Source organism: Maribacter sp. 1_MG-2023, from assembly GCF_030547005.1.
GTDB lineage: Bacteria > Bacteroidota > Bacteroidia > Flavobacteriales > Flavobacteriaceae > Maribacter.
The window spans coordinates 115,343-230,685 of the sequence record NZ_JAUOPN010000003.1 but is presented as its reverse complement, the minus strand read 5'-3'; the positions used below and the strand labels follow the sequence as shown (position 1 = coordinate 230,685).

Below are 115,343 nucleotides of genomic sequence, written 5' to 3'. Positions count from 1 at the left end.
ATGCGTTCAATGATCCATTAATAGATAATAAAGATTCTAAAAAAAGATATAGAGCTGATGTTTTAGTGGAGGATTATGTCGCTAAGATTGATGCTAAAATTGAAAAAGAGGTCAACAAAGCTGCTAAGCGTTTTGGAGATGCTTTTGATAAAGAACAGTTTTTACAGACGAATCAGCGTGTAGTTGATTATCAAGAACAAGGAAAAACTATTTTAAGCAGGTTAGGCAAATCTTTGCAGAATGAAGATTTAGCCGATGTAAAAGCTTTAATTGAAGAATTAGATATCGCTTGCCCAATGTCAGGTTCTAAAAACTGGACAGAGGTAAAGCAGTTTAATCTAATGTTCGGCACAAAGTTAGGTGCCAATGCAGAAACTGCAATGGATCTATTTCTTAGACCAGAAACTGCTCAGGGTATTTTTGTAAACTTCTTAAATGTTCAGAAATCTGGTCGTATGAAGCTTCCTTTCGGTATTGCACAGACCGGTAAGGCTTTTAGAAATGAAATTGTTGCAAGACAGTTCATTTTTAGAATGCGCGAGTTTGAACAAATGGAAATGCAATTCTTTATTCAACCAGGTACGCAGAAAGAATGGTATGAGGTTTGGAAAGAAAAAAGAATGAAGTGGCACTTGTCTCTAGGTTTAGGTCAAGATAACTATCGTTTTCACGATCATGAGAAATTAGCACACTATGCAGATGCGGCATCAGATATAGAATTTCGTTTTCCATTCGGTTTTAAAGAATTAGAAGGTATACATTCTCGTACCGATTTTGATTTAAGCAGTCATGAGAAATTCTCTGGTAAGAAATTACAATATTTTGATCACGAGGTAAATAAGAACTATGTTCCTTACGTATTAGAAACTTCTATTGGTTTAGATAGAATGTTCTTGGCTGTATTCTCTAACTCACTTAAAGAGGAAGAATTGGAGAACAATACTACTAGAACAGTACTTAAGTTACCAGCTGTTCTAGCACCAGTAAAAGCGGCTATTTTGCCTTTACTTAAAAAGGATGGCTTGCCAGAAATAGCACACCAAATTATAGATGACCTTAAATGGGATTTTAATGTGGTTTATGATGAAAAAGATGCTGTTGGAAGACGTTACAGAAGACAAGATGCCAATGGTACTCCTTTCTGTATTACTGTTGATCACCAATCTTTAGAAGACCAAACGGTTACTATTAGACATAGAGATTCTATGGAACAAGAGCGTGTTGCCATATCGGCATTGAACGGTATCATTCATGATGCAGTAGATATGAAGACCTGGTTAAAGAAAATGGAATAAATTAAAGGGTGTAATTCAAATTTACACCGCCATAATAATTAATAGTGTTCCCAGGGTAGAAATACCTTGGGGCATTTCCTCCAAATCCGGTAGCGTTAATTAATACTGATTGGGCATACTTTGTGTCTGTTAGATTATTGATGCCAAAATCTATACCTACTCTTAATTTTTCTGTAATTTGATTTTTATAGCCCACTTTAATATTCAATACATTAAAGGAGTCACTATAAATTGAATTCGCATCTGATAACGGAATTTCATCTATAAATTGATGGGTGATATTTGCAAATAATCCGTTTCCAAAATTCGTTTGTATTCCAGAGCTTATTTTGTTTTTTGGTACACCTGTTAATGAATTTTTAGAATAATCTTCATTAGCTTCCTCGTCTACGAAATCAATAAATTTATGATTGCTATAGGTGTAGCTTATAAATGGTGATATAGTAATTTTATCGGTTAGGTTGATACGATAGTTTAGGTCTAAATCAATACCTTGATGTTTTGTTTTACCTGCATTTCGACCAATATACTGGTTATCACCAACGCGTTTAGCTACTAGTAGATTTTTGATGGGCATTAAGTAAAAGGCAACCTCTAGTTTTAATCTTTCATCTTTACTATTATGTTCAATACCAATCTCATAGTTCGTACCTGTTTCTTGAGCAATATCAGGATTTATGATGCCGTCAGGTGTTAATGTTTCTTCTAAACCAGGGTTAGAAAATCCGCGGCTAACATTCGCATAAAGTTGATTTGTAGGTGTAATAGCGTAGTTTACATCTAAACTGGGCAAGAATAAGGTTTTAAAATCTCTATTAGCACTTGTGCTTGTTGCACCAGAGTTAAAAAGATCTCTAAAATCATATTGAGTTTTATTAATGTTTAATCCTAATTGTGCGGTCAATTTATTTGTAAATGAATACGATGCTGTAGCAAAACCATTAATTTGACTTCGAAATTCTTTGTTTTTAGATAATCGATCACCTTGTAAGCTTCCATTGCCGTTATTCTCTCGATAAAGGTTTTCAAATGTTCCCCAAGAGTATTCATCTTTATAAAGTTCACCGCCAAAAGTGTACGAAAGGGTATTTTCAGAAATAGCTACATTGCCAGAAAATAATGTTCTAAAACCATAGCCATTATTGTATTCGTCTAATATATTGAATGGTGCAGGTTCATAATGATCTAAATAAGTATAAAATAAACTAGTAGTGTTTTTTAATTTTGAATTTGCGTAGTAGGTGTGAGAAAGACCAATAAGACTATAGTTATTGTCTTCATAACCTTTTGCTGACCTCCATGTAAATGCAGCTTGGGTAGGATCTTCATCGAAATCTTCTTGGCTTATTGAGCTAGCTATTTGAGCCGAGTAATCAATATGATTTACTAACAGTCCTACTTCACTTTTTTCTGAAAGTTTAAATATGGTGTTTAAAAGAAGTCCGTCACGTTCAAATCTATTGTTTTCGCGGTAACCATCTATCTCCATATGTCCATATTGAAAGGTCATATAAAAATTTTCTTGTGAATGGGTAAATCCCAAACTGTTTTTAAACAATCCGTAAGAACCTACCGTAGTATTATTGGTAAATTTGGTAGGTAGGTTGCTTGTTTGTTTCGTGTTTAATATAATTGCTCCTCCCAAATTAGTTCCAAATCCTGTTCCCTTCGGTCCTTTAATTACTTCAAGTGAAGTAAGGTTTTCAAGATCAAAAGCTTCAATAGTCGAAGATCCTGTACCATTGGTAATTGGAATATTATTATAGTAAAGTCTTAACTTATCTGTACCGTATAATGTTCTAGAACCAACACCCCTTATTGTTATTCTGTTGGTATTTAAAGCGCCCGATAAGGCATAAAGACCAGAAACTTGATTAATAGAACTAATAAGGTCAACTGGGCTATAATTTGAAAATGTCGTAGCTCCTATTATTTGTGAGGGTATAATGCCAATTGCATTTTTAGCCGTAAGAGTATCTATAACAATAACTTCGTTTAATTGGTTGACGCTATCGTATTCAACTTTATTTTGTGCATTAAGGTTTGAGAAAATTGAGATATTTACAAGTAAGAAAAATATTCTTTTCATAAGAGATTAAATCTCAAAAATACCTATTAAAAGCGGTAACCTAAAGACAAACCAGCTTTGAACATAAAATCTTTCTGAAAATCTTCTGGGTTAATATTTCTTCCTATACCACCATTTAGTTCTATAGTAAATTTTTGACTTCTTGTAGCCCATTTGTAACCTCCGCCAAGACCAAGTGCTACGGTAGAGTAATCATAATTTCTTCTACCCAGGTTTTCTGAGTCCTCATCATCTTCACCTGTGTAATAAAGTCCAAAAATTTCAGCAAATACTCCACTTTGGGGGGCGTATCCAAAATATGCTCTTAAGTTAGGTCCTATTCCAAAATTACCATTATAATCTGTTGCTTTGCCGTCAAAATAAAGTGTTCCACCAATACTGGTATCTTCATTAAGGTAATACTCGTAGCCAAATTCAACTGTAGTTGTTACCAAAAATTGACCAATATTTAATTTCACCTCATGGCAGTTTTCATTGTCATGGTAGGCTTGTGCAAACGAAGAAGAAGATATGAATAATGTTACAATAGAAAAAATAAACTTGTTCATGAGATGCGTTTTAAAATGCAAATTTTTCATTAAAGCTGTGAAATTATGATTTTAATAGAAAGTATGCACCTTTAATCTTCAACTCTTTTTTATTTTTAAGGCAAAATGAATATAGATGAAGATCATATCTTATAATGTAAATGGAATTAGGGCAGCGTTAAGAAAAGGTTTTTTAGAATGGTTGGGTACTGTATCGCCAGATGTAGTTTGTCTTCAAGAAATTAAGGCTAACGAGAATCAACTAGATCTTTCATTGTTCGAAGAGGCGGGTTATAAATACAATTATTGGTACAGTGCTCAAAAGAAAGGCTATAGTGGAGTTGCTATACTCTCTAAGACCGAGCCAGATGCTGTGGTGTTTGGTACAGGTATCGATTATATGGATTTTGAAGGGAGGAATATTCGTGCCGATTTTGGTGATATTTCTATCATGAGCATGTATTTGCCTTCAGGTTCAAATATGCAGCGTTTAGATTTTAAGCTTACTTATATGGCAGATTTTCAGGAGTATGCCGATACCCTTAAAAAGACGAATCCTAACTTGATAGTACTTGGAGATTATAATATTTGTCATGAAGCAATTGATATTCATAATCCTGTAGGATTAAAAAACGTATCAGGATTTTTACCTGTGGAAAGAGAATGGATAGGAGATTTCATGAAAAGCGGATTCATAGATAGTTTTAGAGAATTTAATACTGAGCCAGATAATTATACTTGGTGGAGTTATAGGGCTAATGCTAGAAATAACAATAAGGGTTGGCGTTTAGATTATGCAATGGTAGCTTCTACGCTGAAAGATAGATTGTCTAGATCTGTAATTTTATCAGGGGCGAAGCACAGTGATCATTGCCCTATTTTGATAGAGGTAGAGAGTTAACGAAATGGATACAAGTACCCTTAATATATTTAGTAATTTTGCATTTAAAGATTGCAAATTTTAAGTTGAATGATTTATACCAATTTACCACATACAGATATTGAAGTAAGTAAAATATGTTTGGGTACTATGACCTGGGGTAATCAAAATACCGAAGAAGAAGGTCATGAGCAAATTAAGTATGCCCTGGATAAGGGAGTTAATTTTTTAGATACGGCTGAGTTATATCCCGTTCCTGCACATAGAGATAGGTATGCCGCTACCGAGAAAGTTATTGGTAATTGGTTTAAGAAAAACGGTAATAGAGAAGATATCGTTTTAGCTTCTAAAATTGCAGGAAAAGCCGATATGACGAAGTTTATTCGAACTACTGGGTTTACTAGAGAGTCTATTATTGATGCGGTGGAAGGAAGTTTGCAGCGTTTACAAACAGATTATATCGATTTATATCAACTGCATTGGCCAGACAGAAGCACTAATTATTTTGGTCAGAGAGGATACAAGCATGATATATCTGACCACTGGGAAGATAATATTCATCAAGTTTTGGAAACCATGCGCGATTTAATACGTGAAGGTAAAATTAAACATGTAGGTATTTCAAATGAAACACCTTGGGGTATGATGCGTTTTTTAGAAGAAAGTAAGGTTCATGGAACATTGCCGCGAACAATAACAGTACAGAATCCATATAGTTTGTTGAATAGACTGTTTGAAGTAGGTATGGCAGAGATAGCTATGAGAGAGCAAGTAGGTTTATTGGCATATTCTCCCATGGGATTTGGAGCATTAAGCGGAAAGTATTTAGGTAATCGAATGCCAGAAGGTTCGCGTTTAAGTTTATTTCCTCAGTATAATAGATATATCGGCGAAAGGGCTGTTGAGGCTACAAAAAGATATTATGAATTGGCACAAGCCAATGGCCTAACCCTTGCGCAAATGGCATTGGCATTTGTAAATACAAGACCTTTTGTTACCAGTACTATTATTGGTGCTACTAGCATTAGGCAATTAGAAGAAAATATTGGCAGTATAGATGTTGATTTGTCTGATGATATTATCGAAAAAATAGAAGCTATTCACAATTCAATACCAAATCCAGCACCATAATATGGGAAGCCTAGTACTATTAAAAGTGGGATTTGGACAAATAGTCCTCATTCTTGTAGTAATAATAATTATAATGGTTTTGGCTAGAATAATGAGAGACAAGCGTTAGCTGAATAAATTACCGGCAACTTCTTCAATTTTTGAAGCCATTAAAATTTTAATTTTTGTTGACTTAAGACTTATTTTATTACTTTTTGAAATAATTATGGTGTCATAACCTAATTTTTCGGCTTCAAGAATACGTTGCTCTACCCGTTGTACCGGTCTAATTTCACCAGCTAAACCAACTTCTGCAGCAAAACAAATACCCTTGTCAATAGGTATGTCTTCATTACTTGATAGAATAGAAGCTACAACCGCTAAATCAATAGCGGGATCATCTACTGAAATACCACCTGTTATATTCAAGAAAACATCTTTAGCGCCTAGTTTAAAACCGGCACGTTTTTCTAACACGGCCAATAGCATATTTAATCTTTTGGCATTATAGCCAGTTGTAGAACGTTGAGGTGTTCCATAAACTGCAGTACTTACTAATGCTTGAATTTCTATAAGTAACGGGCGCATGCCTTCTACGGTTGAGGCGATTGCTGTTCCACTTAATCCGTCATCATTTTTAGAAATCAATACTTCAGAAGGGTTGTTGACTTCACGTAATCCGCTGCCTTGCATTTCATAAATACCCAATTCTGCTGTTGACCCAAATCTGTTTTTTAGCGATCTAAGAATACGATACACATAATTTCGGTCACCCTCGAATTGCAGAACGGTATCGACCATATGTTCTAGAATTTTAGGCCCTGCAATAGAGCCATCTTTAGTGATATGACCAATAAGAATTACTGGTGTGTTTGTCTCTTTGGCAAATTTTATAAGCTCGGCAGTACATTCTCGTATTTGTGATATACTACCTGCGGCAGATTCTATGTAGTCTGAATGAAGTGTTTGTATAGAATCGATAACTACAATGTCGGGTTCTGTAGCTTCAATCTGTTTAAAGATATTTTGGGTTTTCGTTTCCGTTAGAATAAAACAGGTTTGGCTATTTGGGTGAATTCTGTCGGCACGCATTTTAATCTGCTTTTGGCTTTCTTCACCAGAAACATATAGCGTTTTATAAGGTAGTTTTAAAGCGATTTGTAGCAGTAAGGTACTTTTTCCGACACCAGGTTCACCGCCAAGAAGTACTAATGCGCCAGGTACTAAGCCACCACCAAGAACTCTATTGAATTCGAGGTCAAAAGTGTTTAGGCGCACTTCTTTTTCAATACTAATTTCATTAACCAAAAGAGGTTTAGAAACTTTTTTAGATGTTTGAGAGGGAGTTTTCCAACTAGTCTTCTCTTCTTTTTGTACCACTTCTTCAACAACAGTATTCCATTGTTTACAAGCAGAGCATTGTCCTACCCATTTGGCATATTGAGTACCACAATTTTGACAAAAAAATGCAGTTTTAGTTTTGGCCATCTTTAGCTTTTATTGAAAAAGCTAAAGGTAGCAAGAAGTTTGAAACGATTATATTTTAGAATGAAATTATAGGCTAATTTTCACCGGACCGTTCTTTTTTAAAAGCACTAAAGGCGAGGAAAAATGATGCCCACGCCATAAATAGGGCAATACCGTTATAGGCTAAGATAAATTCTCCTTTTAAGCCAAAATAAGTAAAGAGCACTCCGGAGAATACGAAGTACATTGCGTCAATTTTAATCATAATTAAGTAGGTTAGGCTAATTTGGGACTAGCCGTTTATTTAATATAATAATCTTTAAAAACCGAAATCGGCTTTTAGTGCATCCATTTTTTCAAGGGCCATTTCTTTAGTTAAAAAATCTATTTCTTCCATTTGAAATGACTTTTCAAATGTTCTTAATGCTTTTTTAGGTTCACCAAGTTGTTCGTAGTACTCAGCTTCAAAATAAAAACCTAACATAGTTTGTGGGTATTCTTTTTTACACAAGTCAGATAAAGGTTTTAACGACTCAAAATCTTCTTTCTTTCTAGATGCCGCATATATTGCCATAATGTCGTTTAATTCAACAGGCTTGCTAAAACCGAACATGTCTTCAATACCTTGGTATTTGTTTTCTAAATAATTGTAAACTGGCTCTTCGCTAGTTAGAATTTGAGTCTTGTATTCTTTCGGACTGATAGGTTTAAACATTCCGAAGATATTATCAAATGCTTTACCAATACCGTAGGTGGCGACAGATATATGATCCGCATTTGTATATTCATCAAAGAAATAATGCAAAGACTCTTTGTCTATGGCTTTCAGACCTTTATCCATTGCTAGAATTCGTTGCTTGTCATTACTGGCCTCACCTTCTACGATTAACTGGTAGAATATCTGATTTTCAATAATACCTAATCGCATAGGTACTCTACTTTCCATTTCTGGAGCAAGAGTAGGTGAAATACTCACATAACCATCAAAAATAGAATTGTCTTTGAACAACCAATAGTTCATGAAATTGGCTGTAATATCATATCCAACAATCATTTTAAAAGGTGCTGTACTATAATTAAGGTCTAGGTAAGGTATTAGCTCCATTCCTATAAATTCATAAAAACTTTTGCCTTTTTCTGAAGGTAGACCACTATCTCTGTCAAAGGCACAATCTTCATATCTTAAATCATTTTCGCTTTGGTTAATCCCCACGATAATGCTCTGAGGCATACCATGAAAACGACTATAAAATTTTGAATTTGCCACTACCTGTTCAAATAGATATTCACCGTCAAGTACAATGATCAAAGGGTACTTTTTGGATTCATCCATGTTCTCAGGAAAATAGTAATGTACATCTCTTCGTTCTTGAAGTTTAAAAGATTCGAAGATTTCTTGTGTCACTTGTGCATAGGAGGTTATCCCAAATAAAAGTGCGAATATTAAAGCTATATAGCGCATAAAAGGTAATTGTTAGTTGAAAAAAACTATTTACTACGGTTTAATAACGGTAATAAAAGAAAAGATATTGCACCAAAAACAACTATCATTAGAGTCTGTGCAATCCATATAATCCATCCGAAGGCATCACCAGATACTGCACTGATCCCGAAGATGGCTAAAGCGCTACTTACGGCAATGGGATAAAGACCTATACCGCCATTGGTAGTTGCCATGGCAAAAGCCCCAGCCACAAAGGCTACCAAGAGTTGACTTAGCGTTAATGAAATGGTTTCTGGAACTGTAAATTTTATAATCCAAAGCATGCCGATATAGCATCCCCAAATGAAGAAAGTATGAATAATAAATAACCATTTATTTTTCATTTTAAAAATACTGAACACTCCGTCAAGAAGTCCTTTTACAAATGTTTTGATTTTTTGCGCAAATGCACTCTTAGATTTTTTAATGATAAAAATGAAAACAAAGAATAAAGCTATAACCGCAAGTGCCAGAAGTATGAGCCCGGTGGCATTGAAGCCGCGTTCTTGAAGAATACCCATAATAACATCGGTCTGTAGTAAAAATGCGACTGTTACTATTAAAAGTAGCATAATTACATCTATAACCCTTTCGGTTACAATAGTGCCAAATCCTTTTTCAAAAGGAACGTTTTCGTATGTTGTAAGTGCTGTAGCTCGTAATATTTCACCAGTTCTGGGGATACCTAAATTGGCAAAATAAGAGGTTAATATAATTAAGATGTTATTTGTGAGTTTAGGCTTGTATCCTAAAGGTTCTAAAAGATAATTCCAGCGAACCGCTCTAGAAATATGCCCTAGTATGCCTAATAAAACAGAAAGAAATACATAAAGCGGGTTCGCTTCTTTAATGTAAAAGATGATTTCTTTTCTATTTTCTGGTGTTGTTGAATTGTAAGAGTACCAAACTAAAAAAACTCCCAATGCAATTGGGAGTATGATCTTAAGATTTTTTTTTAGGGTATTCGTCAACTTTTAGGTTAAAAGATTATTTGCTTCATTAGGAAAAACTAAAGAAGGGTTGAATTTTTTTGCATCTTCAATATCCATCCAAGTATAAGAAATTAAAATTAAAATATCACCTACAGATACTTTTCTTGCTGCGGCTCCATTTAGGGTGATTTCTCCACTTTTTCTAGGGCCAGGAATAATGTAGGTTTCTAATCTTTCGCCATTGTTATTATTGACAATCTGAACTTTTTCGCCACGAATAAAATTTGCGGCATCCATTAAATCTTCATCAATAGTAATACTACCTACATAATTAAGGTCGGCACCAGTAACTTTTACTCGATGTATTTTTGATTTAACTATTTCTACTTGCATATCTTATACTAATTTAAGGCTATATTATCTATTAGTCTTACGTCTTCAACATAAACGGCAATAAACGCCCTGTATTTTACATTATTTATTTTATTTTGAATTGGGGTCAATGTTTCAATATCTGTAATATCAAAATATTCTAATTGAAATTGGTCGGATTTTTCAAACTCATTAATCACCCAATCTTTAATTTTTAGTGCATTTTCCATGCCAAATTTTATTTTGGCAGTTTTTAGTGTATCATATATAAACGCAGCTTTAAGTCGTATTTTTTCGCTTAACCTTTCGTTTCTCGAGCTCATTGCCAAACCATGATTTTCTCGTATTATTTCACAACCAATTATTTCAACAGGTAAATGTTGTATTTCGGTAAGTTTTTGAATGATACGTAATTGTTGAAAATCTTTCTCTCCAAAATAAGCTCTCGCAGGTTTTACAGTTTTAAGAAGCTCTTCTACTATGGTACCGACACCATTAAAATGGTCATCTCTAAATTCGCCTTCCATGACCTTATCAAGTCCTTCAAAATCATAGATTTTTGGTATAACGGTGTCTGGGTATATATCGGCTACATCTGGCGCGAAAACAATAATAGTATCTGAAATAGCTGAAATTAATTGAACATCAGAGGCTAAAGTTTTAGGGTATTTGTCTAAATCTTCTTTATTATTAAATTGAGTAGGATTGATAAAAATACTTACAACAACATTCTTATTTTCTTCAACTGCTTTTTGTATTAGCGATGCATGCCCCTTATGTAGCGCGCCCATAGTGGGTACAAGACCTAAGTCTTGATTGTCGCCTAATTTATTTAGTTCTTCTGTTAGCTTGGTTTTGGTCTGTATTACCGGCATTGAAAAGTTCATTAGCGAGCAAACTTACTATAATTACTGCTAATCTCTATATTTTTTGTAATTTTGCAGTTGCGTTTCAGTGAAAAATAAAATATAACCTCTATGAATGGTAAAAAGATATTATTTGTATCTTCTGAATTAGTTCCTTACTTACCCGAAAACGAAGTTTCCCTAATGTCTTATGAAACACCTAGAATGGTCAACAGTAATGGTGGTCAAATTAGGATTTTTATGCCTAGATACGGGAACATTAACGAAAGAAGGCATCAATTACACGAAGTAATTAGATTATCAGGTATGAACTTGGTCATCAATGATATGGATATGCCATTGATTATTAAGGTAGCATCTATACCTAAAGAGAGAATTCAAGTTTACTTCATCGATAACGAAGAGTACTTTAAGCGTAAAGCTACATTTACAGATAAGGAAGGAAACCTTTTTCCAGATAACGACCAACGTGCAATTTTCTTTGCAAAAGGAGTTATGGAAACGGTTAAAAAATTAAATTGGTCACCAGATATCATTCATGTACATGGGTGGATGGCAAGTTTATTGCCTTTATATTTGAAAAAATATTATGCTGACGAACCACTTTTTGCAGATAGTAAAATAGTTTTGTCTGTTTACGGTAAAACCTTTGAGGGTGCTTTGGATAAAGATATGATTAAGAAGATATCTTTTGATGGAATTCCCGAAGAAGAAATTGCTTCTTTAGGAGAGCCAACCTATAATAATTTGTTAAAAGTAGCTGTTGATTATTCAGATGCTGTTATTTTAGCATCGGAAGATATTCCTGAGGAATTAGAAAACCATATTTCCAGCCAAGAAAAACCAGTGTTGCCATATGTACCTGTTCAAGAATTTGAAGAGGCATATGCTAATTTTTATAACACCGAAGTTTTAAAATAATCTGAATGAATTTTATTGCTAATTCTGCTCTTCCCAAATTTTCGGGATTGTTATTGATATTGGGTCTTTTGGTTTCTTGTGAGCAAGATTTAACCACCGTAGGTTCGGGTGTAATTGGTAATGAGCCATTTACTACTGGTACAGAAGTGTATGATGTTTTTGCTTACAACAAAAACATTGAGGCTGTGCAGACTAATAAACTGCCAATATATCAGTTAGGTACTTATAATGATCCCATTTACGGTAAAACCGAGGCCTCTGTAACTTCGCAATTGTTTTTAAGTACGACTAACCCTTCTTTTGGAAGTTTCTCTCAAGAAAAAGAAGATAGGGCAGGTACTACGGATGAGCCAATAACAACAGTTCAAGAAAATGAAACTGTTAAAGAAGTCTATCTTTATATACCATTTTTAACAAATACTAATGCTTTAGATACTGATGGTGATGGTGTTGCTGATGAGTTCGATAAAGTGCCGGATAGTGATGATGACTATGATGGTGACGGAGTGTTGAATTCAGTCGAAACGGCTTCTAATACAGATCCATTAGATGATACCAGTGTAGATGAAGATCGAGATGGTTTTAATGATGAAGGGGGCGCGGCAATTATAGCTAATAACTTTGCTAAAAAAGTAGAATTAGATAGTATTTATATTAATGGTGTTAACTATGATGATGTGGGCGGGTCAAATTTACCTTCTTTTAATTTGAAGGTTGAACGTTCTACGTTTTTCTTACGTGACTTGGATCCAAGTGCAAGTTTTCAAGAAGCACAAGCATACTATTCTAATCAAGTTTTTTCGCCTGATTTTGTTACAGGTGATCCATTGTTCGATGGTGTAGTTGAAATTATCGATGAAGAAATATTAATATTGAATGAAGATGACGATTCTACGGAAGATGTAGATGAATCATTGACATTTACAAAACTTCAGCCAGGTATTAGAGTAGCATTAGATAATGAGTTTTTTCAAACTAATATTCTAGATAAAGAAGGTGATTCAGAATTGATCAGTCAATCAAATTTTACTGAGTTTATTCGTGGACTCCACTTTTCAATAACCGATGATACGGGTAACGATGTTATGTTATTGTTTGACTTAAAAAGCTCTAATATTACTATGAGTTATAGTTATACAAACTATGATACTAATGGCACCACAGATGATACAAGTGATGATAATCCAAATAATATTTTAGAAAAAGATTTTACGTTTTCATTCTTGACAGGAAGTACTAGTGGTGCTGTTTCTGGTAATGCGGTAAATACCTTAATTACAGAAAATTACGGTCCTCAGATTGTGCAAGCATTGGATAGCGGTGAAAATGCATCAAGAGTTTATTTAAAAGGAGGTGCAGGTACTTATGCTGAAATTAATCTTTTTGAAGAAGACGGTGGTGAAAGTGTTTTGGAGCAAATTAAAAGTGAAAACTGGGTTATAAATGAAGCTAATTTGGTCTTTTATATAGATAGAGATGAACTAGATGCTTCTGGTAGTAAGCTGGAACCACCAAGACTTTATTTGTATAATGCTGAGAATAAATTTCCTTTGATAAATACGTTGACAGAACAGATTGATTCTGGTTCTCCTGCATTATTTGGTGCTTATCTTAATTATGATGGTGTTATTGAGAAATCTAATGATAAGGGTGTTAAATATTCTGTTAAAATAACTGACCATATTAATAATATGATAGTTAGAGATTCTACAAATGCGACGTTAGCATTGACATTGACTACCAGTATCCAAAATTGGAGCATTGCCGATGCAAAAGTTTCTGATTCAAAGGCTGTCGATGGTATAGAAAGATTGGCTATAACCTCTACGGTAACTCCTTTAGGTACTATTCTTTATGGTGGTAATCTTGAGGCTACAGATCCTGATTTTGACAAAAGGTTAAAACTTGAAATATCGTATACAAAAGCAGATTAGAAAATACTTTTAGTATAGTGTTCCAATTTTATTTAAAGTTTGTATAACACTTCCGAATAATTGACGTTGTATTATCTATATGGTCTAATTACTAGGCTTGTTCGTATATCTAATGTTAGATTAAATATTAGATAAAATTTTCAAATTGTTAGTAATATGTGTGGAATTGTAGGATACATAGGGTATAGGGAAGCTTTTCCTATTGTTATAAAAGGACTTCAAAGATTAGAATATCGTGGTTATGATAGTGCAGGTATTGCATTATTTGATGGTAACCAGATCAATCTAGCCAAAACAAAAGGTAAGGTTGAAGATTTAAAAAATAAAGCTAAAGAGATTTCTCAAAAGGGTACTATTGGTATAGGTCATACTCGCTGGGCAACCCATGGTGTTCCAAATGATGTAAACTCTCATCCTCATTATTCTAATTCAGGCGAATTAGTAATTATCCACAATGGTATTATTGAGAACTATGAGGCTATAAAGCAAGAATTAACAAAACGTGGATATACTTTTCAATCAGATACAGATACTGAAGTTTTAATTAATTTAATAGAAGAAGTTCAAAAGACTGAAAATGTTAAATTAGGAAAAGCTGTACAGATTGCACTTAATCAAGTCGTAGGTGCATATGCTATTGCAGTTTTTGATAAGAAAAAACCAGATGAAATTGTAGTTGCTAAATTAGGAAGTCCTTTGGCAATTGGAATTGGTGAAGGGGAATTTTTTATCGCTTCAGATGCTTCTCCTTTCATTGAGTTTACAAATAATGCTGTTTATCTTGAAGATGAAGAGATGGCGATTATTCGATTAGGAAAGGAAATTAAGCTTAGAAAAATTAAAGATGATTCGGTTGCTTATCCAAGAATTTTGGAGCTTCAAATGAATCTTGAGGAGATTGAAAAAGGTGGTTATGATCACTTTATGTTGAAAGAGATATATGAGCAACCAAGAGCTATAAAAGATACCTATAGAGGTCGTTTGTTGGCTAATCAAGGTATAATCAGGATGGCTGGAATCGACCTTAATATGGAAAAATTCTTAAACGCCAATAGAATTATTATAGTAGCATGTGGTACATCATGGCATGCTGGTTTAGTTGCTGAATATATATTTGAAGATTTGGCAAGAATTCCTGTAGAGGTAGAGTATGCATCTGAATTTAGATATAGAAATCCGGTTATAACAGATAAAGATGTTTTAATTGCTATATCACAATCTGGAGAAACAGCAGATACTTTAGCAGCTATTAAATTAGCTAAAGAAAAAGGTGCTTTCGTTTTTGGAGTATGTAATGTGGTAGGGTCTTCCATTGCAAGAGAAACAGATGCCGGTGCATATACACATGCCGGACCAGAAATTGGTGTTGCATCTACAAAAGCATTTACTACTCAAATTACCGTGTTAACGCTAATGGCATTAAAATTAGCTAAGGCGAAAGGTGTTTTTTCTGAGTCTAGGTATCATGAATATTTAACTGAATTGGAAACAATTCCGAGTAAAGTTGAAAAGGCATTAGAATCAAATACGTTAATTGAAATAATTGCTGATGTTTATAAAGATTCAACTAATTGTCTTTATTTAGGTAGGGGTTATAATTTTCCGGTAGCATTAGAAGGAGCTCTTAAGTTGAAAGAGATTAGTTACATTCATGCAGAGGGTTATCCTGCTGCAGAAATGAAGCATGGTCCTATAGCATTAATCGATGAGCATATGCCTGTTTTTGTAATAGCAACTAAAAAGGGGCATTACGAAAAGGTAGTAAGTAATATTCAAGAAATTAAATCTAGAAAAGGTAAGATTATTGCAATCGTTACTGAAGGTGATGAGCAGGTTAGAGATTTGGCAGATCATGTAATTGAAGTGCCTGAAACTTTAGAAAGCTTAACTCCGTTATTAACTACAATTCCTTTGCAATTACTTTCATATCATATTGCAGTAATGAGAAATTGTAATGTAGATCAACCAAGAAACCTTGCTAAATCGGTTACGGTAGAATAAAATTTATATTTTAGAAGATTATAAAGGGGCGTGATTTATTTCACGTCCCTTTTTTATTTGTATGTGCTTCTTTTTTATGTAGATAAATCAATTTTGGAGAGAATTTCGGAGGGCTGTTATAGTTAAGTTAATTACGTATTTCTTAAAATTACACATATTCGGTTACGAGAATTATACTATGCACGCATAATTTTTTTCAAATTCTTATAGTTCGTTTAAAATAATCTGTATCTTAACCCTCAACTAATTTTAAACTTTGATTAAGAATGAGAACAATACTACTTTTAGCATTGATGGTTATTGGTACTTTTGGGTATTCCCAGACCAATATCAATGGTAATGTTGTTGACCAAAACAACGCGCCTATACCAGGGGCCAATATTGTTATTGTTGGCACAACCATTGGTACAGTAACAGATTTTGATGGTAATTTCAATTTGGCAACATCCGAAGTACCGCCTTTTAAAATAGAGGTATCGAGTATTGGGTATTCTAGTACTACAGAAAGTATCGCTAGTGCAAGCCAAACCGTTACAATTACTTTAAACGAATCACAAACCTTTTTAGATGAGGTTGTTATTTCAGCATCTAGAACTCCAGAACGTATTTTCGAATCGCCAGTTACGGTTGAGAGAATGGGTGTCTCTGAAATAAAGAACACTGCTGCCGCCGATTTCTATGGCGGAATAGAGAATTTAAAGGGTGTTGATGTAAATACTAACAGTTTAACTTTCAAATCTGTAAATACAAGAGGTTTCGCTTCTTTTGCAAATACTCGTTTTATGCAGTTGGTAGACGGTATGGATAATTCTGCACCTGCGTTAAATTTTCCAATAGGTAATCTAGTTGGGTTAACAGAAACAGATGTGTTAAGTGTAGAATTACTGCCTGGCGCTTCTTCTGCATTATACGGTGCAAATGCTTTTAATGGTATATTATTTATGCGAAGTAAAAGTCCGTTTGATTACGAAGGTTTAAGTGTAGCTATTAAAAGAGGTATAACTTCACAAGAAGCCGCTGGTGATAATGCATATACAGATGTTAGTATAAGAGCTGCACATAAATTTAGTAATAAGTTTGCAGCTAAAGTCAATTTTGGTTACTTAGAAGGTACAGATTGGGCAGCAAACAATATAGAAGGAAAAGATGAAAATAACTTTATTGTTACAGGTCGAACCCGTGAAAATGATTTAAACTATAACGGGGTAAATGTATATGGTGATGAAGTAGCTACCGATATTAAAGATGTTGCGCTTACTTTAGAAAGTCTTGGGCGTATTCCAGCAGGTGCTAATGCTTTAATTCCTTCAGTACAGGTAAGTAGAACAGGTTATAACGAAAGTGATCTTACAAATTATAGCGCAAAAAGTATTAAAGCAGATTGGGGACTATATTATAGACCAATTGAAGATAATAGCTTAGAACTTTCTTATGTAGGTAAAGTAGGTACAGGTAATACTATTTATCAAGGTACTAATAGGTATAACATTAATGGTTTCTTTCAAGAGCAACATAAACTAGAAATAAAAAATGATAATTTCTTTGTTCGAGGTTATTTAGTTTCAGATAAATCAGGAGATTCTTATGATATGGTTTTTACGGGAATTAATATTAATAGGGCTTGGAAAAACGACCAACAATGGTTTGGTGAATATACAGGTGCATATCTACAGGCTACATTAGGTGGTGCAACTGATGAACAAGCGCATGCTGCTGGTCGTGCCACTGCTGAAACAGGTAGGTTTCTTCCTGGAACACCAGAATTTCAAGCGGCTTTTGATAGAAGTGTAAGTGATCCAGATCTTAGTACAGGTTCAAAGTTTCAAGATGCATCAAAATATTACCATGCAGATGCAAATTATAACTTTAGCCATTTAATTGATTTTGCAGATATACAAGTTGGTGGGTCTTTTAGGGAATATAGTTTGAATTCTTCGGGTACTATCTACACCGATACTGACGGACCAATTAACTATTCAGAATTTGGTGTCTACACCCAAGTTCAAAAGAATTTACCTTTGTCTGGTGAGAAAAATTTAAAATTGACCGGGTCTGTACGTTATGATAAGTCTGAATTTTTTGACGGTTTCATTTCTCCAAGAATATCTGCAGGTTTAACTATTAATCGAAATCATAATATTAGGGCATCGGCACAAACAGGATTTAGAAACCCTACAACACAAGATCTTTTTATTGGATTGGATGCTGGTAGGGCTATTTTGGTAGGTTCTGCTCCAGATAATCTTGATCGTTACACACGTGATTTTACAATTAGTCAAGCAGGTCAAGATGGTTTTGGACAGCCGACTAGCATCACTCAAACTGGTAGAGCAGCATACGAAAACTCGTATTCTTTAAGTTCGGTGAATGAACTTAGTCAAACAGGTAACCCTGCGGTCTTGGAAATTTCAAATCCAGATATCATAACGCCAGAACAAGTAGCCTCTGTTGAGGTTGGTTATAGAGGTAAAATAGATAAACTAATTATTGATTTTAGTACCTATTATAACAAGTATAAAGACTTCATATCACAAGAAGTAGTAATAGCACCACTATATGGTGTCGTTGGAGATGGTGGATTATCGGTTGCTGCTGTAGCAAATGGTGATTTTCAAGCGTATAGTACTTACACTAATTCTGATGCTGATGTAAATTCATATGGAGCATCTTTAGCTTTAAGTATGAAGGTTTTAGGTAATTACGATTTAGAAGGAAGTTACACGTATACTAAATTGGATTTTGATCGTGAAGCTAATCCGAATTTACAGTTAAATTTCAACACGCCAGAACATAAATTCAAGGCTTCATTTGGAAATACAGAATTATTTGAAAATTTTGGCTTCAATGTATCTTATAGATATAGCGATAATTATTTTTGGGAAGCAACATTTGCTCAGGGTGTAGTGCCTGAATTCCATAATGTCGATGCACAAATAAATTATTCTGTTCCAAGTATAAAATCTACATTTAAGGTAGGGGGTACAAATATATTAGGCGATGAGTATTATACAGCAGTAGGTACTGGTTTCATAGGTTCTATGTACTACTTATCTTGGACAATTAACAACTAATTAAAATCAAAAGTTGAAATGAAAAACTTAAAATATTTATATATTTCTTTAGGTATATTGGCTTTCACGGCTTGTAATGACCCTGAAGATGTTGATCTTAATCCAGCAGAAATGGCTGAAGATCTTCCTGTATTGACAGGGGGGTCGGCAGATTTTTCTAATTATGTTTCTCTAGGAAACTCTTTAACGGCAGGTTTTACAGATGGCGCCTTATTTCAGGCAAGTCAGACATTATCTTTGCCTAATTTATTATCTCAGAAATTTAGTATTGCTGGTGGTGGTAGTTTTACCCAGCCATTGACCAATGATAACTTTGGTGGTTTGGCACTTGCTGGCACTCGTATTCAAAGTCCGAGATTGGTCTTTGGTGGTGCTGGTCCGGTACCCTTAGAATCAATAATCGGAGATGTAACGGTTACAACCGATATTGCATTGAACAACCCAACAGGTCCTTTTAATAATTTAGGCGTACCTGGTGCTAAAAGTTTTCACTTATTGGCACCTGGTTATGGTAACATAGCTAACGTGCAATTAGGTCTTGCTAATCCTTATTTCGTAAGAATGACGGGTGCAACACCAGATATTAGTGTATTACAAATGGCAGTAAGTCAAGCACCGAGCTTTTTCTCTCTTTGGATCGGTAATAATGATGTATTAGGATATGCTACTACAGGTGGTGATGGTACTAACCCTATAACTCCTGTTTCAGGAGCGCCAGGCCAAGGTTTCGACGGTAGTTACGGAGCTTTAATTGCTACATTAACTACAGGGGGTGCACAAGGTGTTGTTGCAAATATTCCTAATGTTACAGATGTTCCGCATTTCACAACTGTTCCTTATAATCCGATTCCATTAGATGCAGTTACAGCAGCAGCAGTTAATAATGCATATGCGGCATATAATGGTGGTTTGCAAGCTGCATTTGCAGCATTAGCGGGAACAGGATTGTTTACGCAAGAAGAGGTTGATGCTAGAACTATAGTTTTTGCTGCTGCTGAGAATAATGCAGTGGTTATAGAAGATGAAACACTAACTGATTTAGGAGCTATAAATCCTGCCTTTGAAGGTTTACCACAAATAAGACAAGCTACTGAAGACGATTTATTCGTTTTGCCAGCTTCTTCATTTATTGGTACAGAAGCTATTCCTGGAAACCCTTTAACAGTTAATGGTGTGGCCATACCATTAGCCGACAAGTGGGTTTTGATACCTAGCGAGCAAGAAGAAATTGCGGTAGCTACGGCAGCATTTAATGAAATTATTGCAGCTACAGCTAGTCAAGCTGGTTTAGCTTTGGTAGATGCAAATACATTGTTGAATCAATTGGCAAATGGTGGTATTACAAGTGGAGATTTCACTTTAACCTCTAATTTAGTTACGGGTGGTGCCTTCTCTTTAGATGGCATTCATCCTACGGCAAGGGGGTATGCACTGTTGGCAAATGAATTTATGAAATCAATTGATGCAACTTATGATTCAAATTTTGAAGCATCGGGTAATTTATTAAATGTAGGAGATTATCCAACAAATTACTCTCCAGCACTACAATAAACGTATATAAAATAGTAAGATTTAAAAGGTGCTTTATAGGCACCTTTTTACTTTTATAAAAAAGGGAAAAAACAATTTTTCTTTAAAATTGAAAACTATATCTTTGCAGCCTGAAAATGAGAGCATTTTTCAGGTTATATTAAACGTAATACATAAACAAATAAGTAATGTCAAAAGTTACAGGTAAAGTTTCGCAAATCATTGGACCCGTGGTTGATGTAGAATTTCAGTCAGGTGCTGATCTTCCTAGAATCTATGATTCCTTAGAAATTGTAAAAAAGGATAACTCGATTTTAGTATTAGAAGTACAATCTCATGTTGGTGAAAACACGGTAAGAACTATTTCAATGGATTCTACTGATGGTTTAAGCAGAGGAGTAGATGTAGTTGCTACAGGAAGTGCGATACAAATGCCAGTAGGTGATGATGTATACGGTCGTTTATTCAATGTGATCGGTGATGCTATTGATGGTTTAGGTAATTTACCTAAAGCAGGAAAAGCAGGTCTTCCAATACACAGAGAAGCGCCAAAATTCGAAGATCTTTCAACTTCTACTGAAGTTTTATTTACAGGTATTAAAGTAATCGATTTGATTGAGCCTTATGCAAAAGGTGGTAAAATTGGATTGTTTGGTGGTGCTGGTGTTGGTAAAACTGTATTGATTCAAGAATTGATCAATAATATTGCAAAAGGTCATGGTGGTCTTTCTGTATTCGCAGGTGTTGGTGAAAGAACTCGTGAAGGAAATGATTTACTTCGTGAGATGTTAGAATCTGGTATTATAAAATACGGTGACGATTTCATGCATTCTATGGAAGAAGGCGGATGGGATCTTACTAAAGTTGATAAAGAATCAATGAAAGGTTCAAAAGCGACTTTCGTTTTTGGTCAAATGAACGAACCACCAGGAGCACGTGCTAGAGTTGCACTTTCAGGTTTGACGATTGCTGAGTATTTCCGTGATGGAGCAGGTGAAGGTCAAGGTAAAGATGTACTTTTCTTCGTAGATAACATTTTCCGTTTTACACAAGCAGGTTCAGAGGTATCGGCATTATTAGGTCGTATGCCATCTGCGGTAGGTTACCAACCAACTTTGGCAACAGAGATGGGTGCTATGCAAGAGCGAATTACATCAACAAAAAGAGGTTCTATTACTTCTGTACAGGCGGTTTACGTACCTGCGGATGATTTAACGGATCCAGCACCGGCAACAACGTTTGCTCACTTAGATGCAACAACGGTATTGTCTCGTAAAATTGCTGAGCTAGGTATTTACCCAGCAGTTGATCCTTTAGATTCAACGTCAAGAATTTTAACAGCTGATATTTTAGGTGATGAGCATTATGATTGTGCTCAAAGGGTAAAAGAGCTTTTACAACGTTATAAAGAACTTCAAGATATTATTGCCATATTAGGTATGGAAGAATTGTCTGAAGAAGATAAATCTGCCGTAGGTAGAGCAAGACGTGTACAACGTTTCTTATCTCAACCTTTCCACGTAGCAGAGCAATTTACAGGTCTTAAGGGGGTTTTAGTTGATATTAAAGAGACTATAAAAGGATTTAACATGATTATGGATGGTGAATTAGATCACTTACCAGAATCTGCTTTTAACCTTAAAGGTACTATCGAAGAGGCTATTGAAGCTGGTGAAAAAATGTTGACTGAAGCTTAAATCTAGTAAACAGTAGGCGGTAGCAGTTTGCAGTTTTGCATTCTATTACTGAACACTGATTACTGAATACTGAAAAAATATGTATTTAGAAATTGTATCACCAGAAGCAACATTATTTGCAGGCGAAGTAACTTCGGTTACGGTACCAGGTATAAATGGGGAGTTTCAAATGTTAAAAGACCACGCCCCAATTGTATCATTGTTACAAGAAGGTAAGGTTAAGATTTCAGGTAATATTTCTTTAGATGAAGAATATGCCTCTAAGTTTAGTAAAGATGCTAGCGGTAGTACAGTATTACAGATTTCTAGCGGTACTATTGAGCTTAAGAATAATAAAGTAATTGTACTTGCAGATTAGTAAGTAGAATACCTAATAAGTTTTAAAGGCTACACTGAAAAGTGTAGCCTTTTTTTATTCCTTTTCATATGCTAGAATATCTGCAGGCTGACAATCTAAAGCTTTGCAGATTGCCTCTAGAGTAGAGAAACGAATAGCTTTAGCTTTACCTGATTTTAAAATAGAAAGGTTAGCTTCGGTTATACCGATCATTTCGGCTAGCTCTTTGCTTTTCAAATTTCGCTCTGCTAATACGGTGTTTAAGTTTACGACGATACTCATAGTTATATGGTTAGGTCGTTTTCTTGTTTAAGAACTTCACCTTGATTGAATAAAAAACCGATTATTATAATCGATAGACCAAGTATAAAAATTGAAAGGTTAAAATCTAAACGTGGAGTAATGTTAATATAGAGTCCCCGATCAAAAAATACATTATTTAACAGGCTATCTACCCTTATTACGGTAAAGTATTTACTTATAATTAATATTAAAGAGGTATTAATAAACTGATAACCTAAAATTATAAAACCAATAACTCTTGTCTTGATAGCAAGTGATTTACTAAAATTTAAATCGATCCTTAATTTTTTAAAGATTTGAATCATAATTAATAAAATAACCAGCACAACAATCGCTAGATAGGTTCTTAAGGCTAAAAGAAATTTTATCCAGAAAATGTTCGAATTTAATCTTGCATAACCTTTAGAACTTAAATTGTTGGCAGTATATGTAATGGTAAAGGAATTCTTTAATTCTTTAGTTATTTGGTAAAAGTTCTCTTCAAGTTTGGGCCATACGGTTATTTCGTTAGTTATTTTATTTTTTAGATCTTTTTTATCTGCAGAAATTGGTTGGAGATTTTGTTGATCTTTATAATTGCGATAGCTGTTTTGAGAATCGTTGGATAAGTTGGTAATAACAGAATCTGGAATAGAAGTTTGTATGGTAATTGGAAAATTATATCCAACGGAATGATGATTACTGCTTTGAAAATTTCCAACTTGTGATGATTTAGAAAACGTTTCAAAACTGACAACGTAAATTGTCATTGCTAAAGCAAATACAAAGGCAATTATGGAGAAGTAATATAAAAATGAAAGTAAAGCTTTATTATATTTCATAATATAATTATTGTTTAACGATAACAAATATATAAAAATTATCGAAAAACAATAATAATTTTTTTTGATTAACCAGTCCTCAAAGAAATCAATTCCCAATCTTGCCCTAAGGAATTGTAAGTACAAATTTTCTCAAACCCTACGGCGTAATGTGCCCCAAGAGAACGGGAGTTGGTTGCGTCAACTTCGGTGATAATGGCATCATATTTTGGGTAAGAAGCAATTCTCATAGCGTTGTAAAGTCCTCGGAAAATTCCCATTTTTCTATGGGTCTTAGCAACACATATTTGCCCCATGGTAATAAAATTTTTAATGTTTACGTTTTTTAATTCGGTAAACATAGGTCTTAAAACAGAGATTTCATCTTTAAAGTCATCGGTCATTGAAAGGGCGTAACCAACTACCTTATCTTCATCTTTTGCAATAACATGCGGACAAGCATTATTCATTCTAGTAAGTACATCTAAAGTGTGGTGTACAGTAACGAAACCTTCTTTTTCCATTTCATCGCTAGAAACAGAAGATTTTAAATTCATCTGCTGTAAAGAAAGAATCTGTATTAATTCTTCATTTGTTGTGGCGGTAGTATATATCAAATTCATTTACTCAATTTTTAACCAAGCTTTGCGGGCTTTTAATATTTTTTTTGAAGGAGCTTCTTCATTTTTCTCAATCAAACTAATAGTGTATTTAGGGTCAGCGGTCAAGGTGACTTCGGTTTTCCTTTCCATTCCATCTCTCAAAAAGCTTATTGAAAGTTTGTCATTTGGCTTAAATTCATTTTCTATGAACTTGTTGAGCTGAATGCCGTTGGGGAATTTTTCGCCATTAATAGCAGTAATGATATCGCCTTTATCTAGCCCAGCAATATAAGCGGGACTCCCCATTTTGGTATTGCTTCGAATTTTACCATTAAAATCGTCTGTTATAGATACAGCGGCGCCAAAATAAGCAGCTTCTTTGTTTTGAGATAAACTTACCCCAACGGTTTTAAATAGTTCGGTATACCGCGGCATTTCGCTTTTGTAAATAAAACTATTGAAGAAGTTATTACCAAATTCTTCTCCTGCGTAAATGTTCAAAGTTTTATTCAAGTTTTCAATGTTATACGTATTTTCAGATTTCCCATAGGCAGTCCAAACCAGTTTCATGAAATCATCTAGATTCAAGTCTTTCTCTCTTAAAGAAAGGTCAAGAGCCAAACCGAGAACGCTACCGTAAGAATAGTAAGAAATAAAGGTATTTTCTCGATTTACGGGATCAACAGAGGTAGAGGCGTCTACGAAAGGAGCTTGGTAACTCATTTCTATGGGGTTAAAAAATTGTCTTGCAGGTGAATTCCATACATAATTGAAAGTCCCCGTTAATCCCTCTACATATTTTTTAGGTGTAATTAATCCTGCTCTGCAAAGTATCAGATTGGTGTAGTAGCTGGTAAAACCTTCTGCAAACCAAAGCTCACCGCTCATGTTAGCTTCTTCAAAATTAAAGGGTTCTAAAGATTTTGGTCGTATACGTTCAACGTTCCAACTATGAAAAAACTCATGAGAAACGGTACCAATATTACCATCCATGCCGCCATTTGCCAAAGTTCTAGTGCTGGTTAAAATGGTAGAATTTCTGTGCTCCATACCATCACCAGAAGCATTTAGTATATAGCAGGCTAAAAAGGTATAAGATCCATAATCAAATGTAGGTAGTTCACCAAAAACCTCTTTTTCAGCCAGAACAACTTTTTTTACTTTCTCAAAATATTGATCAGCTTCTTCTTCGGTACCAGGGTCGTGCAATGCTAATTTAATGGTTTGACCGTCTACAGTGAATTCGCGAACCTTGTGGTTGCTCAGTTCGGTAGGGCTATCCATAAAATAATACAGATTGGGTGCGCTATAGGTATGGTCTTTTACTTGAGGTAATTGCGTAGCTATCTTCCAATTAAGATCATCTCTTGTGTTAAAATCTACTTCTATTTTTCTGTCTTTAAGAGAAGGAGCATACATAAATGTAGTCGGAATATTTAAATGCGCATGTGTTTCATCAATTTGAGAATAGGTGCCATCGCCTCTATTTGCAAAAAGGATATACGATATTTTAACGGTGCCATCATGCCCGGAAATGTTCCATGAATACGGATTTGTTCTTGAAACAATTAGGTCATTTCCTTTGCTGTCTGTAGCCTTAAAGCTGTAAACGTTTTTCGCAAATTCATGTAGCGCATACCTACCTGGCGAAGTTCTGCTCATTCTAAGTGGTAGAGTATCAGATTTTATATTTTGAAATGTAGCCGAAATAGTTGCCTCATGATGTTCGGCATTTTCGAATGAGATTGAATAGGTATTGGTTTGTGCAAATAGTTGAATCGATTGTAAACCAAATAATAATAAAACAAGAAGATAGCGCATACTATGATTTTTAGCTAAGATAATGAAGCTATTTCATGTAGTATACAGTTTAATTTTATAAAATGTATAGGAGATTATATGGTTTGATTTTTTTCGAATTTATCTTCAATAGTTTCTTTAATGCCATTTAAATGATATTCGGTAATTGGTTTGGTTACAAAATCTATTACCAAGGGTTTTTTCTTTAAACGTTCTATGTCATTACGATAAGCTGAAGATGTTAAAATAAAAACCATACAGTTATCAACTTTTGCAAACGTTTCTAATTGATCCATAAATTCCCAGCCGTTCATTATGGGCATATTAAGATCAAGAAATATAATATAGTTGTTCGATTCTGAATACCTTTCAGTTAAATATTCTATTGCAGGCTTTCCATTAGAAAAACTAATAATCTCACCCTTTAATTCGGCATGTTTAATTCCTTTTTCGAGTAAAAAAGTAAAAATTGGATCGTCTTCAATTAGTAATAGTTGATACTTCATTTATTTTCTTCTATATCAATTACATTAATGGTGTTTTCAACAATGTCTCTAATAATATGGTCTATCTCATCTGCCGAGGTAAATATATAATTTAGTACTTGTTCTTTTTCTTCTGCGTTCAATTTTCCTTTATCGTCAGTCAATAAATTTATTAAGCCCATTAATCTTGCAACAGGTGCTCTAACAATATGAGATTGTGTCCATGCAATTTTTTTAAGTTGAGCATTTTGTTCTTCAATTGCGTTTAAGTGTTGCACTTTAGTGGTAACATCTTTAGAATTGACAACTATACCTTTAATGGTAGGCTCATCGAGTTTGTTGGTGATTGCAGTTTCTAACCAGACCCAGTGACCAGATCCATGCTTAAAACGAAATGGTTTAATATTCACTTGTGGTATGTCAAGAACCTTCATGAATTCGTTGTAAACAGTATCATAATCATCTGGATGAACATGATTAAAAGCATTGGTGCCTACAAACTCTTCTGGGGTAATATTTAAAATTTTAGTAGAGGTAGGGCTAGCATAAGAGAAAATTGCCTTTTCATCAACAATGCAAATCATATCACTACCTTCTTGAACCAATGTTTTGTAACGACGTTCGCTATTTTCTAATTTCTCTTCAGCTTTTCTCTTTGCGGTAATATCTCTAGTAGTAACAACTAGTCCGTTTATTGAAGGCTCATTGAGTTGGTTGGTTATGATGTTTTCGAACCATTTCCATTCACCATTAATATCTTTAAATCTAAACGAATCTATTTCAACAGAATCATTGTCTAATATAGAACTAAATCTTTCCTTAACCCTTTCTACATCATTTACGTGTATATAGTCAAATGCATTCGTGCCAATATATCTTTCTGGAGCGGCACCTAGTACTTTCATTGTGCTAGGGCTCACATAGGTAAAAATCCCTTCAAGATCAACAATTGAAATAATGTCACTACTTTCTTGAACCAGGGTTTTAAATCGGCGTTCACTGTTTTTTAATAGTAATTCAGCTTTTTTCTTTTCAGTATTATCTCTTGCAATGCAATAATAGACGCGATCTTTTTTATCCCAATTAGATGACCATAACATAGGTATAATAGCTCCATTTTTGTGCATATACCTATTTTCAAAATTGACAACCTTTTTACCAGATAAAACAGATTCGGCAGAATCTTCGGTTAATTTAATGTCTTCATCATAAACCAATTCAAGATACCGGGTACCTATGATGTCTTTAGGTTCATAACCCCAAATTTGTTTACATGCTTTATTGATACTTAAGAAATATCCTTCTTCATCTATAGTACAAATAATGTCTAGAGAAGTATCCATAATTTTCTGTAACTCTTCTTTAGAATTTATAAGTACTTGTTGAGATAATACTTCTGATGTAATATCTTTAGAGAAACAAGTAATACCTGTTTTTTCACCTTCTTTATTATATAATAGGTCAAATGAAGTAAGCCCATAAGTCGTCCAGAATTTCTTTGGATCTTGAATTTTTTGTTTTATCGAAAATGGACCACTTGTAAGTACTTTTTTATAATACGATTTCCATTTTTTAGTTACTTGAGCTGCTACTTGGTCAGAAAAAACCAGGTCACCTTCATTAAAAGGTTGACCTTGAATTTTATTGACTAGTTGGTGAAATGCGGTATTTGCAGTTATAAGCCTATATTCTAAATCAATAGACCACATTAAGTCTTTAGTGCTATTGATCATAGCTTCTTGGTTATTTTTAACTCTTTGAAGCTCTGTGGTATAATTCTTTTTTTCAGTTATATCTTGCACGGTACCGTACATTAACTGTGGTTTCTTGTTATCACTCCACTGAAGTACTTTGCCCTTGTCTTGTATCCATTTGTAAGTACCGTCTTTTTGTAGCATTCTATACTGTACACTACAATCGCTAGAAGGATAGCTTAAGCAAGCAAGCATTTTTTTCTTTACTTCTTCTAAATCATCTTTGTGAATAAGGCTAAACCATGTATCGGTTTTAAATTCTGATAAAGATGCTTTATTAATGCCATAAATATCAAGTGCCTGTTCATTTAATGTAAGTGAGTCGTTGCAAAGATTGCGTTCCCAAATACCAATTCCTGTTGCATTAACAATATTGTTTAAAAGCTTACCTTTTTGTTCTAGATCTATTTTTTGATCTTCTTCAATTTTTTTAGATTTACGAAGTTCAAACAATTGTATTACTTGATTTGCAAGTGTTTGAAGACCCTTAATTTGAACTTCGCTAAGTTGTTTTGGTTTGTAATCTAAAACACAAAGGGTACCAAGGCGTTGACCATTTTCTGTGGTTAACGATGCACCGGCATAAAAACCAATATTCGGGTCGTTTTTTACTAAATTATAATCACGAAATCTTTTATCTTTATGGGTGTCTTCTACTACTAATAAATTAATGTCATCTGCAATGACATGCTTGCAGAAAGAGTCTTCTAAAGGTGTGCCATTAATATCTAATCCAAAATGAGATTTAAAAAATTGCCTTTTATCATCTACTAAAGAAATAAGGCTTGTAGGTGTATCACAAATAGAGGCTGCAAGTGATGTTATCTCATCATAGATGACCTCAGGGTGCGTATCCATAATGTCATAAGACATCAATGTTTCTAATCTATTCGTATCTAAAATATTACTCCCTTTCATTTAATCCTTATCAAAAGACATGTACTTAATCTAATACTTTAACGTTAAAGTAGGAAATTTCTTTAAAAAAGAGGCAAAAATATGCTTTAAGTTTATTTTTCGCACGTATAAAATCCTTTTTATTTCACAATTTTTAATATTTATAAGTAACTATTAGTCAGATTTTTAAAATGATTTTATCAGTAGTTTGAGTATAAGATTGAATTATTTTCAATAATACGGATATAGAGGTTAGAAAAATTACAGGAATTCGTTAATTACTTCACAATCATTTCATAGAAAAGCTATTTTTGCGCTATGATCCAACTACCCATAAAATTACAGAATATCTTGGCAGAACGTAAAAAGGAAGAAACCTTTCGTTCGCTAGAGTCTACCGAAGGCTTAATTGATTTTCTTTCTAATGACTATTTAGGTTTTGCTACCAACGAAACTTTATTTTCTAAGACGTTTCAGCTATTGTTAACAGAAAATGTAGCGTCGAACGGGTCTGGGGGTTCAAGGCTATTGTCAGGAAATCATAAATTATATAAACAATTGGAGTCTATATTGGCGGAGTTCTACAAAGCAGAAGCAGCCTTAGTGTTTAACTCGGGCTACGATGCCAATATGGGACTATTTAGTGCAGTGCCTCAAAGGGGCGATTTAATTTTTTATGATGAGTTTGTACATGCAAGTATACGTGAAGGTATACGTATGAGCAATGCAAAAGCGTATAGTTTTTTACATAACGATTTGGTAAGCCTACAAGAAAAGATAAAACTAAATACAGCTAGAAATGAGCATGAAAAATATGCAGTTTATATAGTAACCGAAAGTATTTTTTCTATGGATGGTGATACGCCCGACTTAAAAGCATTTGCAAAATTTACAACAGCTAACGGATATCATTTAATAGTAGATGAGGCTCATACAGTTGGTGTTTTAGGAAGTAATGGGGAAGGATTAATACCAGAATTAGGTCTTGAGAAAGATGTTTTTGCAAGAACGGTAACATTTGGTAAAGCCTTTGGTTGCCATGGTGCAGCTGTACTTGGTTCTGAAGATTTAAAAGAATATTTGGTAAATTTTGCCAAGCCGTTCATTTATACCACTGCATTAACGCCACATACCTTGGCAACAATTATAACGGCACATGAATATATGGGCGAATTAGGTAAAGAACCCAAATCGTTATTAACCGAAAATATAGTTTATTTTAAAAAGCAGTTGGGCTTACATAAAATAGAACAGTTTTTTATACCAAGTGATACCGCCATACAAGGATGTATAATTTCTGGTTCTAAAAAAGCTAAATTGGTGTCTAAAAAGTTGATTGATAAAGGTTTCAATATTAAGGCAATTCTGTCGCCCACCGTACCAGAAGGTCAAGAACGACTTAGAATTTGTTTACATAGTTTTAATTCTAAAGAAGAAATAGGGTTATTAGTGAAATTGTTAGCTAGCTTTATATAATATATGGAAGATAAATTTTATCAGCTAGCTTCTTTTGAATACGTAGCCGATGTGCAAATTGTAAAAGGCAAGCTAGAGTCTGAAGGTATACCAGTGTTTCTTAGGGATGAAAACACCTTAAATTCAGATCCGTTAATCAGCAATGCAATCGGCGGAGTAAAATTACAAGTATATTCTAAAGATAAAGAACGGGCAATTGCCATTTATGATGAGATAAGGGCTTATGCCGTAGATAATGATGGGGAACCTATTGTTTGCCCTAATTGCAAGGCTCAAAAATCTGAACCATATTATAACAGCAAGGGAGTATTTTATAAACTTTTTCCTTTTTTTGAAAAAAGAAAATATAAGTGCCTAAATTGTGGAATGATAACTAACTCAAAGTAAGAATAGATGCAAAAAATTTTTGTAACAGGAATTTCAACAGAGGTAGGTAAAACTATTGCATCGGCAATTTTTACCGAAGCATTACAAGCAGATTATTGGAAACCGGTACAAGCAGGTGATTTAGATAACACTGATACAGATAAGGTAAAGAGATTGATATCTAATGAGAAATCTAAATTTCACCCAAGCAGCTACAATTTAAAAGCAGCTATGAGTCCGCATGCAGCGGCTGAAATTGAAGGTATCGAAATTGATAGATTTCATATTAATGAACCAGAAACAGACAACAATTTAATTATTGAAGGATCTGGTGGTATTTTGGTTCCTTTAAATGATGAAGACACCATGTTCGACATCATCATGCCAGATTATAAAGTTATAGTGGTTTCTAGAAATTATTTGGGTAGCATCAATCATTCGCTATTGACTATAAAATGGTTGTTGCACAAAGGTTATGATGTTTCGGTATTATTTAGCGGAGATGAAAATCCTCATACAGAAAATATTATTCTTCATAAAACGGGAGTGTCATTAATAGGTAGAATAGAAGAAGAAAAAGAATTTACCAAAGAGGTGATTAAAAAGTATGCTGATAAATTTCAGGGAATATTAAGAACATTATAATAATCGTCGTAAAATCTCGGGATTATCTATACTGGTAATTACTTTATAATGTTTGGCTAAATAAGCATCTATAATTTTCCTTTTCTTATTTATTATCGAAAATTCGTCTATTCTGACGAATAACAATTGTTAGGGGTGTAAATCATGTATTTAATTTTATATCCCATTTGCCCAAGATTGACCTAAAAGAATAAAGGTACTTTCATTGTGATCGATGTAGTCTCTAAAGAAAAAAGGGAAACGAATAAAAAAAACTAATTAAAAAGAATAGGAAAAATACAGCTGTATTCTTCAATTCGGAAAAATTTAAAAATGCTTTTTCGTTTCTTTTTAAGGGCATCTCTTTGTTGCGGTTTATTTCCCGATCTTTGCAAGATAGATAAAATGAAGAATTATAAATTCTATGAAAGTGGAAAATCTATCTACTCGAGATAAAAAATATTTATGGCATCCGTTAACTCAACATAAGTTGGGTAAACCACAATTACCTATAATTAGTGCAAAGGGTGCTTTATTGTTTGATGAAGAGGGAAAAGAGTATATTGACGGTATTGCATCTTGGTATACCGTAATGTACGGTCATGCCAATGAAGCTATAATTTCGGCAATGACCGAGCAAATGCAAAAGTTAGATTTTGTAATGTTCAGTGGTCTAACCCACGAACCGGCAATAGAATTATCTGAAAAATTAATGGCCATTTTGCCAGATAACCAAGCAAAAATTTTCTTCAACGATAATGGTTCTACAGCTATTGAGGCAGCTATAAAAATGTCTCTTCAATATTTTCATAATAACGGAGAAAAAAGAGATACACTAATTGCTTTTGAAGATGGTTTTCATGGCGATACGTTTGGTGCCATGAGCGCATCTGGTCTATCGTCTTACAATGGTCCGTTTGAAGATTTTCTTTTAAAGGTGGTACGCATTCCTACGCCACAAGAAGATAATATAAATGAAGTAAAAACTAAGTTAACTCAAATTCTTGAAGAAAATAGCTGTGCAGCTTTTGTTTTTGAGCCTTTGGTACAAGGTGCTGCAGGCATGAAATTTCATTCTGTTGAAGGATTAGATTTGTTAATAGGTCTTTGTCAAGAACAAGAGGTGATATGTGTTGCCGATGAAATAATGACCGGTTTTGGTAAAACAGGAAAGAATTTTGCATCAGATAATTTAACGAATAAACCTGATGTTATTTGTTTAAGTAAGGCGTTAACGGCAGGTATGTTTCCTTTAAGTATTACCAGTTGTTCACAGAAAATTTATGACCGTTTTCTTAGTGATGAGGTACACAAAGGTTTTTTTCATGCGCATACTTTTAGTGCGCATCCTTTAGGTTGTGCAGCTGCTTTGGCGGGAATAGAGCTTTTGAATTCTCCAGAAATTATAGAAAGAAGAAGCTATATTGAAAATGCTCATAACGCATATGCTAGCAAAATTCAGAATCATAAAAAAGTAAAAGAAGTAAGGGTTATGGGGGCTATTCTTGCTATAGACCTTGAAATAAAAATGGAACGTTATGGTAATTTACGTAATCAACTTTACAGTTTTTTTTTAGAAAGAGGGGTGTTGTTACGACCTTTAGGTAATACGATTTATACATTGCCGCCCTACGTAATTACAGATATACAACTTCAGAAGATTTACGACGCGATCACTGAGGCTTTAGATACATTTTAGATTAGAATTTGAAAGAAAAAATATCCATAACAGCCATTACTTCAATGTCACCTTTAGGTAGCACGTTAGAAGAAACTTGGCAGTCATATCAGAACGATGACCATTATTTCTCTTTGTCAAAAATAAATGATGATAAAACTTGGATGGCTCCTTTGTCTAAATCTGCTAAATTACTAGTAGAGGAACTAAGGGAGTCTGATAGTAAATACAGAAAATTAGATGACAGTGTACTTTTCGCAATGGTGGCTTCAAGAATGGCAGTGAAGCAATCGGGTTGGGAAAATACAGCTGAATTCGGAATTAACATGGGTTCGTCTCGTGGCGCAACCAAGTTATTTGAGCAGTATCATTCAGAGTATTTAGCAACAGGTATTTCATCGACTTTAAGCTCACCAACAACTACATTGGGTAATATTTCATCATGGGTTTCTCATGATTTAGGAGCAGCCGGACCAGAAATATCTCATTCCATAACCTGTTCAACGGGTTTGCATTCGGTATTGAACGGAGTGGCTTGGCTAAATAGCGGAATGGCAACTAAGTTTTTGGTAGGTGCCAGTGAAGCTCCGCTGACCAATTTCACAATTGCTCAAATGAAGGCATTAAAAATTTACGCAAAAGTAACCGAGTCAAATTCTGGTTCGGTAGTCGATACATCAACGGTAATTGAGCGTAGCCGAAGCTACCCGTGCCAAGCATTAAACCTAAAGAAAGAATATAATTCTATGATATTAGGCGAAGCTGCTTCAGTCGCTTGTCTAGAATGGGGAGTGATAAAAAATGCCTTGGCAATAATAGATGGAGTAGGGTATGCAACAGAAATATTGAAACATAATACTTCCATTTCAGCTAATGCCATATGTTTTCAGAAATCTATGAAAATGGCTTTAGGCGATTTAGATGTTACTGAGGTAGATGCTATCGTAATGCATGCGCCGGGTACAATAAAAGGAGATTCATCAGAATACAATGCAATTCAAGAAGTTTTCGGGGATTACATGCCTCAATTAACTACCAATAAATGGAAAATTGGTCACACCTTCGCAACCTCGGGGATGCTAAATCTAGAGTTAGCAGTTTTAATGTTACAGCATAATCAAATGATTTCGGTGCCTTTTCTTGAGTCAAAATCAAATAGTAGAATTATTAAAAAAGTACTGGTAAACGCGGTTGGTTTTGGTGGTAATGCAGTGAGTATTTTAGTAAGTAAAAGCGAATAAACTACGTTAAAAGAGAACAGTTGTAGCGATGTGGTAATTTTTTTAAAACCTACCAATTATTTTTTCAATTTAAATTCCGTTATTTTTGAACCCTGGTAACAACCTAAGATTATATGAGCAAAGCAAGACACAATTGGTCAAAAGAAGAAATTTTAGAAATATACAATATGCCTTTAATGGAGCTACTTTATGAAGCTGCAACTGTGCATAGAAAAAATCATGACCCAAATACGGTTCAAGTTTCTACTTTACTTTCAATAAAAACAGGTGGTTGCCCAGAAGATTGTGGGTATTGTCCGCAAGCTGCTCGTTACCATACAGACATTGAAGGTAATGATCTTATGGCAGTTTCTCAGGTTAAAGCTCAAGCGCTTAGGGCAAAAGCATCAGGTAGTTCTCGTGTATGTATGGGTGCTGCATGGCGAAATGTAAAAGATGGTCCTGAGTTTGATCAAGTATTAGAGATGGTACGTACCATTAATAAGCTTAATATGGAGGTTTGTTGTACGTTGGGTATGATTACTGAGAATCAGGCAAAACGTTTAGCAGAAGCAGGCTTATATGCTTACAACCACAATTTAGATACTTCAGAAGATTATTATAAAGATGTTATTTCTACTCGTGCCTTTGAAGATCGATTAGATACTATTGAAAATGTACGTAAAAGTAATGTTACCGTTTGTAGTGGTGGTATTATTGGTATGGGTGAAGAGTTAGAAGATAGAGCAGGTATGTTAGTTGCTTTAACTTCATTGAATCCGCAACCAGAATCAGTGCCAATCAATGCATTGGTCGCTGTAGAAGGTACCCCAATGGAAGATATTGAGCCAGTTTCTATATGGGATATGATTCGTATGGTAGCAACTACAAGAATTGTAATGCCAGAAACTCAAGTACGTTTATCTGCAGGTAGAACTGAAATGAGTAGAGAAGGGCAGGCAATGTGTTTCTTTGCAGGTGCGAATTCTATTTTTGCAGGCGACAAATTATTGACCACTCCTAATCCTGATGTAAATGAGGATATGGCGATGTTCAAGATGTTAGGTTTAAATCCGCAAAAGCCATTTACAAAGGTGTCACAGCCTAAAACGGTAGAAGCAGAAGATTCTCAAATTGAATCTTTAGGTGAAAAACCAAAATGGTCTAGACCAGGTCATTCTATTGAGCGTAATGAAACTGCGAAGCAAAAGGCTAAAATTATTGACTAAGGTTACATTAATACATTTTTAAGAAATTGTTTTCTTTACGTTAATTACCTTTGGCTTCCCTAAAAAACCATGTGTAATTGAAGTTAGCAGATATTCCGAGGGTAAAACATATTACCAAGGACAACTTTATTAACGACTACTTTAAACCTCAAAAACCTGTTGTTTTAGAACAGGCTATTGAAGATTGGCCTGCTTATAACAAGTGGAACCTAGACTATATTAAAGAAGTAGCGGGCAATATTACTGTGCCTTTGTATGATGATAGACCAGTTCAGCATAAAGATGGTTTCAATGAACCACATGCCAAAATGAAAATGGCAGAATATGTGGATCTATTAAAGAAAGAGCCTACCAAGTATAGAATTTTTCTTTGGAATATTTTAAAGGAAGTACCAGCTCTACAGAAAGATTATAAGTTTCCTGACTTTGGATTGAGACTTTTAAAAGGTGTGCCAATGATGTTTTTCGGCGGACGAGACTCGTATACTTTCATGCATTACGATATCGATTTGGCGAATATATTTCATTTTCATTTCGATGGAGAAAAAGAAGTTGTGTTGTTTCCTCAGTCAGAAACAGAGAAGCTTTATAAAGTTCCCCATTCGCTAATTACACATGAGAGTATAGATTTCTCAAATCCTGATTACTTAAAGTGGCCAGCTTTGAAAAAGGCAAAAGGATTCAAAACTACTTTATCACACGGTGAGGTTCTATATATGCCAGAAGGTTATTGGCATTATATGAAATACAACACTCCGGGATTTTCAATGAGTTTGAGGGGATTAGCGCATAACCCTAAGAATTTGGCTAAGGCATCGTATAATATTGTAGTGATGCGCTACTATGACGTGTTAATGCGCAAGCTAAAAGGGCAAGATTGGATAGATTGGAAAAATAAAGAAGCCATATCTAGAACCAATAAAAATCAAAAAGTGTAAACAGAAATTGAATGAGTATTATTTTATAAGCTCAAATGTTTTTTCATACACCAAATGACTTTCCCAGCCACGATATAAAAGGTAGTCCGCTAATTTTTTTCTTCGCTTTTGAATATTAGTTTCGGTAATCTGTCGTAATCTTTTGTGAGCTAAATCATCTAAAGCTGTCAAGTAAGCTTCCGGCTCAATTTCTTTCAAGGCGGTTGTGATATTATATTTAGAGATGTTTCTAAATTTCAGTTCTCTAACAATTCTATTTTTCCCCCATTTTTTAATGTTGAACTTGCCACGAGCAAAGCTCTTTGCAAAACGCTCTTCATTTAAAAATCGGTCTTCAATAAGCTGAGCAATAATAGTATCTACTGCTAATGGGATCATACCCATTTCTTTCAATTTCGAAATCACTTCTTTATGACAACGATCTTGGTAAGCGCAGTAGCCTTCAATTTTTTTGGTAGCTTCTTGAACGGTATATGACTTTGCATGGTTCATCAATGCCAAAGTTATTATTCTCAAAGTATATAGCCTATCTTTTTCTCGGGTGAATAGTGCAATACTTTTTTAGGTAACTATTGTCGATGACTGGGTTAAGTATTTTATTCTTTCTTGCAGGATGCTTTTTTAACTGTTCTTTTGGTCTGGTAGGCCTTTTTTCAAAACCACCACCACAATTGGGACATACGTTCATTAAAACTTCAGTAACACAATCTTTACAAAAAGTACATTCGTAAGAACAGATCATTGCTTTATCGCTGTCATTCTGTAATTCGGTATCGCAGTTTTCACAGTTCAATCTTATTTCTAACATTTTCTTATTTTGCTTTTGTCAATGCCATTTTCAATGCAAGACCAGTTAATACTGAAGCCATAAACCATTTCTGTATTCTTTGCCAAATGGGCTGGTTAGAGAACCAACTTGCCATTTTAACAGCAGAAATCACAATTAAAAAATTAATTAAAAAGCTGATGACTATTTGTATGATTCCAAGTTGAAAACTCTGACCTAATATAGAACCATATGCAGGTTTTATGAATTGTGGAAAAAAGGAAAGATAAAATACTGCCATTTTCGGATTTAAAATATTGGTCAAAAGTCCATTTCGAAATAGTTTAAGCGACGTGTCAGATTTCAAATTCTGATTAACATCAAAAATTTTATTTTTAGATTTCATAGAATTATATGCTAAGTATAATAAGTACCCGACCCCAAGAAATTTAACGATTACGAAAGCATACGGAATTGCAAAAAATATAGCGGTTAGACCAAAAGATACCATAAGTATGTGAAATAAAAAACCGCTCATTACGCCCAAAAGGGATATGATTCCAGCTCTTTTTCCTTGTGACAATGACCTAGAGATTAAATAAATCATATTTGGTCCTGGTGAAAGCACCATTATCAAAGCCGCTAATCCGAATAATAATAAATCGTCAATGGGGATCATAATTCTATTTTTATATGATGTACTTTTTAAAGGTGCAAAAGCACAGGGTTATTGTTTGAGATTTTCATAATAAGTCAGTACGTGTTCTGGAACAGCAATATCCTTTGGTAATAAATCGTCACTGATAGGAAACTCTGCAACTTGTTTTAGGGGGAGCAAACCGGCCCAAATTGGTAGCTCTAAATCTGCATTTTCGTCTTTTACCCCTACATCCCTTATTTTTGCTGAGGCTGTGGTTATGGTCATTTCGACCACTAGCGTGCCATCGAGCTCTTTTTTGTGCATGGGTCTTATTCCATCCCATCTACCGGGCATCATATGGTCAACAACACATTTTAAGGCTTTTTCTTTTGAAACAGGATCCGTTGTTTTCTGTACGGTCCCGAACAAGGTGGCCGATCTATAATTTACGGAGTGATGCAATCCAGAACGTGCCAAGACCAATGCATCTAAATGCATTACGGTCATACTTATTTCTTTATTTTCCAACAAGGCCAGTAGCATTCTGTTTTTATGAGAGCCATGCAGGTAAATTTTATTACCATCCCTACCGTAGGCCATGGGCAGGCATATTGCTTTATTTTCATAAATATAACTTACATAGCCAACGAAGCCTGCATCAAGAATAGTATTGATTTTTTCTACATCGTAGGTAGCTCTATTGGCACCTCTTTTTACTTTGTTGACAGCGCTGATATCATAGTTTTTCATGTAAAATATTTTTAAGACAGTTCAAAATTAATAGATTTGTGGATGGTGTAAATCATCCAGAAATATATTTTTGAATAGTCCAGTTTATGATTCCATATAAAACAAGTATTCGTATAGACAGAACTTCTAAACAAGCCGTTTATCTGCAACTTACCAATCAGTTTATTGCTTTGATTAAAAAAGGAATACTGGTCAAAGGAGCTAAATTACCAAGTAGTCGAGAGCTTGCTTTATTGATTAGTGTGCATAGAAAAACTGTCATTGCTTGCTATGAAGAACTTGTTTTACAGGGTTGGCTAGAAAGTATACCGCAAAAAGGAACCTATGTTCATTCGAAGATTCCTATGTTGAAACAGCAAAAGTTAGGAGCTGATCCAATAGATTTAAAAGGTAAAGATGAAGTGGGATTTTCATTCAAAAAACAATCCTATTTAGATAGAAGTTTCCCGCAAAGCTTGAATAAAGAAAATCTCTATGTAAATGATGGGATCGGAGATGTAAGATTAGCGCCCAGAAATGCCATTGCCACATTGTACCGTAGTATTAGCGCAAAGAAGAGTACACCTTTATATATGGACTATGGCACAACGTATGGAAATTTAGAACTTAGAAAAACGTTAGTAAATTATCTAAACGAAACAAGAGGGCTTCGTATAAGTATAGATAATATTATGATTACAAGGGGTAGTCAAATGAGTATGTTTTTGGCAGGTCAATTACTTTTTGATAAAGATGAGTATGTTATTGTAGGAGAGACCAATTATAGTTCTTCTGATACTACTTTTGAATATGGTGGTGCTAAATTGTTGCGGGTTAAAATAGATGGCGAAGGTCTACAAACTATTGAAATCAAAAAACTTTGTGAGAAATACAAGGTAAAGGCAGTATACACGACACCACATCATCATCATCCTACCACGGTCACTCTTTCTGCAGAGCGGAGGATACAATTGTTGAATTTGGCAAAGACATATCGCTTTGCCATTATAGAAGATGACTACGACTATGATTTTCATTATAATCATTCGCCCATATTGCCCTTGGCCAGTCATGATATTCATAATAATGTTATTTACGTAGGTTCTGTATGTAAAACTATTGCACCAGTATACCGTGTGGGATATTTAATTGCTTCTAAAACATTTGTAGATGAATGTGCAAAACTGAGAAGGTTTATTGATCGTCAAGGTGATGCATTGCTAGAATTAACGTTTGCGGAATTCATAAAAGATGGAAGTTTGGATAGGCACATTAAAAAAACACTTAAAATCTATAAAACACGGAGAGATGAGTTTTGTACTTTGTTAAGAGAAGAGTTAGGATATTATTTGTCCTTTGAAATACCAAAAGGAGGCATGGCTATTTGGGTGACCTTGGATAAGCGATTTTCTTGGGAAAGTGTTGCGGAAATCGCGAAAAATGAAAACCTGATATTTTCCGAATTACAAAGATATGACATGGCAAAAACTAACCATAATGCTATACGTATTGGTTTTGCAGCCTATAATAGAGTAGAGGCTAAAACTTTTGTTCATCGTTTAAAGAGCATCATGAACGTATTGGATATTTAATTATAGGGCACAAAAAAAAGCGACTCCGTAAGGAAATCGCTTTTTAGTTAATATATTGTTTTGCCGTCTTTATTCTTAAAACGGTATTCTAGATACGTATACGCATCACGCGGTTGAACTTTAATCCATCTTTTATATTCCAAGTACCATTTCATTCTTATTGAAGGAAATCCCTTAGTAATATATGCTGCAATAAAAGGGTGTATATTTAAAGTTATACTATTGTCCTTTGCAGGTCCTTTTAATAGTTTTTGCAGATCCGCTATAATTTTATCTATTAAAACAATAGGTGCTTCCACCTGTTTCCCAGAATTATTCGGGTCCTCTTCAGTTGTTTTAATATTCATTTCAGGTCGAACCCTTTGTCGGGTAATCTGAATTAAACCAAATTTACTAGGAGGTAGTATTTTATGTTTGGCACGATCATCTTTCATCTCATCTCTAAGATGTTCAAAAAGCCTTTTTCTATGTTGGGGTTTTACCATATCGATAAAATCTACCACTATAATACCACCCATATCACGAAGGCGTAATTGCCTTGCAATTTCTGAAGCGGATATAAGATTTACCTCTAGGGCAGTGTCTTCTTGATTTTTGGCTTTATTGGATCTGTTGCCACTGTTTACGTCTATTACATGAAGTGCTTCTGTATGCTCTATAATTAAATAGGCGCCTTTGCTCATTGCTGCAGTACGGCCAAAAGACGTTTTAATTTGTCTTTCAATACCAAATTTCTCAAAAATAGGTACGTTGGTGTTGTTGTAGTGCTTAACGATGCTCTCTTTTTCGGGAGCAATTTCCGACACATAGTCCTTAATTTCATTGTATAAGGTGTCGTCATCTACATGTATTCCGGTAAAACTATCATTAAATACATCTCTTAAAATAGAAGATGCTCTATTGAGTTCTACAAATACTTTTGATGGTGTCTGCGCACGTTGTAATTTTTTACACATTGCTGTCCATTTGTTCAGCAAGTTTTCTAGATCTTTGTCCAGTTCTGCAACTTTTTGTCCTTCTGCGACTGTTCTAATGATAACACCAAAACCTTTAGGTTTAATGCTTCTAACTAGTCTTTTTAACCTGTCTTTTTCTTCTTTGCTCGCAATCTTTTGAGATACGGATACACGGTCAGAAAAAGGAACCATTACCAAGTAGCGTCCGGCAATTGATAGCTCAGAACTAATTCTTGGTCCTTTAGTAGATATAGGTTCTTTTACAATTTGAACCAATAGAGATTGGTTTGCTTTAATGACATCGGTAATAACACCGTTTTTGTCAATATCGGTCTCGGCCGGGAAATTTCCTAAGGTGTAATCCGTTAGTTTTCCTGTGCTCACTTGTTTTATGAACTTAAGCATAGAAGATAATTGCGGACCAAGGTCATGGTAATGCAAGAATGCATCTTTTTCATAACCAACGTTTACAAACGCTGCGTTAAGCCCGGTAACTGGTTTTCTGATTTTGGCGAGAAAAATATCACCTACAGAAAAGTCGTTACTGTTTTCTTCTTTATGCAGTTCAGTGAGTTTTCCGTCCTTTAACAAGGCAAAGTCAACAGATTGGGAACTAGATCTTACGATTAATTCTCTATTCAACTGAATATATTTTTAGTCGTTCGGCTATTAAAATAGGGAACGAACTGATTAAACAATACCATAGACAAATACTAATGTACTTGCCGAAATCCAAAATCTGGATTTCTATGTCAATGAACGTATTTTAAAAAGAAAAAGTAGTTATTAAAACTACTTTTTCTTGTGTCGGTTAGCTCTTCTACGCTTCTTGCGCTTGTGTGTTGCTACCTTATGTCTCTTTCTTTTCTTACCGCTTGGCATAAAGTTCTTTTTTTAAGATTAATTATTTTACGTGTACGTTGCTCTTAACTCCTTCTACAAAAACCTTTGCGGGCTTAAATGCTGGAATGTTGTGAGCGGGTATTTTAATAGTTGTGTTTTTGGAAATATTTCTACCGGTCTTTTCGGCTCTAGTTTTAATGATAAAACTACCAAAACCTCTTAGGTAAACATTATCACCACTTTCTAATGATGTTTTTACCTCTTCCATAAAAGATTCAACAGTTGCCTGTACATCTCCTTTTTCAATTCCCAGCTTATCTGAGATCTTCGATACAATTTCCGCTTTCGTCATCTTTCAATATTAGATTTTCTGTATGTTTTTTCGGGTTGCAAATATATAAATTAAATTCAATCTTTCTTTCTAATGGGTTAATTTTAAGTGTATAAACTGCTACTTTTATAACTTAGTATTGAATAGCATGTCATTTTCGAGTAAAATTTTAGATTGGTATCATGAAAATAAGCGCAGTTTACCATGGCGTACGAGTACTGATCCATACAAAATTTGGCTATCAGAAATTATTCTTCAACAAACGCGTGTAGCTCAGGGAACCCCGTATTACTTGAGTTTTGTGGAAAATTTTCCAACGGTATATGATCTAGCCAATGCAAATGAAGAGCAAGTTTTAAAACTTTGGCAAGGGCTCGGGTATTATTCGAGAGCTAGAAATCTTCATGCCGCTGCAAAAATGGTGGTCGATCAATATGGTGGAAAATTTCCTGATAATTATAAGAAACTTTTAACACTGAAAGGTGTCGGCGACTATACTGCAAGTGCAATTTCGTCTATTTGTTTCAATGAAGCGCAAGCTGTAGTAGATGGAAATGTATATAGAGTACTCTCTAGATACTATGGTATAGACACTCCTATTAATAGTACAGAGGGTATTAAATATTTTAAAAGCTTGGCGCAAAAAGTCATGGATCCCGCTAATATTCGAGATTATAATCAAGGTATTATGGAGTTTGGAGCCATACAATGCTCCCCGAAAAAACCTTTATGCCTGCTTTGCCCACTAAATGATAGTTGTGTAGCTCTTGAAAAAGGTTTGGTAGATACCTTACCAGTGAAGTTAAAGAAGACAAAAGTGCGTAATCGATACTTTAATTATCTTATACCTATATATAAGGATGCTGATGGGTATCAATTCACAAGTCTAAATCAAAGAACCGGCAAAGGTATTTGGCAGAATCTTTGGCAGTTTCCTTTGCTTGAGTCAGAAGATGTATTAGAAATAGATGATATTACCATAAGGTATAAAGAAGTACTTGGTGATATTAAGTCTAACGAAGTAATAATGTACAATGAAAATGCAATCATACATAAGTTGTCGCATCAACACCTACATACAAAGTTCTGGTTGGTGTATATAAATGATGATTTTGCAGGTAAGATTCCTGTAGAAAAAATAACCGATTTTCCGGTGCCAGTTTTAATCGCAGATTTTATCAAAGCATTTAAATTTTAGTACTTTTGATTTTTATATCTTTAAGTTATGAGCGGTACATTAAATAAGGTAATGTTGATTGGGCATTTAGGTGATGAAGTTAAAATGCATTATTTTGAAGGAGGCGGTAGTATTGGTAGATTTCCAATAGCTACAAATGAGACATATACCAACAAATCTACTGGTGAACGTGTTACAAATACAGATTGGCACAATGTGGTAGTTAGAAATAAAGCTGCTGAAATTTGTGAAAAATATTTAAGTAAAGGTGATAAAGTATATGTAGAAGGCAGATTGAAAAATCGTCAATGGCAAGGTGAAGATGGTAATACCAGATATTCAACCGAGGTGCATGTACAAGAATTTACATTTTTGACAACCAAGAAAGAGGGTATGCAAAACAATGGAGGTTCAGCGTTTGCTGCTCAGAAGCCAGCAAGTATTGAAAGTAAAGCGCCATCTAAAGCATCAGCTCCTGCACCTGCAAGTCCAGAGGATGATGATGATTTACCATTCTAACAAAATTTAAATAACAACTATTGGACCCAGACCCCTTACCGTTATTAATGACAACATTAGTTGTAAACGGTGTTTTTGCAATGAATATAGTTGTACTATGCGTACTGCTTGTTTGCTCCGCACTTATTTCTGGAGCAGAAGTGGCTATGTTTGGTCTTTCATCAACCGAAATTAAAGAGCTACAAGACGAAAAATCTGCCCAAAGTTCAATTCTAATTAAGCTTCTAGAACGTCCAAAAAAATTATTGGCGACCATTTTAATAGCAAATAATGCTATTAACATTGGTGTAGTGTTGCTATTTAGTATCATTGGCGATACCTTATTTGAAAATGTAACTCAGGTGTGGTTCGGTGTTGTTTCGGTACGTTTTCTTTTAGAGGTCGTGGTCGCAACGTTTCTAATTTTAATGTTCGGTGAAATTCTACCAAAAGTGTATGCTAACAGAAATAGGATGAGTTTTGCGCATTTAATGGCTTATCCATTAAGGGTGTTAGATTTTATTTTTTCTCCATTAAGTTTACCTATGCGTTCTGGAACATTGTTTTTGTATAACAAACTTGGTAAGCAGAAATCAAGTTTAAGTGTCGATCAGTTGTCGCAAGCGCTAGATTTAACTTCTCATGGCGATACCACTAAAGAAGAAAAAAAGATTTTAGAAGGTATTGTGACTTTTGGTAATACAGATACCAAACAAGTAATGAGACCTCGTATAGATATTTTTGCCCTTAATGAGCAAATGAAATTTCTTGAAGTTCTAGGAGAAATAAAGAAGAACGGGTATTCTAGAATTCCTGTTTTTGGTGAAAATATAGATACTGTAAAAGGTGTTTTGTATGTAAAGGATTTATTGCCTTACCTAGATCGAAAAACCTTTAATTGGATGACCTTGATCAGGGAGCCTTATTTTGTGCCTGAGAATAAAAAATTAGATGATTTATTGGGTGAATTTCAAGAGAAGAAGAATCATTTGGCTATAGTTGTAGATGAATATGGTGGTACTTCTGGCTTGGTGTCTTTAGAAGATATTATTGAAGAAATTGTAGGAGATATTAGTGATGAGTTTGATGATGAAGATTTGATTTTCTCGAAATTAGATGATTTCAATTATGTCTTTGAAGGGAAAACACCTCTTAAAGATTTTTATAGGGTTATCAAATTAGAGGATAATGAAATCTTTGAAGAGAATAAAGGGGAGTCAGAAACCTTGGCTGGTTTTGTTTTAGAAAAGGCAGGAAGTTTCCCGAAAAGAGGTGAAAAAATACAATTTGATTCCTATACTTTTGTAGTTGAGGGTATGGACAAGAAGAGATTAAAACAAATAAAAGTAACCTTGCCACATGAAGAGTAAGTCATTCGTTGGATTTTTAATAGTATTTCTATTTATGGTTAGCTGTAAAGATGAAGAGGTGCTCCCTAAACCCAAAGCTAAAATACGGTTAGAATATCCGCAGGGAAAATTAGCAGATTTAGAAACAGAGAACTTCAGTTTTAAATTCAATCAATTGGCAAATGCAGAGCCAAATGGCGATCAAGCCTACACGATTTCTTATCCCGAAATGAAAGGCGCTATTTTTCTAAGTTATAAGAAGATTGACGGTAATTTGGCTCAATTGATCAATGATTCTAAAAGGCTTAGCTATGAGCATGCTGCAAAAGCAGATAACATTGTAGAGCAGCCGTATGTAAATCCTGATAATAAAATATATGGTGCGTTATTTGAGGTGCAGGGTAATGCTGCCTCGCAATCTCAATTTTTTGTCACCGATAGTACCGAACACTTTTTAACCGGTTCTGTATATTTTTATACGAAACCCAATTATGATTCTATTCTACCTGCAGCGTCATATCTTCAGAATGACATTAGGGGAATTATAGAAACACTTCGGTGGAAAAAATAAAGTCGTATGGTTACAAAACAAGACCTATTAGATTGTCATAAACGAATAACGCCATTTATTCATAATACAGCTGTTTTAACATCGAGATTAATTGATAAAGAGTTCAATGCTCAAGTTTTTTTTAAGTGCGAGAATTTTCAAAGAGCAGGAGCTTATAAAATGCGAGGTGCTACCAATGCCATTTTACAATTATCAGAAGAGCAAAAGAAAAGCGGAGTAGTAACACATTCGTCGGGTAATTTTGCCCAAGCACTGTCATTAGCAGCACAGAGTGTTGGTGTTACCGCACATATTGTAATGCCAAATACGGCTCCGGAAGTTAAAAAAGTAGGGGTTAGAGAGTATGGTGGTAAAATTTATGAGTGTGAGCCAACAGTAGAGGCGAGGCAAGCATTAGCAGATGAAATAGGATTGAAAACGGGTGCTACTTTCGTGCATCCCTCCAACGATACTAATGTTATTTTAGGTCAAGGTACTGCAGCCTTAGAACTGCTTAAAAAACAACGCGATTTAGATTTTATATTTTGCCCTGTTGGTGGTGGCGGTCTTATTGCTGGTTCTGCGTTAGTAGCTAAATATTTTGGCGATAACTGTAGCGTTTATGGAGCTGAGCCGTTTGAAGCAGATGACGCATACCGATCTTTACAAAGTGGAAAAATTGAAGGTAATGAAACAACAAATACCATTGCTGACGGGTTAAAGACAATGTTAGGTGATAAAAACTTTCCTATTATAAAAGAACTGGTAAGTGGTATTGTTAGAATTACTGAAGATGAAATAATCTCTGCTATGAGACTCGTTTGGGAGCGTATGAAAATCATCATAGAGCCCTCTAGTGCGGTAACTGTGGCTGCAGTTTTAAAACAATCAAAAGAGCAGCCAGAAGTTTTTCAGAATAAAAAAATAGGCATTATTATTTCAGGAGGAAATGTAGACTTATCTAATTTACCTTTTTAGAATACGTTGTTTTTATTGCTTGCTTAAAATCTCTTCTGCACGCTCAATACTAGAATTGATGTTTTCTTTTACTTGTTGAACTTTCTCTTCTTCTTCTTTTAGCCATTGTTTCTTTTCGTCAGAAAGTTCTTTGCCATCCATTATTTCTTCTGAATCGAAACGATCGCCAAAACCTTGCATCCAATCCATCATCGATCTATTGGCTTCTTGAAGGTCTTTTATGGCTTTTGCTTCAACAGATTCGGCTCCTAAAGAATCTGCCATTGGTTTTAATTGACCAACTAACTTTCCTAAAGTTCCCATTTTGGGCATTACTTCGTCATGAATGCTCATTACGTTCTCCATTTTAGAAGGCTCTTCAGTTTTCTTGGTTTCTTTGCAAGAAGTGAACGTAATTAATGTAGCTACGGTAAGTGTATAAAGTATATTTTTCATTTTAGTTGTCTTTTGAAGTAACAGTATTTATGGTGTAAACGTAGTCTTTAACTTTGGTACCGGTAATAACAGCCTTTATCTCTTCAATACTAATGATTGTAGGATCAAAGGTTATAAGTCCGTTTTTATTTTCAAAACTAATTTCTGAAGAAACTACACCTTCGGTTTCCATTAAATTAGAAGAGATTTTATCTGCACAGCCTTCTTGGCAAGCCATACCGTCTATACCAACTAAAATAGTACTTGAAGAGCTATTTTCAATTTCATCAGGTAAAGTGGCGTCTTCTTGAGCTAAAGAAACATTGGTAGCCAATGTGAATATGGTTACAAATAGAAATAATACTTTGAATTTCATAACACTGAATTAATGGTTACGTTGTTAACGTAAACCTTATTATTATGTAAAGATACCAAATATGTAAAATGCTTTATCTAATCAATAGTGAAAATTAGTCTGTAACTAGTTGTATTTTTTAGAAAAAACCCCATTTTTGTTGTAAACTAAAAGAATTGAAGAATATAGATCAAAAGTGGATTTACCTAGTTGTTCTGTCACTAATATGGGGTTCTTCCTTTATACTGATTAAAAGGTCTTTAGTTGGTTATACACCTTTGCAAGTAGGTGGGCTAAGAATCGTATTTGCATCTCTATTGTTATTTATTCTTGGTTTTAAATCGTTGAAGACACTTTCAAAAACAGATTGGAAATGGGTGACCATTGCAGGGTTGTGTAGTTCATTTTTTCCTCCTTTTTTCTTTGCCTTAGCGCAAATGGAAATTAGTAGTGGTATTACGTCTATTCTTAATTCTGTAGCACCTTTGTTTACCACCCTAGTGGGTATAGCACTTTTCGGACTTTCGTTGAAAGGAAGACAAGTATTAGGGGTGTTAATAGGTCTTTTTGGTACTATAGTGCTTATTGCTGCAGGTATGGAGAATAATGTGAACCAGAACTATTGGTATTCTTTATTTATAATTATTGCTGCATTAGGGTATGCCTTTAATATCAACATTATTAAGAAGTATTTATCTCATTTAACTCCGTTAGCGGTAACAACGGCTAGTTTCGGAGTCGCTTTTCTTCCGGCATTAATTATATTGATTTATACAGGGGTATTTCAGCAGTTTGCTAGCGATAGCGCTATGCATGAAGCTGTGTGGTACATTATGGTATTGGCTTTTCTAGGTACAGCTTTGGCGAATATACTATTTAATAAATTAATAAAACTATCTAGTCCTGTATTTGCAGCATCGGTAACGTATCTAATTCCACTTGTAGCCGTGTTATGGGGTTTTTTAGATGGAGAAAATATGAGTATCCTGCAACTACTAGGCGGACTCATTATCTTATTTGGTGTTTGGCTGGTTAATAGAAAAAAAGTGATAGTTCTGTAAAAATAATTCTGCGTACTGTAACAAACTTAACTTAAGGTAGTCTTTGTATAGAACTAATCAAAAAAACGAAAATCATGAAAAAAATCATATTTACGCTACTTGCAGCAACCTTTGTTGTAGGCAGTATACATGCTCAAGAAAAAACATTCAACGTAAAATCTTTCGATAAACTAATTGTTAGTCCGCATATAGAATTAAATCTTGTTGAAGGCGAAGAGGAAAGTGTTGTTATTGACAATGCAAAAATATCATTGGATAAAATAAATGTTGAGGTAGAGGGCAGAACGCTGCGTTTGTACTTAGACGGTGCTAAGGTTGTGACCAAATCTGAACGTATTTCAACTGATAAATGGAGAGGTAGTAAATCGCTTTATAATGGCACTATGGCTTCTATTACGGTAACATATAGAAAACTAGAAAATCTATCGATACGAGGAGAAGAAATAGTAAGATGCAAAAATCTATTCAATGCCGATGATTTTAAAATGTCGTTATACGGAGCCGCTAAAGTGTACTTTGATTCGGTTTCTATAGATGAATTAACAGTGGCAATCTACGGTAGTAGTTACTTGGAAATTGGAGAAGGTAATGTTGCGCGCCAAGTATTTAGAGCATATGGTGAGAGTGAGGTAAATACAGAAGGAATGGTTGTAGATGAAACCAAAATCACTGCTTATGGCGAAAGTAATTTTAGGGTAAATGTTGTTGAAAGGTTGAAAGTAACCTGCTATGGAGAAACAAATATCAACTACACTGGTAACCCAGAAGTAGATAAAGGATTGATCTTCGGAGAAGCAACAATTAGAAAAATAGGATAAGAACTTAACCTAGAAATTCAAAAACAAAAAACCCGCTATTAGCGGGTTTTTCTATTTGTAATGAATTGTTGTTATTTAAAATCGGCAGTTGATACACCATCATTTACTTTGATTTCAGAAACTATAAATTCAAAAGATTGTGGACCAACAGTCTGCATTATTTTATAAGGAAACAATATGCCAGACACCTCTTTGTAATCTTCAAAATTAGAGGTACTTGCGATTTGCTTACCTTGCATTTCGGTGACAGTAATCTCTTGTAATTTAAGCCCGGTTTCAACATCGTAGAAAGCAGATTTGTTTTCGCCAACTTTAAGTTTATAGGCATTTTTATCACCAACCATTTCCATGCCTTCTAAAGTAATGGTATCGTCACTTAATAGTTGGAGTTCAGAAAATGGAGCAGATTCGCCTTTAAAGGTTTCTATTTCTTTACCAGCAAGATCCTTACGCTGCCCTTGCACGATCATATATCCTATATCGCCATTTAGCACTTGCTTGCTAACGGAATTACCCATCATTTGTACATCTTGCATAAGTTGATTGCTAGATGTTTTTTTAACGTTTAAGTCTAATTTCATTCCTTGCATTTCTGCTGCGGCCATCATGGATAAAGTATTTACACTCTCAAGTTTATCTTTTCCACCAATAGCTGTAATATACTTTTCAAGTATGGACTTAGCTGATACATCGGTTGGTAAGGCGGCATCGTAATCTGGAGTTTCAACTCTGTCGGCAGTTTTAGAATAGGCAAGCACGGGAAGTTTTTTTCCTTTGAACTTCACATTTTCTAGGTTGGCTAAAATATCACTTCCTTTACCAACGACAATTACTCTGGCGTTATCAACGTTGAAATATTTTTTAGCAGCTGTTTCTACTTCTTCTTTACTAACCTTGTCAAGTTTTTCTAAGAATGTTTTGTAGAAATCTTTAGGTAAATTTTCTTTCTCAACATTCAAAGCATATCTCGCTATGGTTTCTGGATCTTCTAAAGCCATTATGAAGCTGCCGGCATATAATGCTTTTGTAGTTTTTAGCTCCTCGTCTTTTACGGGTTGTGTGTTGATTTTTTCAATCTCTTTTAATAATTGTACGACCGAACTGTCTGTAACCGTATTTCTTACTTCAGTAGAAGCGGCAAATCTAGATGGACCGTATTTATCATTTCCAAGAGATGAATATGCACCATAAGTATAGCCCTTATCTTCTCTAAGATTAAGGTTTATTCTACTGTCAGAACCACCACCTAATATTTGATTAGCTAATAATGCCGCAATGTAATCGTCATCATTCATTTTTAAGTTTACAATATTCTGTACGGTAATTTCCGACTGTACGGCATTTGGCATATCTACAAAGTTAATTTGCGTATTCGGTACATTCTTAGTCTGGGAATAAGAGAAACTTGGTGGCACGGCTTTGGTCCAAGATGTAAAATAGGTTTCTGTTAAAGTCTTTACTTCTTCAAAATTTACATCACCAATAACAATCAAATATGCATTTGCAGGCACAAAATATTCTCTGTAAAATTTTTCAACATCACCTAGGGTTACATTGTTGACTGTAGCTTCGGTAGTAAATTCTCCGTAAGGGTGATTTTTGCCGTAGGCTAAAGCCCTTTGAACTCTGCTAGAAATCGAAGAGACTACTTTCTCTTCAGATTTTAGTCCGGTAATGAGTTTATCTTTTTCCTTGTCAAATTCGTCTTGTGTAAAATTCGGATTTATAGCTGCATCTGCCATAAGTTCCATCATTTTAGAAAAGTATTTGGAAAGAGATTGAGCATATGCGCCTTGAGAGCTAAAATAAAGTCTAGCTCCTAAAAAATCGATTTCTTCATTAAAGGCGTCTTTCGTTATATTTTTAGATCCTAGCCCTAAAAGACTACCTGTTAAGCTCGCAACACCAGCTTTGTCGCCTTCTAATATTGGCGGGTTATCTATAGATAATTGCATAGACACTCTTGGTAATTTGTGGTTTTCGACTACCAATACTTTTAAACCGTTGTTGAGGTTAAAAGATTGCGGTTCTCCTAAGTTTATTTCAGGTGCAGGACCTGGTTTAGGCATAACCGTACGGTCTACCTGTGCTTGTACAGCAATAAAGGAGAATAATGTTAGTAATAATATATATGTATTTTTCATAGTCATTTTTAGTTTGCGGTATTTTGTTCAGGTAAATATTCTAGAACCAATCTTTGGTTAGGCTTTAAATACTTGTTTGCGACCTCTTTAATTTCTTCTCTGGTAATAGATCTATATACTTCTATTTCCTTGTTGATAAGAGATGTATCACCATAAAGCGCATAATACTCTGCAAGAGATTCTGCAATACCTTCAATACTGGCATTACTGTTTACAAACTGATTTTCAAACTTGTTCTGTAGTTTTTGATAATCATTTTCAGAGATAAGGTTATTTCTTAATTTCTCTACTTCTGTCTCAATAGAAGAGTTTAGAGTGTTTAAACTAGTTTCACCTACCGGAAGTGCAAAAACGATATACATACCGTAATCTTCTAATGTAATTGGTATGGCACCGATCTGTAATGCCTGCTTCTCTTCGTCGACCATTTTCTTATAAAGTTTAGAAGAGGGTCCGTCAGATAAATAGGTAGAAATCATTTCTAATACTTGGCTATCTCTATTTTTAAGACCCGGAGTTCTATAGGCGATCATAGTAGCCGGTATTTGAATATTAGAGTCGTAAGCTTTTGCATTGATTTCTGATGTAATAGGAGTTTCTTTAGGAAAGTCTCTGGTAATTTTTGCTCCCTTTGGAATATTCTTAAAATAATCTGATATTAATTTTTTAGCATTTTCTTTCTCAAAATCGCCTGCAATGACCAAAACGGCATTGTTCGGAGCATAGAATTTTTTCTGGAAAGCTATAAATTCATCTAAAGTAGCGGCATCTAGGTCTGCCATTTTACCAATAACCGTTTCTTTGTAAGGATGACTTTGAAAAAGATTCTTCTTTATGTTTTCAATGAACTTACCATAAGGTGAATTATCAACGCGAAGTCTTTTTTCTTCCTTGACTACTTCATTTTGAGTGTCAACACCTTTTTGGTTGATTACGGGGTGAAGCATTCTTTCAGATTCTAGCCACAGACCTAATTCTAGATTGTTAGAAGGAAAAACTTCGTAATAATAAGTTCTATCTTCATTGGTGGTGGCATTACCTGATCCACCGTTAGATGAAACAATATTGTCCCACTGGCCTTTTTCAATATTCTCGGTGCCTTCAAAAAGTAGGTGTTCAAAAAAGTGGGCAAAGCCTGTTCTTTGTGGGTCTTCGTCTTTTGATCCTACATGGTAAAATACGGAGATGGAAATAATTGGTGCGGTGTTATCTTGATGTAAAATAACGTGTAAATCGTTTTCAAGGTTGTACTCTTCGTAAGCAACCTCTTGTGCAAGTCCGGTAAACCCATAAAGGAATATAGCCGAAACCAGTAGTAATTTCATTTTCATATAAAACTATTTTAGGTTAGTGTTTAATGTTCTGTTTAGTTAGTATGTAATTTTACAAAGATGTTACATAAAAAATAATTTTTTGTAAGAACAATCTTCAATATAAGTATTCTTTAACAGATTAAATTCAATTAATTGTTGTTTATTGTTTATCTTAAAAGTCTAAACAAAAAAAACACTTTTATTATGAATAACTATGCTCTACCAATAAGATTTGGCGTCGCTGCTAGCGGCTCTTTGATTGCTTATTTTTTAATCTTGTCATTACTTGGGCTACATGTAAATGTATTTTATAGTCTTTTTAATGCAGTAATTACAGGCTTTGCCATTTACGAATCCATTAAATATTACAAATTAAAAAAGGCTAATGATTTTACATATGCTGGCGGATTTATGGCGGGTTTGATAACAGGTGGCGTAGCAACTTTAATATTTACGCTATTTTTTACAGTCTATTCAACTGAGCTTCAACCAGGTTTTTTAGAGGAACTATCTACAAAATGGGCCAGTACTTATCGTAGTTTTGAAGCGATTGTATTTTTAGTGGTTGCGATAATGGGTTTAACGACAAGCTTGGTGTTGACACTGTCTTTTATGCAACTATTTAAGACTTCGAACACTAGAAGTCTAAAGAGGGTGTAAAAATTATAAAAAACACTTGTAAATTCATGATTAACAACTATATTTGCACCCGCCTATGGAAAAAATCCATCAGGTTTAATCATTACATTTAACAATATGTACGCAATTGTAGAGATGGCAGGGCAGCAGTTTAAAGTTGCAAAAGACCAGAAAGTGTACGTTCACCGTTTACAAGCTGAAGAAGGAAAGAAAGTTACTTTTGACAATGTTCTTCTTTTAGCTGATGGATCGAACGTTACTATCGGCGCCCCGGCTATAGACGGAGCCGCAGTAGAGGCTAAAGTCGTTAAACACCTAAGAGGTGACAAAGTAATCGTTTTTCACAAGAAAAGACGTAAAGGTTACAGAAAGAAAAATGGACATCGTCAGTCTCTTACAGAGATTGTAATCGAGTCAATTATTTCTAAAGGAGCTAAAAAAACTGAAACTAAAAAAGCTGAACCAAAGGCTAAAAAAGTTGAAGAAAAAGCAGCACCAGTTGCAGCTAAGCCAAAAGCTAAAAAAGCTACAGGTAAAGCTGATGACTTGAAAAAAGTTGAAGGTATCGGACCAAAAATCGCTGAGACCTTAAACAATGCAGGTATTTCTACTTTTGCTGAATTAGCAAAAACAGACGCAGCTAAAATTTCTGAAATTATTGCTGACGTTCGTGGAAATCACGTAACTGACACTTGGCCAAAGCAAGCACAATTAGCTGCTGATGGTAAATGGGACGAGTTACAAAAATGGCAAGACGAATTAGATGGTGGTGTAGCTAAATAAGCGAAACCATTAAGTATAATAAAATTTAAAACCTTAGACAATGGCACATAAGAAAGGTGTAGGTAGTTCGAAAAACGGTAGAGAATCAGAATCGAAACGATTAGGAGTTAAGATTTATGGTGGTCAAGCTGCAATCGCTGGTAACATTATTGTTAGACAGAGAGGGACAAGACACAATCCTGGTGAAAATGTTTACGCAGGAAAAGACCATACATTACACGCACGTGTAGATGGTTTAGTAAAGTTTACTAAAAAAGCTGGTGGAAAATCATTTGTTTCCATAGAGCCTTTTGAAGCATAAGCTTTAAGCAAATTATTTTAAAAACCCTCTTCAGCAATGAAGAGGGTTTTTTGTTACTACAGTGTTAACCAAAGGTAAATAACGATAAAAATTAGGGTAATCTTAAAATAGGCTTAAGATTTAGGCAACACAGTTCTGTCTTCAATCTAATTTCTTTGTGGCCAAATAACAACAACCACTCAGAAAATGAAAAACTCAGTATTTTTTTACCTTTTCTTTCTTACTCCATTTATTCTTCTGGCTCAGTCAGGTAATATTCAAGGTACAGTAACAGATGAAAACGGTTTGTATTTACCAGGTGCTAACGCAATGATTCCTTCCCTTTCAAAAGGGGCGATTACAGATTTTGACGGTAGGTTTACCATAGTAGGTATTCCAGAAGGCACTTACAACATAAAGGTCTCTTATTTAGGCTATGCAGATTTATCACAAGAGATAACGGTAGTAGCAGAAGAAACTATCAGTGTTAATTTAAGTGTTGAACCAAAGACTATGGAATTGGAAGGCGTCGAGGTATCTGCCTATGGATTAAGTGGCCAGTCAAAAGCATTGAACACGCAAAAGACCAATTTAAATATTACCAATGTTGTTTCTACCGATCAAATAGGTAAATTTCCTGATGTTAATATAGGTGATGCCGTTAAAAGAATACCTGGCATCACTATGCAAATAGATCAAGGCGAGGCAAGAAACATAATTGTAAGGGGACTTTCACCGCAATTGAATTCCGTGACCTTAAATGGAAGTCGAATTCCATCCGCAGAAGGCGATAATAGAAACGTTCAGATGGATTTGATTCCGTCAGACATGATACAGTCCATAGAGGTCAGTAAGGCAGTTACACCAGATATGGATGCCGATGCACTTGGTGGTTCTGTTAATTTGATTACTAGAACATCTCCAAAAGATTTCAGACTTTCAGCTACCTTAGGCTCAGGTATCAGTTTTATTACGGATAAGCCGATATATACTGGATCTTTTCTGTTGGGTGATCGAAGTGAAAATGGAAAATTTGGGTGGATGATTTCTGCCTCTGTCAATGATACTGACTTCGGTTCTGACAATGTTGAAGCAGAATGGACAGATGAATTTGAATATAATACAGGTGTTGAAGATAGCGAGGGCGATGCTATTTTAGAGGAGGTAGATGTTGATCCGTATGTAAATGTATTTGAACAAAGAGAATATTTGGTAGAACGTATAAGACGCAGCTTTTCAGCAAACTTAGACTATAAGTTCAATGCTAACAACACCGTATATTTAAAGACGATGTACAATTGGCGAGACGATAGGGAAAATCGTTTTCGTTTAGAGCATGAGATTTTAGATGCAGAAGATATCGAAGAAGGCGATTTTACGATTACCAATGGGGTACCTACAAGATTTCCCGTAGAAGTTAAAAGGCAAACAAAAGGTGGTATTGATAGCAAGAGAAACAAAAACCGTCGTTTAGAAGACCAACGTATGCAAAACTACAGTTTGGGCGGTAATCACCTTTGGGGAAATTTAAAAGTGGATTGGATGACCTCTTATGCAAAAGCTTCTGAAGAAAGGCTTAATGAACGTTATGCCGAATTTGAGTCTGAATACATTGTAAACAATGATGTATTAAATTCTAGATACCCAAGATATTCGGTAGCCAATACTGCAGATGCTGCATTGAATAATTTTGAATACGGTGAGGTTACAGAAGAAAACCAGTACACAGATGAAGAAGATATCAATGTGTTTGTGAATTTTGAAATACCTGCAGATATTTTCGGTAAAGGGGACGGTACTGTAAAATTTGGAGCTAGAGGGCGTTTTAAAGAAAAGGTGAGAGATAATGATTTTTATGAGTTCGATTTAGAAGATGACTTTCCAACTTTGGCAGATGTACCTGTAAAAGATTATAGTGACCCAGATTTCTTGGCGGGTAGCCAATATCAAATAGGTTCTTTCGCTAGTGAAGAATGGTTGGGCGCTTTAGATTTGAACATTGCAGATGGGGAATTGATCATAGATGAATTTGCACCCGGTAATTTTACGGTGAACGAAGATGTACTTGCCGGTTATGTTATGGTCAATCAAAAATTATCTAACAAATTCACTGTTCTTGCAGGTGTTAGAGTAGAGAACACGAGTTTAGAATCTAAGGGGAATAGAGTTGTTTACGTTGAAGAAGACGAAGATGCGGGCATAGAGGAGGCAGTTTTGGTAGAAGAGGTAAACGGTGAAAATTCATATACGAATGTACTGCCGGGTGTGCACTTGAAATACGATATTTCTAATAATACCATACTCCGTTTTGCATGGACAAATACCTTGGCCAGACCAAACTATGAAGATCTTATTCCACGGGCAGAGGTCATTAATGAAGACAATGAATTGGTTTTAGGTAATGCAGATTTGAATCCTACGACATCGATGAATTTTGATTTGATGGCAGAACACTATTTTCAAAGTGTAGGTTTAATTTCCGGAGGTGTATTTTATAAAAATATTGATGATTTTATTTACACCTTTATTTTTGAGGCCCCAGACGATAGTTTAGGCGCAGGTACCGAAGGTTATGATGTTTTTCAACCTCTAAATGGAGATAGTGCTACTATTTTTGGTATGGAACTGGCTTTTCAAAGACAGCTAGATTTTCTACCGGGCTTTGCTAGAAACTTTAGTTTGTATCTTAATTATACTTATATATCGTCTTCTGCAGAAGGTATTCGTAATGAAGATGGTGATGAGCGAGATGATATAGATCTGCCCAATACAACGCCAAACCTTTTCAATGCTTCTTTGGGCTACGCCGATAAAAAATTCAGTGCACGATTATCCGCTAATTTTTCAGATAGTTATGTAGATGAAATTGGAGGAAATGATTTTGAGGATAGGTATTATGATACGCAGTTATTTTTAGATCTTAATGCTACTTTTCAATTTAACCAGAACTTAAGTTTGTATGCAGGTTTAAATAATATCACCAACCAACCTTTACGTTATTTTCAAGATGTAAAAGAGCGTACGCAACAAATAGAATTCTACGGTCAACGTTTTACGCTTGGTCTTAAATACGATCTATTTAAAAAATAATCTGACACATAATTTGCAATTATACAATGAAAAAAGTATCCTATATATTATTATTGGTCGCTGTTCTTATCTCTTGCAATCAGAGTAAGCTACCTAAAATAACGCCAGACGTAATTACTGAATTTACCTTAAACGATACAGATGATCCTGCAATTTGGGTAAATCCTAAAAATGCTGAAGAGAGTATTGTTTTCGGTACGGATAAGAAAACCAATGGGGCTGTTTATGCTTTTGATTTAGACGGAAAAATTATAGAAGAGAAAACCATTAGAAATATTCAACGACCAAATAATGTAGATGTAGAATATGGGTTTCAGCTGAACGATTCTACATTAATCGATATTTTGGTCTTTACAGAACGCGAAAAACAACAGATAAGAATGTTTTCAGTGCCAGATATGGAGCCTTTAGATGGTGGTGGTTTTAAGGTTTTTGAAGATGAAGAATTAGAAGAAAATAGATTGCCAATGGGGATTAGCTTATTTAAGTCTCCTAAAGATGCAAAGATATATGCTATTGTAGGTAGAAAAACCGGTCCTGTAGATGGTTATCTGTACCAGTATGCTCTAAATGCTGATAGTTTAGGTATAACCTCTAGCTATGTTCGAAAATTTGGAAAATTTAGCGGAGTAAAAGAAATTGAGGCTATTGCTATTGATGATGAAAATGGGTTTGTTTATTTCTCTGATGAAGGTGTCTGCATAAAAAAATACTATGCAGAACCCAGTATGGGAAATGAAGAGATTTCTTGTTTTGGAGGTAAGTACTTTGATGAAGATATTGAAGGTATAGCCATTGCAAGTTATGCTGATGGGCACGGTTATTTAATAGTATCGAATCAGCAGAAGGGTGAGTTTAATATTTTTGATAGAGAAACCAATACCTATATTACAGCTGTAAATCTCTCTACCACCGAAACAGATGGTTGTGAGGCTGTAACGATGCCTTTGAATGATACATTTAAAAATGGACTTTTCGTCGCGATGAACGACGAAAAGAACTTTTACTTTTATGATTTAGCGAAATTGGGATTACAATAATTTCTCCCCAATCTCAAACCATGTATTAACACGTTCAAAACCTTCGGTATTTATATTGTGAGGTGAGGTAAACTGTAAACTTCTGCCGTCAAACTTCTCTAAATTAAAACTGCGGTCGTCTATCAAAATATCTCCTTTAAGAATATGTTTGTGACCACATAGAATACGGTTTTGCCAAGGTAGAAAAGGAAAGTGTTCATCTAGCCATTCGCTTTTTTCTTCTAAAGAGTTAGGAAATTGCATGGTGGTAGATGCGATGTAGACTTCATGTCTGTCTGCGAGTTGAGACAAAATTTCTTGACTACCTGCAATAGGTTTTAAATTTCTAAAAAATCCTCTTCTAGTGGCATGTTTACGAACACTATCTTGATGAGCTTCTGGCACCATTTTCCAAACATCGGTTCCTGCACAAAATTCTTTTGAAAGCACCCCATTAAACTCTTTATTATAAATTTCTATATGGGCTCCATAAGTGTCTGCTTTGACCTCGTCCATATCAACAAAAATTATCATGATTTTTTATTTTTATTAGAATAAAGATAAAACTTAATATAGTTTTTATGGGCTTATATTCTTTTTGTAAACAATGTAATAAATGTTTTTTAAAGGAGAATTTAACTTCATTGGCAGCTAGAAAACTACCTAATACAACTACCATTTTTGATTTCTAAATCCGTTTGCTTTAGCAAAGGTTATAGTGCTTCCTAGATACTCCTCTAAATTATATTTAGGTATGGGTAAAATTTTCTCTAGCTCGGTCGTGTCCCACTCACATGGCTTAGAGGTTAGGTAAGGGGTGATATGAACACCAATAGTATCATAGTAAAATTTTTCCAGTTTAGACTCAAAACCAGTTGCGGCACTTATCATATGTGGCGTAAGCTTAAAGTTTTCAAAATCTACAGTTTCTAAGATTCTAGAAACACCTCTGGTAACATGTGTTGTTTTAGAGTGTACTATATTCAATTGTTTGATAGTTGTATCAAATACTTTTACAATGACTTTGGCCGCATAATCTGTTGGGATAATGTTTAAACCACTATTTGAATTGGCGGTAATTCTAATTTCATCTCTTGTTGTAGTATTATGAAAGAATTTAGCGAATAGGTAAAAGACCATGTACTTAGAAATAAAGAAACTAGGCTTGTTGCTTATATTTCCGCCTAAAACGCTAGGTCTTAAGATTTGTACAGGTATGTTTAGAGCTGCTCCAGCCTGGGTTAAAAATTGCTCTGAAGCAAACTTAGACGCCTCGTAATGGTTTCTGTGGCTTTTGGGTTCCATTCGTAAATAATCGTTAGGAATGAGTCCGCCAATATCACCAGCTGAAAAAGCGGTGCTTATGTAAGTAAACTTATCTATAACTGGAGAGTATGTTTCAAAGATAGATTTGGTGAATTCAAAATTCTCTTTAAAGATTTCAGTTTTAGCTTCTGGTCGTGTGGATAGATTTACAAAACCTGCTAAATGTATAAAATTACTGATTTTTTTACCGCTTAAGAACTGTTCTGGTTTTAATATGTCTTTAGCGGCGATGACCACTATTTTGGCTAGAATACCCTTAAGGTTATCTTTAATAAAACTAGGTGCAAAATCACTTTCAAGCATATTAGAAATGCGCTTCTCTGGAGAAACTGTTTTCTTTTCACGAACAAGTAGATACAATTTTTCTATACTGGAAAATCGTTCTTCTATAAGAGAGAATAAAACTTGAGAACCTAAAGTTCCTGTAGCACCGGTAAGTAAAATTATCATGAAATATGGATTGAGGTTGCAATATCGTACTAAATAAAGGAATCTAAAGTGTCTTTTTAAAAAGGAGAAGCTTCTTGTTCAGGTTTTGATTTGATGGGTATTGTAATTTATTTGTCCATCTGTTATTAGAGTTAACTTTCTGTATTTATTAAGTTAATAAGATTATTCATAAGGCTACTATTATAAAGGGTTAATTTATAAATTCATCAACTAATCAAAAATAAATTAAGTATGAAAAAATAAATTATCTGTGTTGCAATGACGAGTACGTTATTATTTTCTAGGTTCTTTTAGCGCTTGAATATAATTCCGGTATATGGTTTATTCTTTATTGGAGATGCTATTATATTTAACGTAATCGAATTTTGGGGTGGGTCTAACCCAATTGCAATGGAAGAAGGGGGGTCAGAGACTCAAATGGTAGAAAGAGACGGTAACACTTTTGAAATGACGGCTACTAAGAACAGAATGCAGGTAACCGTAGTTGACGGACCTAAAAAAGGGAAGAAAATTGATTTAGTTTATAAGCCAAGTGAAAAATCTTGGAACGCCGTAAGACCTAATGGAGAGATAATTAAATTATCATCTTTTGAAGAAGGATTTTATATCGTTTATATGCCAAACGGAAAAGAGGTTGAAATTAATCAGTTAAGCGCTAAAGAAGAAGGTTTAGCTCAAATTAAAGAGCAAACAGATTGTTATTATTTAGAGGGTATGTTGGCAGAAAATAACTAATCTGAAGAAAGTATAAAGCAAAAAAAAGGTCCTGATGAAAATCAGGACCTTTTTAGTTTCTAAAACTAATGTTTTAGTATCTGTAGTATTCAGGTTTGAAAGGACCTTCAACAGTAACACCGATATAATCGGCTTGGTAATCTTTCAACTCTGTTAGCTCAGCTCCTAAACGAGATAAGTGAAGTTTTGCAACCTTCTCATCTAAATGCTTAGGTAACATATAAACATCATTCTCATAATTAGCACTATTTTTCCAAAGCTCGATTTGAGCTAATGTTTGGTTGGTAAATGAATTACTCATTACAAAACTAGGGTGTCCTGTTGCACAACCTAAGTTTACTAATCTACCTTCAGCCAAAATGATTAAATCTTTACCATTAATAGTATATTTATCTACTTGTGGTTTAATTTCATCTTTAGTGCTACCATGGTTTTTGTTCAACCATGCCATGTCAATTTCATTATCAAAATGACCAATGTTACAAACTATAGCTTTATCCTTCAGCGCTTCAAAATGTTCTGCTCTGATGATATCTTTGTTTCCAGTAGTGGTAATAACAATATCAGCTTTACCAATAACAGTTTCTAATTTCTTTACTTCAAATCCGTCCATGCAAGCTTGTAATGCACAAATTGGATCAATTTCAGTAACAGTAACTATAGAACCTGCACCTTTAAAAGAAGCTGCAGTACCTTTACCAACATCACCGTAACCAGCAACAACAATTTTTTTACCGGCAAGCATTGTATCTGTAGCTCTACGAATAGCATCTACGGCACTTTCGCGACATCCGTATTTGTTGTCGAATTTCGATTTAGTAACTGAATCGTTAACGTTAATAGCTGGCATTGGTAAAGTTCCTTTCTTTACACGCTCATATAAACGGTGAACACCTGTGGTAGTTTCTTCAGAAAGACCTTTGATTTCGCCAGCCATTTCTGGGTACTTATCCAATACCATATTGGTAAGATCACCACCATCATCTAAGATCATGTTCAATGGTTTTCTGTCTTCACCAAAAAATAATGTTTGTTCAATACACCAATCAAACTCCTCTTCATTCATACCTTTCCAAGCATAAACAGGTACGCCTGTTGCTGCAATAGCTGCAGCGGCTTGATCTTGAGTAGAAAATATATTACATGAGCTCCAAGTAACATCTGCGCCAAGAGCGGTCAATGTTTCAATAAGTACAGCAGTTTGTATCGTCATATGAAGACAACCTGCAATACGAGCTCCCTTTAAAGGCTGCTCATCTTTATATTCTTCTCTTAGTGCCATTAAACCTGGCATTTCAGCTTCTGCTAATTCGATTTCTTTTCTTCCCCAATCAGCAAGGGATATATCCTTAACCTTATAAGGCACATACGGAATAGTTTTCGTGCTCATATCTTTATTATTTTATACTTTCGTTAATCTGTGTACAGCAATTTTTAATTCGTGCAAAGGTACGAATAACACTAAGAATCCCATGCCGCTTTACAAAACTATAACAGTAAATGAAGAAACCTCCTTAGCAATTTGGAAGGTTGAAGAGACAGAAGAAAACCTTTGGACAGGTATTGAACTCACACCTTATTGTCAAAATCGATTTGACGGAATGAAATCTGAACTCCATCGTAAGGCTTTCCTGAGTATTAGGCATTTACTTGCCAAATATAACTATACAGATGCCGATTTAATCTATGATGAAAACGGGAAGCCCCATTTAAAAAATGGCAAGTTTATATCGATTACGCATTCTCATAATTTTACGGGCATCATTATAAGTTCAGCTGAACATGTAGGTATCGATATTGAAATGCAGCGTGACAAAATTTTGAGAATAGCACATAAATTCACCCCTTTTGAGGAGTACAAAACGTTAGCAAATACTGCGGCAGTGGTTAGAAAGTTGACTATTGTATGGGGAGCTAAAGAATCGCTTTATAAAATATATGGTCATAGAGGGGTAAGTTTTTTACATCACATAAATGTGCAAGATTTTAAATTTGATGACCACAAAACAACGGCACAGATTATTTTCGAAGGAAATTTATCTAACTATAAAATTAGATTTCTAGAATTTGAAGAATTTACCTGCGTTTATGCCACTAGAGATAAAGAGTAGAATAAATTAATTATAGCATACTATATATGGATATATCAGTAGAATTGACCTTTTCACCATTGCAGGACGATTTTGAACAGCACATTATAAATTTTATAAAAAAACTGCGAGAATGTGGGTTGACCGTACTTGAGAATCCGTTGAGTACTCAGGTTTATGGTTCTTATGATGAAGTAATGAAAGTGTTGAATACCGAAATTAAAACAGCATTTGAATTGATGGACCGCGGACTCTTATTTATGAAAATAGTTAAATCTGATAGAAGCGACTATGAGCCCCATTTTTGATTATCTCTTTGGTCAATATTCCGATTATGATACACTAGATATTATTCTTGAAATTGTAGCGGTCATTTTTGGATTACTTTCAGTATGGTTCTCTAAACAGAATAAGATTCTAGTTTACCCTTCAGGGTTAATCAGTACCTCAATATTTGTTTACCTACTTTTAAAGTGGGGTTTATTGGGCGATATGATGATCAATGCCTACTATTTTATAATGAGTTTGTATGGTTGGTATATATGGACAAGAAAAGTAGATGCAGAACATTACACGCCAATTACAAGAGTAACCAAAAAGGAAAATATCACCTCGGTTATCATTTTTATAAGTACCATCATTTTTGTTTTTACCGTGTATCAAGTTTTTGATAAGTGGAATAGCTGGACGGCTTATGTTGATACTATAACAACAGCTATATTTTTTGTGGGTATGTGGTTGATGGCCAAAAGGAAAGTAGAAAATTGGATATATTGGATCATTGGGGATCTAATATCGATTCCGTTATACTTTTATAAAGGATTTACGTTTACTAGTTTTCAATATCTCATTTTTACAATATTGGCCTTTTACGGGTATAATGCATGGAAGAAAAATATAAGCAAGAACCTTCAGATGTCTTAAAAGTGGTCCTTTTTGGTCCAGAATCGACAGGTAAAACAACCTTATCAGAACAGTTGGCAAGGCATTACCATACCGTTTGGGTACCAGAGTATGCAAGAGATTATCTTCAAGATAAATGGAACAATGAGCGTAAAACTTGCGAACCTCATGATTTGTTACCTATTGCCGAAGGGCAAATGCGTTTAGAAAATAAGTTGTCTAAAAAGGCTACGGATATTCTCATTTGCGATACGGATTTATTGGAAACCAAAGTGTATTCAGAAGCATATTATATTGGGGAATGCGATCCTGTATTAGAAAAATATGCACTTGAGAATTCTTATGATCTTTATTTACTGACTTATATAGATATTCCTTGGGAAGCTGATGATTTAAGGGATAAGCCTAATGAAAGAGAACAAATGTTCAATTATTTTAAAGATACTTTAGAAAAATACGGCAAAAAATTTATTACCTTGAAGGGGAACAAAAAACAACGTTTAGAAAAAGCCATTAACCATATAGATACCTTATTACATAAATGATTGAACTTACAGATAAAGACATTAAGCAATTAGCAGAAAAAGGAATTTCAAAAGAAACTATGTTGAGTCATATCAACACCTTTAAAGAAGGTATTCCTTTTGTGAAATTAGAGAATGCGGCCGTAATAGGTAATGGTATTCTAAAATTCTCTGATGCAGAAGAGAAAAAGCTAATAGCATTTTATGATTCGAAATTAAAAGACCTTGATATATTAAAGTTTGTTCCGGCTTCTGGTGCAGCATCAAGAATGTTTAAAGCTTTATTTAGTTTTTTAGGATCTTATAATCCTGCTGAAGAAACTTTAGAAGCTTATTTGACTAGAACTAATGATAAAGATGTTAAGAAGTTTTCTGAAGGTTTAGAGCGTTTTCCATTTTACCAGAAAGTTATGGACAGGTTAAATTTAAAATCTGATTCTCAAGGAGAAAAGGTTTTTAGTTTTATCTCTGAACTTTTAGGCGAGAATGCATTGAACTATGGTTTTTATCCGAAGGGATTATTGCCATTTCATAAGTACGAATCTTCTGCAGCTACACCATTTGAAGAACATTTAAAAGAAGGTGCGTTATATGCAGGTTCTAACCGAAAGGCAAATTTACATTTTACGATTTCAGAACAGCATGAAGAAATGTTTGGCGAAGAGTTTAAAGCTTCTGGACCAAAAGTTTCAGCAGATACAGGTATTACATATAATGTAGATTATTCTTTTCAAAAACCTTCTACTGATACGTTGGCGGTAGATATGGACAATAACCCATTTAGAAATGAAGATTGTTCTGTATTGTTTAGACCAGGTGGGCATGGTGCATTGATTCAAAATTTAAATGAGCAAGATGCCGATGTTATTTTTATAAAGAATATCGATAACGTTGCCGTAATGAAAGATGCTAAGGCAGTTGCCGATAGTAAAAAAGTATTGGCGGGTGTGCTTTTAAAAGAGCAAGAAAAAGCATTTGAATATGCAGCATTACTTGATAGCGGTAACGTAGATGATGCACAACTAGAAGAAATTAGAAATTTCTTGGGTACAAACTTAAATGTTCGTTTTTCAGATGGTTTTGATTCAAAATCTGATGGCGATAAAATTGAAATATTAAAGGATAAGATTAACAGACCTATTCGTATTTGCGGTATGGTTAAAAATGAAGGTGAGCCAGGTGGTGGTCCTTTCTGGGTAACCAATGGTAAAGGCGAAGTTTCTCTACAGATAATAGAATCTGCTCAAATAGATATGGATAATAGTCAACAGGCAGATCTTCTTAAGAACTCTACCCATTTTAATCCGGTAGATTTGGTGTGTGCTGTTCGTAATTATAAAGGTAAGAAATATGACCTTTTAAAGTTTGTAGATGAAAAGCAAGGTTTTATTACAGGTAAAACTAAAGATGGTAAAGAATTAAAGGCTCTTGAACTACCTGGTTTATGGAATGGTGCAATGGCTTTTTGGAATACGATTTTTGTAGAAGTGCCATTAGTGACCTTTAATCCTGTAAAAAGTGTGGTAGATCTTTTAAAAGATTCGCATCAAGCTTAAGTCAAAAGCAATATTATAGTATAAAAAAGTGTGTAGTTTCTACACACTTTTTCTGTATACACACATTTTTACCCAACAGCATCTAAGCAATTATTTAATTTAAATATCTGAAAATCAATTAGATGATAATGTTTAAGAAGCTGTATTTAGTATTGGCACAATTATTCTAATATACCTTTCAAGAATGTTTAATTTAAATATAAGAAAGATGAAAAAATTAGTATTTGCCACAGCTTTAGCCATAGGTAGTTTAACAATAGGTACTGCCGCAACTCCAATTATATTTCATGATGGTATTATGGAAGAAGTCTTTTTACAAGACTATACAGAAGTGGCTGCTTCTGATTTACCAACACCAATTGTAAATGCATTAGCAACCGATTATGAAGGTGCAATGTTGAGTAAAGCATACGTTGATGATGAAAATAATTATAAATTAGAAATTACTTCACAAGACGGTACGTCTAGTGTACTTTATGCTGACGCAGAGGGTAACTGGTTAGAAATGTAATATTTAGAAGTTTGAATTAGTTGTTTGTAAAAAGCTGCCTAGGCAGCTTTTTTGCATTTATAAATTTAAAATTTAGTTAACTGATAATCCATATGTAAGATTACTCCGTAAGTATTTTAAGATTTAGAGTTATTAACGATTAAAATTATTAGCATGAAAAATTACGCATTATTAGTATTCTTGACTTTCGGAATCATGTTTAACGCAGCAGCAAAAACTAGTTCAGATATAATTGAAACAGCAGTTGTAGTTAAAACGGCCGATGAATACGTAAAAATTAAATCGAGCGAATTAACACCACCGGTGATTGAAGAAATATTAAAGCAATACCCAACATCTAAACTTGGCGGAGCTTTTAAAAATGATAGAGGAGAATTTAAATTAATAATGGTGCTTAAAAGCGGTACAAGAAAGACCGTATATATAGACCAGCACGGTAATTGGATCAATAAGAGATAGTCTTTTTAAAAGGCTGAAATAAAAAAAAACTGCTAAATGCGGTTTTTTTTTATTTAAAATGTGACCTATCAGAAAATGTTGTGTCTAAATAAGTGAAGCAAGTTATGAAACAATGGTCACATTAGTATTTATTTTAGTCTTAAGCACAGTTTTGATTTTTTCATTAGGTATCATATCAAAATTATGTTTGGAGAAATAAATAATTAAAATATCACTTTCGCGTAAACACTAACCGTTAACTATGAAGGTGCCACCAGATAATTGTATTTGAAATAATCCCCCGGATTAGCATTGCCAATTTTAGTTGTTGTTGAATTGATTGAGGTGTTGATTTAAAATTTTAAGACAAGAGTTTGATAGGTGGTTTGAGGGGGGCTGCAATTTGCAGCTCCTTTTTTTTGTCTTCAATTATGTTCTAAAGTTATTCTTCAGTGATAACTTTATTGAGTAAAAATTACACAGTAGTAGAAAGTGGGTACAACTTTACTCAGCTAACTAAAAGATTATATAAACGTAAGTATCTGATAATCAAATACTGTTTTGTAATTTATTTTTATGGCACTCTTTTTTCTTTGTTAATAGTATTGATATGTATTATTAACTTAAATAAAGAAAATATGAGAATTTTATTTTTATTAGGAGCAATGACATTAGGAGGTTTTGCAATGAATGCACAAGAGGTAATTGTTTCAGCAAATGGAATACAGCATAACCAGGTAAATGAGATTTCAATAGCAATAGAAGATTTTGAAGAGATTTCGGTTGCAGAAGTACCACAAGCAGTAACAGATGCAGTATCAAAGAATTTTCCAACGGCAAATTTAGATAAGGCATACACAAATGAAAAGAAACAATATAAGCTAGTATTATCTCTTGAAGATGGCACACAAGGTACAGTGTATGCAGATGAAGAAGGTAATTGGATAGATATGTAATTATAGAGAAACTTGTTTGTTCAAGTTGGTTTGGTCAGGAAAGGATAGCTAAATGCTATTCTTTCCTTTTTTTTATGTCTTTTTTTAAATGAATGCATAAAAGCTTTATGATAATTTTAAAATACAAGTAGTCGGCTTGTGGTATTTTTACGTAGATATTAAGAACACCAAACTGTCTATGACTAAAATTTTAATTATTGAAGATGATACTTCATTTGCCCAAATGCTGCAAAAATTTTTGGCAAGAAATAGTTATGATGTGGTATTAAGTCATACTGGGTTAGATGGCGAAAAACAATTAAAAGAACACGATTTTCAATTAGTAATTACAGACTTGCGATTACCTGATTATGACGGTATTAAATTGGTGTCTAATCTAAAAGGTGAGATTCCGGTAATTGTAATGACAGGTTATGCAGAAGTTTCTACAGCTGTAAAGGCGATGAAAATGGGAGCTTACGATTATATTTCTAAACCTTTTACGCCTGATCAGATGTTATTGGTTATTGATGGCGCATTAAATTCAAAACCAGTAGTTTCAAGAGAACCTGTTTATTCAAAAGAAAAAGTAGAAGGTAGTAAAGAAGCAACTACGTCGCAAGAATTAATTTTGACTAGCGAGGCAACCCAGAAATTAGAAGAGCATATTGTTTTGGTAGCACCAACAGATATGTCGGTTTTGATTATTGGAGAAAGCGGTACAGGTAAAGAAGTTACTGCAAAAGCCATTCACCAAAAAAGTACGAGAAATGAAAAGCCGTTTATAGCACTAGATTGTGGAGCAATTCCTAAAGAATTGGCAGCAAGTGAATTCTTTGGGCATATAAAAGGAAGTTTCACCGGTGCTGTCGCCGATAAAGTTGGTAGTTTTGAAGCTGCCAACGGTGGTACTTTATTTTTAGATGAGGTAGGTAATCTTTCTTACGAGAATCAAATACAGTTGTTAAGAGCGTTACAAGAGCGCAAAATAAAAAGAATAGGTAGTAATAGTGAAATAGAAGTTGACGTTCGAATACTATCAGCTACTAATGAAGATTTAAAGTCCGCAGTTGAGAAAGGTACTTTTCGAGAAGATTTGTATCATCGATTAAATGAGTTTTCATTGCAAATCCCAGCCTTAAAAAACAGACATGGAGATTTATCAGTATTAGCTTCTCACTTTTTAAGTAAGTTCAATGAAAAGTTGAACAAACAAATTGTTGATTTTTCTGCTGAGGTTTGGGACATTTTCAGTGCCTATCATTGGCCTGGTAATATTCGAGAATTACAGAATGTAATTCAGCGCGCAGTACTGTTATCGACTACAGATAAAGTTGAAGCAAAGGTTTTACCGTCAGAGTTGATGAGTCCGGTTTTAGAAACTGTGGTATTAGGGAGTCTTTCAAAAGCAAAATTCGAAAAAGAACAAATTGTTAACGCGCTAAAACGCACCAATTACAACAAATCTAAAGCAGCTAAATTATTACAGGTAACTCGAAAAACACTCTATAACAGAATCAATTATTACGATTTGGATTTGTAGATGTTTCTTCTGAAAGCATTTCAATTAGGCTTTCAATCTCTCTTTGTAAATAGATATGTTTCGCCTTTAATTGATCATTAGTTAAGGTATCAATATTCAAAACTTCAAAAATTTCCAAAATAGGAATTACATTTTTAACTTCTAATTGTCGAAACATAGGCAGCATTTTATGAGCTACTTTGTTTATTTGTGTAATATCAGAAGCAGCTACCGCTGTGCTGAGTAAAAGAGCATTTTCTTCAGTGTCTTTTTTTAAAATAAGTAACACTTCGTCAATAGCGCTTTGGTCATCACCCAAAAACATTTTTAAGGAATTTAAGCTATAGGCCTGCTGAGAATTATAAGAGGTGATGGGCTCTTCAGTAGGGATAATTTCATCCGCATTATTTAACAGGACATGTAGCTTTTGTAGTAGGTCTGTTTTAGAAAATGGCTTACGAATAAGACTAGAGAAACCTTTTTCAGTAAAATGTTTTAAAGTTAAATCGCGTCGGCCGGTCATTGCCAAAATAGGTTGGTTGTTAAAATTTTTAAATTCACCAGCTTTCAGCTGAGCAACTATTTCATAACCTGTAACCGTAGGCATTTCAATATCTGTCAAAACCACATCAAAATCGAAATTTTCATTAGGTTTATATTCCTTGAAGTCAGAAAATAGTCGAGCTTCAATTCCTTCAGTTTTTAGCATTTCGCCAATAAGTTTTAAAAAAGAGGTATCATCATCAAATACAATCATTTTTAGATTCTTAAAACCAATAGATGGGTTTGAAACTTCTTCTAATTGTTCTCCAAACGCAACAGGTATTTGCAAATTAAAGGTGCTTCCTTTATCAAGTTCACTTTCTAGTAAGATAGACCCACCAAGTAGTACTGTGAGCTTTTTGGTGATGGTAAGTCCTAATCCGTAACCACCATACTTTTTATCTGTATCATTTTCTGCCTGTGTAAATTCTTTAAATATCAGTTCTTGTTTTTCTTTTGAAATGCCAATACCTGTATCTGTTATTTTAAAAATTAGAATGTTAGACTTAGAAGATTTTACAATAGACCCTGCCAATGTAATCGTTCCCTTTTCAGTGAATTTATAAGCGTTACCTAATAAGTTAGAAATAATCTGACGTAGACGAAAGGCGTCAGATATAATAGGGTGATTTAAAGAATCATCCAAATTCAAAATCAACTCAATATTCTTGTTTTGGTATTGAGATGATATATTTTTGGCACTTTCCGTTATCAATTTATCGATCCTAAAAGTAGAATTTTTAGAAACCATTTTACTAGCTTCTAGTTGTGAGAAATCTAACAAATCATTTACTAGATTATTAACATAGACAGTAGCAGATTTAATATGGCTAATATGTTCTTTGTTATTCTTTTGGTTGTCACTTTCTTCAATAATATTGGCATAACCACTTATGGTATTTAGGGGTGTTCGTAAATCGTGACTAACAGTAGCTATTAATTGTTCTCTACTTTTTAAAAGAGATTCTGAAAATGCTTTTTCTTTTTCGAGCTTTTCTCGGTACACGTTTGCTTTCCAAAAATCACGATTTAAAATAAAAGTAAAAATAGCCACCACTAAAAAGCCAAGTATGGCAGCGATAGCTGCAAGTCGAATACTCCGTTTTAATAAAGTTTCTTTTTTAAGAGAAGTTGCTATACTGTTCATAATAATCTCTTGTTCAAAAGAATAAAGTATAGATCGTAATTGCTGAGAAAGTTCAATATCTGTTCTATTAATAGTCGATTCGCGTACGGTCAAAGATTTTTCTTTTAAGGTATTTTCTTGCTGTACGTCTTTTAATAGATTTTTAGAAACCTGAACCACACTGTCCATAGTTTGTGCATTCTGTTGCTGATTATTCTCTGTGGGAACATTGGCATTCAGATAGTCTGCCATTTTTTTAATAGCATCTTGGGCTTTGGGAGAAAGCTCATCAAGATTTGGGGCTAAATCTTTGGGTTTAATGATTCCTAAAGATTCTTCAAGTTCATCAAACTCCTTTAAAGCAGAATTAATCGCTGTACCCGTTTGGTCATTCAATCTAATGGAACGCATGGCGTTGATATTCGTTACTTTCTTACTCAAAAGTGAGCTAAGACTGTCTAAAAGACCGTGTTGATAGTCACTTTCAGTAAGTGTTTTTAATTCTTCAATATTGGTGTATAGAGAATCTATCTTATTCTCGTAAGCCGTAAAATTAATTTTGCTTTTTGTTTGTAGTGCTAGTTTAGACAGGCTTTCGGCTTCATATAGTTGCGCAAGAAAAGAATTGGTTTTAAGTAGTTTGCTGTCTTTTTCATCGCTTGATTCAGTGGCTATATATTCTTGAACTTCTGTGTAGATGTAATATGAGGCTATAACTCCTAGTATGATTAATAATAGGTAGCTAATGGTGATTTTAAGGGTGAATGTATTTTTTTGTGCTTTCATATATAGTATCCATATGCTCGGTATATGTACGATAAAACCGAGATGTTAAGTTGTAAAATGGTGTTAATTAAGCACATTGTTATTTTTTTAAATTTCTTTATGACAGTTTAAATAACTGCATTACATTTGCGGCATCTCAAAGGGGTGCCTAGTTCTAGTTTTAGAACAAAGCTGAGATTATACCCAAAGAACCTGGGCAGGTAATGCTGCCAAGGGAAAGTCTAAAAGATTTAAAACAATTTTTTAGAATAAGATGTAGTATGTTTTTTTTTGTTCATATGAAGTCTTTTGGAAATCGAGCTTAGTTGCTCAAAAATCAATTTTAACTTTAGAATAATAGCCCCTTTTATTCGTAATTATTTTACGAATGAAACTATCTATTTTCACAATTGCGGCGTGTTTGGCGCTAAGTATGGGTGTCTGTGCCCAAGAACAGGAAACCGACTCTCTAGAGGGTCAAAAAGTAGTGCTAGACGAAGTGTTCGTTTCGGCCATTAGGGTAACCAAGCAATCTCCGGTTACATTTTCAAATCTTACAAAAGAGGATATCAAGCCTAGAAACTTAGGTCAAGACATTCCTGTTTTAATGAATTTTTTACCATCTGTAGTGACAACGACCGATGCTGGTGCAGGTGTTGGTTACACAGGTATTCGCGTAAGAGGTAGTGATGCTACACGTGTAAACGTAACCATTAACGGTATACCTTATAACGATGCTGAATCTCAAGGTACGTTTTGGGTTAACATGCCAGATTTTGCTTCTTCAACAGAGAGTTTGCAATTACAACGAGGTGTAGGTACATCAACTAACGGTGCAGGCGCTTTTGGAGCGAGTTTAAATGTGTTGACTGACGGATTCTCACAAGATGCATACGGACAAATATCAACTTCAATTGGTAGTTACAGTACTTTAAGAAATAACCTGAAATTCAGCACGGGACTCTTAAATGACCATGTTGAAATTTCAGGTAGATTGTCTAAAATAAAATCTGACGGATATATAGATAGAGCCCGTTCAGACTTAGATTCTTATTTTTTACAAGGAGCATATAAAGATGACAATACATTAATAAAAGCAATATTATTTGGTGGTCATGAAGTTACGTACCAAGCATGGTACGGTATAGATGCACAGACTTTAAAGGATGATAGAACTTTTAATCCTTCAGGTATTTATACAGATCTAGATGGAAATACCCAATTTTATGATAATGAGGTTGATAATTATAAGCAAGACCATGCCCAGCTTTTATGGAATGAGCAAATTTCAGATTTTTGGAGTACCAATGTTGCATTGCATTACACAAGAGGTAGAGGTTTCTTTGAGCAATATAAAGAGGCAGACGATTTTTCTACCTATGGTTTTGAACCAATAATAGTTGATGGTAGTGAAGTAAATACCACAGACCTTATAAGAAGACGTTGGTTAGATAATGATTTCTACGGAACCGTATTTTCTGCAAATTATAAGAAAGACAAGCTAGATTTAATAATGGGTGGTGGCTTCAACAAATATGAAGGCGACCATTTCGGAGAAGTAATTTGGGCTAGATATGCTAGCAATAGTAGTTATAAAGACCGCTACTATGATGATAGTTCAACTAAAACTGATTTTAATTTGTATGCAAAAGCAAATTATCAATTAACAGATCAGTGGTCGTTGTATGGAGATTTACAATATAGAACAGTTGGGTATAAAGCTAACGGAGATGAAACTGGTTTGGTCGATGATACATTTAATTTTTTCAACCCAAAAGCAGGGGTAACATTCGATTTAAATGTAAATAATAATTTCTACCTATCATATGCGGTTGCCAATAGAGAGCCAAATAGAAATGATTACGAAAGTGGAAACCCTAAGCCAGAAAAATTAAATGATTTTGAATTAGGATGGAGATACGTATCTACCAACGTACAGGTCAACACCAACTTATATTATATGAACTATAAAGATCAATTAGTGGTAACCGGTGAGTTAAATGATGTTGGCGCGCCATTAAGAGAGAATGTTGGTGATAGCTATAGGTTCGGCTTAGAAATAGATGCAAATATTAAGTTGGGAGATAAATTTAGTGTAAGACCTAATATAGCTATCAGTGATAATAAGAACAAAGATTTCTTTATTGATAGAGATGGTCTATTACAAGGTTTAGGAAATACTAATATTGCATATTCACCAGGTTTGGTAGCAGGTAATATTTTTAGTTATATGCCTTGTGAAGCCCTGAGCCTTTCGCTGTATTCAAAGTTTGTTGGCGAACAATATTTAAGCAATACAGATACAGAAGCATCTAAATTAGATTCTTATTTCACGAACGATTTCAATATTACTTATGAAATCAAAATGAATAATGTAGTAAAGTCGATTGTGTTTTCTGGGTTGGTAAATAACATCCTAAACGAGAAATATGTATCTAATGGCTATACCTATTTAGATAGTTGGTCTACGCCAGGTAATACTTTTGAAGTTCAAGGCTATTATCCACAAGCGGGTACTAACTTTTTATTGGGAGCAACGGTTAATTTTTAAAAATAGAGGCTGAGGTAAACCGTTACGAATTTGTCTTAAATATTTGCTTAAAAAGTACGGCGCGTAGAAGAATAATCTAAATTAGAACTCTAATATACAGGGTTATGGAGCGCAATATTCCGGTTTTTGGTAGTAGGTTAAGAAATAACATTGTAACGGTGCCAGAAGTAATTTCGCAATGCTCGGGCATTCGTGTATTTGGGCAATCGATAAAGTCATTTCTGTTTAGTACAGATGTGGCAATTATTAGAAATACAAATGCCAATGCAATTATAGCGGTGTACCCATTTATACCGCAACCGGTAATTTCTAATGCATTGATTTTGGCTGCCGAGAAGCCTATTTTTGCGGAGTAGAGGGTGGGTTAACAACTGGTGTACGGTCATTAGAATTGGCAATTCATGCAGAATTTCAAGGGGCTTTAGGGGTAGTTTTAAATAAACCTACCCCTAATAGCCTTATTACAATGCTTAAAGAAAAGATAGATATTCCTGTTACGGTTACAGTCGTATCTGATAAAGAAGATTTTAAAGGAAGATTTTAAAGGAAGATTAGCGGCAGGTGTTGATATTTTTAATGTTACAGGTGCAGGTAAAACAGCCGATATCATCAAAAGAATACGAGATTTAGATGCTGATGTAGCAATTATTGCTACTGGCGGTAAAACCGAAGAAACTATAGTTCAAGCTATTGATGCTGGGGCAAATGCGATATCATATACTCCGCCAAGTACGGGCGAATTATTCAAAGAAATTATGGACAGGTATCGTACAGAAGAATAGTGCTTAGTTAGAGATGATCACACTACCACCACTATAGCTTGCTTGGTATTCTAACATGTCATAATAACGATTCTCATCTTCAGGTGTGTTCAATAGTTGACCGGTAAAAAGGCTGTATTCATAATCATCACATGAGCAAGTTGCAATCTGACCGTCAAGTTCCATTGTTGAGCAATCATTAGGAGCATGATTTGGGCAACTACCTTCAAAAGCTCTAAATTGATCAAAGCCAGAGTTGATTACAAAAACACCTCTAGTACCGGCAAGGTCACTTGGAATATAGATAGCGCTACCCGTATTTGTAAGAGGGCTGTAAGAAGGCAGGTTTAAATTTGCTTCAAAACGAAAACCTATTTCTTGTAAGTATGGATTTCTATTTGTGCCGTCATTGCTACAAGCAGTGATAATCAATAGAATTACGATGCTTAATCTCTTCATCATGCTTTAATTTAGTTTTAAAAAACTTCAGCAAATGTGCGTAAAAATTATGTATATTTGTGTTAAATCCTCGCTTAAAAAGCCGAATTAACAGGCAATTGCAGAGGATTTGTCTATTTATAAAACGAGGAAGTTATGAGTAACATATCATACTATACTGTCGAGGGGTTAAAAAAACTTAAGGCAGAACTAAATCATTTACGAGATATTGAGCGCCCAAAGGCGTCTCAAGCCATTGGAGAAGCAAGAGACAAAGGTGATTTGTCAGAAAATGCTGAGTACGATGCTGCAAAAGAAGCACAAGGTCTATTAGAAATGAAAATTTCAAAAATGGAGAATACTGTTGCCAACGCACGTTTAATTGACGAGTCTCAATTAGATACTTCAAAGGTTTTGGTGTTATCTACAGTGAAATTGAAAAATCAAAATAATGGCATGGAAATGTCTTATAAGTTAGTAGCTGAAAGTGAAGCTGATACAAAAACAGGAAAAATTTCTGTTAATTCACCAATTGGTAAAGGGTTACTAGGTAAAAAGGTAGGTGACACTGCAGAGATAGTAGTGCCAAGCGGAGCTATTAAATTTGAAATTCTTGAAATTACAAGATCTTAAATTTTTTAAATAACTATATTTAATCCTATCCTTATTAAAGGGTAGGATTTTTTATTAGCACTAAATACGAATTACTATGCCAACAATATTTACTAAGATTATAAATGGTGAAATTCCATGTTTCAAAGTAGCGGAAGATGAAAATTTCTTAGCTTTTTTAGATATCAACCCTAATGCAAAAGGGCATACATTATGTATACCTAAAAAAGAGGTCAATAAAATTTTAGATTTAGATGAAGAAACCTATTTAGGGTTAATGTCATTTTCTAGAAAAGTAGGTAAGGCATTAGAGAAGACAGTTGAGTGTAAGCGTGTAGGTATGTCGGTTATTGGTTTAGAAGTACCACATGTACATGTTCATTTAATACCTTTAAATGAAATGAAAGATGCTACTTTTCAACACAAAGTAAAGTTAAGCAACGAAGAGCTAAGTGATCTTGCTAAAGCAATCGGTTCTAAAATTGAATAGCTCCAGAAATAAATAAGTATACTGCACCAGCTACCAACGCAATAAGAACCAAAATAAGGCTATAAAAAAGTAATGTTGGTTTAGATGATTTTTGAGCTGGTATAGCTGTTTTTTGATAGTAGTTGAACATGCGTTCAATATCATCTGTCCAGGTTACCGGGTATATAGTAGAATGGCAGGTATTGCAAACTAATTTATTACTTAGTTCACCAGTAATTTTATGAAAGAAGCTTCCGTAAGTATGTTTTTGATAGAAAGTAAGATTTAAATCTTGATTAAAACATTCAGGACAGTTATTACTTAGATTGGCTTCCTTAATAACTTCTAATTTTTCCTTGGCCATAATTAGTGAGACACTTTTAAAGAAATTTGCATTATAGTTCCTTCTTTGCCAGATGATAACACCTTTATTTTACCATCGTGGTATTCTTCCACAATTCGCTTAACCAAAGAAAGTCCTAAGCCCCAACCTCTCTTTTTGGAGGTGAAACCGGGTGTAAATATACTATTATAGTTGCTTTTAGAAATGCCATGACCGGTATCGGCTATTAAAATGTTCACAAATTTATTGTCTTGTACAATTTCTATGGCAATACTACCCTTGCCTCTCATAGCATCAATTCCGTTTTTTACCAAATTTTCAATCGTCCAATTATATAACGAACTGTTCATCATAACAGGTAGGTGGTCCACCTTTGTGCTGAAAGAAAAGTGAATAAGTTTAGAACTTCTTCGCTTTAAGTAATCAAAGGCATCTCGGGTTTCTTTTACAATATCACTTTCTTCAAGTTTTGGTAATGAACCAATTTTAGAAAAGCGCTCGGTTATGGTCTGTAATCTATCAATATCTTTCTCTATTTCTTTGGTTATACTAGGGTTAATAGCTTCAGATTTCAAAAGTTCGTTCCATCCTAAAAGAGAAGAGAGCGGCGTACCAATTTGGTGTGCGGTTTCTTTGGCCATACCTGCCCATAGTTTATTCTGCTCTGAAGCTTTATTCGTTTTAAAAAGAAAATAAATCACTGCTGCAAAAAGAAAAATAATAAGGAGCAAGGCAATCGGGTAAAATTTTAATTTGGTCAGAACATCAGAGTTGCCGTAATAAAGAGTCGCTAAATGTTCCCCTTGTTGATCGATGGATATAGGTATATTTTCGTTTTTGAATTTTCTGAGCTGACTTTGAATATATACCGAGTCTTTTGATTTGTTCGGTGGAAAGTTGTTTACCCGTATAGATTTATCTTTATTGATAAGGATCATTGGGGTAGAAGTATTGTTTTGAAAAACTTTTAAGTGAAGGCTTCCTAAATCTACAGTTTCTGAAGATTGTAAAAATTCTGATTGTGCAGTAGCCCAAATCTCCATTTTAAGGCGTTCTTCTTCCTTAAATTGTTTAAAAAAGCTATTGGTATTCCATAAGATAAGACTCACCACAACGAAAGAGCCTATCAATAGAAAAATGTTGGAAATTTTGTTTTTAGGAATAAAGTTCATCCAATAGTTATCTAATACTAAAGATAACCCTAATTGTGAATAATTGTTGTGCTGTTATCGTTGCACCATGTTTTATTACCGCATCATTTTATGTATTTTTGGGCTCTATTGTAAAAAGAGTTCAAGATGGAAATAGAAGGTAAAGTAAAATTGATAGGAGAAACTCAAACTTTTGGGTCTAATGGGTTTAGAAAAAGAGAATTAGTTGTTACTACAGATGAGCAATATCCACAACACATCATGGTAGAATTTGTTCAGGATAAATGTGATTTATTGAATAGCTACGGTGTAGGGCAAGATGTAAAAGTGAGTATTAACCTAAGAGGTAGAGAATGGACAAACCCTCAAGGTGAAGTAAAATACTTTAATTCTATTCAAGGGTGGCGTATAGAAGGCGCATCTGCTGGAGCACCAGCTGGTGGTATGCCTCCGGTAGCACCAATGGAGGCTTTTGAGCCTGCAGATAATTTGAATGAAGAAGATCATGATGATCTTCCTTTCTAAGAATTGTAAAGAAATTTTATAAGGTGTTATGTCTTTATAATAAGAAACTTGTTTAGCTTTAATAGTTAAACAAGTTTTTTTGTTTTATGACCTTTATTTATTTTGAACGAAAATTAAAAAGCCACAAATACTCATGTACTTTTTGAACGATGAACTTGTTTTTCCGCCAGTAGATAGCGCCAATATAGAAGGTTTGTTGGCTGTTGGCGGTGATCTCTCTCCAGAACGATTGCTATTGGCGTACCAAAGTGGAATTTTCCCTTGGTTCGATAATGATTCTATTATTTTATGGTGGAGTCCGGATCCTAGAATGATCCTGTATCCTGACCACATCAAAATTTCTAAAAGTATGAAGAAAATTAATCGAAACAACCAGTTTCGATTAACTAGAAATACCTGTTTTAAAGAAGTGTTAGAGTATTGCTCATCTGTACCGCGTGATGGTCAAGACGGCACTTGGATCACCGATGAAATGAAAAATGCATACATAGCACTGCATGAAAGAGGTATTGCAAAATCATATGAAGTTTGGGAAGGCGATATTTTGGTAGGTGGCTTATATGGGATTGATTTAGGTGATGTATTTTGTGGAGAAAGTATGTTCAGCTTAACTTCTAACGCGTCGAAATTTGCCTTCATAAAATTAGCCGAAGAATTACAGGCTAAAGATTATAAGGTTATAGATTGTCAATTGCATACTAATCATCTAGAAAGTATGGGAGCACAAGAAATACCAAGAAAAGAATTTATGAAGTTTTTAAATTGAGATAACTAGACTGTTTAAGAAAAAGAAAACATGTTCTGTATGCTCGGTATAATTTTCCATTCTAAACTGTAGTCCTAATTGCGCTTTTAGGTGTTCTGAAATAGACCAACCAATTTGTGAAGTTAGTCTTTGATCGTACATAGGTTTTATACTTTTACCTATACTTAATAAAGATTCTGTAGTGGCCACTAGATAGGGTTCGCCAATGTCTAAAACTAATCCTTTAAGGGGAATGTCTAGTGCAAATCGGTATCTAAAACGATGAACAAGATTAGAAGTTTGAATGCGTTGTTCAACCCGAAAACGGTTGCCTAAACGTATGCTATTTATCGTTTTTATGATATTAAATTGTTGTGTAAGCCTAAGTTCATTTTCCTTGTTAAGGGTTTCTCTAAATCTGTATTGAATTCCAAGACCTAAGTTTTTGGTGGGGTCTATGGCTAATGAAGAGAAGTGAGCAATATCTAATTGTCTATGGGTTAATAGAAAATTTTGGCTGTTATATATATAATTTCTAGTTGCAAATGAAAAGTTCTGCTTGAGCAATGGTGTAACTTCATAATTCAATGCAATTTTAGGCTCCCAATATGCAATAGTTTTTTTTTGTGATTGTAGGGTGTTATAACTATTAATCAGTAGAATAAAAAAATGAAGATATTGAAGCTTAATACAGAACGTGATCATAATTTGGAGGAAGAGAAGTTCTTATTTTTTTAAAATTGCCGTTAGCATCGAATAGAATTTCATAATCTAAATAACCTTTATCTTTTTTACCGACAACAACAATCTCGTAATTATTAGTAGGTAGAATAAGGTTTTGAAAAGCATTCTTAAAAATTTCATCAACCTTATCATTATTTGAAGGATATTGCTGTTGAAGTCTCTTTATTTTATATTTTGTGAAATTATCGTTCAAATATTCCACTATTTTGACATAAGTATCATTGGGTACATCTGTAGGTTTTATAAGAATTTCTATATCTTCTAATGTGCCTTCTTCATTGAATTCAATACTGTACCAAAGCTTGGCTTTTTTAAGTTTAGCTTCATAACTAATTTTAGTACTGTCGGTCTCTTTGTAGAATTTAATACGCTTAAAGTCTGCTACATTTTTTTCAATATTTGCGATTGCCGAAACCGGAAATTGAGATTTAAGAATACGATACTCCTTTTCATATTTGTATTGAGAATGACCCAATTGAAAACAAAATAGACAAGCAGCGATTATTAATTTTACAAGATTATTTTTCATGCTAATTGAAATTGATTTATGCTATACTTTATTATACCTAAAACAATCTAATTGGTGATCGTTTACCATACCTGTTGCCTGCATGAATGCATAAATTATCGTGCTGCCTACAAATTTGAATCCGCGTTTTTTTAGGTCTTTACTGATAGTGTCAGAAATTGGGGTATTCGCTGGAGCCTCTTTGTAATTTATTACCTCGTTTTTAATGGGCTCATTATCTACAAAATTCCAAATATAGTTACTGAAAGTACCAAACTCTTCTTGAATTTCTAGGTATGCTATCGCGTTGGTTACTGTAGCGCGAACTTTTAGTTTGTTTCTGATAATACCTTCATCTTGTAGTAAAGACAAGATTTTAGTTTCTGGATATTTTGCAATTTTCTTGTAATCAAAATGATCAAATGCTACCCTAAAGTGCTCTCTTCTTTTTAAAATGGTAATCCAACTTAAACCTGCCTGAAAGGTTTCTAATACTAAAAATTCGAACAATAAATCATCATCCTTTACAGGAACACCCCATTCTTGATCGTGATAAGCTTCGTAAAGCGAATCGCCTTTGCACCAGGCACATCTATTAGTTTCCATAGTAAAATATTTAAGTAACGAAAGTATGGAAAATGAGTTGAAATACGATGTACTTGGGTGTGTTGAGATATGATATTTAAGATTTAAATAGGATTTCAATTCTTGTTAAAAAGATTCATATGAGTTACAAATTAATTGTATAGAGTTCTTTATTAAATGTTAAACTATTATATTATGATAGTATTACTATTATATTTGCAATCGAATTAATTTCAGTTGATTATGGATAGATTGCTGCAGAGTGTACAAATAAGAATTAATGAGAAACTTTTTCTAAAAGACCCCGAATCATCAGATTTGGGTAGAAAAATCATTGAGATCAGTATTCAGATGATTAACGAAATTGGCTTTGAGAACTTCACGTTTAAAAAGTTAGGCATGCAAATAGGATCCAATGAAAGCTCTATTTATCGCTATTTTGAAAACAAGCATAAGCTACTATTATATTTAACATCGTGGTATTGGGGATGGATGGAGTATCAACTCGTATTTGCCACCAACAGCATAAAAAATCCGAAAGAAAAATTGCTGAAATCCATTTTAATTATAACTAGAGAGGTAAAAGAAGATTCATCGTTTTCGCATATCAACGAGGTATTGTTGAATAAGATTGTTATCAATGAATATTCAAAATCGTATTTAACTAAAGAAGTAGATACCGAGAACAAAGAAGGATTTTACGCTATCTATAAAAGGTTAGTAGGGCGATTAGCTGAAATGATTTCTGAAGTTGACGAAGAATATGAATACTCGACCAGTTTAGCAAGTACTATTCTTGAGAATGGTTTGCATCAACATTATTTAAAAGAACATTTTCCATCACTTACAGACTGTACTAACAAGATAACGCCAACACAATACTTAACACATCTTGTATTTAATATCCTAAATAACACCATCGATGAATAAAAATATACTAACCGCCTGGCAGCGTTTTCTAGGTCTTTTAAAATTAGACAAGAAAGACATATTTCAGGTATTCTACTACGCCATATTTGCAGGTGTTGTTAATCTTTCTTTGCCTTTAGGTATACAGGCAATTATTAATTTAATGCAAGGTGCGCAAATAAGCTCATCATGGGTGGTACTTGTAATATTGGTAACCTTAGGTGTTGCATTTGTGGGTATACTTCAATTGATGCAGATAAGAATCATAGAAAATGTACAGCAAAAGATATTTACTAGAGCATCGTTCGAATTTGCATACCGTTTCCCAAAAATAAAAATGAGCGAGCTTCATAATTACTATCCGCCAGAATTGGCGAATCGATTTTTTGACACATTGACCATTCAGAAATCGCTGTCAAAGGTTTTAATAGATTTTCCTGCTGCGCTATTACAGATAGTTTTCGGCTTATTATTGTTATCTTTTTATCATCCATTCTTCATTGTGTATGGTATGCTGTTGCTTCTTTTAATTTATGTGGTGTTTAAGTTTACCGCACAACGAGGTTTAGATACCAGTTTAGATGAATCTAAGAGTAAGTATAAAGTAGCGCACTGGCTTCAAGAGATTGCTCGTTCTATCGTTAGTTTCAAATTATCGGGTAAAACTTCTCATGCATTAGATAAGAACGACACCTTGGTGGTTGAATATTTGAATGCAAGGGAAAGTCATTTTAGAGTGATTGTATTGCAATTTATACAGATGATTGGTTTTAAAGTTTTGGTAACAGCCGGACTTCTGCTTATTGGTGGTTTGTTGGTATTGAATCAAGAAATGAATATTGGGCAATTTGTAGCCGCAGAAATTATTATTCTTTTGGTGATTAATTCGGTAGAAAAATTGATTGTTGGTTTAGAAACTTTTTATGATCTATTGACATCGTTAGAGAAAATGGGTCAGGTAGTAGATAAAGAATTGGAAACCCAAGATGGTGAAAAACCATTTTTAGAGAATCAAGCATTTACTGTAGAGTTGAGCAATATTTCTTATAGTGTACCTGATCCTAAAAGAGAGATAATTTCTAATTTAAGTTTGACTATTTCACCAACATGTACCATTTTGTTGAGAGGAAGTAGCGGCTCTGGTAAGAATACTTTGTTACGACTTATTGCAGGAATTATTGAGCCAGATACTGGGGGAGTTTATGTAAACGGAGTCTCTTTAAAAGGGATGAATTTAAATTACTATCGTTCACATCTCGGTCAATCATTGCCAGAGGAATCGCCTTTTGAGGGGACTATTCTCCATAACATCACTTTTGGTGATAAAGAAACTACAAATGAGCAAGTGTATTGGGCATTGGATAAAGTCGGACTTACAGATTTTGTAAAGAAGCAACCAGATGGATTAAATACCATTTTATATCCTGAAGGAAAACAGATTCCGCATACGGTATCTAAAAAGATAGTGCTCGCAAGAAGTATTGTTCGCAAACCTAAACTACTCATTCTTAAAGATCCCTTAGATCAATTTAATAGTGAAGAGGCTGATCGAATTTTGAACTTTTTAAGTGATTCATCTAACGGGTGGGCATTACTTGTAGTAAGTGAAAACGATAAGTGGATTAAAAAATGTTCTCGAATTATAACGATGGATAAAGGACAGATTATTAACGAAATCTCAGGAAAAGATGCTTAATATATCTCATAAGAAATTAAACGAAAAGGTGTCGATTGAGCGATTCAAATCCGTTCAAAAAGTAAATCACCAAAGGCATTACAAGCATTTTAATCGATTTTTATTTGCATTTGCCATAGTAGGTGTAATCGTATTGTTTTTGCCTTGGACACAAACGATTAATGCCAGAGGATTTTTAACTACGCTAACACCTGGTCAAAGACCACAAACAATTCAATCTCAAATACCTGGTAGAATAGAAAAGTGGTATGTGCAAGAAGGCGATTACGTGAAAAAGGGCGATACCATACTTTTTATATCTGAAGTAAAATCAGAATATTTTGATCCAAATTTAGTCGAAAGAACAGGGCAGCAGTTAAAGTCTAAAAGTTCTTCGGTAACATCATATGGTGATAAAGTAAAGTCTTTAGATAATCAAGTTGCTGCACTTTTTAATGAAAGAAGGTTAAAGTTAGAACAGGCTAGAAACAAGTTGCTGCAATCAAAATTGAAAGCACAAAGTGATAGTATAGATTTTGAAGCTGCTAAAACCAATATTAAAATAGCAGAGCGCCAATACGAGCGTACGGCTCTTTTACAAAGTGAAGGTTTAAAGGCAGTAACTGATGTTGAAGAAAAAAGGTTGAAGCTTCAGGAGACGCAGGCAAAGTTACTTTCTCAAGAGAATAAACTGTTGGCGGCGAAAAATGAAATCATCAATGCAGAGGTAGAAATCAATAGTGTTCAAGCCTCATATACCGATAAGATTTCAAAGGCGCAGAGTGATAAGTTCACGGCAATGTCAAATCAGTTTGATTCTGAGGCGCAGGTAAGTAAATTAGAGAACGATTATACAAATTACCAAATGCGAAGTGCGCTACGTTACATTCGAGCGCCTCAAAATGGGTATATCAATAAAGTACTTACCGCAGGTATTGGCGAGACTTTTAAAGAAGGTACCCCGTTAGTAGGTATTATGCCGGCCGAGTATGATATGGCTGTAGAAACTTTTGTGAATCCTATAGATTTACCGTTAATCCATTTAGGAGAAACGGTAAGAATCCAGTTCGATGGTTGGCCTGCAATTGTATTTAGCGGTTGGCCAAATGCATCTTACGGTACATATGCTGGCAAGGTGGTGGCTATTGAGACCTTTATAAACCCGAATGGGAAATATCGAATATTATTGTCGCCTGATAAAGAAGATCAAGCATGGCCAGAAGCTTTACGTGTAGGTTCTGGTGCAAATACTATTGCTTTATTAGAAGATGTGCCAATTTGGTATGAGCTATGGCGTCAGCTGAACGGATTCCCTGCTAATTATTACCAGCCAGAAGGGGCTCAAGATAAACCTGTAAAAAAATAACGATGAAGAGAATTGTTGTCTTTTTATATTTAATTGCTGGGCTATTTTCAAATGCTCAGACTGCAGATTCTGTACAGCTAAATTTTAGAGAATATTTGGGTTATGTGAAAAAGTATCATCCTATTGCTAAACAAGCAGAGATGGTGATGAGCGTAGGTCAGGCAAATCTAATGAAAGCACGTGGTGGTTTTGATCCCAAAATTTCTTTAGACTATTCTACCAAAGAGTTCAAAGGTTCCGAGTATTACGATTTATTGAATTCCACCTTCAAAGTTCCTACATGGTACGGTATAGAGTTGAAGGGAGAATTTGAGCAATATTCTGGTGAATACTTGAACGCAGAAAGAAATGTACCCGATGATGGCTTATATAGTGCTGGAGTTGCGCTATCGTTAGGTCGTGGCTCTTGGATAAACGAGCGTATGGCTACCGTAAAAAAAGCAAAATTCTTTAGGGAGCAGTCAAAAGCAGATAGAGATTTATTGGTAAATCAGATATTGTTCGATGCCTCTTTGGCATATTTCAATTGGTTACAAGCGTATAGAAATAGTTTGTTGTTCAATGATTTTTTATTGAATGCTAAAGTCCGCTTGAAGGGTGTTAACCGAAGTGCACAAGCAGGTGAAATTGCAGCTATTGATACTGTAGAAGCAAAGATTTCAGTACAGAATAGAGCTTTAGAGCTTGAGCAGGCCAATGTTACTTTACGTAATGCCAGATTAGAACTTTCTAATTACCTGTGGATGGGAGAAAACATACCGATGGAATTGCAGCAAGATGTTGTGCCAGATACATCTTTAGATACCGAGATAGATCAGGCTTTAGAAATTTTAGGAAAACCACTGGATAGTTTCGTGTTAGAGAATCATCCGAAGTTAAAATCATTAGGCTATAAAATTGATGGTCTGGTTGTAGATAAACGACTAAAAACAAATAAGCTCTTGCCTAGAATAGATGTGGAGTATAAGTTTATTACAGATGAGCCAGAGTACTTGAATTCATTTGAAACACAGAATTATAAAGCAGGATTAAATTTTGAACTTCCGCTATTTCTTAGAAAAGAGCGTGGAGATTTAAAATTGGCGAAATTGAAATTAAAAGACGCTCAATTCGAGCTAGATAATGCTGAGGTTCAGATTCAGAATAAAGTAACTGCTATTTATAATGAGTTAAATTCTTTTGAGAATCAGAATGTGTTAATAGATGATATTGTAGCCAGTTATGAAGCGTTACTTGCTGCCGAAGAACGAAAGTTTAGTTTTGGTGAAAGTTCACTTTTCTTGATTAATTCAAGAGAAACCAAATTGATTGATGCGGTGTTAAAACAAAATCAGGTAGAGAATAAATACTTTACGGCAAAGGCTAAGTTGTTCAACAGTTTGGCGGTAAACCCTGAGAATTTGTAAGCATTGTACTTTTCTTACTACTAATGCGTTCGATTAAAGGATATAAATTAGCATTCGCATGGAGTTAGTAATAGAAGATTTGATTAAAAAAGGACTAGAATCAAGTTATAGTTATTTAGAGTACAGAGCATTAGTTTCAGATTTAGCTGAAAAAGGTGAGGCTACTGGTCCTGAACAATCGGAGGCATTATCGCAGTATACCCAATTAAATAATAGCCGTATGCGCCGATGGGATAAAACCTTGAAGTTTAACGACGAGGCTGTAGCTAAAATTAAAGCTGTCGATCAGAAAATTTCATGGTTGGTATTATCAGAAAGTTGGTGTGGCGATGCTTCACCTGCATTACCGGTAATGAATAAGATCACAGAAATAAATCCGAATATATCGTTATCTATTATTCTTCGAGATGAGAATTTAGATATCATGAATCAGTTTTTGACCAACGGTGGTATGTCCATTCCAAAGTTAATAGCAACAGATATTGCTGAAGCTACTGTAGTAGCAACTTGGGGACCTAGGTCAATGAAGGCAACACAGTTGGTAGAAGATTATAAAGCCGAACATGGTAAGTTAACACCTGAGTTTAAACAAGACTTACAGGTATTTTATAATAAGGATAAGGGGCAAAGTATATTAGAAGATTTATTGAAGCTACTCGATAATCGAGATTAAAAATTTCGAGGCTTTATTAAAAAGTTCAAAATATCATTTTTAGAAATGTTTTGTGTGTTTCTTCTCTGGACTAGTTTACTTCCCTTGAAATAGGTAAGTGATTGTTCCTTTCTGAGAGTCTTTGTCAGAAGAATTGAATCTTGCTTTTAAGGCGTAATTAATAGCATTTTCAACAAGGCACCCGTTAGAAGTGCCAGAACTTTTCTCATTATAATCTGCTTCGGTAACATAACCTAAAGCATTTACTTCAATATTGATAACAACTTTTCCTCCTTCGATACAAGTATATATCGGAGGGGGTAATTTATAATTATTTCTATCTACTAAAGAATACGAAACTGAAGTTCTTCTTGCCGCAAGGTTATTAGTAAACTCTTTCTTTTGCGCTTCCTTTTCGCCTAAAAGTTGTTTTTTCTCTTCTCGCTTTTTAGCTAATGCTTTTACTCTCTCAGAATAACCTGAGTCAGAAATTAGATTTTCGGTAGGGTCGCCATCACTCATCTCATTGCGCTCTTCCATTAACTCTTCTAGAGTTTGTAGTGGCTCTGGATTACCATAACTGGGTTTTGCCGTTTCGTTAAAAGCTAAATGACTTTTTATAGGGTCAGCGTTTGCTAAATCTTCCTGTGGATCTTCTTCTTTTAGAATTTCTTCTAGAACCTCAGGGTCCATGACCATTTCAACAACATAATCTTCTTTAGATTCTTCTTGACCGCCAAACTGAATATTATACATAACCAACACTACAATAGACATGCTAAAGATAGTGGCAAGTAATGATAATTGTTTTCTGTTCAGATTCATGGGTATATAACCTTAATAATACCAAAATATTTTAGAAGATCGATAAAGAGTAATCAATAGTTTGTAATCTATTTTTCTTCTGGACCTAGTAATAAATCGGCAAAGACTAAAGGGTCTTGAGCATTATCTACGTTAAAATCACCTATTTTGGTTCTTCTCAATGCCGTTAAATGTGCACCAGAATTCAGAGCTTTTCCGAAATCGTGGGCAATAGATCGAATATAGGTGCCTTTGCTACAAGCGATTCTAAAGTGAATATTCAAGCCATCGATATCGGTAATATCAAATGCACTTACATTTACTTTTCGCTTTGGTATGTCAACTGTTTTTCCTTCGCGAGCCAGTTCATAAAGTCGCTTGCCATCTTTCTTTAAGGCAGAGAAAACAGGCGGTGCCTGCTCGATTTCACCTGTAAATTGATGGGTTATAGCTTTTATAAGCTCAGGCGTAATGTGATCGGTTGCGAAAGTTTCGTTTATTTCTGTTTCAAGATCATAAGAAGCTGTAGTGCCACCTAAGGTGAAAACACCTGTGTATTCTTTTTCTTGACCTTGGTATTCGGTGATTTTCTTAGTGAACTTTCCAGTGCATATAATAAGGAGTCCAGTTGCTAACGGATCTAATGTTCCTGCGTGTCCGATTTTAAATTTTTTTAGACTGAACTTTTTTCTGATAGCCCATTTCAATTTATTGACCGCCTGAAAAGAGGACCATTCTAGTGGTTTATCGATCAATAATACCTGACCGTTTAAATAGTCTTCTTGGGTCAAATCTTTCATGAATTTGGGTGTTTAGATAGTACTACGGATTAGTGAATCCGTAAATTACGGCGATCAATCCTACAACAAGACAGTAGATGGCAAAATACGAAAGCTTACTTTTTCGCACCAATTTAATCATCCATGTACAAGCGGCAAGACCGGCAAGAAAGGCAGCAATAAAACCAGCGCCCATTGCGATATTGTTTTCTCCATCAAAATTTAGGTCTCCGCTCATAAGGTCTTTGGCAATTTTACCAAAAATTAACGGTACGACCATTAAGAAAGAAAATCGAGCAGCTTTTGATTTGTCTACACCTAATAGAACAGAAGTAGAAATTGTAGCTCCACTACGAGAAATGCCAGGTAGCATTGCAATTGCTTGAGAGATACCAACTATAAAAGCATTTTTAAAACTTACCTTTTTATCAGTGTCCTTAGCTTTATCTGCAAAATATAGAAGTACTGCCGTAATGATCAGCATAAAGCCTACAAAACGAATATTACCACCAAATAATTCTTCTAATTGTTCCTCAAAGAACAAGCCAATGAATACTGCAGGTAGCATAGAGACGATAATCTTGGCAGAAAACTGACTTTCTTCGTTCCATTTAAATTGAAACAAACCGCTTAAAATTTCCCAAATGTCCTTTCTGAAAACAACAATGGTACTAAGAGCGGTAGCAAAATGAAGTATTACGGTAAATAATAAACTATCTTCTGGTAAAGAGTTGTCTCCTAAAACGGCTTTTCCCAATTCTAAATGACCACTTGAAGAAACGGGTAGAAACTCGGTTAATCCTTGAATAATGCCGAGTATAATTGCGTCTAAAGTATCCAATTAATCTTTCTTTTTGTGAGGGTTCAATAAAATGGCATAAATTTCTATACCTAAGCCAATAAGCACTAAAGTAGGTGCTAGTCTAATTCTTCTGAAATTATAAATTTCAGGGTTAAATACGTTAGGGTCATCGCTGCCGCCACCGCTCATTAAAATAAAACCTAGCGCAATACATGCAAGACCAATGAACATGAACATGTAATTTTTCTTCTGAAAAATAAATTCTTGTTTAGCGTGGTGTTCCACTTTGTTGTTTTTACTCATACCGCAAATTTAATAATATAATTCGTCCGTTCTAAGATTTAAGAAGCGTTGGGTCGCAAAATAGGTGCTAATCAACGAAATAAGTATTCCTAATAGAAAAACACTAACAAATAAAATGACTAAAATATAAGGTTCATCGAATAGCCCTAAATCTTGAAAATTAGTGTTTACATAATACACGACACCACCAATAGCTAGTAAGGCAATTGCGGCACCGATCATGCCCAGTTTAATATTTTGCCATATAAATGGTCTTCTGATAAAGGTTTTTGTCGCCCCAACCATTTGCATGGTTTTGATAATAAATCTTTTAGAATAGATAGATAAACGTATAGAACTGTTGATTAATAGAACTGCGATAAAGGTAAAAATGGCGCTGGCTACTAAGATCCAGAAACCTATTTGTTCAACACTTTTGGCTACCATGCTTACTAATACCTTGTCGTAACTAACTTCATCGACAAAACTCTTTTCTGATAAGGTGTCGGCAATTTCTTGTACTTTCTCGGCAGTAACAAAATCTGCATTTAGCTTTACATCAATAGAATTCTTTAACGGGTTGTAGCCTAAATAGTCAACAAAATCCTCGCCAATATCCTCACTGTGCTGTTCTGCAGCTTCTTCTTTAGATACGTAGGTAGAAGATTTTGTGTATTCAGACATTGCCAATGTCTTTTGAAGCTGTTCAATCTCAATTTCTTTGGTATTTTCTTTTAAGAAGACAGAAATGGTGATTTGTTCTTTAGAACGATCTGCCATTTTTTTGGTGTTTAAAACCAGTAATCCTAAAATGCCTAGTAAAAACAAGACTAATGCAATACTTAGCACCACAGAAAAATAGGAGGAAATCAGTTTGCGTCTTTGATAATTTTCGAAGGAGTTCGCCATAGTACTTAAAAGTGCAGTAAAAATAGCAAAGTATTGTTAAATGGGACTTAAAATAATCATGCCTTAACGTTTTAAACTGAAGTGTCCTTTAAATTGAGTGGAATCAGCTTCAATTAGATACCAATAATCATCTTCTGGTAATCGTTTTCCTTGAAATGTGCCATCCCAAGATGTGGAATTTGTATTCCCAAATTTTAAAAGCTTCCCGTAACGATCAAAAATTGAAATCGTAATGGAATTAAAAACCTCTAATCCGTCAGGTTCAAAAACATCATTAAAAGAATCTCCGTTCGGAGTAAAGAATTTTTGAATGACCAGATGGTAAAAATCTTCCGTTACAATACCGCAATCTGTATTGTCTTGAACGTAAATCGTGTAGAATCCGCCTGCTACGGCCTCAAACACAGGACTAGGCTGAAATGAGCTACCATCTAAAGAATATTCGAAATTACCATTATTAGAAGTAGAGACAACTATTGATGGTCCGTCAGATACTATTTTATCAATTCTAGGTAAATCTATTTGTTCAACTGTGAAGGTGCGAGTAGCGGAGCAGCCATTTGCATTGGAGATGATGACATCATAATCGCCAGGTTCGGTTACATCGATTGTTTGAGTAGTCGCGCCAGTAGACCATTGGTACATGACATTCTCAACTTCGGCATCTAGAGTGGTAGAAGAATCTTCGCATAAAAAAGTACTGCTATCATCTGGTACTACGGGTAAAGGGTTTACGGTTAAAGTAACTGCAGTTCTAGTAGTAGATGCACATTCAATTTCTGATGAATTAGCTTCGGCATAATAAGTACCTGCATTATTAACCTCTAGTCTACGTTCGTTCGATAAGATTAAATTTCCACCAGTAGGAGCATCATACCAATTAATGGAATATGCATCTAACGTATTGACCGATAAAAGTCCAATTTCCCCTTCGCAAATTTCAACATCTCCGTTGCTTGTTGGGGCAGGTGGTATAGGTAAAACGGTAATATCAAAAACGTCAGATACAACGTTGCATAAATCGTTATTTACATTAACAATATCTTCTGCAATTTTTGTTCTAAAATAAGTGGTGGCAGTAACTGCCGGAGTATTTAGAATAGCATTGTTTTCACCGGGTATGTCTGTCCATATTTGTTGGTCTGTACTTTGCTGCCATTGGTAGGCATGGGTACTAAAAACAGAAGAATCTGGTGTTGCTGTCAGCGTTCTTGATACACTGCCTTGATCTTCGCAAACAACTAAGCTTGCTTCGTTGGCTGCAGTTGAAATGGTGACATTGTCGCCACAAGATCTAAATAGAATATCATCTATGGCAAGGTCATTACCACAGCCGCCATTACTATTGTTTCTCATTTTTAGAATAACAGATGTTTGCCCGGGTGCGGTTTTGAAAACTAAGGCATATTGTTTCCATACGGTAGTTCCTGTTCCTGGTATACTGCCCGTATCACCTTGGGCAAGTATATTGGTATCTGTTCCATCCCAAATTTGAAAGCGTACATTTACAGGTATACTATTGCCTTCACAGCTACCGGCGGGTTGTAAGTTTATTAGCCACGATGAGAATTCATAAGTGGTGTTTTCACATAGACCGCTTACCTCTCGTTGATAGAATTGACCGGCCGTAAAACTTGCATTGACAATAAAAGACTTACCGTTGCTGTCACCTGGGGTATGGTCTTGTAGTGATAGCCAGTCAAAATAGTTGGTTGTGCTGGAGATCGTATAATCACCGTCATTTGGTGTTCCGGTGGTGAAATTATAAGTTGTTGTGCCAGCTGGTAATGCGGGTCCGTCAGTGGTGCCAGAGCCAAAATCTTCTTGAAAAATTGGGTCCCCAGAATTACCGCCACAAAAACCTAGTTGCGCATGCAATGAAGTTATGCCACAACACGTTAGTAGAATAGTAAGTAGAAAAAATCTTGAGTACATCATATTCACTGGTTAAAGATATACTTTTTAGCACGATGAATAAATAATCTCAATTCAAGATTCAGAGCCTATTTGAAGATTGGTATTTTCGCCAAAATTGCAACCTAATTTTTATAAGATGTTTAATGTATTGGATTTAAAGATATCCAGACCCGGACTTTGGTTTCCTACCATTTGGATTTACTTAGTTCCTTTTGCGAACCAAGTAGATTACTGGCAGTCGGTTAATTTTTGGATTGGTTTGTTCTTCGTCACTTTCCCTTTAAATTATTTGGTTTATGGGCTTAACGATTATAATGATATAGATGCAGATGCCGTAAATGACAGAAAAGGAAATTTTCTTTTTGGTGCGAAGGCTTCAAAGTCTCAGCTCAGTGGCGTGCTGACTAAAATTACCATACTCACGTCTGTGTTTGTAATTGCATTTACCTTTATTTCTGGTTTAAAAATGTTCTTTTTGCTGCTGTTTATGGTGGTCGTGAACATCCTTTATAATTTTAAACCGTTTAGGATAAAAGAAAGACCTCCGTTCGAAATTCTAATTCAGGTTGGGTATGTGGTTACGGTATTCTTTTCAACAGAACTAAATAATTTAGACGCACTACCATGGCAGACATTGGTCTATTTATCATTGTTTGCATTTCAGGCGCATATTGCTGGTGAAATAATGGATATAGAGCCAGATTTAGTTTCGGGTAAACGCACTACCGCAACGTTAATTGGGCGTAAAAATTCAAAATTACTGATGCTCTTGATATTGGTGTGCGAATCTGTTTTGGTTTGGTATTGGTTTCAAGATATAGTTTTGGCATCATTTCTTGGTCTATTTTCTGCGTTTATGGTATTAGATATTTTTGTGATATTTAAGGGTAGGGCGTATACATTGCCAGAAATGAAATTGTTTGGTTATCTCATTAACTTATCGGCATTGGCATCTATGCTTTGGGTGCTCTATGGCGGAAAGTTGTTGATGGTTTAATGTAAACAGTATCAATGACGTTATTCTTTCGGTTTTAGTAGAATAAACCTATTTTTGCGACTTACAGAAAAGAAGTAAAGATCATGCAATACAATTTCAACGAAATTGAAGCCAAATGGCAAAAATACTGGGCAGAAAATCAAACATTTAAAGCAGAGAACGATTCTGAAAAAGAAAAGTTCTATGTGTTAGATATGTTTCCTTATCCATCTGGTGCGGGGCTCCATGTTGGGCATCCGTTAGGGTATATTGCAAGTGATATTTATGCACGATATAAAAGGCACAAAGGTTTTAATGTATTGCACCCACAAGGGTATGATTCTTTTGGTTTGCCGGCAGAACAATATGCTATTCAAACAGGTCAGCACCCCGCAGTTACTACGGCGGCAAATATTAAAACATATAGAAGGCAATTAGATCAACTAGGTTTTTCTTTTGATTGGAGCAGAGAGGTACGTACTTCTAGTCCCGAGTATTACAAGTGGACACAGTGGATATTCATTCAAATATTCAATTCTTGGTATAATAAGGATACTGACAAGGCAGAGGATATAGAAACATTAATTGCTAAATTTTCTACGGATGGGAATGCCAACGTAAATGCGGTTTGTGATGATGATATAGCATCCTTTACAGCTGATGAGTGGACCGCATTTTCTGATGTTAAAAAACAGGAAATATTATTACAATATAGATTAACGTACTTAGCGGATACTGAGGTGAACTGGTGCCCTGCACTAGGTACGGTATTGGCGAATGACGAAATAGTAAACGGAGTGTCAGAACGTGGTGGTCACCCAGTGGTTCGTAAAAAAATGACCCAGTGGAGTATGCGTATTTCTGCATATGCACAACGTTTGTTAGACGGTTTGGAGAAAATAGATTGGCCACAGCCATTAAAAGATTCACAGACAAATTGGATAGGTCGTTCTCAAGGAGCTTCGGCTGTTTTTAATGTGAAGGGTCATGATGAGAAAATAGAAGTTTTTACCACCAGACCCGATACTATTTTTGGAGTTTCTTTTATGACTTTGGCGCCAGAGCATGAGATGGTTTCTAGAATAACGACTACAGATCAGAAAGCTGAGGTTGAAGCCTATATTGAAGCAACTGCAAAACGTTCTGAGCGTGATCGTATGGCAGATGTGAAGACTATTTCAGGTGCTTTTACAGGTGCGTATGCAGAACATCCATTTACAAAAGAACCTATTCCAATTTGGATTGGTGATTATGTATTGGCAGGTTATGGAACTGGAGCGGTTATGTCCGTACCATGTGGTGATCAACGTGATTATGATTTTGCAAAACACTTTGAAATTGATATTCCGAATATATTAGAAGGGGTAGATATTTCTGAAGAAGCATATGCTGATAAGGATAAAACGGTGATAGCGAATAGTGATTTCCTAAACGGATTACCGTATAAGAAAGCTATGAAATTAGCGATATATGAGTTGGAGAAAATAGGACATGGCGAAGGAAAAATAAACTATAGATTGCGTGATGCTGTTTTTAGTCGTCAAAGATATTGGGGAGAACCTTTCCCGGTGTACTATGTGGACGGGATGCCTCAAATGATTGCAAAAGAGTACTTACCTATTGCCTTGCCAGAAGTTGAAAAATATTTACCGACCGAGACAGGAGAGCCGCCATTAGGTAATGCTGAGGTTTGGGCATGGTGTTCCAAAGAAAATAAGGTAGTTTCTAACGATAAGATTGATAATGAAACGGTGTTTCCATTAGAATTAAATACCATGCCAGGTTGGGCAGGTAGTTCGCAATACTTTAATAGGTATATGGATCCGCACAATAGCGAGAGCATTTTCTCTGAAAAAGCGATTAACTATTGGCAAGATGTAGATTTATATATTGGTGGTAGTGAGCACGCAACAGGTCACTTATTGTATTCGCGTTTCTGGCAAAAATTCATGTTTGATAAAGGTTTGGTACCTAAAGATGAGTTTGCTAAAAAGCTTATTAATCAAGGGATGATTACTGGGACTAGTGCATTTATGTATTCTTTAAGTATTGAGTTAAGGGATGGTGAATCGTCAACTCTATATACTGAACCTACGTTTTGTTATTTTACAAAAAGTTTAATAGATAAGTTGCAAAATAAAGTAATAGATATTCAAGTCCAAAAAGAAATAGACAGGGTAGTAGATAAATATAAATTGAAATGGGGAGAGAAAACATATTGGAATAAGAATATTAATATCCATAAAACTCATGTTGATATTTCAATGGTAAATTCTTCAAATCAATTGAATGAAGAAGCTTTCAGAAACTGGAGACCGGAAAATAAAGACGCTGTATTTATTGTTGAAGATGGAAATTACTATGTTGGTCGCGAAGTTGAAAAAATGTCCAAGTCTAAATACAACGTCGTGAATCCTGATGCTATTTGTGAGGAGTACGGTGCGGATAGTTTGCGTTTGTATGAAATGTTCTTAGGTCCGTTAGAGCAATCTAAGCCTTGGAATACAGCTGGTATTACAGGTACACATTCTTTTTTAAAGAAATTATGGAGACAATTTCATACAGGTGAGAATGCTTCATTTTTAGTTAGCGAAGAAGAGCCAACCAAGGAATCGTGGAAAACATTTCACAAGACTATTAAAAAGGTAGAAGAAGATATAGAGAACTTCAGTTTCAATACATCGGTATCTACATTTATGATCTGTGTTAATGAACTTTCTTCGCAAAAATGTTACAGTAGAAAAGTACTAGAACCGTTGGCTATTTTAGTATCGCCGTACGCACCACATATTGCAGAAGAGTTATGGAGTAAATTAGGTCATACTGAATCTATTGCTACGGCACCTTTCCCAAAATTTGAAGGAAAGTATTTGGTAGAGAGCAGTAAAGAGTATCCTATTTCCTTTAATGGTAAGATGAAATTTACTTTAGAGCTTTCGTTAGACTTATCTAAAGAAGAGATAGAAGCTGCGGTAATGGCCAATGAAAAAACCCAACAACAATTACAAGGTCGCGAGCCTAAAAAGGTAATTGTAGTGCCAGGTAAAATTGTCAATATCGTTGGGTAGTTAAGAGAATATATTTAAATGAAGAGGCGATATTTATCGCCTCTTCTTGTTTGTTAGGTTTGCTTATGCAGTTGTAAAATATGAAAATATGGACAGTGTCGAAATCTTAGGTTTGATCGCAGCTACTTTAACCACAGCGGCATTTGTGCCACAAGTATATAAAACGTGGAAAAATAAATCTGTTGAAGATATTTCCCTTACTATGTATACTGTTTTGTTAATAGGGGTTTTGCTTTGGTTGGTTTATGGAGTATTTATAAATAGTCTGCCTGTTATTTTAGCAAATGGAATTACATCGGCCCTTCTAATTTTAATGGTTTTAATGAAATTAAAGTACAAATAACAGTATACCCCCTAATATTATAGGGGTGCAAACTCGTAATTATATATTTTTACCAACCAACCCCTACGTTTTATCGAATTATTGTTTGTTATCTGCATAATTAGTTTCAATTTTGCAGTATAACATAAAATGATAAATCATGATTGTTGGTATTCCAAAAGAAATTAAAAACAATGAAAGCAGGGTAGGTATGACACCTGGTGGGGTTTTCGAATTGGTAAAGAACAACCACAAAGTATATGTCCAGTCAGATGCTGGTGAAGGCAGTGGTTTTTTCAATCAAGATTATCAACAAGCAGGTGCTATTATACTAGATACTATTGGTCAGGTATATGCAATGAGCGAAATGATTGTAAAAGTAAAAGAGCCTATAGAAGAAGAATATAATTTAATTCAAGAAGGTCAAATACTTTTTACCTATTTCCATTTTGCATCTAGTGAGGCATTGACAAAAGCTATGATCAAGCAAAAAGCGGTTTGTATCGCTTATGAAACGGTAGAAGATGAAGAAGGTACTTTGCCTCTTTTAACGCCAATGTCAGAAGTAGCTGGTAGAATGGCAATTCAGCAAGGTGCCAAATATTTAGAGAAACCTGTAAAAGGTCGTGGTGTATTATTAGGTGGGGTGCCAGGTGTGGCTCCCGGTAAAGTTTTAGTCTTAGGTGCAGGTGTAGTGGGTATACAAGCTGCTAAAATGGCAGCAGGTTTAGGTGCTCACGTAACTATCTTAGATGTAAACATGAAGCGTTTGCGCTATGCCAACGATGTAATGCCACCACATGTAGTTACTGAATTTTCAAATGAATTTAATATCAGAAGACTTATAAAAACACATGATCTTATCATTGGTGGTGTTTTATTGAAAGGAGCTAAAGCTCCTAATTTGATTACAAGAGACATGTTGAAAGAAATGAGGCCTGGTACCGTAATCGTTGATGTTGCTGTGGATCAAGGCGGATGTGTAGAAACAACCAAGCCTACCACGCATGAAGACCCTATTTATATTATAGATGATGTTGTTCATTATTCCGTTGCAAATATGCCAGGTGCAGTGCCTTATACATCGACAATGGCGTTGACCAATGTAACTTTACCTTTTGCTTTGAAATTAGCAAATTTAGGTTGGGAAGCGGCTTGTGAGAAAGATGCATCTTTAAACAAAGGATTGAATATAGTAAAAGGAAAAATAGTGCTTCAAGAAATTATTGAAGCCTTTGGTTGGGAAGAAATAGTTGCTTAATCAATACATTCTGTCAGTATAATAGACCTCGCCAGTTCTGAAAAGAAATTTGGCGGGGTTTTTGCTTTTATATAAATAGATTCTTAAAAAGTAAGGATCTTTAGTATATTTAATCGATTTAAAAATTGAAAAGTTATGATGGGATATTATATACTGATTGGGGCGATTGCTTTAGTCAGCTGGTTAGTAAGTAGTAAATTAAAGAGTAAGTTCAAGTTCTATTCAAAAGTTCATTTACAAAACGGAATGAGCGGTGCTGAGATTGCTGAAAAAATGTTGGCAGATCATGGTATTAGAGATGTAAAAGTTGTTTCTACACCTGGTATGCTTACGGATCATTACAATCCTGCTAATAAGACAGTGAATTTAAGTGAGGGCGTTTATAATCAAAGAAATGCTTCGGCAGCTGCAGTTGCGGCTCACGAATGTGGTCATGCTGTACAACATGCAGAGGCATATCAATGGTTGGGCTTACGTTCAAAATTGGTGCCTGTAGTTAGTGTAACATCTAGCATGTCTATGTGGGTCGTATTTGGTGGTTTGGCATTAGGTGCCGCTGCTGGTGTAGGCTTCGGTTATTGGGTAGCTGTCGCTGGTTTGGTAATGATGGGTATGGCAACTTTATTTAGTTTTGTTACTTTACCTGTAGAATATGACGCTAGTAATAGAGCATTAGCATGGCTAAAGAATAAGCATATAGTTACTCCTCAAGAATATGAGGGTTCTGAAGATGCATTAAAATGGGCTGCACGTACTTATTTGGTAGCCGCAATTGGTTCATTGGCAACTTTGGTGTACTGGGGACTTCAAGTTTTTGGTGGTAGAGATTAAGCTGCTGTTAGTATCGAGTAAAAAAACCTTCCAAGATGGGAAGGTTTTTTTATATACTTATTTGTCTATCAATTTGTTGTGCTAATGAAATAAAGGTTTCTGTTCTTGAAACCCCTTCTATAGCTTGTATTTCTTTGTTAAGTACCTGCATTAAGTGTTCGTTATCTCTACATAATACTTTTATGAGGATAGACCAGTTACCGGTGGTGTAGTGGCATTCCAATACTTCAGGAATTTTCTCTAGCTGTTTTACCGCCATTGGGTTGCTCATTGCTTTGTCTAAGTAAATGCCAATATATGCCATGGTAGTATATCCTAATGATTTAGGATTGACAATGAACTTAGAGCCAGATAGTAGTCCTGATGCTTCTAGTTTTCTTAAACGTTGATGTATGGCTGCGCCAGATATTCCAATACTTCTTGCAATTTCAAGTACCGGTTTACGGGCGTCTTCCATTAGAAATCGCAAGATTTTTTTATCTATACCATCAATTTTAGCCAAAGAAGTCGGTGTTTTCATGTTTTTTCAAATCAATAACCTCGACCCAAGGGTACGAGGTTTGTCTATCAATATATCATTTCGAGGCAAACCTCGAACAATTAAGCCCTCAATGAGGGTTTAAAACATAAATGTACTTAATTGGTTTCAAAATGATAGTTAAAAAGCGCTAGTTGACTACAGAATTAGGATTATAGCCTAAATATGGTATTTCGTATTCTTTAAAATTGACACCGTAACTCTCTAGTTCCTTTAATATAGGTTCGTACACTTCTTTGGTAATAGGTATCTGTACGCCTGGGGTAGTAATATCGCCGTTCAATATTTTTAAAGCTGCCATGGCTACTGGTAAACCTACAGTTTTTGCCATTGCGGTAAACGTTTGGTTTTCGCCTGTGACTACCAGTTTAGAGTCTATTTGTTTTTTTTCACCGTTTAATTCGTAACCAAATTTATGATACATAACAATCATATCTTTCTCTTCGGTTTTAAGTGTCCAGCTATCTTCAAGAATTTTTTGAAGTGCTTGTGCTGGCGTGGCGTTTGGTATGCCTATTAGCTTGGTCTGGTCAAAAATGTTCAGTTCCAATAATTTATCCCAACGGATATCATCTTGATCCAATTTCAGGTAATGCCTAAGTTTCAATTCCACAGAATCGGTTGGGGAATAAGGAAGGAAAAGATTAATGAATTCACGATAACTCATTTTGTCAGAGTTTTCGATTGCATACGTATCGTCGGTAGCACCTAATTGAATAAACATATTCCATGCTTTCGAAAATCCTACACGACGCATGGTACCTCTGTATATGGTTAAGGCATCTTGTAATTTATAAGCATCTCTGTAGTTTAAAGAATCGCGATTGGCATATCCTTCAAAACGACCATATCCTTCAATTTCAAAGAATTCGGTACGTCTAAACAAACGGTGGTAAGGTATGTATTTATAGGTGCCTTCTTGTAAGAATTTAGCGGTACCACCTTGACCGGCAAGCACTACGTTTCTTGGGTTCCAGGTAAACTTATAATTCCAAAGATTGTTATCGTATTCAGGAGCAACGAGTCCACCACAAAAAGATTCGAACAAAATTATTTTACCACCTTTATCACGAATACGGTCGATCACCTGCATGGCACTCATGTGGTCTACGCCGGGATCTAACCCTATTTCGTTCATGAATATTAAACCCGCTTCTTTTACTTCTTTGTCAAGAGCCAGTAATTCTGGACTTACATATGAGGCTGTAACCAAATGCTTTTTAAGGCGAACACAATCTTCTGCAACCTTTATATGAAAACGGGCAGGAAGCATAGAGATAACAATGTCTGAGCTTTCAATAGCCTTTTGCCTTGCCGTTTCTTCAAAAATATCGAGTTTTATAACGTTGCAATGTTTGTGATTGGCAATCGAAGGGGAAATTGCGGCAGGGTTGATATCACCAATGGTAATCTCTAAATTTTCGGTTTCAGATTTACCTAAAAGATAATCTAATAAGTAAGAGGTTGATTTACCTGCGCCTATAACAAGAATTTTTCGCATCATTCGATTTCAGTATTTTTGATTACTAACGATTTACTAAGGTATCAAATTGTTACATTTATAAAGAAAGTTATAGAAAAAGTTATGAAAAAAACAATTTTAGGTACAGCGTGCCTGTTTGGAATGCTGGCGGTAGTGCTAGGTGCGTTTGGTGCGCACGGGTTAAAAAATTTAGTGGATGAACAAGCGGTAGCTACATTTGAAACGGGAGTTCGGTACCAAATGTACCATGCATTTTTTCTGTTTGCACTTGGGTTATTGCCTAAAGGCTTATTGAAGTCTAAAAAAGCTATTTATATCTGTACGGTAGTTGGTGTGGTGCTATTTTCTTTTTCCATTTACCTGTTAGCATTGAATTCTTTGGTGGCATTCGATTTTAAGGTATTAGGTATTGTTACCCCTATCGGTGGTTTATTTTTAATTGCAGCTTGGGCAATGATGGGTTTCGGAATTATGAAATCTAAAATTGAGAATTAAATAGCGTATTTTCATGCTATAATGGCAATTTTATGAGTAAGACTAAATTATTAGGACTAGTCTTGGGTCCGCTTTCATTTATACTAATTCTTTTCTTTTTTCATCCGGTCGGACTTTCAGAGCAAGCCAATGCAGTATTAGCTTCTACAGCTTGGATCGCCATTTGGTGGATCACCGAAGCGATACCTATTGCAGTAACAGCTTTGTTGCCATTAGTGCTGTTTCCGCTATCAGGTGGGTTAAATCTATCATCAACCTCTGGCTCTTTTGGTCACAAGTATGTATTTCTATATATGGGAGGATTCATAATTGCCATTGCCATAGAAAAATGGAATCTACATAGAAGAATAGCATTGAATATTATCAATTTTATTGGGTCAGATGTTCGAAAGATAATTCTGGGCTTTATGATGGCAACTGCATTTTTATCGATGTGGATATCTAATACGGCAACTGCCGTAATGATGCTGCCCATTGGCTTGGCGATAATTAAACAATTAGAAGATAATTCTGACACGGTAGAAGATGAAAACAAAACTTTTGGTAAAGCGTTAATGCTGGCAATCGCCTATAGTGCTTCTATTGGTGGTGTGGCGACATTAATAGGTACTCCGCCAAATTTGGTTTTAGCCGGTGTAGTACTCGATACCTATGGTTATGAAATTACCTTTATACAATGGTTCGCGTTCGGGTTGCCTATATCTATCATTTTAATTTTTATATGTTGGAAATACTTGACCAAATATGCCTTTCAGTTTAAACAGAGATCCTTCCCGGGAGGAAAACAAGAAATACAACGGCTATTGTCTAATCTTGGTAAAATATCATATGAAGAGAAGGTAGTAGCATTTGTATTCGCATTAACGGCATTCTGTTGGATCACGCGTTCGTTTCTATTACAAAAAATATTACCTGGTTTAGATGATACCATTATAGCTATATTTTTTGCCATTGTATTGTTCTTGATCCCTTCAAAGAATAAAGGAGAGCAAATTATAAATTGGGAAGAAGCGGTAAAAATGCCTTGGGGAATTATTCTCTTGTTCGGCGGCGGTATGGCATTGGCAAAAGGATTTGAAGTTAGTGGTTTGGCAGTTTGGATCGGTAGTCAAATGACAACATTAGCTGGTTTGCCTATAATTGTTTTAATATTAGTGTTGATAGCTGCGGTAAACTTCTTAACCGAAATAACCTCGAATTTGGCAACAACGGCAATGTTGTTACCTGTTTTGGCGCCAATGGCGTTAACAATAGATGTTCACCCGTTCGTATTAATGGTAGGCGCCGCGGTCGCGGCATCATGCGCTTTTATGTTGCCGGTAGCCACGCCACCAAATGCTGTAGTTTTTGGTTCTGGGTACCTGAGAATTCCTGATATGGTGGGCAAAGGATTCTTTATGAATATTATTTCTATCATTATATTAACCTTTTTCGTATATTTTGTTCTCCCAGAGTTATGGGATATTTCAATAAATAGTTTCCCCGACAAATTCAAATAAATGAAGCTATTACTTATACCAGATAAATTTAAAGGATCGCTAACCAGTGAAGCTTTTACGAAGGCTTTTATTTCGGGTGTAGAGAAATCGGGTGTTTCTTTTACTTCTCATTTCATAAAAGCATCAGATGGTGGTGATGGTTTTATGAATGCCGTGGCAAGCTATAGACCATGCATTGCTATGCAGGTAATTAGTGAAAATCCGTTAGGTAGGTTAATTCAATCATACTATCTATATAATCAGAAAACTAAATCTGCTTATATAGAATTGGCAAATACTTCGGGTATGGAGTTGCTGAAGCCAGATGAACGAAATCCAATGTTAACGTCTACATATGGTACAGGCTTACAGATTAAAGATGCCATAGATAAAGGAGTTGAACATATTTTTATAGGTCTAGGGGGTAGTGCCACAAATGACGGTGGTATTGGTATAGCACAGGCATTGGGCTATGTTTTCTATAATGATAAAGGAGAAGAGTTGGCGCCCATAGGGTCTAGTTTGCAATTAATACATAGTATCGATGATTCGGCTGTTTCAGATAACGTGAAGCAGGCAAATTTTTATGCGGTTAATGATGTTACCAATCCGTTATTCGGCGAAAATGGAGCGTCTTATGTGTATGCCAGGCAAAAGGGAGCTACAGATGTTATTATTGAAGATTTAGATAAGGGACTTAGAAATTTAGATGCCGTGGTTTCTGAGAAATACAAAGTTAATAACGGAGAATTACCAGGTGCAGGTGCAGCGGGAGGAACAGCCTTTGGATTAAAATCTTTTTTTGATGCAGAAATGTTAAGCGGAATTGATTTCATTTTAGAACTATCGGATGTACATAAATTATTGGCTCGAGAGAAATTTGATTACATCATAACCGGTGAAGGTAGAATTGATGAGCAAACATTAAACGGTAAATTATTACAAGGGATACTTAATTTGGGTAAAAGATACCAACTGCCTGTAATAGCTATTTGTGGATCATTAGAAATTTCTAAAGAGGCATTACTGGAGAGAGGTATTTTTGATGTATTTGAAATTCAAGATGACAGTAAGGATCTTGATTATAATATGAAGCACGCAGCGCTGCTTTTAGCTACAAAAACAGCTGATTATTTCAATGTATAGTAAAAATTATGGTTTAAAAAATAGACTGTTTTTTTATTTATTTCTTAAAATTACACATGTAAAATAGCAATAATGTATTTAAAATACGTTATTCCTTTATAATGTGTATTAAAAGGGATAAAGTGTCTGCGAATATTTTTCATTTACAATGATTCTTTAATTGAATTCGTATTTCGACGAGAAATGGCGCTAATTGAGCTCTGAAAATCAGTGGTTCAGCTTTTATTTTTTTAGTTTTACACGAACAAATTTTCTAAAGCATGAAAAGCTCAATGACAAATGCGAATACCATATCCCTTAAAAATTACGGGATTACACACGCCAATTTTCATTATCAGGAAACACCAGAAGAACTTCAGAAAGCCACTCTAGAAATGGATATGGGAGTTGAAACCAGCAATGGAACACTTGCGGTAAATACTGGTGAATTTACAGGTAGATCCCCTAAAGATAGATTTATTGTAAAAGATGATATCACAAAAGACAAAGTCTGGTGGGGAGACATTAATATTCCGTTTGAAAAGGAAAAATTTGATGCACTATACACTAAGGTTATTTCTTATTTAAACGAAAAAGAACTTTTTGTTAGAGATAGTTATGCGTGTGCAGATGAAGATTATAAACTGAACATTAGGGTTATCAATGAGTATCCTTGGTCGAATATGTTTGCTTATAATATGTTTTTGCGCCCTACCAAGGAAGAGTTAAAAGATTTCACCCCAGAGTGGACGGTAATCAATGCACCGGGCTTTATGGCTGATGCAGAGGTAGACGGTACAAGACAACATAATTTTGCAATCTTAAACTTTACCGATAAAATTGCATTAATTGGAGGGACAGGATATACAGGGGAAATCAAAAAAGGAATTTTTTCTGCCTTAAACTTTATTTTACCAGTATACAAAGAGACTTTGCCAATGCACTGTTCTTCTAATATCGGTGAAGATGGTGATACCGCAATCTTTTTTGGATTGTCAGGAACAGGGAAAACAACCTTGTCAACAGATCCTAATAGAAAATTAATAGGTGATGACGAGCATGGTTGGACAAGTAGAAACACCGTTTTCAATTTTGAAGGTGGTTGTTATGCGAAGGTTATCAATTTATCTGAAGAGCAAGAGCCAGAAATTTACGGGGCTATTAAGCCAGGAGCAATATTAGAAAATGTTGTATTAGATGATAAGGGCAATGTAGATTTTGCCGACACTTCAATTACACAAAATACAAGAGTTAGTTACCCAATTCACCATATTGATAACATTCAACAACCATCTATTGGTAAGAATGTAAAGAACATCTTCTTTTTAACTGCCGATGCATTTGGTGTGCTGCCTCCAATATCAAAGCTTACTCCTAGTCAGGCTGCGTATCACTTTATTTCTGGTTATACTGCTAAGGTAGCAGGTACAGAGGCAGGTGTTGTAGAGCCGGTACCATCATTTTCTGCATGTTTCGGTGCGCCATTTATGCCATTGCACCCAACAAAGTATGCTGAAATGTTGAGTAAGAAAATGAAAGAATCTGGTGTGGATGTATGGCTTGTAAATACAGGTTGGACAGGTGGACCTTACGGAATTGGAACTCGTATGAAATTAAAGTATACTAGAGCAATGATTACAGCAGCCTTAAACGGTGATTTAGGTTTGTATTCATACGATAAGTATCATATACATTCCGTATTTGGTGTTGCACAACCTAGAGAGTGTCCTGGTGTGCCAACGTCAGTATTGAGTCCTAGAGCAACTTGGAACGATGATGAGAAATATTACACTACTGCATTTAAATTGACAAATGCCTTTAGAGAAAACTTTAAAAAGTTTGAAAGTTATGCCAGTGAAGAAATAAGAAGAGGCGGACCGCAACGGTACGCATTTTAAGACAATAAAAAAGCCTTGCATTGCAAGGCTTTTTTTATATAAAGTTATTTGAGCGTATTATTTATTTACACTCATAATATATTTCTGTAATGCCATCGTCATAGATGGTGTCTCAGGCGTTGGTGCTTTAATATCTATACGCAAGCCAGCACCTGTTGCTGCATCTACTGTGGAGTTGCCGAAAACAGCTATTCTAGTTTCCTTTTGATCGAAATCTGGAAAATTCTGTAATAAGGATTCAATGCCAGACGGACTAAAAAATACCAAAATGTCATAGTATACATTTCTTAGATCAGAAAGGTCACTAATTACAGTTTTGTAAAAAATGGCTCTTTTCCAATTGATGCTTAAAGAATCTAAAGTATCAGGTACATCTTGTTTAAGTACATCTGAAGAAGGAAGTAAGAATTTTTCATCCTTATATTTCTTGATCAATGGTACTAGATCTGTAAATAATCTTTTCCCAACGTAAATTTTACGTTTTCTGTAGACGACGTATTTTTGAAGGTAATAGGCTACCGCTTCAGATTGACAGAAATATTTCATAGAATCTGGCACTTTAAAGCGCATTTCGTCTGCGATTCTAAAGAAGTGGTCTACTGCATTTCTGCTTGTTAATATAATCGCGGTAAAATCATTCAAATCTATCTTTTGCTGTCGCACTGTTTTTGCGTCAACTCCTTCTACATGAATAAATGGTCTAAAATCAACCTTTACTTTCTCTTTGTCAATAAGCTTGGAATAGGGGGAGTTTTCCATTTTCGGCTCAGGTTGAGAGACCAAAATCGTTTTTACTTTCATATGCTGCACTATTTTAGAAAGCTTCCCATAATAACTAAGGGTGCAATTTCGAGTGCGCAAAGGTACAAAATAAAATAGAAAAAATAGGTGCTTATAAATTTTTGATAATTCCTGAGGACTGTTAACCAACCAATTATATTAATAACGAAAAACATAATTAGGGCAATAATAATTACGATTTGTGAGTCAATAAAAACATAGGCTAAAAATATATTAGCAATAAAAAGAACAATGCCTGCATAGTTCAGGTAGGTTAGTTTCTTAAAAATCAACTCATTAAAGGTGTTGTATGAATTAAATATGAATGCGTTGAACAATTGCGCCATTGTTTTCGCAGTTATAAATAAGAAAACACCTGCAAGAAGTAAAGGAAAAATATAGGGGTTTTTTGCTTCGGTAGGGTTTAGATACGAACGCCAAATAAAAAAAATAAATAAGGTTGTATTTATGATTTGAAACACGCTTATTTGAAAATGAAACCAATTAAACAGCTTTTCTTTCTTCGTATACATCGTAATGTACTTGTTGTTAAAAGGAAGAATAATGAAGTTTAAAAAACGGGTATAATAGATGCTTTTTGCAATTAAGGGGAACAGCAAGCTGACCATAAGTGTTATGGTGATCCAATCAGTTTGCTCAAAAGTTCTTGCAATAGGTTCCATTATTTAATAGGAATTGTTTTTCCGTTTAGACCGTATAAAAGATCGTTCTCAGAAATAACTACTCTAAAGTAACCAATGTTTTCCTTTTTTGTTTTAGGCAGTTGAATTATAAAACGAGTAGTGTCTTGTTGCTTTAAGAATGTGATGCCTGTTTGGGTAGATTTTGGAGTCATTTGCAGTGTCTCAATGGGGATTTTATAATCATCCAAATAACTGACTGCAAATTTCAGTTTTTTAAGATCTATATCTTCTTGGTATGGATTGTAGACTTTAAGTTCAGTACTTTCTTCAGAGTTCAAAGCAACAGAAATGTCTTCTATAATACAATCTAGTTTTCGGTAAGACTGAAAGTTGGCGATGTATTTGCCTTTGTACAAACCACCATCTTCTCTAGTGTATGTAAAAGTAGGGTTGTTTGCATATTTAGATACATAAGCCACATCTTTACCGCGAACTTGCTCTTCAGAGCCATCAATTGAATATTGATTTTTTCGATACATAAAGTTGTTCAAAGAAAAGGTTGGTGTTGCATCGGTGTAAAAAGAGTACATAGGGGCATTTCTGTACGAATTTTCAAATACCACAGGTATATTACCAATTTCTTCTTCAATAGCCTCTGCCCATTCTTTATTACCATGACTTTCGTAATAGAAATTAAAAAGTAAAGGTTGGTAGGCAAGTCCCATTCTTAAATAAATAATTAAAACAGTATTGATAAGGCCTAATCTGAAAATCCAGGTTAAGGCCTGCTTGTTTTGTAGCATGTAGTTAAATGCGATAATCACCAACGGAATACAAACAATAATAATCCATTGTGTTTGAACCCTTCTATTAAAACTAGAAACAAAAAAGAAAATAAGTACGCCGTATGTTAAGTAGATAAGCGCTTTGTTAAACAAGTCGTTTCCTTTGGTTTTAAATAGTGCCTTATAAATAAACGGAAAGGTTAAACCGAATATGGCAACCAAATTGACAAAGAAACCTAAGGTATATTTTTCAAAACGATATGCACCGTTCGGGCGTTCATATAAATGATATTTTATAGATACAAAGTCATTTTCGTATAGCCAATAAAAATGTGGGACGTAGCAAAACAAAGCAACTGCTACAGCTAGCCAAGCATATTTGTTGGTAATAAGTTTAAGGTTTGACAGTAGTACAAAGAAAATGACCAATACGGCATGGTACTTACTGTACATTAAGGCAGCCATAAATATACCCATCACTATGGCTAAAGCTGCGGTTGGTTTTTTAATGAAATACTTGTAGGTCAATAAAAAACAACTCGTAAAAAATAGTAAGGGTGTATCTGGTAATGTGAAAAATCCATAAGCATTTAGCAGCGTCATAGAAAAAACCAGTACGAAGAAGTGTTTTATATAATCGTTCTTTTTTGGGTTGTCTATCATCAACCAAAGAAGAATGATATTGACAGCAGATAGTACGCAGCTCATGAAACGAACACCGAGTTCACCATTAAAAAAGAAGCTACTAATTTTCACTAACAGCGCCACCATCGGTGGGTGGTCAAAGTAACCCCAAGCCATGTTCTGACTGTAATACCAGTAATAGGCTTCATCAAAAATGAGTTGCGTAAAACTAGATTGTATAAGATTTAGAATGAATATCGCAGCTAAAAAAAAGTAAAACTGCTTCGGAATTTTAGTCAACATTTGCATAGGTTACTAAATGGCAAAATTACAAATTTAAGGTTAGCTACCTAGTTTAAAAATTTCATAAAGGTATTGTTGGTCATTTTAAGAAGAGTATTAAAACCTTACTTTTGTCGAAACACCTATAAATAACATATGTCTAGTAGTATCGTAATCATACCTACGTATAACGAAATCGAGAATATAGAGGCTATAATTCGTGCGGTATTTGATTTGCAGAAAGAATTTCATGTGCTTATTGTAGATGATAATTCTCCTGATAAAACAGGAGATTGTGTTCGCGGCCTTCAAGAAGAGTTTAAAGGAAGATTATTTTTAGAAACTAGACTAGAGAAATCTGGTTTAGGTACCGCATATATTCATGGTTTTAAATGGGCGATAGCCAAGGGTTACGATTATATATTTGAAATGGATGCCGATTTTTCACATACACCATCAGATCTATTGAGATTGCTGAAAGCCTGTGAGAATGGGGCTGATTTGGCGGTGGGTTCTCGATATAAAAAAGGGGTGAATGTTGTAAACTGGCCACTGCATAGAGTGTTGTTGTCATATGGTGCTTCAATATATGTAAAGCTGATTACTGGTATGCGTGTAGATGATCCTACAGCAGGTTTTGTATGTTATAAAAGAAAAGTATTAGAAGCTATAGATTTAGATTCAGTTCGTTTTGTAGGTTATGCATTTCAAATAGAAATGAAGTTTAGGGCGCATCTAAAGCACTTTAAAATAGAAGAGGTTTCTATTATTTTTAGAGATCGGGTATTAGGTAAATCAAAAATGAGTTCTTCGATTATAAGTGAAGCTATTTGGGGGGTGTTTGTAATGAAAATTAGAAGTCTATTTTTGAAAAATAAGTTTTAGTTATGGGTAAAATTTTATTAAAAAACGGAATAATAGTTAACGAGGGAGTAGCACAAGAAAGTGATATTCTAATTGTTGATGACATTATCGCGAAAATCGGAAAAGACATATCTGATGCAGATGCTGAGGTTATAGACGTAACAGGTAAGCACATATTACCTGGTGTTATAGATGATCAAGTTCATTTTAGAGAGCCAGGTCTTACACATAAAGGTACTATAGCAACTGAGAGTAGGGCAGCGCTCGCTGGTGGTATTACCACTTTTATGGAACAACCTAATACAACTCCGCAAACTACCACAATAGAAAAATTAGAAGAAAAGTTTGCGACCGCAGCCAATTCTGCATTCGCCAATTATTCTTTTCTATTCGGTGGTACCAATGATAATCTTGAAGAATTAAAGAAACTTGATAAAAATGCCTGTTCAGGTATCAAATTATTTTTAGGATCATCGACAGGTAATATGTTGGTCGATGACGAAAAGGTAATTGAAAGTATATTCAGTAATACCGAAATGGTAATCTCTGCACATTGCGAAGATGAAACGACCATTCGTAAAAACATGGCGAAGTATAAGGCAGAGTACGGTGATGATATTCCTATTGCTATGCATCCTATTATTAGAAGCGAAGAGGCTTGTTATCTTTCTTCATCAAGGGCAATTGCTTTAGCTAAGAAAACAGGCGCGAGGTTACATGTTTTTCATTTATCCACAGGAAGAGAAACAGATTTATTCCGCAATGATATTCCGTTAGAGCAAAAGAAAATTACTGCAGAAGTATGTATACATCACCTGTGGTTTTCTGATGCCGATTATGCAAAGAAAGGAACGTTGATCAAATGGAACCCTGCAGTGAAAACAGCCAAGGATAGAGATATGCTTTGGGATGCATTGTTAGATGACCGCATAGATGTCATTGCTACTGATCACGCCCCGCATTTATTGGAAGAAAAAGACAATGTGTATACAAAAGCACCTTCTGGTGGACCGTTAGTGCAACATGCATTAAATGCCATGTTGGAGAAGGTAAAAGAAGGTAAAATTGCTTTAGAGAAAATGGTGCAGAAAATGTGTCATAACCCTGCAATATTATTTCAGATAGAAAAGCGTGGGTATATACGAGAAGGCTATTATGCCGATTTGGTAGTGGCAGATTTAAATAGTTCTTGGACGGTTACAAAAGAAAATATTGCCTATAAATGTAAATGGTCGCCTTTTGAGGATACCACATTTTCATCTAAGGTTATACATACTTTCATTAACGGACATTTAGGATATAGTAACGGACAGTTTTCTGAAAAACGAAATGCAAGAAGGCTAACATTCAATAGGCCATGAAGCACTTATTATTTTTAGTGGTAGCAATGTTCATACTTTCTTCTTGTGCAGAAGAATTAGTAGAAAAGCCAGATAATTTAATACCAGAAGATAAGATGGTGGCGGTTATTAAAGAAATGGCAATAGTCAATGCTGCAAAAGCGACGAATCTTTCTAAACTACGTGAAAATGGTGTAGAACCAACATCTTTCATATTTAAGAAGTTTGAAATTGATAGTGCCCAGTTTGTAGATAGCGATAGATATTATGCGTCAAAACCTTTACGATATGAAAATATGTACAAGAAGGTGGAGTCTGATCTCGAAGATCAACGTCTAAAATTGGAAGCTGAGAAAAAAATTAGAGATAGTTTAAGTCTTGTGGAGAAATCTAAAAAAAACATTGATATTAAAACAAAAGATTCAATATCGTCTAAGAGTGTTCAGAAATAAAAAGCTTCGAAGAAAATTTTACTTGTTCGTCTAAGTCTTCAAATTCCATATTCAAGGCTTTCTTTACCTTCTCGTTATTGAATGTAGTAGGGTTTTTTAGTCCGTAGATTGTGCTTGTTGTTATCGTTCTTGGGCTTCTGGTTATTAGGTTTCTAAGTTTATCTGCAAACTTCCCGATATTTAACTGCCAAAATTTTAAAGATGTAGAAGGTGGCTTTTTATCCATCGATAATGCAATTTTCGTCAAGATCTGTTTATAGGTCAAGTTTTCTGCTACCAGTATAAAACGTTCATTATAAATGTCAGAATTCATAAGAGAGATCATAATAATAGTGACGTCGTTTACGGTTACAAATCCTGATCCGCCTGGTGGGTAATAATTATATCCTTTAGAAGCGGTTTTGAAGAAAGAACCACTACCGCTATTCCAAAATCCTGGACCAAGAATCACTCCCGGGTTTACAATAACGATCGCAAGATTTTCTTGGGCACCACGCCAAACTTCCATTTCGGCAAGGTGCTTTGTTATCGCATACGGGTTGGCATTCTGTCGTGTCCACTCCGTTTCTTCATCAGCGTGTTCATCGGTGATCGTTCTGCCGATAGTGCCAATGGTGCTCACATGACATAGTTTTTTGATACCGTTCGCAATACAGATATTTACAATGTTAGCGGTGCCTTCTCTATTTATACGTTCCAATTTTTTGAAATCTGACGGGTCAAAAGAAATATAAGCGGCACAGTGGTAAACATAGGTAATGCTTTCAAAAGCATTTTCTAAAGAAGGTATATCTAAAATATCACCCTGAACCCAATCGATTCTAGCAAATAAAGAAGCAGAATCGTCAGCGTAGTAAGAGAAGATTTTTTCTATCTGAGTAATCTTATCTTCAGTTCTATACAAAGCTCGAACCTTTGTATTGTTCATCGTTAATTTTAGTAGCAAATGCGACCCCACCAAACCCGTGCCTCCTGTAACTAGTACCATAATTCAAATTTAGGAAATACAGGCGGATAAATTCATGCTTTAATCTACTGTGTACTGGCAAGAATTCCATTTATATTTGCATTTCAATTAAAATTCAGGAAGAGATGACAAATTTTGTCAAGGAGTTACAATGGCGCGGAATGTTGCATGATGCAATGCCAGGAACAGAAGAACATTTATTAGAGAATATGCAGTCTGCGTATGTTGGTATAGATCCAACGGCAGATTCTTTACATATAGGTCACTTGGTAGGGGTAATGATGCTTCGCCATTTTCAATTGGCAGGGCACAAACCATATGCTTTAATTGGTGGAGCGACAGGTATGATCGGTGATCCTTCTGGTAAATCTGCAGAACGTAATTTACTTGACGAGAAAACACTTCGTCATAATCAAAATGCCTTAAAAGAGCAATTATCTCGTTTTTTAGATTTTTCTGGAGATGAAGAAAATGCTGCTGTTTTGGTCAATAATTATGACTGGATGAAAGACTTCTCTTTTTTAGAATTCATTAGAGACGTAGGTAAGCATATTACGGTAAATTACATGATGTCTAAAGACTCTGTAAAAAAGCGCCTTTCATCAGAAGCGAAAGAAGGTATGTCATTTACTGAATTTACCTACCAATTGGTTCAAGGGTACGATTTTCTGCACTTATACAGAGAACATAATTGTAGCCTTCAAATGGGTGGTAGTGATCAGTGGGGCAATATTACTACGGGTACAGAATTAATTAGAAGAATAGCCGGTGGTAAAGGGTATGCACTTACGTGCCCTTTAATAACAAAGGCAGATGGTACCAAATTCGGTAAAACAGAAGGTGGTAACGTTTGGTTAGATGCAGAAAGAACTTCACCATATAAATTCTACCAATATTGGTTGAATACGTCAGATGATGATGCAAACAAATACATCAAGATATTTACCTTTTTAGGTCAGCAAGAAATTGAAGATTTAATAAAAGAACATACAGAAGCTCCGCACTTAAGATTACTTCAAAAAAGATTGGCAGACGAGATTACGGTTATGGTACACTCGCAAGATGATTTAGATAATGCAGAACGTGCAAGTCAAATTCTGTTCGGTAAGTCTACAGCGTCTAATTTAAAAGGATTGAATGAAAAAACATTCTTAGAAATTTTTGATGGCGTACCACAAGCAGAACTTTCAAAATCTGAGTTAACAGACGGTCTAGATATGATTGGTGCACTGGCAGCTAAAACCAACTTTTTAGGTTCTAATGGTGAGGCAAGAAGAGAATTGAAGCAAAACTCCATTTCTGTGAATAAAGAGAAGGTAAAAGAAGACTTTTTAATTACAGCGGATGATTTGATCAATGACAAGTTTGTTTTGTTACAAAGAGGTAAGAAGAACTACTTTGTATTGGTATTTAAATAGATAAATCTTTTTTAGACTGTATTTTATGAAGTTGAAACTTGTAGCAGTATTGTTCTTGTTATTTATTTCTTGTAGTGATGATGATCGCATAATAGAAGATATGGCTTTAGAAGGCGATTGGATACTTTCAAATGTTGCTTGTTATTGTAGCTTCGGGGAAGATGTAGATTTTTCTTTGACTACGATTAATTTTGATTCAAGAAGAGCCATGGTTACGGTTTCTAATGAAAGTGAATACATTTTTTTTAGAGAAAATGGAGAGCATTTTTATGGCGGACAAGCTAATAGAATCAATTTTTCTGACGGATCTGTGTACTTTTTCGAAACTAGAGGTGAGCAACTTACA

General features: G+C 34.8%; 112 protein-coding genes (2 of these 112 running past the window's edge). 66 read left to right on the top strand and 46 right to left on the bottom strand.

Annotated features, from left to right (window positions below; translation table 11 throughout):
- Positions 1-1,295 carry the 3' portion of a glycine--tRNA ligase gene (locus tag Q4500_RS05590; RefSeq protein WP_303598732.1) on the top strand. The gene continues 250 nt to the left of window position 1, outside the view, so only the last 1,295 of its 1,545 coding nucleotides appear in the window; its start codon lies beyond the left edge, outside the window; the stop codon is at positions 1,293-1,295.
- Between the two features lies 1 nt (position 1,296).
- On the opposite strand, the gene Q4500_RS05585 is transcribed toward Q4500_RS05590, so the two are convergent.
- Both Q4500_RS05585 and Q4500_RS05580 read right to left on the bottom strand, forming a co-directional pair.
- Positions 1,297-3,384, bottom strand: a complete 2,088-nt coding sequence (locus tag Q4500_RS05585; RefSeq protein ID WP_303598731.1) for a TonB-dependent receptor — start codon at positions 3,382-3,384, stop codon at positions 1,297-1,299.
- Positions 3,385-3,410: 26 nt separating this feature from the next.
- Positions 3,411-3,932: a DUF3575 domain-containing protein gene (locus Q4500_RS05580; RefSeq protein WP_303598730.1), complete on the bottom strand. Its 522-nt coding sequence runs from the start codon at positions 3,930-3,932 to the stop codon at positions 3,411-3,413.
- A gap of 115 nt (positions 3,933-4,047) precedes the next feature.
- On the opposite strand from Q4500_RS05580, the gene Q4500_RS05575 reads away from it, so the two are divergent.
- Together Q4500_RS05575 and Q4500_RS05570 are read left to right on the top strand one after the other, a co-directional pair.
- Positions 4,048-4,812: an exodeoxyribonuclease III gene (locus tag Q4500_RS05575; RefSeq protein ID WP_303598729.1), complete on the top strand. Its 765-nt coding sequence runs from the start codon at positions 4,048-4,050 to the stop codon at positions 4,810-4,812.
- A 69-nt stretch (positions 4,813-4,881) separates the two neighbouring features.
- Positions 4,882-5,922, top strand: coding sequence for an aldo/keto reductase (locus Q4500_RS05570; protein ID WP_303598728.1), 1,041 nt, complete (start codon positions 4,882-4,884; stop codon positions 5,920-5,922).
- Between the two features lie 105 nt (positions 5,923-6,027).
- Here Q4500_RS05570 and radA read toward each other — a convergent pair whose 3' ends face one another.
- The 6 genes from radA to panC all read right to left on the bottom strand — a co-directional run bounded on the left by radA (position 6,028) and on the right by panC (position 11,042).
- A complete protein-coding gene (radA, locus tag Q4500_RS05565; RefSeq protein WP_303598727.1) occupies positions 6,028-7,389 on the bottom strand; it encodes a DNA repair protein RadA in 1,362 nt (453 codons plus the stop codon).
- Positions 7,390-7,462: 73 nt separating this feature from the next.
- Complete coding sequence (locus tag Q4500_RS05560) at positions 7,463-7,615, bottom strand: hypothetical protein (RefSeq protein ID WP_299321577.1); 153 nt, start codon at positions 7,613-7,615, stop codon at positions 7,463-7,465.
- Between the two features lie 72 nt (positions 7,616-7,687).
- Positions 7,688-8,830 carry an alpha/beta hydrolase gene (locus tag Q4500_RS05555; RefSeq protein ID WP_303598726.1) on the bottom strand — a complete coding sequence of 381 codons (1,143 nt, stop codon included), beginning with the start codon at positions 8,828-8,830 and terminating at the stop codon, positions 7,688-7,690.
- Positions 8,831-8,856: 26 nt separating this feature from the next.
- Positions 8,857-9,822 (bottom strand): lysylphosphatidylglycerol synthase transmembrane domain-containing protein, encoded by a 966-nt coding sequence (locus Q4500_RS05550; protein ID WP_303598725.1) that lies wholly within the window; start codon positions 9,820-9,822, stop codon positions 8,857-8,859.
- A gap of 3 nt (positions 9,823-9,825) precedes the next feature.
- Entirely contained in the window at positions 9,826-10,176 is a 351-nt protein-coding gene (gene panD, locus Q4500_RS05545; protein ID WP_303598724.1) for an aspartate 1-decarboxylase, read from the bottom strand.
- An 8-nt stretch (positions 10,177-10,184) separates the two neighbouring features.
- Positions 10,185-11,042 carry a pantoate--beta-alanine ligase gene (panC, locus tag Q4500_RS05540; protein WP_303598723.1) on the bottom strand — a complete coding sequence of 286 codons (858 nt, stop codon included), beginning with the start codon at positions 11,040-11,042 and terminating at the stop codon, positions 10,185-10,187.
- A 90-nt stretch (positions 11,043-11,132) separates the two neighbouring features.
- Here panC and Q4500_RS05535 point away from each other — a divergent pair, with 90 nt between their 5' ends.
- The 7 genes from Q4500_RS05535 (at position 11,133) to Q4500_RS05505 (ending at position 22,533) form a co-directional block, all read left to right on the top strand.
- Complete coding sequence (locus Q4500_RS05535; RefSeq protein ID WP_303598722.1) at positions 11,133-11,942, top strand: glycogen/starch synthase; 810 nt, start codon at positions 11,133-11,135, stop codon at positions 11,940-11,942.
- A 5-nt stretch (positions 11,943-11,947) separates the two neighbouring features.
- Complete coding sequence (locus tag Q4500_RS05530) at positions 11,948-13,876, top strand: DUF4270 domain-containing protein (RefSeq protein WP_303598721.1); 1,929 nt, start codon at positions 11,948-11,950, stop codon at positions 13,874-13,876.
- A 156-nt stretch (positions 13,877-14,032) separates the two neighbouring features.
- The gene (glmS, locus tag Q4500_RS05525) at positions 14,033-15,877 is read left to right on the top strand and encodes a glutamine--fructose-6-phosphate transaminase (isomerizing) (RefSeq protein ID WP_303598720.1); all 1,845 of its coding nucleotides are present in this window, start codon (positions 14,033-14,035) and stop codon (positions 15,875-15,877) included.
- 266 nt (positions 15,878-16,143) lie between these two features.
- A complete protein-coding gene (locus Q4500_RS05520) occupies positions 16,144-18,948 on the top strand; it encodes a TonB-dependent receptor (RefSeq protein ID WP_303598719.1) in 2,805 nt (934 codons plus the stop codon).
- An 18-nt stretch (positions 18,949-18,966) separates the two neighbouring features.
- On the top strand, positions 18,967-20,499 hold the full coding sequence (locus tag Q4500_RS05515) for a G-D-S-L family lipolytic protein (RefSeq protein ID WP_303598718.1): 1,533 nt from the start codon (positions 18,967-18,969) through the stop codon (positions 20,497-20,499).
- 167 nt (positions 20,500-20,666) lie between these two features.
- Entirely contained in the window at positions 20,667-22,175 is a 1,509-nt protein-coding gene (gene atpD, locus Q4500_RS05510; RefSeq protein WP_303598717.1) for a F0F1 ATP synthase subunit beta, read from the top strand.
- 79 nt (positions 22,176-22,254) lie between these two features.
- Entirely contained in the window at positions 22,255-22,533 is a 279-nt protein-coding gene (locus tag Q4500_RS05505) for a F0F1 ATP synthase subunit epsilon (RefSeq protein WP_303598716.1), read from the top strand.
- A 54-nt stretch (positions 22,534-22,587) separates the two neighbouring features.
- On the opposite strand, the gene Q4500_RS05500 is transcribed toward Q4500_RS05505, so the two are convergent.
- The 6 genes from Q4500_RS05500 to Q4500_RS05475 all read right to left on the bottom strand — a co-directional run bounded on the left by Q4500_RS05500 (position 22,588) and on the right by Q4500_RS05475 (position 29,174).
- Positions 22,588-22,794 (bottom strand): helix-turn-helix transcriptional regulator, encoded by a 207-nt coding sequence (locus tag Q4500_RS05500; protein ID WP_036157206.1) that lies wholly within the window; start codon positions 22,792-22,794, stop codon positions 22,588-22,590.
- Between the two features lie 2 nt (positions 22,795-22,796).
- A complete protein-coding gene (locus tag Q4500_RS05495) occupies positions 22,797-23,636 on the bottom strand; it encodes a hypothetical protein (protein ID WP_303598715.1) in 840 nt (279 codons plus the stop codon).
- A 68-nt stretch (positions 23,637-23,704) separates the two neighbouring features.
- Complete coding sequence (locus Q4500_RS05490; RefSeq protein ID WP_303598714.1) at positions 23,705-24,238, bottom strand: GNAT family N-acetyltransferase; 534 nt, start codon at positions 24,236-24,238, stop codon at positions 23,705-23,707.
- Entirely contained in the window at positions 24,239-26,038 is a 1,800-nt protein-coding gene (locus Q4500_RS05485) for a M61 family metallopeptidase (RefSeq protein WP_303598713.1), read from the bottom strand.
- 74 nt (positions 26,039-26,112) lie between these two features.
- Entirely contained in the window at positions 26,113-26,523 is a 411-nt protein-coding gene (locus Q4500_RS05480) for a response regulator (RefSeq protein ID WP_303598712.1), read from the bottom strand.
- Positions 26,520-29,174, bottom strand: coding sequence for a PAS domain S-box protein (locus Q4500_RS05475; RefSeq protein ID WP_303598711.1), 2,655 nt, complete (start codon positions 29,172-29,174; stop codon positions 26,520-26,522). Before Q4500_RS05475 ends, Q4500_RS05480 begins: the two co-directional genes overlap by 4 nt.
- Positions 29,175-29,471: 297 nt before the next feature.
- Between Q4500_RS05475 and Q4500_RS05470 the strand changes: the two genes are divergently transcribed.
- The 7 genes from Q4500_RS05470 (at position 29,472) to Q4500_RS05440 (ending at position 36,684) form a co-directional block, all read left to right on the top strand.
- Positions 29,472-30,629 carry an 8-amino-7-oxononanoate synthase gene (locus Q4500_RS05470; RefSeq protein WP_303598710.1) on the top strand — a complete coding sequence of 386 codons (1,158 nt, stop codon included), beginning with the start codon at positions 29,472-29,474 and terminating at the stop codon, positions 30,627-30,629.
- Between the two features lie 3 nt (positions 30,630-30,632).
- Positions 30,633-31,016, top strand: coding sequence for a DUF2007 domain-containing protein (locus Q4500_RS05465; protein ID WP_073240880.1), 384 nt, complete (start codon positions 30,633-30,635; stop codon positions 31,014-31,016).
- 6 nt (positions 31,017-31,022) lie between these two features.
- Entirely contained in the window at positions 31,023-31,640 is a 618-nt protein-coding gene (bioD, locus tag Q4500_RS05460; RefSeq protein ID WP_303598709.1) for a dethiobiotin synthase, read from the top strand.
- A 403-nt stretch (positions 31,641-32,043) separates the two neighbouring features.
- Positions 32,044-33,318, top strand: coding sequence for an adenosylmethionine--8-amino-7-oxononanoate transaminase (bioA, locus tag Q4500_RS05455; RefSeq protein ID WP_303598708.1), 1,275 nt, complete (start codon positions 32,044-32,046; stop codon positions 33,316-33,318).
- Positions 33,319-33,326: 8 nt separating this feature from the next.
- Positions 33,327-34,538 carry a beta-ketoacyl synthase N-terminal-like domain-containing protein gene (locus Q4500_RS05450; protein ID WP_303598707.1) on the top strand — a complete coding sequence of 404 codons (1,212 nt, stop codon included), beginning with the start codon at positions 33,327-33,329 and terminating at the stop codon, positions 34,536-34,538.
- Positions 34,539-34,651: 113 nt separating this feature from the next.
- The gene (bioB, locus tag Q4500_RS05445; RefSeq protein ID WP_303598706.1) at positions 34,652-35,746 is read left to right on the top strand and encodes a biotin synthase BioB; all 1,095 of its coding nucleotides are present in this window, start codon (positions 34,652-34,654) and stop codon (positions 35,744-35,746) included.
- Positions 35,747-35,823: 77 nt separating this feature from the next.
- Positions 35,824-36,684, top strand: a complete 861-nt coding sequence (locus tag Q4500_RS05440) for a cupin-like domain-containing protein (RefSeq protein WP_303598705.1) — start codon at positions 35,824-35,826, stop codon at positions 36,682-36,684.
- Between the two features lie 18 nt (positions 36,685-36,702).
- Here Q4500_RS05440 and Q4500_RS05435 read toward each other — a convergent pair whose 3' ends face one another.
- From Q4500_RS05435 to Q4500_RS05420, 4 genes are read right to left on the bottom strand one after another with little or no spacing between them, the layout of a single operon-like run.
- Entirely contained in the window at positions 36,703-37,176 is a 474-nt protein-coding gene (locus Q4500_RS05435) for a regulatory protein RecX (RefSeq protein WP_303598704.1), read from the bottom strand.
- Between the two features lie 34 nt (positions 37,177-37,210).
- Positions 37,211-37,492 (bottom strand): DUF1272 domain-containing protein, encoded by a 282-nt coding sequence (locus Q4500_RS05430; RefSeq protein ID WP_303598703.1) that lies wholly within the window; start codon positions 37,490-37,492, stop codon positions 37,211-37,213.
- Between the two features lie 4 nt (positions 37,493-37,496).
- Positions 37,497-38,129 carry a LysE family translocator gene (locus Q4500_RS05425; protein WP_303598702.1) on the bottom strand — a complete coding sequence of 211 codons (633 nt, stop codon included), beginning with the start codon at positions 38,127-38,129 and terminating at the stop codon, positions 37,497-37,499.
- A 48-nt stretch (positions 38,130-38,177) separates the two neighbouring features.
- Positions 38,178-38,840 carry a pyridoxamine 5'-phosphate oxidase family protein gene (locus Q4500_RS05420; protein ID WP_303598701.1) on the bottom strand — a complete coding sequence of 221 codons (663 nt, stop codon included), beginning with the start codon at positions 38,838-38,840 and terminating at the stop codon, positions 38,178-38,180.
- An 86-nt stretch (positions 38,841-38,926) separates the two neighbouring features.
- On the opposite strand from Q4500_RS05420, the gene Q4500_RS05415 reads away from it, so the two are divergent.
- Positions 38,927-40,411: a PLP-dependent aminotransferase family protein gene (locus tag Q4500_RS05415; protein WP_303598700.1), complete on the top strand. Its 1,485-nt coding sequence runs from the start codon at positions 38,927-38,929 to the stop codon at positions 40,409-40,411.
- A 47-nt stretch (positions 40,412-40,458) separates the two neighbouring features.
- Here Q4500_RS05415 and Q4500_RS05410 read toward each other — a convergent pair whose 3' ends face one another.
- Entirely contained in the window at positions 40,459-42,009 is a 1,551-nt protein-coding gene (locus Q4500_RS05410; RefSeq protein ID WP_303598699.1) for an Rne/Rng family ribonuclease, read from the bottom strand.
- Between the two features lie 262 nt (positions 42,010-42,271).
- Complete coding sequence (locus Q4500_RS05405; protein WP_027065813.1) at positions 42,272-42,562, bottom strand: HU family DNA-binding protein; 291 nt, start codon at positions 42,560-42,562, stop codon at positions 42,272-42,274.
- A 127-nt stretch (positions 42,563-42,689) separates the two neighbouring features.
- On the opposite strand from Q4500_RS05405, the gene mutY reads away from it, so the two are divergent.
- Genes mutY through Q4500_RS05380 form a run of 5 tightly spaced genes read left to right on the top strand, consistent with a single transcriptional unit; the run spans position 42,690 to position 47,093 of the window.
- The gene (mutY, locus tag Q4500_RS05400) at positions 42,690-43,739 is read left to right on the top strand and encodes an A/G-specific adenine glycosylase (protein WP_303598698.1); all 1,050 of its coding nucleotides are present in this window, start codon (positions 42,690-42,692) and stop codon (positions 43,737-43,739) included.
- A gap of 27 nt (positions 43,740-43,766) precedes the next feature.
- On the top strand, positions 43,767-44,237 hold the full coding sequence (locus Q4500_RS05395) for a single-stranded DNA-binding protein (protein ID WP_303598697.1): 471 nt from the start codon (positions 43,767-43,769) through the stop codon (positions 44,235-44,237).
- Positions 44,238-44,284: 47 nt separating this feature from the next.
- On the top strand, positions 44,285-45,586 hold the full coding sequence (locus Q4500_RS05390) for a gliding motility-associated protein GldE (protein ID WP_303598696.1): 1,302 nt from the start codon (positions 44,285-44,287) through the stop codon (positions 45,584-45,586).
- A complete protein-coding gene (gldD, locus tag Q4500_RS05385; RefSeq protein ID WP_303598695.1) occupies positions 45,576-46,136 on the top strand; it encodes a gliding motility lipoprotein GldD in 561 nt (186 codons plus the stop codon). Before Q4500_RS05390 ends, gldD begins: the two co-directional genes overlap by 11 nt.
- A gap of 6 nt (positions 46,137-46,142) precedes the next feature.
- On the top strand, positions 46,143-47,093 hold the full coding sequence (locus Q4500_RS05380; RefSeq protein ID WP_303598694.1) for a pyridoxal-phosphate dependent enzyme: 951 nt from the start codon (positions 46,143-46,145) through the stop codon (positions 47,091-47,093).
- 12 nt (positions 47,094-47,105) lie between these two features.
- Here Q4500_RS05380 and Q4500_RS05375 read toward each other — a convergent pair whose 3' ends face one another.
- Positions 47,106-47,528, bottom strand: coding sequence for a hypothetical protein (locus Q4500_RS05375; protein WP_303598693.1), 423 nt, complete (start codon positions 47,526-47,528; stop codon positions 47,106-47,108).
- 1 nt (position 47,529) lies between these two features.
- Positions 47,530-47,883, bottom strand: a complete 354-nt coding sequence (locus tag Q4500_RS05370) for a heavy-metal-associated domain-containing protein (protein ID WP_303598692.1) — start codon at positions 47,881-47,883, stop codon at positions 47,530-47,532.
- Positions 47,884-48,038: 155 nt separating this feature from the next.
- Between Q4500_RS05370 and Q4500_RS05365 the strand changes: the two genes are divergently transcribed.
- Together Q4500_RS05365 and Q4500_RS05360 are read left to right on the top strand one after the other, a co-directional pair.
- Complete coding sequence (locus Q4500_RS05365) at positions 48,039-48,923, top strand: DMT family transporter (RefSeq protein ID WP_303598691.1); 885 nt, start codon at positions 48,039-48,041, stop codon at positions 48,921-48,923.
- A gap of 74 nt (positions 48,924-48,997) precedes the next feature.
- Positions 48,998-49,741, top strand: a complete 744-nt coding sequence (locus Q4500_RS05360; protein ID WP_303598690.1) for a head GIN domain-containing protein — start codon at positions 48,998-49,000, stop codon at positions 49,739-49,741.
- A 71-nt stretch (positions 49,742-49,812) separates the two neighbouring features.
- On the opposite strand, the gene Q4500_RS05355 is transcribed toward Q4500_RS05360, so the two are convergent.
- A complete protein-coding gene (locus tag Q4500_RS05355) occupies positions 49,813-51,885 on the bottom strand; it encodes an insulinase family protein (protein WP_303598689.1) in 2,073 nt (690 codons plus the stop codon).
- An 8-nt stretch (positions 51,886-51,893) separates the two neighbouring features.
- Positions 51,894-53,216, bottom strand: a complete 1,323-nt coding sequence (locus tag Q4500_RS05350) for a pitrilysin family protein (RefSeq protein ID WP_303598688.1) — start codon at positions 53,214-53,216, stop codon at positions 51,894-51,896.
- A 186-nt stretch (positions 53,217-53,402) separates the two neighbouring features.
- Here Q4500_RS05350 and Q4500_RS05345 point away from each other — a divergent pair, with 186 nt between their 5' ends.
- The 5 genes from Q4500_RS05345 (at position 53,403) to Q4500_RS05325 (ending at position 59,030) form a co-directional block, all read left to right on the top strand.
- Complete coding sequence (locus tag Q4500_RS05345) at positions 53,403-53,858, top strand: DUF4199 domain-containing protein (protein WP_303598687.1); 456 nt, start codon at positions 53,403-53,405, stop codon at positions 53,856-53,858.
- Between the two features lie 96 nt (positions 53,859-53,954).
- Entirely contained in the window at positions 53,955-54,620 is a 666-nt protein-coding gene (gene rplU / locus Q4500_RS05340; protein ID WP_299800447.1) for a 50S ribosomal protein L21, read from the top strand.
- 40 nt (positions 54,621-54,660) lie between these two features.
- Positions 54,661-54,921 carry a 50S ribosomal protein L27 gene (gene rpmA, locus Q4500_RS05335; RefSeq protein ID WP_276493468.1) on the top strand — a complete coding sequence of 87 codons (261 nt, stop codon included), beginning with the start codon at positions 54,661-54,663 and terminating at the stop codon, positions 54,919-54,921.
- Positions 54,922-55,107: 186 nt separating this feature from the next.
- Positions 55,108-57,990, top strand: a complete 2,883-nt coding sequence (locus Q4500_RS05330; RefSeq protein WP_303598686.1) for a TonB-dependent receptor — start codon at positions 55,108-55,110, stop codon at positions 57,988-57,990.
- A gap of 26 nt (positions 57,991-58,016) precedes the next feature.
- Positions 58,017-59,030, top strand: coding sequence for a phytase (locus Q4500_RS05325; RefSeq protein ID WP_303598685.1), 1,014 nt, complete (start codon positions 58,017-58,019; stop codon positions 59,028-59,030).
- Here Q4500_RS05325 and Q4500_RS05320 read toward each other — a convergent pair.
- Positions 59,022-59,543, bottom strand: a complete 522-nt coding sequence (locus tag Q4500_RS05320; RefSeq protein ID WP_303598684.1) for a 5'(3')-deoxyribonucleotidase — start codon at positions 59,541-59,543, stop codon at positions 59,022-59,024. The genes Q4500_RS05325 and Q4500_RS05320 overlap by 9 nt on opposite strands.
- Before the next feature lie 138 nt (positions 59,544-59,681).
- Complete coding sequence (locus Q4500_RS05315; protein WP_303598683.1) at positions 59,682-60,785, bottom strand: SDR family oxidoreductase; 1,104 nt, start codon at positions 60,783-60,785, stop codon at positions 59,682-59,684.
- Between the two features lie 297 nt (positions 60,786-61,082).
- Between Q4500_RS05315 and Q4500_RS05310 the strand changes: the two genes are divergently transcribed.
- Positions 61,083-61,520 carry a DUF3332 domain-containing protein gene (locus Q4500_RS05310; RefSeq protein WP_303598682.1) on the top strand — a complete coding sequence of 146 codons (438 nt, stop codon included), beginning with the start codon at positions 61,083-61,085 and terminating at the stop codon, positions 61,518-61,520.
- 73 nt (positions 61,521-61,593) lie between these two features.
- Here Q4500_RS05310 and ahcY read toward each other — a convergent pair whose 3' ends face one another.
- A complete protein-coding gene (gene ahcY / locus Q4500_RS05305; protein ID WP_303598681.1) occupies positions 61,594-62,910 on the bottom strand; it encodes an adenosylhomocysteinase in 1,317 nt (438 codons plus the stop codon).
- Between the two features lie 82 nt (positions 62,911-62,992).
- Here ahcY and Q4500_RS05300 point away from each other — a divergent pair, with 82 nt between their 5' ends.
- The 9 genes from Q4500_RS05300 (at position 62,993) to Q4500_RS05260 (ending at position 70,020) form a co-directional block, all read left to right on the top strand.
- Complete coding sequence (locus tag Q4500_RS05300; RefSeq protein ID WP_303598680.1) at positions 62,993-63,631, top strand: 4'-phosphopantetheinyl transferase superfamily protein; 639 nt, start codon at positions 62,993-62,995, stop codon at positions 63,629-63,631.
- Positions 63,632-63,657: 26 nt separating this feature from the next.
- Complete coding sequence (locus Q4500_RS05295; RefSeq protein ID WP_073240827.1) at positions 63,658-63,918, top strand: thiamine-binding protein; 261 nt, start codon at positions 63,658-63,660, stop codon at positions 63,916-63,918.
- Complete coding sequence (gene pnuC, locus Q4500_RS05290; RefSeq protein WP_303598679.1) at positions 63,902-64,534, top strand: nicotinamide riboside transporter PnuC; 633 nt, start codon at positions 63,902-63,904, stop codon at positions 64,532-64,534. The genes Q4500_RS05295 and pnuC overlap by 17 nt, the downstream gene beginning before the upstream one ends.
- Positions 64,495-65,058: an ATP-binding protein gene (locus Q4500_RS05285; RefSeq protein WP_303598678.1), complete on the top strand. Its 564-nt coding sequence runs from the start codon at positions 64,495-64,497 to the stop codon at positions 65,056-65,058. Before pnuC ends, Q4500_RS05285 begins: the two co-directional genes overlap by 40 nt.
- Entirely contained in the window at positions 65,055-66,593 is a 1,539-nt protein-coding gene (locus tag Q4500_RS05280; protein WP_303598677.1) for a DUF4301 family protein, read from the top strand. The genes Q4500_RS05285 and Q4500_RS05280 overlap by 4 nt, the downstream gene beginning before the upstream one ends.
- Before the next feature lie 208 nt (positions 66,594-66,801).
- The gene (locus tag Q4500_RS05275; protein ID WP_299321795.1) at positions 66,802-67,104 is read left to right on the top strand and encodes a hypothetical protein; all 303 of its coding nucleotides are present in this window, start codon (positions 66,802-66,804) and stop codon (positions 67,102-67,104) included.
- Positions 67,105-67,257: 153 nt separating this feature from the next.
- Positions 67,258-67,563, top strand: coding sequence for a hypothetical protein (locus tag Q4500_RS05270; RefSeq protein ID WP_303598676.1), 306 nt, complete (start codon positions 67,258-67,260; stop codon positions 67,561-67,563).
- A gap of 617 nt (positions 67,564-68,180) precedes the next feature.
- Positions 68,181-68,498, top strand: coding sequence for a hypothetical protein (locus tag Q4500_RS05265; RefSeq protein ID WP_303598675.1), 318 nt, complete (start codon positions 68,181-68,183; stop codon positions 68,496-68,498).
- A 178-nt stretch (positions 68,499-68,676) separates the two neighbouring features.
- On the top strand, positions 68,677-70,020 hold the full coding sequence (locus tag Q4500_RS05260) for a sigma-54 dependent transcriptional regulator (protein WP_303598674.1): 1,344 nt from the start codon (positions 68,677-68,679) through the stop codon (positions 70,018-70,020).
- Here Q4500_RS05260 and Q4500_RS05255 read toward each other — a convergent pair.
- Positions 69,995-72,454, bottom strand: a complete 2,460-nt coding sequence (locus Q4500_RS05255; protein WP_303598673.1) for an ATP-binding protein — start codon at positions 72,452-72,454, stop codon at positions 69,995-69,997. The two genes, Q4500_RS05260 and Q4500_RS05255, sit on opposite strands and share 26 nt — an antisense overlap.
- Before the next feature lie 367 nt (positions 72,455-72,821).
- Here Q4500_RS05255 and Q4500_RS05250 point away from each other — a divergent pair, with 367 nt between their 5' ends.
- From Q4500_RS05250 to Q4500_RS05240, 3 genes are all read left to right on the top strand, one after another.
- Positions 72,822-74,984 carry a TonB-dependent receptor gene (locus Q4500_RS05250; RefSeq protein WP_303598672.1) on the top strand — a complete coding sequence of 721 codons (2,163 nt, stop codon included), beginning with the start codon at positions 72,822-72,824 and terminating at the stop codon, positions 74,982-74,984.
- Positions 74,985-75,088: 104 nt separating this feature from the next.
- Complete coding sequence (locus Q4500_RS05245) at positions 75,089-75,340, top strand: hypothetical protein (protein ID WP_303598671.1); 252 nt, start codon at positions 75,089-75,091, stop codon at positions 75,338-75,340.
- A gap of 35 nt (positions 75,341-75,375) precedes the next feature.
- Positions 75,376-75,528 carry a hypothetical protein gene (locus Q4500_RS05240; protein ID WP_303598670.1) on the top strand — a complete coding sequence of 51 codons (153 nt, stop codon included), beginning with the start codon at positions 75,376-75,378 and terminating at the stop codon, positions 75,526-75,528.
- A gap of 241 nt (positions 75,529-75,769) precedes the next feature.
- Here the strand turns inward: Q4500_RS05240 and Q4500_RS05235 are convergent, their stop codons facing one another.
- The gene (locus tag Q4500_RS05235; RefSeq protein ID WP_368389725.1) at positions 75,770-76,207 is read right to left on the bottom strand and encodes a Rieske (2Fe-2S) protein; all 438 of its coding nucleotides are present in this window, start codon (positions 76,205-76,207) and stop codon (positions 75,770-75,772) included.
- A 132-nt stretch (positions 76,208-76,339) separates the two neighbouring features.
- Here Q4500_RS05235 and greA point away from each other — a divergent pair, with 132 nt between their 5' ends.
- Both greA and Q4500_RS05225 read left to right on the top strand, forming a co-directional pair.
- Positions 76,340-76,816 (top strand): transcription elongation factor GreA, encoded by a 477-nt coding sequence (gene greA, locus Q4500_RS05230; RefSeq protein WP_299321821.1) that lies wholly within the window; start codon positions 76,340-76,342, stop codon positions 76,814-76,816.
- Between the two features lie 76 nt (positions 76,817-76,892).
- Positions 76,893-77,285: an HIT family protein gene (locus Q4500_RS05225; RefSeq protein WP_299321825.1), complete on the top strand. Its 393-nt coding sequence runs from the start codon at positions 76,893-76,895 to the stop codon at positions 77,283-77,285.
- Here the strand turns inward: Q4500_RS05225 and Q4500_RS05220 are convergent.
- Together Q4500_RS05220 and Q4500_RS05215 are read right to left on the bottom strand one after the other, a co-directional pair.
- Complete coding sequence (locus Q4500_RS05220) at positions 77,272-77,628, bottom strand: hypothetical protein (RefSeq protein WP_299321829.1); 357 nt, start codon at positions 77,626-77,628, stop codon at positions 77,272-77,274. The genes Q4500_RS05225 and Q4500_RS05220 overlap by 14 nt on opposite strands.
- Before the next feature lie 2 nt (positions 77,629-77,630).
- Entirely contained in the window at positions 77,631-78,779 is a 1,149-nt protein-coding gene (locus Q4500_RS05215; RefSeq protein ID WP_299321831.1) for a PAS domain-containing sensor histidine kinase, read from the bottom strand.
- A gap of 126 nt (positions 78,780-78,905) precedes the next feature.
- On the opposite strand from Q4500_RS05215, the gene Q4500_RS05210 reads away from it, so the two are divergent.
- Together Q4500_RS05210 and aat are read left to right on the top strand one after the other, a co-directional pair.
- Positions 78,906-79,283 carry a DUF3127 domain-containing protein gene (locus Q4500_RS05210; protein ID WP_303598669.1) on the top strand — a complete coding sequence of 126 codons (378 nt, stop codon included), beginning with the start codon at positions 78,906-78,908 and terminating at the stop codon, positions 79,281-79,283.
- Positions 79,284-79,416: 133 nt separating this feature from the next.
- The gene (gene aat / locus Q4500_RS05205; protein ID WP_303598668.1) at positions 79,417-80,049 is read left to right on the top strand and encodes a leucyl/phenylalanyl-tRNA--protein transferase; all 633 of its coding nucleotides are present in this window, start codon (positions 79,417-79,419) and stop codon (positions 80,047-80,049) included.
- Here aat and Q4500_RS05200 read toward each other — a convergent pair.
- From Q4500_RS05200 to Q4500_RS05190, 3 genes are all read right to left on the bottom strand, one after another.
- Positions 80,041-80,616, bottom strand: a complete 576-nt coding sequence (locus Q4500_RS05200; RefSeq protein WP_303598667.1) for a DUF2490 domain-containing protein — start codon at positions 80,614-80,616, stop codon at positions 80,041-80,043. The genes aat and Q4500_RS05200 overlap by 9 nt on opposite strands.
- Before the next feature lie 97 nt (positions 80,617-80,713).
- The gene (locus tag Q4500_RS05195) at positions 80,714-81,301 is read right to left on the bottom strand and encodes a hypothetical protein (RefSeq protein ID WP_303598666.1); all 588 of its coding nucleotides are present in this window, start codon (positions 81,299-81,301) and stop codon (positions 80,714-80,716) included.
- Between the two features lie 21 nt (positions 81,302-81,322).
- Positions 81,323-81,886, bottom strand: a complete 564-nt coding sequence (locus Q4500_RS05190) for a DNA-3-methyladenine glycosylase I (RefSeq protein WP_303598665.1) — start codon at positions 81,884-81,886, stop codon at positions 81,323-81,325.
- Between the two features lie 222 nt (positions 81,887-82,108).
- On the opposite strand from Q4500_RS05190, the gene Q4500_RS05185 reads away from it, so the two are divergent.
- The 5 genes from Q4500_RS05185 to Q4500_RS05165 are packed head-to-tail and all read left to right on the top strand — an operon-like array spanning position 82,109 to position 87,894.
- Complete coding sequence (locus Q4500_RS05185; RefSeq protein WP_303598664.1) at positions 82,109-82,795, top strand: TetR/AcrR family transcriptional regulator; 687 nt, start codon at positions 82,109-82,111, stop codon at positions 82,793-82,795.
- A complete protein-coding gene (locus Q4500_RS05180) occupies positions 82,788-84,470 on the top strand; it encodes a peptidase domain-containing ABC transporter (protein WP_303598663.1) in 1,683 nt (560 codons plus the stop codon). The genes Q4500_RS05185 and Q4500_RS05180 overlap by 8 nt, the downstream gene beginning before the upstream one ends.
- The gene (locus Q4500_RS05175; protein ID WP_303598662.1) at positions 84,463-85,815 is read left to right on the top strand and encodes an HlyD family secretion protein; all 1,353 of its coding nucleotides are present in this window, start codon (positions 84,463-84,465) and stop codon (positions 85,813-85,815) included. The genes Q4500_RS05180 and Q4500_RS05175 overlap by 8 nt, the downstream gene beginning before the upstream one ends.
- A 2-nt stretch (positions 85,816-85,817) precedes the next feature.
- Positions 85,818-87,221: a TolC family protein gene (locus Q4500_RS05170; RefSeq protein WP_303598661.1), complete on the top strand. Its 1,404-nt coding sequence runs from the start codon at positions 85,818-85,820 to the stop codon at positions 87,219-87,221.
- A 58-nt stretch (positions 87,222-87,279) separates the two neighbouring features.
- The gene (locus tag Q4500_RS05165) at positions 87,280-87,894 is read left to right on the top strand and encodes a thioredoxin family protein (RefSeq protein WP_303598660.1); all 615 of its coding nucleotides are present in this window, start codon (positions 87,280-87,282) and stop codon (positions 87,892-87,894) included.
- A 75-nt stretch (positions 87,895-87,969) separates the two neighbouring features.
- Here Q4500_RS05165 and Q4500_RS05160 read toward each other — a convergent pair whose 3' ends face one another.
- The 6 genes from Q4500_RS05160 to Q4500_RS05135 form a co-directional block, all read right to left on the bottom strand.
- Entirely contained in the window at positions 87,970-88,698 is a 729-nt protein-coding gene (locus tag Q4500_RS05160; protein ID WP_299800477.1) for a hypothetical protein, read from the bottom strand.
- Positions 88,699-88,766: 68 nt separating this feature from the next.
- Positions 88,767-89,477: a tRNA pseudouridine(55) synthase TruB gene (gene truB, locus Q4500_RS05155; RefSeq protein ID WP_303598659.1), complete on the bottom strand. Its 711-nt coding sequence runs from the start codon at positions 89,475-89,477 to the stop codon at positions 88,767-88,769.
- A 22-nt stretch (positions 89,478-89,499) separates the two neighbouring features.
- Positions 89,500-90,297, bottom strand: coding sequence for an undecaprenyl-diphosphate phosphatase (locus tag Q4500_RS05150; protein ID WP_303598658.1), 798 nt, complete (start codon positions 90,295-90,297; stop codon positions 89,500-89,502).
- Positions 90,298-90,561 carry a DUF3098 domain-containing protein gene (locus tag Q4500_RS05145; protein WP_303598657.1) on the bottom strand — a complete coding sequence of 88 codons (264 nt, stop codon included), beginning with the start codon at positions 90,559-90,561 and terminating at the stop codon, positions 90,298-90,300.
- Between the two features lie 9 nt (positions 90,562-90,570).
- Positions 90,571-91,449 carry an ABC transporter permease gene (locus Q4500_RS05140; RefSeq protein ID WP_303598656.1) on the bottom strand — a complete coding sequence of 293 codons (879 nt, stop codon included), beginning with the start codon at positions 91,447-91,449 and terminating at the stop codon, positions 90,571-90,573.
- 63 nt (positions 91,450-91,512) lie between these two features.
- A complete protein-coding gene (locus tag Q4500_RS05135; RefSeq protein WP_303598655.1) occupies positions 91,513-93,387 on the bottom strand; it encodes a T9SS type B sorting domain-containing protein in 1,875 nt (624 codons plus the stop codon).
- Positions 93,388-93,502: 115 nt separating this feature from the next.
- Between Q4500_RS05135 and Q4500_RS05130 the strand changes: the two genes are divergently transcribed.
- From Q4500_RS05130 to Q4500_RS05110, 5 genes are all read left to right on the top strand, one after another.
- Positions 93,503-94,363: a UbiA family prenyltransferase gene (locus Q4500_RS05130; RefSeq protein WP_303598654.1), complete on the top strand. Its 861-nt coding sequence runs from the start codon at positions 93,503-93,505 to the stop codon at positions 94,361-94,363.
- Positions 94,364-94,446: 83 nt separating this feature from the next.
- Positions 94,447-97,410: a leucine--tRNA ligase gene (locus tag Q4500_RS05125; RefSeq protein ID WP_303598653.1), complete on the top strand. Its 2,964-nt coding sequence runs from the start codon at positions 94,447-94,449 to the stop codon at positions 97,408-97,410.
- Positions 97,411-97,498: 88 nt separating this feature from the next.
- The gene (locus tag Q4500_RS05120; RefSeq protein ID WP_282048472.1) at positions 97,499-97,753 is read left to right on the top strand and encodes a SemiSWEET family sugar transporter; all 255 of its coding nucleotides are present in this window, start codon (positions 97,499-97,501) and stop codon (positions 97,751-97,753) included.
- A 139-nt stretch (positions 97,754-97,892) separates the two neighbouring features.
- Entirely contained in the window at positions 97,893-98,993 is a 1,101-nt protein-coding gene (gene ald, locus Q4500_RS05115; protein WP_282075114.1) for an alanine dehydrogenase, read from the top strand.
- A 135-nt stretch (positions 98,994-99,128) separates the two neighbouring features.
- Complete coding sequence (locus Q4500_RS05110; protein WP_303598652.1) at positions 99,129-99,824, top strand: zinc metallopeptidase; 696 nt, start codon at positions 99,129-99,131, stop codon at positions 99,822-99,824.
- Between the two features lie 49 nt (positions 99,825-99,873).
- Here the strand turns inward: Q4500_RS05110 and Q4500_RS05105 are convergent, their stop codons facing one another.
- Positions 99,874-100,344, bottom strand: a complete 471-nt coding sequence (locus Q4500_RS05105; RefSeq protein ID WP_027065872.1) for an Lrp/AsnC ligand binding domain-containing protein — start codon at positions 100,342-100,344, stop codon at positions 99,874-99,876.
- Positions 100,345-100,492: 148 nt separating this feature from the next.
- Positions 100,493-101,866 carry a saccharopine dehydrogenase family protein gene (locus Q4500_RS05100; protein WP_303598651.1) on the bottom strand — a complete coding sequence of 458 codons (1,374 nt, stop codon included), beginning with the start codon at positions 101,864-101,866 and terminating at the stop codon, positions 100,493-100,495.
- Between the two features lie 81 nt (positions 101,867-101,947).
- Here Q4500_RS05100 and Q4500_RS05095 point away from each other — a divergent pair, with 81 nt between their 5' ends.
- From Q4500_RS05095 to pckA, 4 genes are all read left to right on the top strand, one after another.
- The gene (locus Q4500_RS05095; protein ID WP_303598650.1) at positions 101,948-102,340 is read left to right on the top strand and encodes a DUF423 domain-containing protein; all 393 of its coding nucleotides are present in this window, start codon (positions 101,948-101,950) and stop codon (positions 102,338-102,340) included.
- Positions 102,341-102,372: 32 nt separating this feature from the next.
- Positions 102,373-103,839, top strand: a complete 1,467-nt coding sequence (locus tag Q4500_RS05090; RefSeq protein WP_303598649.1) for a DASS family sodium-coupled anion symporter — start codon at positions 102,373-102,375, stop codon at positions 103,837-103,839.
- Positions 103,840-104,964 carry a glycerate kinase gene (locus Q4500_RS05085; protein WP_303598648.1) on the top strand — a complete coding sequence of 375 codons (1,125 nt, stop codon included), beginning with the start codon at positions 103,840-103,842 and terminating at the stop codon, positions 104,962-104,964. It abuts the gene before it with no gap.
- Positions 104,965-105,224: 260 nt separating this feature from the next.
- A complete protein-coding gene (pckA, locus tag Q4500_RS05080; protein WP_303598647.1) occupies positions 105,225-106,841 on the top strand; it encodes a phosphoenolpyruvate carboxykinase (ATP) in 1,617 nt (538 codons plus the stop codon).
- A gap of 57 nt (positions 106,842-106,898) precedes the next feature.
- Here the strand turns inward: pckA and Q4500_RS05075 are convergent, their stop codons facing one another.
- Genes Q4500_RS05075 through Q4500_RS05065 form a run of 3 tightly spaced genes read right to left on the bottom strand, consistent with a single transcriptional unit; the run spans position 106,899 to position 109,977 of the window.
- On the bottom strand, positions 106,899-107,642 hold the full coding sequence (locus Q4500_RS05075) for a uroporphyrinogen-III synthase (protein ID WP_073243700.1): 744 nt from the start codon (positions 107,640-107,642) through the stop codon (positions 106,899-106,901).
- Between the two features lie 8 nt (positions 107,643-107,650).
- Positions 107,651-108,250 (bottom strand): DUF4271 domain-containing protein, encoded by a 600-nt coding sequence (locus Q4500_RS05070; RefSeq protein ID WP_303598823.1) that lies wholly within the window; start codon positions 108,248-108,250, stop codon positions 107,651-107,653.
- 53 nt (positions 108,251-108,303) lie between these two features.
- Positions 108,304-109,977, bottom strand: a complete 1,674-nt coding sequence (locus Q4500_RS05065) for a glycosyltransferase family 39 protein (RefSeq protein WP_303598645.1) — start codon at positions 109,975-109,977, stop codon at positions 108,304-108,306.
- Positions 109,978-110,112: 135 nt separating this feature from the next.
- On the opposite strand from Q4500_RS05065, the gene Q4500_RS05060 reads away from it, so the two are divergent.
- The 3 genes from Q4500_RS05060 to Q4500_RS05050 are packed head-to-tail and all read left to right on the top strand — an operon-like array spanning position 110,113 to position 112,612.
- Positions 110,113-110,841 carry a polyprenol monophosphomannose synthase gene (locus tag Q4500_RS05060; protein WP_303598644.1) on the top strand — a complete coding sequence of 243 codons (729 nt, stop codon included), beginning with the start codon at positions 110,113-110,115 and terminating at the stop codon, positions 110,839-110,841.
- A gap of 2 nt (positions 110,842-110,843) precedes the next feature.
- On the top strand, positions 110,844-112,181 hold the full coding sequence (locus Q4500_RS05055; protein WP_303598643.1) for a dihydroorotase: 1,338 nt from the start codon (positions 110,844-110,846) through the stop codon (positions 112,179-112,181).
- Positions 112,178-112,612, top strand: a complete 435-nt coding sequence (locus Q4500_RS05050) for a DUF4296 domain-containing protein (protein WP_303598642.1) — start codon at positions 112,178-112,180, stop codon at positions 112,610-112,612. The genes Q4500_RS05055 and Q4500_RS05050 overlap by 4 nt, the downstream gene beginning before the upstream one ends.
- Here the strand turns inward: Q4500_RS05050 and Q4500_RS05045 are convergent.
- Positions 112,593-113,600, bottom strand: coding sequence for an NAD-dependent epimerase/dehydratase family protein (locus Q4500_RS05045; protein WP_303598641.1), 1,008 nt, complete (start codon positions 113,598-113,600; stop codon positions 112,593-112,595). The two genes, Q4500_RS05050 and Q4500_RS05045, sit on opposite strands and share 20 nt — an antisense overlap.
- A gap of 104 nt (positions 113,601-113,704) precedes the next feature.
- Here Q4500_RS05045 and tyrS point away from each other — a divergent pair, with 104 nt between their 5' ends.
- Together tyrS and Q4500_RS05035 are read left to right on the top strand one after the other, a co-directional pair.
- Entirely contained in the window at positions 113,705-114,997 is a 1,293-nt protein-coding gene (gene tyrS, locus Q4500_RS05040) for a tyrosine--tRNA ligase (RefSeq protein ID WP_303598640.1), read from the top strand.
- 25 nt (positions 114,998-115,022) lie between these two features.
- On the top strand, positions 115,023-115,343 hold the 5' portion of the coding sequence (locus tag Q4500_RS05035) for a hypothetical protein (protein WP_303598639.1). 63 nt of this gene lie beyond the right edge of the window; only the first 321 of its 384 coding nucleotides appear in the window; it begins with the start codon at positions 115,023-115,025; its stop codon lies beyond the right edge, outside the window.

Bases quoted from the DNA above. Each gene is read 5' to 3' on its own strand.
- Q4500_RS05360 (WP_303598690.1), top strand. From the start codon at position 48,998: ATGAAAAAAATCATATTTACGCTACTTGCAGCAACCTTTGTTGTAGGC.
- Q4500_RS05490 (WP_303598714.1), bottom strand. From the start codon at position 24,238: ATGAATTTGATATATACTACCGCCACAACAAATGAAGAATTAATACAG.
- Q4500_RS05585 (WP_303598731.1), bottom strand. From the start codon at position 3,384: ATGAAAAGAATATTTTTCTTACTTGTAAATATCTCAATTTTCTCAAAC.
- Q4500_RS05120 (WP_282048472.1), top strand. From the start codon at position 97,499: ATGGACAGTGTCGAAATCTTAGGTTTGATCGCAGCTACTTTAACCACA.
- Q4500_RS05215 (WP_299321831.1), bottom strand. From the start codon at position 78,779: ATGAACTTTATTCCTAAAAACAAAATTTCCAACATTTTTCTATTGATA.
- Q4500_RS05375 (WP_303598693.1), bottom strand. From the start codon at position 47,528: ATGAAAAATATACTTTATACACTTACCGTAGCTACATTAATTACGTTC.
- Q4500_RS05235 (WP_368389725.1), bottom strand. From the start codon at position 76,207: ATGATGAAGAGATTAAGCATCGTAATTCTATTGATTATCACTGCTTGT.
- aat (WP_303598668.1), top strand. From the start codon at position 79,417: ATGTACTTTTTGAACGATGAACTTGTTTTTCCGCCAGTAGATAGCGCC.
- panD (WP_303598724.1), bottom strand. From the start codon at position 10,176: ATGCAAGTAGAAATAGTTAAATCAAAAATACATCGAGTAAAAGTTACT.
- Q4500_RS05195 (WP_303598666.1), bottom strand. From the start codon at position 81,301: ATGAAAAATAATCTTGTAAAATTAATAATCGCTGCTTGTCTATTTTGT.
- Q4500_RS05425 (WP_303598702.1), bottom strand. From the start codon at position 38,129: ATGATCCCCATTGACGATTTATTATTATTCGGATTAGCGGCTTTGATA.
- Q4500_RS05380 (WP_303598694.1), top strand. From the start codon at position 46,143: ATGGTTACAAAACAAGACCTATTAGATTGTCATAAACGAATAACGCCA.
- Q4500_RS05470 (WP_303598710.1), top strand. From the start codon at position 29,472: ATGATCCAACTACCCATAAAATTACAGAATATCTTGGCAGAACGTAAA.
- atpD (WP_303598717.1), top strand. From the start codon at position 20,667: ATGTCAAAAGTTACAGGTAAAGTTTCGCAAATCATTGGACCCGTGGTT.
- glmS (WP_303598720.1), top strand. From the start codon at position 14,033: ATGTGTGGAATTGTAGGATACATAGGGTATAGGGAAGCTTTTCCTATT.
- Q4500_RS05295 (WP_073240827.1), top strand. From the start codon at position 63,658: ATGGATATATCAGTAGAATTGACCTTTTCACCATTGCAGGACGATTTT.
- tyrS (WP_303598640.1), top strand. From the start codon at position 113,705: ATGACAAATTTTGTCAAGGAGTTACAATGGCGCGGAATGTTGCATGAT.
- Q4500_RS05500 (WP_036157206.1), bottom strand. From the start codon at position 22,794: ATGAGTATCGTCGTAAACTTAAACACCGTATTAGCAGAGCGAAATTTG.
- Q4500_RS05275 (WP_299321795.1), top strand. From the start codon at position 66,802: ATGAAAAAATTAGTATTTGCCACAGCTTTAGCCATAGGTAGTTTAACA.
- Q4500_RS05245 (WP_303598671.1), top strand. From the start codon at position 75,089: ATGGAGCGCAATATTCCGGTTTTTGGTAGTAGGTTAAGAAATAACATT.
- Q4500_RS05180 (WP_303598663.1), top strand. From the start codon at position 82,788: ATGAATAAAAATATACTAACCGCCTGGCAGCGTTTTCTAGGTCTTTTA.
- Q4500_RS05170 (WP_303598661.1), top strand. From the start codon at position 85,818: ATGAAGAGAATTGTTGTCTTTTTATATTTAATTGCTGGGCTATTTTCA.
- Q4500_RS05415 (WP_303598700.1), top strand. From the start codon at position 38,927: ATGATTCCATATAAAACAAGTATTCGTATAGACAGAACTTCTAAACAA.
- Q4500_RS05485 (WP_303598713.1), bottom strand. From the start codon at position 26,038: ATGCGCTATCTTCTTGTTTTATTATTATTTGGTTTACAATCGATTCAA.
- Q4500_RS05270 (WP_303598676.1), top strand. From the start codon at position 67,258: ATGAAAAATTACGCATTATTAGTATTCTTGACTTTCGGAATCATGTTT.
- Q4500_RS05265 (WP_303598675.1), top strand. From the start codon at position 68,181: ATGAGAATTTTATTTTTATTAGGAGCAATGACATTAGGAGGTTTTGCA.
- Q4500_RS05065 (WP_303598645.1), bottom strand. From the start codon at position 109,977: ATGTTGACTAAAATTCCGAAGCAGTTTTACTTTTTTTTAGCTGCGATA.
- truB (WP_303598659.1), bottom strand. From the start codon at position 89,477: ATGAAAGATTTGACCCAAGAAGACTATTTAAACGGTCAGGTATTATTG.
- ahcY (WP_303598681.1), bottom strand. From the start codon at position 62,910: ATGAGCACGAAAACTATTCCGTATGTGCCTTATAAGGTTAAGGATATA.
- Q4500_RS05390 (WP_303598696.1), top strand. From the start codon at position 44,285: ATGACAACATTAGTTGTAAACGGTGTTTTTGCAATGAATATAGTTGTA.
- Q4500_RS05050 (WP_303598642.1), top strand. From the start codon at position 112,178: ATGAAGCACTTATTATTTTTAGTGGTAGCAATGTTCATACTTTCTTCT.
- Q4500_RS05345 (WP_303598687.1), top strand. From the start codon at position 53,403: ATGAATAACTATGCTCTACCAATAAGATTTGGCGTCGCTGCTAGCGGC.
- bioD (WP_303598709.1), top strand. From the start codon at position 31,023: ATGCAAAAAATTTTTGTAACAGGAATTTCAACAGAGGTAGGTAAAACT.
- Q4500_RS05105 (WP_027065872.1), bottom strand. From the start codon at position 100,344: ATGAAAACACCGACTTCTTTGGCTAAAATTGATGGTATAGATAAAAAA.
- bioA (WP_303598708.1), top strand. From the start codon at position 32,044: ATGAAAGTGGAAAATCTATCTACTCGAGATAAAAAATATTTATGGCAT.
- Q4500_RS05530 (WP_303598721.1), top strand. From the start codon at position 11,948: ATGAATTTTATTGCTAATTCTGCTCTTCCCAAATTTTCGGGATTGTTA.
- bioB (WP_303598706.1), top strand. From the start codon at position 34,652: ATGAGCAAAGCAAGACACAATTGGTCAAAAGAAGAAATTTTAGAAATA.
- Q4500_RS05350 (WP_303598688.1), bottom strand. From the start codon at position 53,216: ATGAAAATGAAATTACTACTGGTTTCGGCTATATTCCTTTATGGGTTT.
- pnuC (WP_303598679.1), top strand. From the start codon at position 63,902: ATGAGCCCCATTTTTGATTATCTCTTTGGTCAATATTCCGATTATGAT.
- Q4500_RS05430 (WP_303598703.1), bottom strand. From the start codon at position 37,492: ATGTTAGAAATAAGATTGAACTGTGAAAACTGCGATACCGAATTACAG.
- Q4500_RS05330 (WP_303598686.1), top strand. From the start codon at position 55,108: ATGAAAAACTCAGTATTTTTTTACCTTTTCTTTCTTACTCCATTTATT.
- Q4500_RS05100 (WP_303598651.1), bottom strand. From the start codon at position 101,866: ATGATGCGAAAAATTCTTGTTATAGGCGCAGGTAAATCAACCTCTTAC.
- Q4500_RS05580 (WP_303598730.1), bottom strand. From the start codon at position 3,932: ATGAACAAGTTTATTTTTTCTATTGTAACATTATTCATATCTTCTTCT.
- Q4500_RS05125 (WP_303598653.1), top strand. From the start codon at position 94,447: ATGCAATACAATTTCAACGAAATTGAAGCCAAATGGCAAAAATACTGG.
- Q4500_RS05570 (WP_303598728.1), top strand. From the start codon at position 4,882: ATGATTTATACCAATTTACCACATACAGATATTGAAGTAAGTAAAATA.
- Q4500_RS05185 (WP_303598664.1), top strand. From the start codon at position 82,109: ATGGATAGATTGCTGCAGAGTGTACAAATAAGAATTAATGAGAAACTT.
- Q4500_RS05555 (WP_303598726.1), bottom strand. From the start codon at position 8,830: ATGCGCTATATAGCTTTAATATTCGCACTTTTATTTGGGATAACCTCC.
- Q4500_RS05250 (WP_303598672.1), top strand. From the start codon at position 72,822: ATGAAACTATCTATTTTCACAATTGCGGCGTGTTTGGCGCTAAGTATG.
- Q4500_RS05135 (WP_303598655.1), bottom strand. From the start codon at position 93,387: ATGATGTACTCAAGATTTTTTCTACTTACTATTCTACTAACGTGTTGT.
- Q4500_RS05060 (WP_303598644.1), top strand. From the start codon at position 110,113: ATGTCTAGTAGTATCGTAATCATACCTACGTATAACGAAATCGAGAAT.
- Q4500_RS05475 (WP_303598711.1), bottom strand. From the start codon at position 29,174: ATGAAAGGGAGTAATATTTTAGATACGAATAGATTAGAAACATTGATG.
- Q4500_RS05210 (WP_303598669.1), top strand. From the start codon at position 78,906: ATGGAAATAGAAGGTAAAGTAAAATTGATAGGAGAAACTCAAACTTTT.
- Q4500_RS05435 (WP_303598704.1), bottom strand. From the start codon at position 37,176: ATGAACCATGCAAAGTCATATACCGTTCAAGAAGCTACCAAAAAAATT.
- Q4500_RS05370 (WP_303598692.1), bottom strand. From the start codon at position 47,883: ATGAAATTCAAAGTATTATTTCTATTTGTAACCATATTCACATTGGCT.
- Q4500_RS05465 (WP_073240880.1), top strand. From the start codon at position 30,633: ATGGAAGATAAATTTTATCAGCTAGCTTCTTTTGAATACGTAGCCGAT.
- Q4500_RS05395 (WP_303598697.1), top strand. From the start codon at position 43,767: ATGAGCGGTACATTAAATAAGGTAATGTTGATTGGGCATTTAGGTGAT.
- Q4500_RS05560 (WP_299321577.1), bottom strand. From the start codon at position 7,615: ATGTACTTCGTATTCTCCGGAGTGCTCTTTACTTATTTTGGCTTAAAA.
- Q4500_RS05160 (WP_299800477.1), bottom strand. From the start codon at position 88,698: ATGAATCTGAACAGAAAACAATTATCATTACTTGCCACTATCTTTAGC.
- Q4500_RS05495 (WP_303598715.1), bottom strand. From the start codon at position 23,636: ATGAAATATAATAAAGCTTTACTTTCATTTTTATATTACTTCTCCATA.
- Q4500_RS05480 (WP_303598712.1), bottom strand. From the start codon at position 26,523: ATGAAGTATCAACTATTACTAATTGAAGACGATCCAATTTTTACTTTT.
- Q4500_RS05165 (WP_303598660.1), top strand. From the start codon at position 87,280: ATGGAGTTAGTAATAGAAGATTTGATTAAAAAAGGACTAGAATCAAGT.
- Q4500_RS05285 (WP_303598678.1), top strand. From the start codon at position 64,495: ATGGAAGAAAAATATAAGCAAGAACCTTCAGATGTCTTAAAAGTGGTC.
- Q4500_RS05175 (WP_303598662.1), top strand. From the start codon at position 84,463: ATGCTTAATATATCTCATAAGAAATTAAACGAAAAGGTGTCGATTGAG.
- pckA (WP_303598647.1), top strand. From the start codon at position 105,225: ATGAAAAGCTCAATGACAAATGCGAATACCATATCCCTTAAAAATTAC.
- panC (WP_303598723.1), bottom strand. From the start codon at position 11,042: ATGAACTTTTCAATGCCGGTAATACAGACCAAAACCAAGCTAACAGAA.
- Q4500_RS05325 (WP_303598685.1), top strand. From the start codon at position 58,017: ATGAAAAAAGTATCCTATATATTATTATTGGTCGCTGTTCTTATCTCT.
- Q4500_RS05085 (WP_303598648.1), top strand. From the start codon at position 103,840: ATGAAGCTATTACTTATACCAGATAAATTTAAAGGATCGCTAACCAGT.
- Q4500_RS05405 (WP_027065813.1), bottom strand. From the start codon at position 42,562: ATGACGAAAGCGGAAATTGTATCGAAGATCTCAGATAAGCTGGGAATT.
- Q4500_RS05145 (WP_303598657.1), bottom strand. From the start codon at position 90,561: ATGAGTAAAAACAACAAAGTGGAACACCACGCTAAACAAGAATTTATT.
- Q4500_RS05225 (WP_299321825.1), top strand. From the start codon at position 76,893: ATGCCAACAATATTTACTAAGATTATAAATGGTGAAATTCCATGTTTC.
- Q4500_RS05110 (WP_303598652.1), top strand. From the start codon at position 99,129: ATGATGGGATATTATATACTGATTGGGGCGATTGCTTTAGTCAGCTGG.
- Q4500_RS05045 (WP_303598641.1), bottom strand. From the start codon at position 113,600: ATGGTACTAGTTACAGGAGGCACGGGTTTGGTGGGGTCGCATTTGCTA.
- greA (WP_299321821.1), top strand. From the start codon at position 76,340: ATGAGTAACATATCATACTATACTGTCGAGGGGTTAAAAAAACTTAAG.
- Q4500_RS05140 (WP_303598656.1), bottom strand. From the start codon at position 91,449: ATGGCGAACTCCTTCGAAAATTATCAAAGACGCAAACTGATTTCCTCC.
- Q4500_RS05315 (WP_303598683.1), bottom strand. From the start codon at position 60,785: ATGATAATTTTACTTACCGGTGCTACAGGAACTTTAGGTTCTCAAGTT.
- Q4500_RS05130 (WP_303598654.1), top strand. From the start codon at position 93,503: ATGTTTAATGTATTGGATTTAAAGATATCCAGACCCGGACTTTGGTTT.
- gldD (WP_303598695.1), top strand. From the start codon at position 45,576: ATGAAGAGTAAGTCATTCGTTGGATTTTTAATAGTATTTCTATTTATG.
- Q4500_RS05090 (WP_303598649.1), top strand. From the start codon at position 102,373: ATGAGTAAGACTAAATTATTAGGACTAGTCTTGGGTCCGCTTTCATTT.
- Q4500_RS05515 (WP_303598718.1), top strand. From the start codon at position 18,967: ATGAAAAACTTAAAATATTTATATATTTCTTTAGGTATATTGGCTTTC.
- Q4500_RS05520 (WP_303598719.1), top strand. From the start codon at position 16,144: ATGAGAACAATACTACTTTTAGCATTGATGGTTATTGGTACTTTTGGG.
- Q4500_RS05355 (WP_303598689.1), bottom strand. From the start codon at position 51,885: ATGAAAAATACATATATATTATTACTAACATTATTCTCCTTTATTGCT.
- Q4500_RS05535 (WP_303598722.1), top strand. From the start codon at position 11,133: ATGAATGGTAAAAAGATATTATTTGTATCTTCTGAATTAGTTCCTTAC.
- Q4500_RS05255 (WP_303598673.1), bottom strand. From the start codon at position 72,454: ATGAAAGCACAAAAAAATACATTCACCCTTAAAATCACCATTAGCTAC.
- Q4500_RS05190 (WP_303598665.1), bottom strand. From the start codon at position 81,886: ATGGAAACTAATAGATGTGCCTGGTGCAAAGGCGATTCGCTTTACGAA.
- mutY (WP_303598698.1), top strand. From the start codon at position 42,690: ATGTCATTTTCGAGTAAAATTTTAGATTGGTATCATGAAAATAAGCGC.
- Q4500_RS05095 (WP_303598650.1), top strand. From the start codon at position 101,948: ATGAAAAAAACAATTTTAGGTACAGCGTGCCTGTTTGGAATGCTGGCG.
- rpmA (WP_276493468.1), top strand. From the start codon at position 54,661: ATGGCACATAAGAAAGGTGTAGGTAGTTCGAAAAACGGTAGAGAATCA.
- Q4500_RS05320 (WP_303598684.1), bottom strand. From the start codon at position 59,543: ATGATAATTTTTGTTGATATGGACGAGGTCAAAGCAGACACTTATGGA.
- Q4500_RS05505 (WP_303598716.1), top strand. From the start codon at position 22,255: ATGTATTTAGAAATTGTATCACCAGAAGCAACATTATTTGCAGGCGAA.
- Q4500_RS05300 (WP_303598680.1), top strand. From the start codon at position 62,993: ATGCCGCTTTACAAAACTATAACAGTAAATGAAGAAACCTCCTTAGCA.
- Q4500_RS05070 (WP_303598823.1), bottom strand. From the start codon at position 108,250: ATGGTCAGCTTGCTGTTCCCCTTAATTGCAAAAAGCATCTATTATACC.
- Q4500_RS05575 (WP_303598729.1), top strand. From the start codon at position 4,048: ATGAAGATCATATCTTATAATGTAAATGGAATTAGGGCAGCGTTAAGA.
- ald (WP_282075114.1), top strand. From the start codon at position 97,893: ATGATTGTTGGTATTCCAAAAGAAATTAAAAACAATGAAAGCAGGGTA.
- Q4500_RS05055 (WP_303598643.1), top strand. From the start codon at position 110,844: ATGGGTAAAATTTTATTAAAAAACGGAATAATAGTTAACGAGGGAGTA.
- Q4500_RS05260 (WP_303598674.1), top strand. From the start codon at position 68,677: ATGACTAAAATTTTAATTATTGAAGATGATACTTCATTTGCCCAAATG.
- Q4500_RS05280 (WP_303598677.1), top strand. From the start codon at position 65,055: ATGATTGAACTTACAGATAAAGACATTAAGCAATTAGCAGAAAAAGGA.
- Q4500_RS05420 (WP_303598701.1), bottom strand. From the start codon at position 38,840: ATGAAAAACTATGATATCAGCGCTGTCAACAAAGTAAAAAGAGGTGCC.
- Q4500_RS05220 (WP_299321829.1), bottom strand. From the start codon at position 77,628: ATGGCCAAGGAAAAATTAGAAGTTATTAAGGAAGCCAATCTAAGTAAT.
- Q4500_RS05075 (WP_073243700.1), bottom strand. From the start codon at position 107,642: ATGAAAGTAAAAACGATTTTGGTCTCTCAACCTGAGCCGAAAATGGAA.
- radA (WP_303598727.1), bottom strand. From the start codon at position 7,389: ATGGCCAAAACTAAAACTGCATTTTTTTGTCAAAATTGTGGTACTCAA.
- rplU (WP_299800447.1), top strand. From the start codon at position 53,955: ATGTACGCAATTGTAGAGATGGCAGGGCAGCAGTTTAAAGTTGCAAAA.